The following is a 115343-nucleotide window of genomic DNA, read 5'->3' on the forward strand; positions in this document are numbered from 1 at the left end:
GGCACCAGCGAGAAGATGTGTATATCCGTCGGCATAACGTCCATGAGTGAACTGTTCGAGCACTTCCTGCGCGGCAATCTGCAGGCGGCGGAATACGCTGAGGATATAAGGCTCCAGCGACTGATACTGATTAGCCAGCGATACGAACTGCCGTAATTGATACAGAAACTCGGAAGTAAACTGCAGCTTGAACAATTTGTACAAGGCATCCAGCGGTGTTGCATCTGGGGGCAGGTTCTCGAATAACATGCTCTTATCTTCTCTTGAAGAGTTGCTGATAAAATATGCGGCTACCGCCTCTTCTTTGCACGAGAAGTAGTTGGCAAAGGTCCGCCGGGAGTAGCCGGCCTTCTGGACAACGTCGTCGACGATGAAGCCGTCCATACCTACTTCAAGCGCAAGCTCGAAGGCGGATTTGGCTAAAGCATAGGCCGTGGCTTCTTTTTTTTTGTCGCGTAATGTCGGTTTGGGGTTCAAATTCTATGCGATCTCCTTTCTTAAGTACAGAGAACTCTCTGGGCTCAATTTCTATTTTTATATTATTGCCCAAAGGGCAAAATTGCGCAATGGGCAATTTTTTTAGAGATGGGTGGAGGTCATATTCAGGATACAGGATAGTGAACCGTCCGAGCTTGTAACAGAGTAGTTGTTAGACTAAAAAGAGATCAGCGATGATTAACATCGCTGATCTCTTTTGCAAGTTACTATAAATAGTGCTAATTGCTTCTATTTATCAAGCTTCTTTGGCAATGATTTTTTTGAGCTTCACTTCGGGCTCTGGCTCAGAATCAGGCGCTTGCCCAACACGTTTAATGAAGAAAGAGAGCAGCAGACCGAGGACACCGATGCCCACAATAACTAGATAGGAATCATTGATACCTTGGATAGAGGCTTCCATGAGCATATGTTCCTTTGTTCCGGTCTGTGTGCTGCCTGCAGCCATCATATCCTTCATATGCGTTGTAGTACGGCTTGTCATTACGGTGACGAGTAAGGAAGTTCCCACGGCGCCAGCCACTTGTCGAATGGTGTTGGAGATCGCAGTACCGTGCGCACTAAGCTTGGAGGGTAATTGATTTAACCCTAAAGTTTGTATAGGCATAAGAAGCAGAGCCATACCGATCCGGCGCCCTGTTGACATATATACCAGATACATATAGCTGGTTGAGTCCGTTAAATTAACAAAGCTTAGCGTAGTTGCAATTGTAATCAGTAGACCGATAATGGCCAGCCATTTTGCCCCGAACCGGTCGAACAGCTTTCCAGTTACCGGCATCAATAAACCCATAATGAGCGCACCAGGAAGCAGCAGCAAGCCGGATTCCATCGCTGTAAAGCCACGGGCATTCTGCAGATACAGAGGCAGCAGCATCATATCTGCATACATCACGATTGTAACTGCGATACTGATGACAGTCGTTAAGGAGAACATACTGTATTTAAAGGCCCGAAGATCAAGCAGTGGGTTTTGGGAAGCGAGCTGCTTCCAAGCGAACAAGCCAAGGGAAAGGACACCCAATCCAAGAGAGAACAGTACTTCTGCGCTTGACCATCCTGCGCTGGCAGCACGGCTGAAGCCATACAGCAAGGTGCCAAAACCGATAGTAGAAAGAACTACGCTAACAATATCCAACTTGGGATAGACACGTTCCGATACATTTCTCAAATAAATAAATCCGCAGATGATTACAATGACAGTCAAAGGAATCATGCCGTAGAACATAGTTTCCCAAGAATAATGCTCCAAAATATATCCGGCCAAAGTAGGTCCAATCGCAGGTGCGAAAATAATGGCTAACCCTACCATTCCCATGGCAGCCCCTCTCTTTGCAGGAGGGAACAGGGTCAAGATGACATTTGTGAGCAGCGGCATGATAATCCCAGCACCAGCTGCCTGAATCATACGCCCGGTCAGTAGAATAGGGAAGTTTGTTGCGATGGCCGAGACGATCGTTCCAGCCAAAAATATAAACATGGAAGCTTGAAAAAGCTCTCGCGTCGTAAACCTTTGCATCAAATAAGCTGTAATTGGGATTAGAACCCCATTAACCAGCATATAGCCTGTTGTTAGCCACTGAGCGGTTGCAGCCGAGATATTAAAATCATGCATTAACTCCGGTACGGCAACGCTCATTACAGTCTGATTCAGTGTCGCAAGAAAGGCGCCCAAAATCATAATGAATAAGATGGGTCCCTTTTTTACGGAACTGCTTGTTACTTCTGTCTTTGTACTCACTCCACTCCATCCTTTCAAATCGTTGATCATGGACTAAATTTACAGTGTGTTGTATAGTTTACAATGCATGAATTAGATTATAAATGAAATTTTCATGTAATCAAGCAACGATTTGCGAAAAAATGTAAAATAGTTTACATTCGTTTTAAATTTGTAGTGTTTTCTCATTAAAAACAACAATTATTTAAAAATTGTAGTTTACGATATGAAAGTTAAAGATTGGAGAGAGTAAGATGAATAACACAACGCAACGTACAGATCCCCGGGTACTTCGTACACGTCAATTGCTTAGAGATGCTGTGATTGAATTGCTTGAGGAAATGGATATTGAGAAAATATCAGTAAACCGTATTGCAGAGCGGGCTAAAATCAATCGTGTTACTTTTTATCTGCATTATCGGGATCTCCCGGATATGTTGGAAAAGATGGCGGATGAGATGGTGGAGGACATTTTACAAGTGGTCAACAACGATGACAACGATCACGAATCGGTTGAAGAAGAGAATTTGAGGATACTAGAGAGTCTGCTTAAGCATATTGCGGAAAATGCCAAATTCTATAAAGTGATACTCACATCGAAAAGAAGCCCTATTTTTACAGACCGTCTGTTCAACTTGATGGCGGAAATCATCTCTGCACACCAGGAGAAAAAGGAGGGTGCTGCTGAGCATTCCAAGATGCCCATACAGAAGGACATTGCCGTTTGGTACGGTTCAGCAGCCCTAATTGGCACGGTTATTTCTTGGCTTCGAGATGACATGCCCTATACGCCAGTGTATCTTGCCAGACAAATTAGTATGCTGCGTGCGAACTAGTCAAATGAATACGATCGTAAAGAAAAAGCCGTGCATCGCTGCGCGGCTTTTTCTTTACGATCGTGTACAGAGCGGGTAACTCACTGCACACTGAGATTATCCCAGTTGACTTGGAACTCCTTCAGCATGCCTTCCTTGGTCAGCTTGCCACCGAGATAGCCTTGAATGCTGCTGGATAATTCCTGCGGCATCCCGTTCGGCAGGCGGGTCCAGTTCCAGGTCAGCGCCTGATCCTTATCGGTATAAGCTAGCACCTCGGCGCCCAGCGTTCCAAGATCTTCTTCGGTGCCCTTAATGCTGTCGAGCGCAGGGATGAACTGAAATTCCTTAGTGATATATTTTTTCCCGGTCTCGGAGGTGACTAGCCAATTCAGGAAGACCTTGGCTTCCTCCTTGACGGGGGAATTTTTATTGATCACCCAATTGCTTGGTACGCCTACATACAGCTTGTCGTTGTCAGCGGGCGTGTCGTCAATGGGCATCGGCAGGATACCCAGATTAAGATTGGGATCGATGCCGTCGATCTGTCCTTGCGTCCAGTTGCCCTGCTGCATCATCGCGGCTTCTCCGCTCGCTACCATAGTGACTTGGGTATTATAGTCGGTTGAGAGCGGGTTTTTGTTGCCGTACTCTACAGTAAGGTCCAGCAGGTCGATCCATTTGGAGGAAATCGGGTCTCCGGCGAAGGTTTTGGAGCCGTCCGTAAGCCCGGCGATAAAAGCTTCGGGATCAGGCTGCTGAGCAAAAGCTACGTTCACATTATGATTGCCGAGCACGAACCATTCCTGGTACCCATTCGCAAAAGGTGTGATGCCTGCCGCCTTTAATTTCTCGGAGGCTTCGCGCAGAGCGGTTAGGGTTAAGGGTTTCTCGGTGATGCCTGCCTTCTTAAACAGATCCTTATTATAGATGAAGCCGTATCCTTCAAGATTCATCGGCATGCCATAGAGCTTGCCATCTATGGTCATTTGTTCTGCTGCAAGTGGCTTTACATCCTTGGCCCAAGCTTCACCGCTTAGATCCTCCAGATATTCCAGCCACATATCACGTTCATTGTTGCCACCGATGGTGAAGATATCCGGCTCATCCCCAGAAGAGAATTTGGCGCGTAGGGAGGCGCCGTAGTCGGTCCCGCCACCCACGCTCTGAATCTCCAGCCTAATATCGGGGTGTTCCTTCTCAAATTCGGTCTTAAGCGAAGCTAGTGCTTCAGATATTTCTACCTTGAACTGGTAGATATGCACGGTTTTAACTCCATTCGCATTGTCGCTGCCGCGTCCGCAGCCGGCTGTCAGGGTAGCCAGCAGCAGGGAGCATGCGAGGAGAATTCCACGTTTGGTTCTCATATTCATTCATCCTCTCTGGCTGAAAATAACGTGTATCGTTAGCCCTTTACAGAGCCTTGGGCAATGCCTTCGATAATATATTTTTGCATCGCTAGGAAAAAGATGACCACAGGTGTAATCCCGAGCACGAGTCCGGGAAGTGCCAAATCCCACTGCTTCGTGTATTGTCCGAAAAAGCTATAAGTGGCGATGGGAATGGTGCGAAGCCCCGGGTCCTGCAGAATAAGCGAAGGCATCAGGTAATCGTTCCAGATCCACAGGGTATTCAGAATAATGACGGTGACAATTATCGGCTGCATGAGTGGAAGCACAATCCGGAAAAAGGTACCGTAAGGACTGCTGCCATCCACTCTCGAAGCCTCTTCAATATCAAGAGGGACCGATTTGACGAAGCCATGGAACAGAAACACAGTCATCGGGGCGCCAAATCCAAGATAGGCTAGAATCAAACCAGCGGTTGAATCCATGACACCCAGACCGCTAACCACTTGCACCAGCGGAATCATGATCGCCTGAAACGGGATAACCATAGCGGCCACTAAAGCAATATAAAGCAAGCGGTTATACAATCTGTTATTGCGTACCATTTTATAGGCACACATAGAGCAGAGGAACGCTAGCAGAATATTACTAATCACCGTGATAATAAAAGAGTTCAGGAAGGCATGTGGAAAATCGATAGCTTTCCAAGCTTCGGCGTAGTTGCTCCACTGGAATACGGAGGGGAGCGCAGCGGAATCTGAAAGAATCTCGCTGTAGCTTTTCACTGAGTTGGCCAGCAAAAAGTAAAACGGTACTAGGAATAAAAGTCCCAGCAGGATCACAAGCAGTTCGATCAGCAGCAGGGGAACATTGAATTTCTTGGCGGTAGTCTCCATTACAGCTCCACCTCTCTTTTCTTGGTTGCTCTAACCTGTAGCAGGGAGATCACGGCCACAATAACGAAGAAAATCATCGCTTTGGCCGAGCCCATTCCGAACCGGCTGATGGTGTAGGCCTCATTGTAAATATTCAACGCTACAGATTCGGTAGCTTTGAAGGGACCACCCTTGGTCAGTGATAGGTTAAGATCGAACAGCTTAAACGACCAAGAGATAGACAGAAATAGGCAGACGGTAACAGCTGGCATAACGAGTGGGATAGTGACATGGCGTAAAGCCTGAAAGCGTCCAGCGCCATCCACTTTAGAGGCTTCAAGCAGGCTCTTGGGAACGTTGTTGATTGCAGAGATGTAGATGACCATTAGGTACCCTGCATTTTGCCAGACAAATACGATCACAATCGCCCAGAAGGCCGTCCCTCCGGTGCCTAGCCACGGAAGATTAAAGAAGGACCAGCCAGTAGCCTGTCCAATCGAGGAGAACCCTCTGACAAAAATAAACTGCCAAATGAACCCGAGCAAAAGTCCGCCAATAACATGAGGTACAAAAAATACCGTTCTCAGGACATTGCGGGTGAATAGCTTGCGGGTCAGCACATAAGCGAGTGCGAAGCCAAGCAGATTGGTCAGTACTAGACCGAAGAAAGTGAACTTCGCTGTGAACCAGAATGAATTAAGAAAGGAAGGGTCCTTTGTGAAGATATGTAGATAATTCCGGAGCCCGGTCCACTCCACATGACGCGAGATTCCGTTCCAGCTGGTAAATGAATAATAGAGTCCCAAAAAGAAAGGAATCAGCACAATCATAAAGAAAAACAAGGAAGTTGGCCCGACAAAAACAAACTGCTGCATCAGGCGTGATCTTTTTCTATGGTCCATCGTTTTTCACCCCTTTTTGTTAATGTAAACTTTTCTTTCTATAACCGGATTGGTGATAAACCGAAACAAACATACTTGAAATTGTCGCTGCTTCAGAATGATATCATCTCAGGCTTGACAGCCCTTTCAAAGAATCGGTATGGTGGACTTGTCAGACTAATAGGGGGTTGATACGCATGTCAGGATTGCTTGGTAATTTTGTTACGCAGATTGGAATATTGGTGAATGATGTTGAGAAGGTAAGTACGGCATATGCGGAGTTTTTTGGACTCGAAAAGCCGGAAATTATCGTTACAGATACAGAAGATATTGCGCAGACCCGGCATAATGGCGTGGCGACGCAGGCGCGGGCAAAGCTGGCTTTTTATGATATGGGCTCCTTACAGCTGGAATTGATTGAACCCGATCATGAGCCGAGCACGTGGCGCGATTATTTGAATGAGCATGGGGAGGGACCTCATCATATTGCTGTTATGGTTAATGGAATGAAGGAGAAGATTATGCTGCTCGAAGGCAAAGGCTTCCCACTCCAGCAAAAGGGTGAGTATACCGGGGGGCGTTACGCTTATATGGACACTTTCAAGGAGTTAAAAGTAATAGTGGAGCTGCTAGAGAACGATAAGGATAACGGGGAGGAATAATTATGAATATTATCATTACCGGTGCTGGACGTGGACTAGGTTATGAACTGGCGGCCGAAGCGCTGAAGCGTGGCCATGGAGTTATTGCAGGGGTTCGCCGCCCCGATCAGGAACAAACAGCGCTATCGAAGCTTGCTGAAACCTATGGAGATAAGCTAACCATCGCTGCGCTGGACGTGACGGACGAGGCGGGAATCGCGGCACTTGCTGCGAGTCTACAAGAACAAGGACGGACGCTCGGTGCCATTATTAATAATGCGGCGGTGCTCAGCGCCCGTGATACATCGATTGAAGCGTTGGATTTCCAAGATATGCTCACAACGATGGATATTAATCTGTATGGACCAATGCGAGTGGTTAAGCATTTCTTGCCGTTACTCACGGAACCTGAATGCTCGATAATCAATATATCGTCGGAAGCTGGAAGTATCACGAATGCTTATCCGAACGACTATCCTTATGGCATTTCCAAAACGGCGCTCAATATGTTCTCACAGCAGCTGCATGTGTATGTAAAAGATCGCGGGATTCAAGTGCTCAGCGTGCATCCCGGCTGGATGCATACGGATATGGGCGGGGCAGAGGCACCGACAAATCCTAATCATAGTGCCGAGGGGATTCTTGATCTGATCGAGAAGCGTACTACACCAGAAGGTCATTTCATGTTTGTAGATTATAAAGGTAAGGATATGAAGATTTAGGTGATATATAGGCTGAACTAAAGTTGCGAACAAAAAGCTCAGTAGTCACTGCGGTGAATCATTGGACTTCCGGCCGTTGTTGTCCCCAGATTTCTTGATTATACACCGCTCTTCGAGGTGGAAATCTCGGGACAAAGGCGGTCAGTAAAGAGAACCTCGGCAATTATGCCGAGGTCCTCTTTTTTGTTTATAGAACTGCCTATTTCTTAAGCAATAAATAAGCGAAATAAGGTACGCCGATTAGCGACACCATGATCCCTGCCGGGATGCCGTCAGGGTCGACGAGATTGCGGCCAACGGTGTCCGCGATCAGAAGTAACCAGCCCCCCAGCAATACAGCGACGGGAATAAACATCTGATTGCGCGGGCCGATTAGCGATTTCGCAATATGTGGAGCCATCAGTCCGATGAAGGCGATCCCGCCTGTGACGGAAACCGCGGAGGCGGAAGCTGCAACTGCCGTGAGAATCAGAACGATACGTTCACGTTCGAGATTCAGCCCGACACCAATGGCAGAGACTTCACTTAGGCTGAGCAGGTTGAGTCGCTGCGATTTGTACAGGGTAAAGGGAACTAGTAGGATCAACCAAGGCAGTAAAGCCCAGATGAATGGCCAATCTGTACCCCATATATTCCCGGCGATCCATTTTGCAATAAAATCTACCTTGGCACGATCTGCGGATGAAATGATCACGATCATAACGCCAGACAATGCTAGAGAGAAACCTACCCCAACGAGCACGAGCCGAGTAGGGTCAAGCCCCTTAGTCCGACTATATGAAAAAAGATAGATTAACGCTGCCGTAAGTAATGCCCCTATAAAAGCAACCAGCGGCAGCGCATAAATGAATGATCCGGCGCTAACCGGGAAAAAGAGAAAGAAAGCAGCGACAGCCACACCTGCACCGGAGTTGATACCAATAATACCAGGGTCGGCTAGATCGTTTCGTGTAACGCTTTGTAGAATGGAACCGGATAACGCTAAGGCCATACCTGCCAGCAGTGTAATCAGTATTCGCGGCAATCTTACAGAGAATAATACAAAGTCCTCTTTAAAGGTTCCGTGCCCGAATAGTACCGGAAGCAGCCTTTCAAAAGATAAGGAAGAGTACCCGATTCCCATGCTGGCGATTGCTGTTAGCAAAATCAAGCCGGCGCATACAAATAGGATAATACGTTGCTTTCGTACGGGAGCAGAGGACATCATGAGAGTGTTTTACCTCCTTTCCGAACAACAAACAAGAAGAAAGGTAGCCCAAGCATAGCAACGACGGCGACCACCGGCGTCTCATAAGGTGCATGGATTGTCCGTCCAATCGTATCCGCGAGAAGCATGAATGATGCACCCGTAAATATCGAAATTGGCAAAATATACCGATAATCGGTACCTACAATTTTACGGACAATATGCGGAATCATCAGTCCTACAAAAGCCATATCCCCAATTAGAGCGACTGATGCTCCAGTCAGCAGAATAATAAGAGTGAATAGAATCCCTTTAACTAAAGCAAGGTTTTGTCCTAATCCGATGGCTACCTCGTCGCTTAAGCTAAGAATCGTTAACTGGTTTGAAAATATTAATGCCACCACGATGCCGATGAGGATCACAGGCGCAATGGCCTGAAGCTGGCCCCAAGTTGTGCCGATCAATCCACCCGCTGTCCACATGGATACATCTTTGGATATTTTGAAGGCAATGCTTACGCCACTTGCGATAGCATACAGGAATGCAGATACCGCAGCGCCAGCGAGTACGATTCGGATCGGAGAGAAGCCACCTTGACGCACAGAGCCGAGAATAAGAACAAGCATGGCTCCTAGGGCAGCGCCGAAGAAACAAGCGATCATAGTACCAAAATAATTCAGTCCCGGCAGAAATACAAATGTAAGAGCCAGCGCCATATTAGCGCCCGAAGTCAGACCCAGCAGGCCTGGATCAGCTAGCGGATTGCGCGTCACTCCTTGCATAATAGCACCGGATACGGCAAAGGCAGCACCGATCAGCATGGCGGCCAGTTCGCGCGGCAGCCGGATCTCACGGAGAATAAGGACATTGTCTGCCTTTGAATTTGAAGTGATGGCAAGCCACAGATCATTGAAGGTGGTTTCTTTAGCCCCGAATAGCATAGCAATCACGAGGCATATAACCATTACCAATACGCTACCAAGCAGCTTGTAAAAAAATGGAATGGAGGTTTGCTTCGTAGTCATTATCTTTATTTTCCAAGAAATTGTTGTTCAAAGAATTCCAACTGGTACTCTAAGCTGAGTGGATCGTTAAAGTAGAATGCTTTTGCATCAGCCTCGAACACGTGATTGTTTTTGACAGCAGGGATACTCTTGTAGATTTCTGTATTCTGGAAGGAATTGTCCTCATCCGTGTTTTTGCTGAAAATAACGTAATCCCCAAGATAGTCCTTCAGCACTTCCGTCGAGACTGCAAAAAATCCATCCGTTTTGGTGCTTTCTTTTACTGTTTCTGGCATGCCAAGCTTGAAGTCTCCATAGAGGAGCTCAGTTCCGCGGCCAAAGTTATACCCGTATACATACAATTGCTTATTAAAGGTCTCAATAACAGAGACAGTTGCATTATCGCCAATCTTCGCTCTGATTTCTTCACCAGCTTTTTTGGTGCGGGCACTAAAGTCATCAACCCAAGCTTGGGCTTCTTTTTCTTTGTTCACCAATTTGCCGACTTCCAGCTGTTGGGTTAAGTAATCCACTTTATTATAAGTATAAGTAACAGTTGGTGCGATTTGCTTGAATTTATCGATATTCTTAATATCGGAGAGCCCGATAATTAGATCGGGTTGCAGTTCAATGATTTTCTCCAGACTTTCATCGCTAACTGCTTCTACGTCTTTCAGCTGTTCTTCAAAGCGTGGGTTAGTTTTGGACATCTCATCTACGCCCACAACAGGTACACCCAGTGCCATGACATTCCCTGTTAAAAAACGGGTGAGTACAACCACACGCTGAGGATGTGTTGGAACCTCAACGGGTCCGTTTTCGGATTCATAAGTAAAAGTCGCACTTTCTGACTCCGCAGCAGGAGCCGAAGATGGGCTGTTTGTAGGACTAGCATCATTCTTCGCCTGATTTCCCCCACAAGCACTGAGTGCAATCCCCATAATAAGTACAAACGGAATAAATATCTTTCTCATTAAATAATTCTCCCCTTTTTTTGTATGACAGTGTTTCTTTGAACAATTCTAACTGTGTAAATCAATCTTCAGTCCATGCCTTAGAGTGATTATGAGAATCATTCGCATTTGTAATCATTATAGGGATCACTTATGTGCCTAGCCATGCCTTTTTGTTGGAAAAAAGACTTGGACTATTATTTGCTTCCGAATAAAGCTACAGCACGTCCTAGTTGTAAACGAATCGAAGCCGGATTATAAGGCACCCAATCATCCAGATCAAGTAAATGGACCTTCTTCTGCTGCACTGCGGGAAGCTGGCTCCAATAAGGGGATTGGAAGATCGCTTCAGTGTGTGCGGTAGAGCCTTTGGTATCGGGAAATACAATGACTAAAATTCGGTCTCCTGCATAATCTGCAAGATCTGTAACCTCAATCGAAATCGAATGGAACTGATCTCCCAGCCTTTTTATCTCATGGTCAATCAAGGTCGGAGCTGTAAGTCCAAGCGATTGGTACATCACATAACCTACATTTCTAGCTCCATAAACGAGTAGCTCCTCAGGCTTGATCACCAGAATGGTGACGATATCGTTAGCGACTGTGCTGTGCTGCACTATTTCACGGGCTACTAGCTCTTCTTGTTCAAAATCGTTTAGCCACTGCTCCGCCCGATCACTCCGTTGAATGGCTCGGCCGATAAGGCGTAGCTGATCTTTCCATCCGATTTCGTTCCAAGAGATTTCCATAATAGGTGCTACAGCCCGCAGCTGCGCAGCACTCAATCCGTATTCTTCCAGATGTTCTTTGGCCGCAATTATCAGTTCAATGTTGGCATCGAGTAATAGCGATCTGATCTGTTCTGCAGAGCTATTGGTATTGATAAACTTCATCGCTTGTGGTGGCTCCTGACCCGAAAGATTCAAATATTCACTACTTTCAGAGATGGTAACCGCGGGTTCTAGTCCAAGTAACAGTAAATGGCTGGCATATGGGGTGAGCATTACAGCAACTCGCTGGAAAGAGCTTCGACTGTATCCTGAAGGAGATGCGCCTGTCTGCAGTTTAAAACGACGACTGAGATAAAATTCGTCCTTGTAGCCTACCTTTAGCGCAATTTCTCTAAGCGTGCCTGATCCGTTAAGCAAGAGTTCCTTGGCACTATGGACCCGTAACCGGGACAAATATTCGCTCTGGCTGAAGCCTGTCACCTGCTTGAACAGCGTTGAATAATGTGAGCTGCTTACACCCGCAATGGCGGCCAAGTGCTCACGTGTTATTTTTTCGCTAAAGTGATTCTCCAGGTAAGAAATGCTCCGTTCCATCGATGGCTGCTCATGGACTGTATATCTGGCTTCCTGCTGTTCTAACAATTGTAGAATAATCTGATGAAAGAGCATTTGATTCTGTACATGGCGTGTTTCTCGATCTGGCAGTCGGTGAAGATACAACGCCTTGACACTCGATACAATGGCAGGCTCATAAGGAAACAACAGCATATTTGAACTCGAAGCAATCTCGCTTTTTCGTATCATCGCACCACTAGGTGTGGCCTGTGTCTGCTCTTGAATCCAGATGGTGAGCTTATAGGCATGAAGCGGCTGCTGGAGATTTGTAATTAAAGAGGCATACGTATTAGCGGGGAGAAGGACTACACTTCCTTCCGTAAGCTCATAAGTTAGATTATTGACCTCAAGGCTCCCTTTACCAGCGGCAACGGCCAGCAGCACAGTTAGATTCTCATGAATCTGAACTCTTGGTAGATTTGAGGTCCCATACATCGATTGAATGCTGCCAGCGCTATATAAAGGAAAATGAGATTCGGCCCATTCCGGGATAACGTTATTCAAAATAAGGCCTCCGTTACTGTATATATTTTTAACCTATAATTCTATGGATTGAACTGTATTATTGACGTCTGTGGAACTAATTATAACATCTTCCCTTTTTAGATAAGCCTGTTAATTATTTGCCCTATAGATTCTTTTTAAAAGATTCGTCTGTCCAAGAGAAAGCATATTGGATCGAATATACATACTACCAGGTATACTTCATCCATTATAAAGAGGTGATTAAGATGAAAAAGCAAATAGCATCCACTAAGAAACGAAGTCTTCTCTCCAGACCTAAGCCCAAACGTAATCTGAATCCTAAAGCAACAGCCCAGATCATTAACTTTGCAGTTATTGGGGATAGCCATGTGGGATATGGAAATAGCTCTAGCATTTTTAGAAATCTTTTGCCTAAAGCAGTGAGCAGCGGAAATAAGAGGTTTGTTATTTTCGGTGGGGATAACGCACAAGCAGGAGCTAATCATGGGAATGATGCGGATGCCTATTACAAGGAATTCAAGGATACGGTTACAAGCACGCTCGGAAGTATTCCCTATAAAGCATCTATAGGAAATTGGGAGGCAAGCACCCGGTCCTTATTCACTAAATATTTAGGAGCAGTCGAAGGGCAAATGAATTTCCCGGGGACACAGGGCAAAGTGAAGTATGTATGGCTTGATTGTGCACTTGGAAAGTTCACACCAGCTAGTATAACTTTATTAAAAAATTTAGATGAGAAGTATTCCTATATTATTGATTTTCATTGGCCTTTAAAAGTAAGTGGGATCACGGTCGATCCCAGCCATGTATTAAGTGCGGCAGAGACTGCTAAGTTTTTTGCGGCCATACCTACGAAAGTGAGAGATAAAGTGCTTGCTATTTTTACACATCATGGGCATCTGTTTTACCGGAAGCTTACCAATATTTATCCCGGATATACCAATACCAAATTCTTTGTGTGCGGATGCTCGGGTGATTATAAATGTAAGCCGAGTGGTGACCGCGGTTATTACAACGCCACATTAACAATCAATGGTACGGCTTTAAATGTCGACGCTTTTAAGGTAGCAGTCACTTAGTGAAGAAGTGGATGCAGTTAAAATAAAACGCTGATTTTCGGGAGAAAACCGAGATTAGCGTTTTTCTTTTATTAAGAATAGCGCATTAACAATGAAGGCACAGGAAATTTGTAAGCAAGCAGGATTATTTAACATATTTGTATAATAGTTTATATATGTGTTAAATAAATTATTGTGGAGGACTACCCATGAAAGAACTATTCTTTAATTCGTTAGAACAGGCGGGTGTGTCGACTTACGGTGTAGAGCGTATACGTATAGCAGCCGCGCAAATGGTTGAAGACAACATCACTCCGGCACAAGTTATTGTTGCTGCGAGAAAAGGGACGCTGCTGGTCCATCAAGCGAACGGAAAATTCGGTCCAGAGCCAGGCGCAGCAGAATTAACCGTAGATGCTATATATCCGATATGCTCCATAACAAAACTGTTTACGGCAACCGCTATTATGATGTTAATGGAACAAGGGAAGGTAGGTCTAAACAGACCTGTTTCTGATTACATCCCCGAATTCATAGGTGAAGGGAAAACAAAGGTATGCGTACATCACTTGTTGACACATACCTCGGGCCTGGAGGGTGAGGTCATTTGGCAGAATGGACAGGCAAAACAGGAACAAGGGGATTACCCTCCACACGAACCTAATCAAGATCCAGATCAGCATAAGTACTTGTATGGCGGTTATGATGCACCACTTAGTAACGAACCTGGTACGGTCATGTCTTATTGTGGATATGGTTATGAGCTTTTGGGTGAAATCATCCGGCGCGTTAGTGGACAAGCTTATGATGTATTCGTAAAGGAAACTATTTTTCAACCGCTTGGCATGGAAAAATACATATTATCGGGTGCCGATTGAAGCACGGGACCAAGTAGTTAGACGAGCACCAGAGGCAGCGTGCGCGGAATGGGTAGACAGCGAGTACAATTTGAATTCCGTATCTGCGGGGGGCGGCGCGTACGCTACGGCTATGGATTTGGCTGTCTTTGGCCAGATGTTTCTTAACGGCGGGATATATAACGGAGTACGATTCCTTAGTCCGGTAACCGTAAAAGAAATGACCCGCAATCAAATTCCAGGCGTATCCTCACAATATAGAGACGAGGTTTTTCTAGAAGCGTATTGGGGGTACGGATGGGCAATTAACGGTACGAAGCGTGACGGTGGAGATTTGTTCTCTCCAGAAGCTTATTCACACTGGGGCGCAGCGGGTCCTTTCTTATGCGTTGATCCGATTTATCAGACAGTTACGGTTCATTTATCTGTAGAGCTAGATCACCAGAAGCCATTTAAAAATATGTATGTGGATTACTTCAACAATACTGTTCTGGCAGCCATCACTGATCTTTAATCCACTTTTAGATTTTTTGTCGTGTCATCTATACTTAAAGCGTGCTTTCCCAGTTTCTTCTGAATTGTTTAGGGGTGATGCCGGTATATTTCTTAAACACTTTGGTAAAATAGCTTTGATCGTTGAATTGTAGCCTCGTAGCGATATCAGATAAGCTAATGCCCGGTATTTCGATTAATCGTTTGGCTTCAACAATCCGCTCGAATTGAATAAAATCACTGATCGTGAATCCTGTTTCCTTCTTAAATAATAGAGAGAGATAGCTTCTGTTCAATCCAGCGACTTCAGCCAGCTTATCTAAGGAGAGTTCCTCATATAAGTGATTAAAAATATAGTTCTGACAGAGGGCCACGGTGCGCGAAAATTTCGCCATCCGGCTCTCTCTGACATGGTCAGCGAAATCGCAAAGCGCATTAAGAATAGCATGATCTACAGCGGGAATGTCTTTTAGTTCTTCGATATGCTGGATATGAAAGTCGCTTAGGGTATAAGAAATCTCCCAATACAGCCCTCCATCAATAGCAGCACGTGTAGCGAGCGTAATACAGGAGATTGCCAGATTCTTTTTGTTGCGTAAATGGCTCTTCTTGGAGAGTACTCCGTAATTGTCTTCAGAAAAGGTTGCTTGGACACGAAGTAGCTCAGCTTTATTTCCATTTTTGATATGGTGAAATAAAGATTTTTCCAGCATGGGTTCGTGGTGTAGCCATGTATTCTCACGTCGGTAGGAAACGTCCAAGTCCAAACTGCCTGCGGGAGGCTGTTTATGTTCAAGAGTTCGGGCGTCCAGTAGCAGTTCGCTAAGGGATAACGTCTTTCCGGTAACGAGCGAGTACATCAGCATAGCGGTATGGTAAAGTCTCATTTTAGTTAGCACGGTCAAGCTTCGGTAGTATTTCATCCATTGGTCGTGAAGTCTGAGTGGAACCTCCTGGTCGCGCATTAGACTAGTCATATTGTCCTCAGAAAGTTGAGAATACAGTGTAGGACCAATCACAATGCTTCCCCCGTTACTGGTGTCTGAGGGCAGATGAAGAAGGATGTAATTCTCTAGGAAATTAGTGGTGCGAATGATGGGTATAGTGGCATTTGAGCTATCGTAGTAAGAGTTGTTCTCGCTTTTAGTAGTGTCTGCAATTTCTGAAAGGAGATCATTGATGTTATGAACCCAGGGGGCACTTTCCGAAGAGGAAGGCAACGCTAGCTCGATTCTCCGATTGGCGTCTAGCAGAAACACAGGAATTTGCAGCGATTCATACAACACTTTACAGATATATTGAGCTCCTTCACGACTGTCCAAATAATTCACCATTTTTTCAACCTCCTCGCCCAACCAGAATACCAAAAATACAATGATAATGCCATAAATCTAACATGATGTAGATTAAAATGGGGATAGTATACATTTAGAGGAGGTATTTTTATGAAAACCAACATTCATGAACTCATATCACAAATGACCCTTGAGGAGAAAGCAGGACTCTGCTCAGGGCTTGATTTCTGGAATACAAAGGGCATTGAACGACTCGGAATCCCCTCTTTAATGGTAACGGACGGACCCCATGGTTTACGTAAGCAAAAAGAGAGCGCCGATCACCTCGGACTCAACAACAGTGTACCCGCGACTTGTTTTCCTTCTGCAGCAGGGATGGCTTCTTCCTGGGATCGGGATTTAATCGGGCGTGTGGGTAAAGCGCTCGGAAAAGAGTGTCAAGCAGAGAACGTCGCTGTTCTGCTCGGACCGGGAACGAATATTAAGCGCTCCCCGCTGAACGGTCGTAACTTCGAATATTTTTCGGAGGACCCTTATCTTTCTTCGGAGATGGGTGGGAATCATATCAAAGGCGTGCAAAGTGAAGGCGTAGGCACCTCGCTTAAGCATTTTGCTGCTAATAATCAAGAACACCGGAGAATGTCCGTAGATGCTGTGATAGATGAGCGGACGCTACGAGAAATCTATTTGGCTAGCTTTGAAGGCGCAGTTAAGCAGAGTCAACCATGGAGCGTGATGTGCTCTTACAATCGAGTGAACGGTGAGTATGCTTCCGAAAGTGAATTTCTTCTGACTAAGATTCTTAGAGAAGAATGGGGCTACGAAGGATTCGTCGTGTCCGACTGGGGTGCGGTCAATGAACGGGTGAAGGCACTGCAAGCAGGTCTGGAGCTGGAAATGCCGTCAACCGGAGGAATTGGTGATGCCAAGATTGTCGCAGCGGTGCAAAGTGGGGAGTTGGCGGAAGAAACGTTAAATCTTGCAGTGGAACGGTTGCTTACCTTTGTTTTTAAAGCGGTCGAGAACCGTAAAGATAGTGCTACATTTAATGCTGATGAGCATCACCGTCTGGCTCGTGAAGTGGCGCGGGAGAGCATGGTGCTCCTTAGAAATGAGGATCATATTTTACCGCTATCTAAAGAAGGAAGCATTGCGATTATAGGTGAGTTTGCTAGGAATCCGCGTTATCAGGGCGGGGGTAGCTCACATGTGAATCCGACGAAGTTGGATGATGCTTTTGAAGAGATGAAGGCTCTTGCAGGATCTGCCGAGCTATTGTATGCACAAGGATATGAACTGAATCATGACGGGATTAATGAAGCTTTGCTACAAGAGGCACGGGATACAGCGGCCAAAGGGGATATAGCCGTATTGTTCCTTGGACTTCCGGATAACTATGAATCAGAAGGTTATGATCGCAGTCATTTGTCGCTTCCAGAGAGCCATAAAGCGCTGATCAATGCAGTGGCTGAGGTGCAAAGTAATATCGTTGTCGTACTCAGCAATGGTTCACCCATAGAAATGCCTTGGATTCATAAAACTAAGGGGATTCTTGAAGGTTATCTAGGCGGTCAGGCTTTTGGCGGTGCAGTGGCAGATTTACTGTTTGGAGAGGTTAGTCCAAGTGGCAAGCTGGCAGAGACCTTCCCGATGAAGCTGAGTGATAATCCATCCTTTCTTAATTTCCCAGGTGAAGGGGATACGGTAGAGTACAGAGAAGGCTTGTTTGTAGGCTATCGTTATTATGATAAAAAAGAGCTTGAACCGCTGTTTCCTTTCGGCTTCGGTCTCAGCTACACAGCGTTTCAATACAGCAATTTGAGAATCTCAAAGAGCAGCATAAAAGATACCGAGAACGTACAGGTTACGGCTACCATCAAAAACACGGGTACTCGCGCAGGAAAAGAAATCGTTCAGCTCTATGTTAGCGATGTGAAGAGCAGCGTAATCCGTCCGCTTAAGGAGCTTAAGGGCTTCCAGAAGCTAGCGCTTCAGCCTGGGAAAGAGCAAGAGGTTTCTTTTGAACTGGATAAACGCTCCTTTGCTTATTACAACGTTAACATTGGTGATTGGCATGTGGAAAGTGGAGTCTTTGACATTACTATCGGTTCCTCTTCACGGGATATTCGTCTGACTGCTTCTATTGAAGTAGAATCGACAGCTCCACTTGCATTACGTTATCATCGCAACAGTACCGTTGGTGATTTGCTGGACAATCCACGCTCGGCAGATAAAGTGAAGAAATTCAGCAGTATTTTTGGCATGGAAGGTGCGATGGAAGATAATCCGGAGATGTTCATGGCGATGATGAAATATATGCCGCTACGGGCGCTGGTTGGGTTCGGTCAAGGGAAATACACGGAAGAAGATTTAGCCAAGGATCTGCAAGAATTTAATGCTTTGGCTGTAGAGTAGGAGATCAGTTCGAAGAAGTTCGAAAAATATTTCAAGCCATGGTTATCGAGAAGGGGTTACTTTCCAAAAGCGGGTTAGAAGAATCGTTGGTTTAGATCAAATATGAAATGGAATTTGAGGGAGTGATCCTCAACGTTCTCCAAATAACGTTATTTTATGACAAAGGCTACCCTTAGAGGTAGCTTTTTTGGTGTTCGGAGGATTGGATTAATGATCCTACATTCTCTCGTTCATCTCACTCTAAATCATAAAAATTCCATTAAATAACATATTGTCATATGACAAAAGTGATGACAACGTACACTATTTAAATGCTCTATTTTTATATATATTGTTGGAATGACATGTGCAAGATGCTGGTAGTGGTATGAAAAAGATGAGATAATCGATAATTTTCTTGATGTATGGCTGAGTTGTAAATAGCAACTTTAGTTGTCTTGATTGCACCACGGATGGAATGGTAGATTTAGGTAAATTGTCGAATGTAGGAGGAAATAAGCGTCGATATTGGCATGGCATCAGTAGTTAACCATATCTGGAAGCGATCTACAACTAAATAATAATGGATGGTACAAAGCGAATGAAAATTAGCATTATATTGTTGGCTCAGCACTTTAACTTAACCTTACAATGTCTGGATCGAATTAAGCAATATACGTCTATGTCCTATGAACTGATTGTTGTCTCGGATAACAAATCTGCTGAAGTGTCGAATTTTCTTGCATATGAATACGGCGTTCATGTCATTCATAGCAGGGGCATAGGGGTTGCAGCTGCATTTAATCTGGGCGCGGTGTCATCTTCGGGTGATCGTCTTGTATTTATCCGCGATCAGATCATGGTAAATGAGGGATGGCTAGAGCAGTTGTCTGGCTGTCTGGACCATCACCCGAATGCTGCGATCGTGGGTCCGAGGATGAATGACGTTAGTGGCGGCCAAAGGATTCCGATTGTTTATCAGAACATGGAGCAACTCTATCAGTCGGCATCGATGCTTGCCATCGGGAAAACGATGTCTTGGACCCGGGTTCCTAGGCTTGTCAGTTTGCTAATGATGATGCCGCGTCAGTATTTTGAGCAGATCGGGTCCTTCGATGAGAGGTTTGAGGTCGAATCCTATGAGGATGACGATCTGTGTTACCGCGCGTTATCTATGAATCTGGATATTTACATAGCCGAAGGATGCGTAGTTTTCCGAAAGGAGCCTCCTTCAGTAAATCCCAATGATTCCGATTGGTACAATAACCGATTAATTTTGAATCGTGCTAAGGCCATAAGCAAGTGGGGATTCGATTTAACTTCGTCCTTGCATAGCGGCACACGGAAGATCACGGTTAGCCTATGCATGATCGTGAAGAATGAAGAACACACCTTAGGACGTTGTTTATCCAGCGTGCGGGAGCTAGTCGATGAGATTATTATTGTCGATACGGGTTCGAGTGATGGAACGAAAGCGCTTGCGGCTTCTTATGGAGCTCAGGTTTATGATTTCGAGTGGGTGAACGATTTCTCCAAGGCAAGGAATTATGCCTTCAGTCTCGCCACTCAAGAGTATCTCCTGTGGCTGGATGCGGACGATTATCTACAGTCAGAGGATGCAGAGGCTCTTCGGTCCATTGTATCCGGATTACCCTGGGATATCGATGCCGTATCGATGCATTATTATCTCGAACATGATAAGGACGGAAACGTAACTTCGAGCTTGAGGCGGAATCGTCTGGTTAGAAGAAGTTGTGGCTTCCGTTGGATTGGAATTGTTCATGAGTACCTGGAGGTCACAGGCAATGTGTTCTATGCCGAGTTAGGCATAACGCATGATCGGAAGCATACGCAATCTTCGCGTAATCTTCTCATTTATGAGGGGATGCTGGAAGCGCAGACGAGCTTCACTCCGCGGGATATATTTTACTATGCTAACGAGTTATACGACCACGGCCAATGGCAGCGAGCGATAGAGCAATACGATGCCTTCATCGCAATGCCGAATGGCTGGATGGAGGACAAGCTGTTCGCTAGCCGGCGTGCCGCAGATGCGTTGTCACAATTAGGTCGGTTTCAAGAAGCCAAGCTTAAAGTACTTCAAGCCTTTGCATTGTTGCCTCCCCGGGCAGAAGCCTGTTGCCAATTAGGGTCTTATGAGCTGATCGAACAACGGTTCGAGAATGCTGCTTTTTGGTATAAGCTCGCCACGGAAGTACCTAAGCCGACTGAACCTAACGCTAGAGTAGAAGTTCCGTCATGGACGTGGCTGCCGCATTTACAATTATGCGTTTGTTACGATCGCTTAGGACAATACGAACAAGCTCACTATCACAATGAGATAGCTGGGGGCTATGTTCCGGAGTATCCGAGCGTTATGGCAAATCGCGATTATTTGAAGCAATACATAACTTTATAAACTTGAGGGGGATTTAGGTAATGGCAAGATTGAAGAGGACGAAGGCAAGTAGTAAGAAGAGTGGCAAGCAGTTAGCTTACAAGAGCTCAATGGCGTTTATTCTAATGAGTCAATTGATTGCGCCATTGAGTCCTGCTTATAGCGGTATTCTACCCCGGGCTAGTGCAGCAGCTTATAGCGATGTTAATACTACCTCATGGGCGTACCAGTATATTACCAAAGCCTCCGCGCTTGGGGTAATTGAAGGAGATGGTTCCGGCAACTTCAGCCCGAACCGTCCAGTTACGAAGCAGGAAGCGGTTGTTATGGTGCTCAGGTTCATGGGATATGAGCAGCCTAAGGTAAATGGCGGAAGCTTGCCCTTCACCGTGGATTCATGGGCTACTGTATGGATACAGCAAGCCATTGACATCGGCCTCGTGATTCCAAGCGAGGAAGTGAGACCCAACACCGTCATCTGGGGAAAAGAGCAAGCAAGTCGAGAGTGGATAACACGTCTAATTATTCGTGCGGCAGGCAAGGAATCCGAGGCTATCAAGTTTAAGGATAGCAACATTGGTTTTTTGGATGCGTCAGACGCGTCGGACTGGGCAGCAGGCTACATTAATGCCGCAGTTAACCGCAATGTTATATCTGGTTTCCCAAATAATACTTTCAAGCCTAAGCAGACGGCTACTCGCGCCGAGTTTGCCGCTATCTTATCTAAGACGGAAATATTTGCGAGCACGGTATCCGATCGGATTATCCATGGCTCTGTCGTCTCGATGTCGAAAAACTCGATCGAAGTGTTAAGCAGTAGTGGTCAGACGGAGAAATTCGAAATCAATAGCAATTCTGTTTTGTTCGGAGACAATGGCAAGGGCGTGTTCCCTACGGGGTCTTTGGTGACGCTCATTCATAATGGAGGAATGGCTTCCTTCGTTGAAGTATTGGGAATGGGGGCAGTAGGCCAGACAGGTTCGAAAGGTGAAAAAGGTGACACAGGTGCAACCGGTCCAGCGGGTCAAAACGGGGCTTCTGGTTCAAGTGGACCGCAAGGCGCAACCGGAGCAACCGGAGCGACTGGAGCAGTTGGAGCAACTGGAGCAGTAGGAGCGACTGGAGCAGTAGGAGCGACTGGAGCAGTCGGAGCGACAGGGGCAGTTGGAGCGACTGGAGCAGTTGGAGCGACTGGAGCAGTTGGAGCGACTGGAGCAGTTGGGGCGACTGGAGCAGTCGGAGCGACTGGAGCAGTAGGAGCGACAGGAGCAGTCGGAGCGACAGGAGCAACCGGAGCAACTGGAGCAGTTGGAGCGACTGGAGCAGTTGGAGCGGCTGGAGCGGTAGGAGCGACAGGAGCAGTCGGAGCGACAGGGGCAGTCGGAGCGACAGGAGCAGTTGGAGCGACAGGAGCAGTTGGAGCGACAGGGGCAGTTGGAGCGACTGGAGCAGTCGGAGCGACAGGAGCAGTCGGAGCGACTGGAGCAGTCGGAGCGACTGGAGCAGTCGGAGCAACTGGAGCAGTTGGAGCGGCTGGAGCAGTTGGAGCGACTGGGGCTGTTGGAGCGACTGGGGCTGTTGGAGCAACCGGGGCTGTAGGAGCAACTGGAGCAGTTGGAGCGACTGGGGCAGTTGGAGCGACAGGAGCAGTAGGAGCGACTGGGGCAGTCGGAGCGACTGGAGCAGTAGGAGCGACTGGGGCTGTTGGAGCAACCGGAGCGGTTGGAGCGACAGGAGCAGTAGGAGCGACAGGGGCAGTTGGGGCGACTGGGGCTGTCGGCGCAACCGGAATTGGTTTAGATGGAATCCTTCCGTTCAATCAAACGAGTTCCTATCATGCAGGTCAAGTCGTTACTTATTTGGGAAGTATATACATCGTTACGATAAGCAACCCATCCGGAGTACCCTCTGATTTAAATAACGACTATACCCTACTTGTTTCTAAAGGTGAAACCGGAGCAACCGGCGCACAGGGAGTCCAAGGAATTCAAGGGGTAACCGGGGCAAGCGGATCTACGGGCGCACAAGGAATTCAAGGAGTTCAAGGGGTAACTGGAGCAACCGGGGCATCTGGCGCATCAACAATAATTCCATTCTCTTCAGGCGCACCAATTACCATAACGACAGCCCTCGGGGGATTAACCAACAGAGTGGCGATGCTCGGATTTGGCAGTTCATACTCAGGAGCTAGTATAGTAGGTGGAAAAATAGATTTAACTAGAAGTAATGGATCTGATCCTACAAAAGATCCATACAACCAAGCGTTTATCATTCCACGTAATGGTACGATTACATCAATCTATACTTCCTTCAGCACAACTGCAGCAATGTCTTTAATCGGCACGACCTTAAACGTTTCAGCACAATTATTTAAAGCGGATAGTAACAGCAACATTTTTACTCCTATTAGTGGTGCAGTAGTATCCTTGGCGCCTAGTTTGACAGGAATAATATCTGTCGGATCTATTAGTACCGGATCAATTACAGGGTTAAATGCGGCTGTTCAGGCTGGCGATCGCTTAATGTTAGTAGTGGTCCCTACGATAACTTCGGGTATAGACTCGATAACTACACTAACAGGTTATGCGAGCGCCGGAATTGAGATTAAGTAATGCAAGATTTGGGGTTGGAACCATCCATTTTGTATGATAGGAAGTGATTAAATATGGCAAGGAAGCTAGTTTCGATAAAAAGATTGAGCTTACTGTTGGTGTTAGTTCTTATATTTCCATTCGTCATTCAATTTCCGTCTGCGGGGTATGCAAAGGGACGTTCTTACGAACAGGTAAAGCTGCTGGCTGCACCGGCGAATCTGGCAGTTAGCGGCACAACCTCCACAAGCATCGGCCTTACCTGGGATGCCGTAGTGGGAAGCTCTGACTCCGATGTGAGTTATAAGGTAAGTCTAGTGGAGCAGACTAATTCTAGCGTGGCCGATGTGGTCTACAACTTCGATTCAGGCGGATTAACGGAGTATACGGTGAAGGGATTAGCTTCCGAACGGAGCTATACATTTACGGTCCAAGCGATAAATTTATCCGGACCTATGTCCAAAACAAGCCTCCCTTTAATTGCAAGTACGCTTCCAGCGGAACCACAACCTCCGACAACGGAGGAAGAGGAACTTCCTTTAGCCGATCAAGAACCGCCGAGTACACCCGAGTTAAGTCTTATCGGTCGCACATCGGGTAGTATTAGCTTGGCATGGAGTTCATCCGAGGATAATGTCGGAGTTGCGGAGTATGTTCTATATCAGGACTCCGATCAGTTGGCAGAAGTCACAGTAAGCACAACAGTCTACACGGCCATCAACTTAAAGGCTGGACAGGAGTACATCTTTTTAGTACAAGCTATAGACGAATCGGGGAACAAATCGGCTTTTAGCAACGAGTTGAAGGTTAGTACACTTGATGATGTAAGTGATGTTGGCCCGATTATGAGCATGGGCAACGGGAATTCCTTCCATACATTGACTGTACAGCCGGAGGGTACCGTATGGGCTTGGGGCAATAATAGGAAAGGCCAGCTGGGTGATAGCACGACCATTGCTCGTAATAAGCCTGTGCGGATCGTTGGTTTGCCGGAGATAAGCGCCGCATCCGTTGGACAAGACCATTCTATCGCACTCGCGACGGACGGAACGGTTTGGACATGGGGAGGCAATAGTGTGGGCCAACTGGGTAATGGTACGTTGGAGTCCCAGCTTGTGCCGCAGCAAGTGCCTGGATTGGCGCGTGTCGTAGCGGTTCAAGCGGGTGAGCAGCATTCGTTGGCGTTATTGTCCGATGGAACGGTGTGGGCGTGGGGACTTAACGCATATGGGCAGCTTGGAGATGGGACCACCGAGGATAGCGCATTACCGGTGCAGGTTGCAGGCTTGGAGTCTATCGTATCGATCTCGGCCGGAGCCTTTCATAATCTAGCAGTTAGCCGCGATGGTCAGGTTTACGCCTGGGGGTTCAATGCGTATGGTCAGCTCGGTGATAACACAAAGACCGACCACGCGACTCCCATGCAGGTTGCTGAATTAAGCGGCGTTGCGTCCGTATCAGCTGGCTTCTATCACAGCATGGCAGTGAAAAAGAACGGAACCGTGTGGAGCTGGGGAACGAACGTCAAGGGGGTTTTGGGTGATGGGACTACCGAAGATCATTATACACCCGTTCAAGCGGTGGATCTTGGTTCAGTGATCAGCGTATCCGCTGGCGCCTTGCATAGCATAGCGCTGAAGAGCGACGGAACCGTATGGATATGGGGAGCGAACAACGAGGGACAGCTTGGTGGTGGAGCTGAGTCGGAGCGTTCCATCGCGTCTAAGCTCAATCTTGGCAGTCGCATCGTCATTATTAGTGCAGGTTATATGAGCAGCGGTGCGGTTAGCGAGGAGGGAGCCTTGCTGACTTGGGGATATAATGGGTTAGCCCAGCTTGGCGATGGCACTTTTACTAATATCATAGATCCGGTTGCAATTTCACTTGTAGAAGAAACTAATTAAATTTGAAGAATAGGGAATTGTATGCCTAAGCGGCTGTGAATTCCCTGTTTTTGTATGTGAGTCAAAGGAGATTGGCCCAAATGCCTCTGCATTTGGCTAAAAAAAGAGACTCTTCTATATAAATAGAGGAGTCTCTTTGCAGTGTTAAGGTATTTAGATAAATAGATTATGACTAGATTGATCGGCTTGACCGAGGTAATATCCTACGCCGCCGATTCCAACACCGTCGATCAGTTCTTCACGGGTAATGCCCATAAGATCCATAGACATTTGGCAGGCAACGATCTCGACACCTTGGTCGACAGCCATCTGAATCAATTCTTCCAAAGAAGAAACATTATTGTTCTTCATTACAGAGCGGATCATTTTGGAGCCCATGCCCATCATGTTCATATTCGAAAGCGTTAGCTTCCGACTGCCGCGGGGCATCATCGCTCCGAACATTTTGCCGATGAAATTTTTGTTCACAGCCACTTTTTCATCCTTGCGGATAATATTGAGACCCCAGAAGGTAAAGAACATCGTCACTTTTTTGCCGCTGGAGGCTGCTCCGTTGGCAATGATGAAAGAAGCGATCGCTTTATCCAGATCACCGCTGAATACCACCATCGTACTTGCATTATTAGTTTGGACGGGTTGTGCTCCTGCTGGTTCGGATTCCGCGGTAATGCCTTTGCGCAGATAAGCTTCAATCATGCCAGTAGGCAGCTTCGTTAATTGCAAAAGCGTGTGCTTCGACATGCGAGCCCATGCCTTAATATCTTCATAGAATCCCGGATCGGAAGCCGTTACCTTCAAGACTTGCCCGTCCAAGAGCGGGTCCATGCTCATCTTGACTTGGATCAGCGGCCCAGGGCAGCATAGTCCGCAAGCATCAAGCACGGAATCAGGTGTTAGATTCAATTCTTGTTCGGCAGGGGTGGATATAGATGCGCTGGTGTTGGCTGCTAAAGCTGTAGTATTGGTATTGGCTGTAGCAGTCCCACTCCCAGTGCTAGTGTCAGTCCCCGCCGGTGCTCCCGTTGCTGCGATTTCTTTACGGACTGCTGAAATGCCTGCGTTTGGCGTCAGGCTATCTTTTTTTTTAGGCGAATATTTGCTCAGTTGATACGTCTTATAGCCTCCGGTCAGATTCTTCACACGGAAACCTTTTTGCTGCAAAATCCGAGAAGCCGTGTAGCCTCTAAGTCCAACTTGGCAATACACCCATATTTCTTTATTAGGGTCAAGCTCGGCTAGACGACCACGCAGATCATCCACAGGGATGTTAATGGAGCCTTCAATATGACCGTTGGCATGCTCGATTTCCGAACGTACGTCAACTAAAATGGTGTTGTTTTTGTCCCGACCTTCTAAATCCTTAGGAACGAATACTGTGGTCATACCTTTCAAAATATTCTCAGCGGCAAAGCCAGCCATATTCACCGGATCTTTAGCAGAAGAGTATGGAGGGGCATAAGAAAGCTCCAACTCAGTTAAATCAGTGACCGTACCTCTAAAGCGAATCACTGTAGCGATATCGTCGATACGTTTATCTACTCCACTGTAACCCACAGCTTGTGCGCCGAGTACTGTACCTTTTGGATCAAAAATCAGCTTTATAGATATCGGAGTTGCCCCCGGATAATAAGTTGCATGAGAGCTTGGATGTACGTAAATCACGTGATAAGGTAAGCCCAAACGCTGAAGTGTTTTTTCATTATTACCGGTAGAAGCACCTGTCACACCAAATACTTTAATGATAGAAGTTCCTTGGGAGCCTTTGTAAGTCGTACCTAGACCGCTAACATTGTCCGCTGCAATCCGTCCTTGCTTATTGGCAGGGCCTGCTAGTGGAATGGCGGTTTTAGTTCCGTTTACGAAATCAACCACCTCGACCGCGTCACCAACTGCGTAGATCTGATCCAAATTTGTCTCCATACGCTCGTTGACCAAGATATGGCCGCGTGGACCGAACTCTAAACCACTATCCTTCAGGAAAGAGGTATCCGGCGAAACGCCGATAGCCAGCAGAACCATATCACTTTGCAGCACAGTGCCACTTGCCAATTGAACCTCTATTTGTTCACCTACTTCTGCAAACCCTTGGACCATATCCGAAAAAATAAGATTAACGCCATGCTCGTCGAGCTCTTTTGCCAAAATAGAAGACATTTCGGTATCGAATGGAGCTAAGATTTGTGGGCCCGCCTCGATCAAGGATACTTCCAGACCAGCTTCTCTGAGGTTCTCAGCCATCTCAACACCGATAAATCCACCACCGATCACAACGGCGGAACGAGTGCCTTCGGCTGCGACTTTGGTTTTGACTTTGTCAGTGTCGGGAATGTTGCGCAGCATGTGAATTTTGGAACTCTCGATACCAGGTAGATTCGGACGAATCGGTTTAGCACCGGGCGATAAAATAAGCGCATCATAGCTCTCTTCATAGGAGCCGTTTTCCTTGCTTTGTACGTGCACTTTCTTGTTCACAGGGTCGATAGACACCACTTCGCTTTGGATCCGAACATCGATGTTAAAACGTTTATGCATCGCCTCTGGTGTCTGAACCAGCAGCTTGGAGCGGTCCTGAATGGACCCACCGATATAATAAGGCAGTCCGCAATTGGCAAAAGAAATGTACGGATCACGCTCAAACATGACGATATGAGCCTCTTCATCTAATCTCCGAAGCCTGGCGGCCGCTGATGCGCCTCCTGCAACTCCACCAACAATCAGTACTTTTTTACTCATGATGACTTATTCCTCCCCTAAAAATAGCTGAATTAGATGTTTGATTTTCTCGTCTTTAACAGAATAGTTAATTTCCAGTCCATTACGTTCGGTTTCGACAATGCCTAAGGATCTAAGCTTCTGCAAATGCTGGGATACCGTAGATTGTGGAAGGTCTAGACAGTCCTGCATGAAGCTAACGTTGCAGCTGCCTTTTTCAAGCAGGCCTTTAATGATGCACAAGCGAACGGGATGAGCGATAGCCTTTAAGGTTTCGGCGGTTTGGTTATAGGCTTTAAAATTTTTGTCCATGGTTATGAACTCCTCGCTTTACAATATCCTTATATCGTAATATTATGATATAGTGATATTAAAATCAAGTTATTTTTAAAAAAAGAGAAGGAGAGATGCTCGATGTCTTTTAAAATTTCAAAGGAAATTACCCCGCAGCAAGTGGCGGAACTTCTAAAGAATGGAGAGGCTCCTGCGCTACTGGATGTACGTGAACCCGCCGAATGGATAGAGGGGCATGTGATCGGCGCGAAGCATATTCCGCTTGGGCAGCTGTTAATGCGTATAGATGAACTAGATCCTAATGAAGAGATGATTGTGATGTGTCTAAGTGGTGGTCGAAGTGGACTGGCGTGTGAGCTGCTGAGCGAAAAGGGTTATAACGTTGTCAATATGATGGGTGGATTAAGTGCTTGGACGGATGATTTTTTGGTACGGGGGTAATCGCATGAACATGGTGTTTAGGATCCTACTGAGTATATTAATTGCTTTTAGTATTGTAAGGTTCTTACGTTCCGCTTGGCCAGTCCGTTCTCTCTCCTATGTAGAAGCCCGCGACGTTCGCGAATTAGCAGATCAAACATTGGATATGAAAATGCTCGATGTGAGGGATGCTGTAGATTATGAGAAGGAAAATATCCGTGGCTCGATAAATATATCGATCGGGCGGTTAGCCTATGTCTGGCAGCACTGTCTATCTCCTGACGATTCGGTTCTAATTCTTGCTGATAGTTACTATAAAAGAAACAAAGCTGCGAGAATTCTTTATAAGCAGGGCTTTCGAAAGTTATATGCGGTAAATGGTGATTTGTTAGGGAATAAAAGAACGCTCTCCGACATTTCGGTGAAAGGTTGTTGTGAAGGATAATGGATTTAAGCTCATGGATGTCCCGTCTTGGATTTGGGAAAAGCGCAAGTGTAAGTGTAAGAACATTGAAGGTGGCAGAGTTTCGTAGCGAAATGGAGCAATCTAAAAATAAGCTGCTGATCGATGTCCGCGAACCGGATGAATACAAGAGTGGATTTATTCCGGGGGCGAAAAACATCCCGCTGTCTCAGTTGGAAAAGCGGCTCGGTGAGATCCCTAAGGATCGGGATGTGTTGCTTTACTGCCGCAGCGGTATGCGAAGCAAAAGTGCAGCGCGGATGCTGAGTAAGCATGGGTATACTCGGCTTGCACATTTGCAGGGCGGGGTAAGTAGCTGGGATGGGAAGTTGGGTCGGCGGTAACTGAACTGATTTTTCTGAACTAACTATACTTAAATAACTCTAACAGAGCTAATTTAAACTGACCTTACTTTAACGCAACGTACTTAAACCAATTAGCTTTTTGATGGATAGTTAAATTTTGCTGGATCTAGCATTAGCTGTAGAGTGTAATTGACAGCATTAGAAGACGAATACTATACTTTTGTGTAATAGGACGAAGCACGTCCCGTACCCATATTGGGTGCGGGATTTTTTTATGCCAAGAAGGAGGGTGACGTATGGGATTTACGGAGGAGCATCGTAAGTGGGTAGAGGATCATATTAGTAGAAGAACGGGAGAACGGCGGGGGAGATTGGAGCGTGGCCATGGTCATGGTGAGCGGATGTTTTTGGAGAAGGTATGGTGGCCTATGCTGGGGCATTTCAATGATCTTCATCCTGAATATGAAGTGTTGGATTGGCGTAGCAAGCCCTACTTTGTTGATTTTGTGTGGAAGCCTGGTCAGGTTAAGTTTGCGTTTGAAGTAAAGGGCTATGGCCCACATGTGCAAAATACAGACCGAACGCGCTACAGGCAAGAACTAAATCGAGAGACTTATCTGCAAATCGCGGGTTATCGGGTGGTGGCGATTCCTTATGATGACCTAGAAGCGAGTCCTGAGCTTACGATTACTTTGCTAAGACCATTGCTTATGCCGTACCTCGCATTGAGGATGGAAGATCAGTGGGAGTTTAGTCGACTGGAGCGTGATATTTTGCGGATTGCGGTTCGCACGAATGGGTGCATTCGGCCAGTTGATTTGGTGAGGGAGCTTGGAATCCACCCCCGTACGGCTAAAAAAGGGTTGAGTGCACTTTGCGAAAAAGGAAGGTTTAGTCCTATAATTTCGGAGGAGAGTGGCATAGTTTGTAGATATGAATATATCCATTCTTTCAAGGATTTTCAGCTATGGTGAGATAAAAAAATGCCCTAGATACCGCCCAAAAGGCTGGAATTGAGCGAAAGAAAGGCAAAAATGCCTTGGATACCGCCCAAAAGGCTGGAATTGAGCGAAAGAAAGGTAAAAATGCCTTGGATATCGTCCAAAAGGCTGGAACTGGACGAAAGAAAGGCAAAAATGCCTTGGATATCGCTCAAAAGGCTGAATTTGGACGAAAGAAAGGCAAAAATGCCTTGGATATCGCTCAAAAGGCTGAATTTGGGCGAAAGAAAGGCAAAAATACCCCAGATAAGCCCCTTCCAATCTACCTCGCCCCGTTATCATCCGCCTCTCACTTCACCAAGGGAGACGAGCGAAGCACCCCAAAAATCTCTAATTATGACCTGATTTTCACTTAGATTGTTAAGGTGTTACTTATTGGTTTAATCTTCTATGATTATGGTGATAGACCAGATTTGTGTTTAAACACAGTCAACTACCTCGACGACATATGAAACCGCTATCAACTTGAATCGAAGGAGCGATTTTGATGGAAACAGTGACATCTAAATATCCATTTCAACAGATTGATTTAACCCTAAATGACCGAGTGCAGGATCTGATCTCCAGATTAACGCTTGATGAAAAAGTAAGTCTGATCCCCCAGTATCAAGCTGCCATAGAGCGTTTGGGTGTTGGAGCCTATAAGCACGGTACAGAAGCGGCGCACGGAATTTCCTGGCTTGGAAAAGCAACCTCTTTCCCTCAGCCAAGTGGACTAGCTTGTACCTGGAATCCAGAGTTAATGAAGGAAATCGGTTCGGCTATCGGAGATGAAGCAAGAGCATTCTACAAAAAGAACCCAACGGTGAACGGGCTGACGTTATGGGCACCAACGGTGGATATGGAGCGTGACCCACGGTGGGGCAGAACGGAAGAAGCCTATGGTGAAGATCCGGAATTAACCGGACAACTCAGTACATCACTTGTGCAAGGAATCCAAGGCGATCACCCTGTCTATTTGAAAGCGGTCGCAACGCTTAAACACTTCCTAGGCAATAACAACGAGATCGAACGCGGAAATTGTTCTGCCAGCATCGATCCAAGAAATATGCGCGAGTATTATCTGGAAGCGTTCAAGCCTGCTTTTCAAGAAGGTGGCGCACAGTCCATGATGACCGCCTATAACTCGGTGAATGGTGTACCGGTTATTCTTCATCCAGCAGTGATGGATGTTGTCAAAGGTGAATGGGACATGGACGGTTTTATCGTAAGTGATGCCGGTGATTTATTCGGTATTGTGAAGGATCATAAGTATTATGAGTCTTTTGCACAGTCGATGGCGGAATCTATCAAAAACGGAATTGATAGCGTAACAGAAGAAACCGAGGAGACGATCAAGGTTCTTCATGAGGCACTAGATCAAGGTCTGCTGGCAGAGGAAGATTTGGATCGTGCACTAACTAACACCTTTAGAGTTCGTTTCCGTCTGGGAGAGTTTGACCCTGCTGAAGGAAATCCATATGCAGCAATCGACGATTCCGTGATTCTTAGCAAAAAACATGCCGCACTTTCCTTAGAAGCTGCCAAACAATCCATTGTACTGCTGAAGAATGAACAAGCCACATTGCCACTCAGCAAGACTAAATTAAACAAAGTGGCGATTATTGGTCCGCTTGGCGATGAAGCTTTCAGAGATTGGTATTCTGGCACATTACCATATGGAGTGACTCCACTTCAGGGTGTTAGTAAGAAGCTGCCTGGTAAACAAGTTACTTTTGAGAGTGGCGCAGATCAAATTATTCTTACCTCAGCCGCAAACGGCCAAGCCATTGGAATTACGGGTGAGGACGGAAGGTTGGCTGTACAGCATGACACGGCAGAGCACGGAGAATTGTTCCAACATACGGCATGGGGCTGGACTAGCAATACTCTGAAGGCGACAAGTCGTGCACAATATGTAACTTTAAGCGAAGCGGAGACACTCACAGCATCTTCGGACGAAATCTACGGCTGGTTTGTAAAAGAGTCTATTAACATCGTGCCTGAAACCGAGGGTACGGTATCTTTACGGACCTGGAATGACAAATTAATCTCCGTTAATTCGGAGGATGGCACGCTGCAGGTTGCTAATCAGGACGCAAGTGCGGACACTCGTCTTTTCAAAAAGAACATCGTTACAAACGGACTAGAAGCTGCGGTTGAAGCCGCCAAAGCTGCTGAAGTGGCAGTGGTTTTTGTCGGTAACCATCCACTCCTTAACGGAAAAGAAGAAATCGACAGACCTGATATTGTGCTTCCAGAGGAGCAGGAGCGTCTGGTCAAAGCAGTCTATGAAGCGAATCCGAATACAGTGGTAGTTATTGTCGGTAGTTACCCGATTTCTTCCACTTGGATTGACGAGAATATCCCGGCAGTTTTGTATACTTCTCACAGTGGACAAGAGCTTGGCAATGCGGTGGCAGAAGTGTTGTTCGGAGATTACAGCCCTTCCGGCAAGCTGAATATGACTTGGCTCCGTTCTGTGGAGCAGCTGCCTGAGCTGATGGATTATGATATTATCAAAGGCAAAAGAACGTATATGTACTTTGACGGCGAGCCATTGTATCCATTTGGTCACGGCCTAAGTTACGCTGAAGTGACTTATAAGGATCTAAGCCTAAGCACCAAAGATCTGCAACAAGAGGATACGCTTAACATTTCCGTTCAAGTAGATAATACTGGAGTAGTTGATGGGGACGAGGTTGTTCAGCTATATGTGCAGGCTTTGAATTCCCGGGTCAAACGTCCGATTAAACAATTGAAGGGTTTTGAAAAAGCGAGCATCGCTGCAGGTCAATCGCATACAGTAGAGTTTGCATTACCAGTTACTGAGCTAGCATTCTGGGATGTTACACGCGAGCAATATTGCGTCGAAAATGGAGAGTACGCGATTCTGATCGGCCGTTCTTCTGCTGATATTAAATTATCTTCAATAGTAACGGTTAAAGGGGACATCATTCCTTCCCGTAATTTATATAACAACACCAAAGCAGAGAACTATGATGACTACGAAGGCGTATATCTGGATGAATGCAAAGCAGGCGGAGCTTCCATTCATCCGGTAAAAGAGGGCGCTTGGATTGCTTTTAATGACGTATTGTTCGATCATGGAGCAGTATCAATTGAAGCTCTGGTATCCTCTGCAAAAGGTGGCAGTATCGAGATTAGAACTGGAAGCGCGGTTGGGAAACTGGTTGGAACTGTGACCGTTCCTTCTGGTGGAGTTCTGCAACAGTGGAGCACATTGACTGGTGAAGTATCCTTAGAGTCTGGTACTACCGATGTTTATGTAGTCTTTAACGGTGAGGTGCTTCTAAGCACGTTTCAATTTAATCAATAATAGAGATGACCTTTGATTCTGGGATGGAGTGTGCAAATATGGAGTGCTTGGGATGTCGGATTGCTAACGGAATTGAGTCTAATGTAAAAGTAGTATATGAGAATGAATTTATTACTTGTGTGCTAGATATCGCTCCGTTTAACGAAGGGCATATTCTGATCCTTCCAAAAAAGCATTACCTAGATCTCGAAGAAATCGATTCAGAGACTTCCTATGCGATAATGGACGGGTCGAAGAGGTTATCAGTTGTTCTGAGAACTTTGTTCGAGCCAGATGGCATAAGCATATGCCAAAATGGTGGAAAGTTTAACGACCTGACCCACTACCATATGCACCTCATCCCTAGATACGAAGGCGATGGATTCGCTTGGAGTGAACCACTACACCCGCACGGTGCCGAGAATTTTTTAAGTGAAACGCAAGCGAAATTTCTTGACGTTTTAAAAGGGAAATAACGTAAAAAGGGCATTCCTGAAGCAATATCAGGGATGCTCTTTTCCTTTTGCTATACCCGCTAATCACTTCCGCCACCGCCGCCAGAGTCCCCGCCGCCGGAATCACCGCCACTATGTCCGCTATCCCCACCCCAGTTATGACCGCTGTCATGTCCGGAATGGGGAAGGGAGTCGTCTCCCCCGTGGTGGTGCTTATGGTGGTTGTGATGTTGGTGATTAGAATGATTCGGGTTATTTGTATCCAGCAGATCTGGATGGCTAGCAGTCATAAAAGACGCGCTGTCAGCGTCATTTCGCCTATTACCTTCTGATCTATTACCGTTTGAGCTCGAACGTTTACGAGTAATTAATATAATAAATACAATAAATATTATCCAAAAGGTCATTTATGAGTGCTCCTTCCAGTCGTTGATTATAGGCTAAATCTCCTTGAATTGTACCATAATATTGAAAAAATGATTTAAAGAAATGAAATGAGATTGTTCATTTTTATTTAAAAAGGTTGATTTTATCACCCCGATTTGCTACCATACGATGTAACTTAATAGTTATTGTTTTCTAGGGTTCCGCAGCTGGTACACAGCTGGTCTGGTCCGAGGGAAAACGCACGAACAGCATCGTTCGTGTTTACACGGAGGGATAAAAGCCCGGGAGGTGTCGTCATAAATGACGATGACCTTCCGGGCTTATTTGTTTGTTTCGTGGGCAATTATAAAGTTAGTGAATTGAAGGAGGGCTTGAAATGAAGAACAATTCAGAGTGGTTAAAGGTAGTTGGTGCAGCTGTTTTCGAGGTCATGTGGGTCATCGGTTTAAAACATGCCTCCTCGATGTGGGAGTGGCTGATAACTGTGGTAGCTATAATAATAAGCTTCTATGTGATGATTTCAGCAAGTGCCAAACTGCCGGTCGGCACGGTATATTCCGTGTTTGTTGGTCTAGGAACTGCAGGTACAGTAGTTGCGGACATGGTTTTATTCGGAGAACCGTTCAAGTTGATGAAGCTGGTTCTAGTGGTTATTTTGCTGGCAGGCGTTATAGGATTGAAAATGGTGACCAAAGAAGCCGTAGTAAAGGGGGAGTCTTAAATGGCATGGGTATTTCTGGTCGTTGCTGGTTTATTTGAAATGTTTGGAGTAGCTATGATTAATAGATTGAACAAACACCGGAATTTCCTGTCGTTCGCGCTGCTCTTTCTTGGTTTCGGAGCAAGCTTTCTGTTTCTGTCTTTAGCTATGAAGAGTCTGCCGATGGGAACAGCTTATGCGGTATGGACGGGGATCGGTGCATCCGGCGGAGCGATTCTGGGGATGATATTGTATGGAGAGGCCAAAGACTGGCGCCGGATCGTCTGTATTATTATGATTCTGGGGGCCGCTGTGGGACTAAAACTGATAGCTTAGTTTGGTATTCATTCTTTACTTTTCTCTTCAAAAGAGCGATTAGTTATAAATTGGACACGATTCAGATGTTTAGAAAGGTTCTTATAGGTCGTATAAAGTAAGTATACAATACTTCAATAAGGGGATTTTTAATATGACTAAGGATTCAATCGAACATTTGGCTGAAATCACAAAAATGAACCAATCTAACCGCATACTGCTTCCAGATGGAACGTCGCTTCCCAGAATTGGGCAGGGAACTTGGAATATGGGTGACGACGCGCCCCGTAGAGAGGAAGAGATTGCTGCACTGAGATTAGGTGTGGAACTAGGGATGGATTTAATAGATACGGCTGAAATGTATGGGGACGGACGCTCGGAGCTTTTAGTAGGTGAGGCTATCCAAGGCATTCGGGATCAAGTTTTCTTGGTGTCAAAAGTCTATCCACATCATGCCGGGAATGAGCACCTTATCCGCAGCTGTGAAGAAAGCTTGAAACGCTTGAATACGGATCATCTGGATCTTTATTTGCTGCATTGGCGGGGGGATATTCCACTAGAAGAGACTGTTGTAGGTATGGAGAAACTGGTCGCTCAAGGAAAAATAGCAAGATGGGGTGTATCCAATTTCGATATCGACGATATGAAAGAGCTGCTTGGTATTGAAGGGGGAACTCATTGTGCAACCAATCAGATTCTATATCATTTAGGGTCCAGAGGAATTGAAACTGAACTGCTGCCATGGCAGAGAAGTCACAAAATCCCGGTAATGGCTTATTCACCGCTTGCGCAAGCAGGTGCGCTCCGAAAAGGAGTGGTCGAGAGTGAAGTCGTTCAGGAAATCGCCCGTGTTCATAACGTAACACCACTTCAGATTATGTTGGCTTGGACGATTCGCGAAGAGGATATCATTACGATTCCGAAGGCATCTTCTCGTGAGCATGTCATTGAGAATGCCTCTGCAGGTCTAATTACGCTAAGTGAAGAAGAAAGATGGAAGCTTGATGAAGCCTTCCCAATACCATCTTGGAAAGTGCCGCTGGATATAATTTAAGATCAGATTAACCAAAAAAGCTCACCGAAAAGGTGGGCTTTTTTGGTTATGAGAAATCCAATGTAGGCCGTGATCATACGGATATTTGATGGTCTAAGAGAATGGAGCTTGTTATAATGATGAGCCTCTGGATGGCAGGGAGCTGATCAGGAACGGAAGTCTTGCGATTATTCGCAGGCTTCCGTTTTTTCTTTTGGTTAGAGGTGCGAGGGAACTGGGAAGATGAGGGATTAGCGTGCAACGCAAGGTTTATTTCATAGATATAAGTCTCACTGGTCAGAATAACGAAACAGGTTCTTCTGGAGGTGTTGAACCGCCAAAGTAAATAAATCCAAACAATCCTTATTTTCCGGGTCGGATCAAAAGCTAGTTGGCTTCTGTATGGGCTGTGGCAGGAACTCTTAAATGTTGTCAACAATGATCATGCCGAAACCGTGTTTTCAATTTGATGACAAAGAAAGCGTTTTAATTTAGGATGTGACCATAAGGGATAACCTTTAATGCATTTAAGTAAAGAAGGGTCCCATTCAATAATTTAAGGGGGCATTTTAAATGGCCACAACTGAAACACAGAAAAGTTCATCCGGTGGTGTACGGGTGAAAGTTCAACAATTCGGTCGTATGCTAAGCGGAATGGTGATGCCGAACATCGGCGCATTTATCGCTTGGGGGTTAATTACGGCATTATTTATTCCTACAGGTTGGTTTCCTGTTGAAAGCTTGGCGAAATTAGTAGGTCCAATGATTACTTACCTGCTGCCACTCCTGATCGGTTATACCGGCGGGCAGATGATACATGGCAAACGCGGAGGTGTAATCGGGGCTATAGCGACGATGGGCGTTATTGTCGGCTCGGACATTCCAATGTTCCTCGGCGCAATGATCGTGGGTCCCTTAGCCGGTTGGGTGCTGAAGCAATTCGACCGTGCAGTTGATGGTAAAATCAAAGCCGGCTTCGAAATGCTGGTTAACAATTTCTCACTTGGGATTATTGGGGGTCTTCTGACTCTCGGGGCTTACAAAGGAGTCGGACCCCTTGTACAGGGTCTAACCAATTTGCTGTCCGATGGTGTGCAGTTCCTGGTTAACCATAGTCTACTGCCACTCGTTAACATCATTATTGAGCCAGCCAAGATCTTGTTCCTGAATAATGCGATCAACCACGGAATACTGAGTCCAATTGCGGCAGAGGAATCTGCGAGAATAGGTAAATCTATTCTGTTCATGCTGGAATCTAACCCTGGTCCAGGTCTGGGTATCCTGCTTGCTTACTGGCTCTTTGGACGCGGATCGGCAAAATCGTCTGCTCCTGGCGCCGTAATCATTCACTTCCTGGGTGGGATTCACGAGATTTACTTCCCGTACATCTTAATGAATCCTCGTTTGATCCTGGCTGTTATCGGTGGTGGTGTTACAGGTACATTTACTTTCCAATTGCTTGGTGCAGGGCTTACAGCCTCACCTTCTCCTGGTAGTATCTTCGCCTATATCGCAATGACGCCAAAAGGTGGATTCTTCCCGATGTTCGCAGGTGTAATCGTTGCAACTGTTGTATCTTTCCTGATTGCTTCGCTGCTACTGAAAACAAGCCGTAAGAATAACGAAGATGAGGATGATCTGGAAGAAGCAGCAGCTAAAGTGAGAGAAATGAAATCTGCAGGTACTGTCACTCAATCAGCAGCTACTGTGAATCATGCAATAACTCCTGGAATTGCTGCGAACGTAGCTGGGAATGTCCGCAACAAAGCTGACGTCAATAAAATCGTCTTCGCTTGTGATGCAGGAATGGGTTCTAGTGCCATGGGCGCGTCTGTACTAAGGAAGAAACTGCAGAGCGCAGGGGTGAACATTACCGTCGTTAACTCCGCAGTCAGCGAGATTCCGTCTGACGCAGACATTGTAGTGACCCAGAAGACTCTGACCGACCGGGCGATTGCCAGCAACCCTAACGCAGAGCACATCTCTATTGATAACTTCCTGAAGAGCCCGAAATATGATGAGCTTGTGGAACGTTTGAAGTAAAGAGAGTGGGTGAACAATAATTTATATTTGTTATCAAAAAGGAGACGCTGGCCCCCAAGCCAGCGTTTGTCTCCATATAAGGCGAGGGTTCCCCACATGAGGAAAATAACCGCCAGGCAGCGTCAAATGATCTCGCTGCTTTTAGAGGCAAACGAAGAGATCACGGCCGCAGAGATTGCGGCAAGTACTGGAGTCAGCGTCAGAACCGTGCACCGGGAAATGGAAGACATCGAAAAGGTCCTGCAGGATTTTGGACTGGATCTCATCAGAAAGTCGGGAAAAGGTATTCAATTGAGTGGCTCGGAGAGCGGGCTGACAGAGCTTCGCCTATTTCTGCTGGAAGAGAAGCCGGTAGAATATTCGGGCGAGGACCGTAAGGTGTATGAGCTATGTTCCCTGCTTGAAGCGGAGGAGCCGGTGAAGCTGTTCGCCCTGGCGCATTCCTTAAAAGTTACCGTGGCAACCGTCAGCTATGACCTTGACGAACTGGAGCCGTGGGTCCGTAAATTCGGCCTGCAGCTGGTGCGCAGAAGAGGGTACGGTGTTGAAATAACCGGAGGCGAGATGGATAAGCGCCGGGCCATTGGCCGATTGGCCGCAGAGCATCTGGATCAGTCTGATCTGGTGGGGCACAATCTGCAGGGCGAGGGGAATCCGGTCTTCAAGATGCTGTTGTCAACGGTAGGCAAAAGCAATCTGATGGATGTTGAGAATACCCTGTGGGACATGGAATGGAATTGGACGGCTGAACTGCCGGAGATTGTCTACATGGAGCTGCTGCTCGGATTATCTGTTGCTGTACGCAGGCTGGAACTCGGAAGGGGCATCAGCAATGCCGAAGAAGCTGGTTATTCACGGCTGTCGGATCACCGCAATATTGCAGGTGCAGAGGATTTTGTAAGGCGACTGGGAGAGACGCTGGAGTTTCAATTTCATAGGACAGAAATTCTGTATATCGCAGGCTTGTTTGACCTGGCGCAGGACTCCTTTTCCTCCGCGGGCTACGCTTACGGCGACATTGAACTGATGGAGATCGTTTACCGGCTGACGGAAAGTGTCATCAAGCGGACCGGAATTCCATTTCAGACCGACCGTTCTTTACGGGAAGGGCTGCTAGAGCATATTGATCCGGCGCTAAAACGGATTCGTGAAGGCACAAGGATTCGTAATCCCCTGCTCGTTCCTATTCGCAGGGATTATGAATATCTGTTTACTATAGTTCGGGCGGCAGTGGAGGATATACAGCTGGAGCTGGAGATTCCGGATGAAGAGATCGGGTTTCTGGTCATGCATTTTGGCGCATCTGTGGAAAGACTGAATCAGCTCAGGCGCAATGTGCGGGCGATTCTGGTGTGCGCCAGTGGACTTAGCTCCTCCCGGCTGCTGGCTACAAGGCTTACGAAAGAGATGCCGCAGATCGAAATTCTCAGGAATATTTCCTGGTATGAGGCAGCCCGCCTGCCGCAGGAAGATTATGATCTGATCATCTCTACCATTGATCTTCCGTTGGATAAAGACCGCTATATCAAAATCAGCCCCCTGCTGACCGGGGAAGAAATAGAGAAATTACTGAATTACATCCAGAATACTACGTTGAAGGAACGAAATACACCTACCGCTGGTGAGCCGGACCCTACGGTTCGTGAGGAAGCGTCTTTGGACCGCCTGAAGAGCTATAAAGGAATTCTGGATGAGATAGTCAGATTGTTGGAACGTTTTCAGTTCCATCCGCTGGATAATAGCGGAATGAGCCTTTCCCGGACACTCGCCGCGATGCTGGATTTGCTGAACGGCAGCGGAGTCGTAGGGGATGCCGAGATTCTTCTGGAGCGTCTGCTGGAGCGAGAAAGAATGGCCAGCCAGGTAATCCCGGATACCGGACTGGCGCTTTTTCATACAAGGAGCAGCCATATTCTGATGTCTTCCATAACGTTATACCGGCTCCAGCAGCCTGTTTTACTGGGAGGAGATACCGAAGTCAGGGTTATTCTGTTGATGCTCGCCCCGCGCAAACTTTCTAAGGAAAGCCTGGAAGTGCTTAGTGAGATCAGCGCCCTGCTGCTAAATTCAGAGCTTGTAAGACTGCTTGAGGAACGGTCAGAGCTGGAAATTCGAGGCTATTTGTCGTCGGAGTTGCTACGTTTTTTTGAAAATAAAATGTGAAAGCGAGAGAAACCATATGAGTATACTGTCAGAGAATAAAGTAATTATGAATGGTGCCGCAAAAGATAAATATGAAGCGATCACTATGGCCGGCCAGCTGCTGGTAGATGCAGGACATGTAACAGAGGAATACATTCCCAAAATGCTAGAGCGGGAAGAGGTAGTCTCCACATACATGGGCGAAGGCTTGGCCATTCCGCACGGGACTAAGGATGCCCGGCCTTTTATCCAATCTACAGGATTGTCCATCGTCCGGTTTCCGGATGGTGTAGATTTTGGCGGCGAGGAGCCTGCGTTTGTGGTAATCGGAATTGCTGCTGCTGGAGACGGACATATGGAAATATTGACAAATGTGGCGATGATCTTCAGCGAAGAGGATGCGATCGAACGGGTGATGAGTGCGGCTACACCTGCGGATGTCATTGCCATCTTCGAAGGAGGAGTTGAGTAATGAAAGCAGTCCATTTTGGTGCGGGAAATATTGGCCGTGGATTTATTGGTCTGCTGCTGTCAAAGGCAGGGTATGAAGTATGCTTCGTGGATGTGAATGAAGCGTTCGTCTCCCAGCTCAAGGAGCGCGGTGAATACCCGGTAACGCTGGCCAGCGAAGGCCAGGAGACGGTTACCGTTACAAATGTGACAGCACTTAGCAGTGTAACTCATGCCGATGAAGTGGCCGATGCCATTGCTGATGCAGATCTCGTTACGACAGCTGTTGGCGTGTCAATCCTGAAGCACATCGCCGGAGTTCTTGCCGAGGGAATCAGCAGACGGGTGGCCGTCACCTCCGCACCGCTGCATTTGATTGCCTGCGAGAATGCCATTGGCGGCAGCGCCCAGCTCAAAGATCTTGTATACGCACAATTGGATGAAGCAGCCCGCGGAAAAGCTGATGCTTCTGTAGCATTTCCTAATGCAGCAGTGGACCGGATTGTGCCGCTGCAGCAGCATGAGGATATTCTCAAAGTTGTGGTAGAGCCATTCTACGAATGGGTTGTGGATGCATCGCAAATGCTTCCGGGCTATACCCCTGTTGAAGGGATTCACTACGTAGATAATTTGGAACCTTATATCGAGCGCAAGCTGTTTACAGTAAACACCGGACATTGCTCTGCAGCTTATCTTGGCTACCTTCGTGGCTATGAGACCATTCAGCAAGCCATGGGCGATGAGGAATTGACAGCGCGCGTCCGGGAAGTTCTAGAAGAAACCGGAGCAGTGCTGGTGAATAAACACGGCTTTGATCAAGCGGAGCACAGCAAATATATCGATAAAATCCTCGAACGCTTCCGCAATCCGGCGTTGACGGATGAAGTGTCCCGGGTCGGCCGCTCTCCAATCCGCAAGCTGTCACCGAACGACAGGCTCGTGTCCCCGGCACTTCAGGCTTATGACCGGCAACTGAGCTATTCGGCTCTAACCCGTTCCATGGCGACGGCGCTGCTGTTTGACGTGAAGGATGATCCAGAGGCCGTAGAGCTACAGGCATCCATTGCTGACATCGGAGTTCCGGCAACCGTTACGAAGTATACAGGCATTGCTGCAGGACATCCGGTGCATCAGTCGGTTATGGCAGAATATGAGCAATTGAAATGATGAAATGCAAAAGAACCACAGGGGCAGAAATAGCCTCTGTGGTTCTTTTGCTATACCTTTAGCTATACCTTTAGCTGTTCTCAATAATCGTCTGTAGTGTAGTCCGGTCAAGACCTTCTACCAGCTTGATTAGAAGCTCTTTAGCGGCATCATAGTCATCACTGTGAATCACTGATGAAGCGGTGTGTATGTAGCGGGAGCATATTCCGATTACTGCGGAAGGAACGCCAATTCCACTAACGTGAACCTGACCTGCATCTGTTCCGCCTTGGGATACAAAATACTGATATTTGATCCGGTGAGTATCCGCCGTATCTTGTACATATTCAATCAGACCACGATGTGTAACCATTGTAGGGTCAAAAATACGCAGGAGAGCACCCTTGCCCAGATGACCAAATGCTTGATTGTCACCTGTCATATCGGCAGCAGCGCTTGCGTCCAGACCAAAGAAGATGTCCGGCGACAGGAGATTAGCCGCAGTACGCGCGCCCCGCAGACCTACTTCCTCTTGTACAGTGGCACCAGCGAAAACGGTATTCGGCAGCTTTTTACCATGCAATGCTTTAACTAGTTCAATGGCGAGACCTACGCCGTAACGGTTATCCCAAGCTTTTGCCAAGATTTTTTTTGGATTAGCAAGAGGGGTAAATGGACAAATCGGCAGAACTTGTTGGCCTGGTCTAACGCCAAAGCTTTCTGCTTCCTCACGGCTGTCTGCACCGATATCAATATACATTTTGCTAATTTCACCAGTCTTGCCGCGTTCTTCGTTACTTAGCAAATGGATAGGGGTGCTGCCAACAACACCGGTCAACGTTCCTTTAGGTGTAATGATATGAAGACGTTGGGATGCAACAGCAGAGGCCAACCAGCCGCCAAGTGGTTGAAAACGGATCATTCCGGTGTTAGTAATTCCAGTTACCATGAAACCTACTTCGTCAAAATGCCCGGCGACCATAATCCTTGGCCCGTTCTCTTCGCCGCGCAGTACGCCGAACAAACTACCGAGACGATCCTGTACGAACTCTTCAGTATAAGGAGTCATAGCATCCTTGACGTAAGCGCGGAGTTCGCGCTCAAATCCTGGGGCTGAGGGAAATTCGGTAAGTGTTTTGAACATGTCCAATGTTTCTTGATTCATATGAATTCACTCCTTTATTAAAATATAAGAACTCATTTATACATCATTCTTATATTTCTACGAGAAACGGATGTTATCCATAATGGACCACATCGTTATTTCTTCCTGCAACCTAGTATGAACATTCTGGGCTCACTTGTCCATGACAAGAGACAATGAACACCGGGCACGAGCTCCACGAATACTATGCATTAGAGGCTTTGGTGGCAGGAGCCTTAGAAAGGATGCGAAGATGAATGAGGGTAGCGGGTAGCGTACCCCCAAGAAGGGTGCAGGGAGGATTATCAAGTAGGAGCCTACAAGTAAACGGAACGCGCAGACGATACTGGCGCCACAATCCACGGGAAAGAGAAGCAGTACTTATTTTTGTGCTCTTTTTATTGCTGATTGTTGTGTTACTGTATTTTTCCTGAACTGGAGGGACATAACGAAGCGGAGGATGGCAAACAATAAGGAAAACTTCTAAGCGAAGAACAACTTAAGGGGCTTAAAAGTGAGTACTATGATGCTTGTCAGCCCCCTTCGCCTAACTTTCAGGAGGTGCCTCAATGCCGGCGAAAACTAAGAAATCGGGTGTCAAGCTGAAGCTTGACACCCTGACTCCACAAGATTACGAGAAATTGTCCAAGCCCTTTGTACCTGCTAGGCCCGTATTCAAAAACTGTATACGAGCGTTTATTGCTGGCGGCATAATCTGTGTAATTGGACAAGGGATTCAGGAGGCTTTTATGGCAATTTTCGATATGACCTCCAAAGAAGCCGCCAGTCCGACAGTTGCAGTGATGATTCTGCTCTCCGTAATCCTGACCAGCTTTGGGGTGTACGACAAAATGGCTCAATGGGCTGGTGCAGGAACGGCAGTTCCAGTGACCGGGTTCGCAAACAGTATGTGTTCTGCAGCTCTGGAACACCGCGCAGAGGGCCTTGTACTTGGTGTAGGCGGCAATATGTTTAAGCTTGCGGGTTCGGTCATCGTATTTGGTGCCGTCGCTGCTTTCATAATTGGCATCGTCTATATCTTTTTGGGCACAGGAGGTGCACACCATACATGAAACAGCTTGGTAGTCAGACATGGGAGTTCACGAACCGCCCCGTTATTTTAGGCTCTTCCGCAGTAGTTGGACCGGAGGAGGGAGAAGGTCCTTTAGCTTCAGATTTTGATTTTATATTTGATACGCTGGAAATGGATGAGAAGACATGGGAGAAGGCCGAGCGCGCTCTTTTCGAGAAGGCTTCCCATCTGGCTCTGATTAATGCGAATATCGATAAACAAAAGCTGGAGTTTTTTGTTGGCGGAGATTTGATGAACCAGATTATCAGCAGCTCTTTCGCGGCAAGAAAATTAGGCGTGCCTTATCTCGGAGTCTTTGGTGCTTGCTCTACCTCTATGGAGAGCCTTGCGATTGCCTCAATGATCGTTGATTCTGGAGGCGGTAAGTATGCGCTAGCGGGAACATCAAGTCATAACTGTACGGTGGAGAAGCAGTTTCGTTATCCAACGGAATATGGTTCGCAGAAACCCCCAACGGCGCAATATACAGTTACAGGTTCGGGTTGTGCTGTAGTGGGTCAGAATGACGGTTCGGGTAACTATCCAGTCGTGGTTTCGGCCACACTTGGACGTATTATGGATCTTGGTTTGACAGATCCTTTTAATATGGGGACGGCTATGGCACCTGCGGCGGCGGATACCATTACTGCGCATTTTCGGGATACAGGCCTATCGCCTGGGCACTATGATTTAATTGTTACTGGCGACCTGGCATCCGTAGGGTTACCTATAGCCAAGGCCCTATTGGCTAAAGAAGGAATTCCAATGGAGCAAACAACCTTTAACGATTGTGGTCTGCTTATCTACGACTTGGAAAAACAGAAATATGTGATTGCTGGAGGAAGTGGCTGCGGGTGCTCAGCGGTTGTAACCTATGGTCATATCCTTAAGCGGTTAAAAAAAGGTGAACTTAAACGGGTGCTTATAGTGGCAACGGGCGCACTTTTATCACCTTTGTCTTATCAGCAGGGAGAGAGTATTCCATGTGTTGCTCATGCTGTAGCCATAGAGAGCGGGGGTGAAGCATAATGATGATTTACTTATGGGCTTTTCTGATTGGAGGAGCCATTTGCGTTATAGGGCAGCTGATGTTCGATGTATTGAAGCTGACACCTGCACATACGATGAGTACATTAGTTGTGGCCGGAGCGATTGCTGATGCTTTTGGAATCTACGATCCACTTGTGAAATTTGCAGGAGCTGGAGCAACCATTCCGATCACAAGCTTTGGGAATTCCTTGGTCCATGGTGCATTAACGGAGCTGGAGCGAGATGGCTGGATCGGTGTAGTTACGGGTATTTTTGATATTACAAGTGCGGGCATTTCGTCAGCTATTGTGTTCTCCTTTTTGGCAGCTTTAGTTGTACGGCCGAAGGGGTAAAGTTAATTCTACATGAAAAGGTTGTCGTCATAAAAAGACGGCAACTTTTTTTCGTTGTTTAAAAATTGTAGGATGTTTCATCTTATGGTTTTTTCTGTATCTTCACTTCGTGATCTTCAACAATGTACTTTGGGTCCCCTAATCATGTAAAATATAAATAATACTGTTTATTCTGGCTAGGAGGATCATATATGCCCGTACGTCAAGAATCGATGCACATCATGAATGCTGTACGCACTAATTTGGAATCCTGCATACTTGGAAAATCTTTTGAAATACAGTTGCTGCTAACTGCACTGCTTGCTGGTGGTCATGTATTGATCGAGGATGTACCTGGAACAGGAAAGACCCAGCTAATACGAGCACTTTCAAGATCAATGTCTGGTGAATATCGCCGGATTCAGTGTAATCCGGATATACTTCCAAGTGATATTACAGGTGTTTCTGTCTATCATCCTAGGGATGAGATGTTTCATTTTCGGCCAGGCCCGGTGATGACGAATATTTTGCTAGCCGATGAAATTAACCGAGCTACAACGAAGACGCAATCCGCACTTCTGGAAGTGATGGAGGAACGAAACGTAACCGTAGATGGAGAGACGTATCCGCTTCCGCATCCTTTCATGTTGTGCGCTACCCAGAATCCGATAGATTTTGAGGGAACCTACACATTGCCTGAAGCTCAGCTAGATCGATTTATGCTGAGAATTAGCCTTGGATATCCTGATGCAGCGACGGAGAAGAATTTATTGCTGAGCCATCAGGAAGGCCAACCAGTGGACAGGCTTTCTCCAGTAACAAGCATGGAACAAATTGCAGGGATTCAGGAAGAGATTCGCGACATCTTCATGAGCGATCCTGTGCTGAATTACTTGTTAGATGTTGTGCGGCAGACAAGAGAACATCCACTAGTAATGCTGGGTGCAAGTCCACGTGCCTCACTATCCTTTATGATGGCTTGTAAAGCTTATGCCTTTTTGCAGGGACGAGACTATGTTCTGCCGGATGACGTGAAGATCCTTACTCCATTTGCCTTGGGTCATCGTATATTGCTGCGTCCAGAGTCGCGCCTAGATAATATCAGCGTAGAATCTTTGCTTCAAAAGCTTCTGCAGAGCATTCATGTGCCTGTTACGATGAGGCAATGATATGAGACGTTATTTGTCGTCGGTAGCAGCCATCATTCAGCCCTCTAAGCTAGCAAGCATCCTTGTAATTTGGAGCATTACACTCTTATATGTACTTTTTCAGGGCGGGAAAACTGCATTTATGTTGTTTATCATGGTCTCTGTACTTATTGCATATTTGATTGCTGGAGGTTTAGGAGGCGTTCGGCGAGCTAAGGGCACTCGCAGCCTTTATTCTGAACAAGACAAGGGAGATTTGCTCTCTGCCGGAGGGCATCTTCGTGTAAAACTAAAGATTACAATTCCCGGGATTTTACCCTTGCCTTATGTGGTTGTAAGGGAGGTTCTTAAGCGGCATAATGGAGAATCGTGGTTATTTGAAGAAAGTGTGATCCCCAGCCTCAGAGGAATTGGGGAACTGAAGTTTCAGACACCAGCCTTAGAGCGTGGAACTTACACGTTCTCAAATACGGATATTATCAGCCAAGATATATTTGGGCTTGTCGAGCATAAGGGAACATTTTTATCGGAAGGGCAATTTCAGGTTTTGCCTCGTGCGATCTACGTTCCACGCTGGCAGTTATATGAGAAAAAATCTCGGTTATCTGGGCCGCAGACATCCGTTGTTCAATCTCGGCGTGAAACCACACAGATTAATGGCGTCCGTGACTATGTATACGGTGATCGCTTGACGCGAATTCATTGGAATGCTACTGCTAAGACAGGTTCTTGGAAATCCAAAGAGTTTGAGCATGAGTCGATTCCCAAAACCATTCTTGTTCTTGATGGAAGTACATCAGCTTATATGAATACGAATCAATTCGAATTAGCAGTTTCTGTGACGGCATCACTACTTGGCTTCGGCATTCGAGAGAGAATTGGAATTGGTCTGTGTTGTTTGGATAAGACGACAAAGGTGTTCGCACCCGTTGAAGGTGCTGCTGAGCGTCAGAAGATGATTCAATATTTAATCGATCTTAACGCTGAAGGTCGCGGTCCGCTAATCTCCCGATTGGAAAAAGGATACCGTATGTTTCCTAAGGGTTCTTACTTCGTGTTAATCAGTCCACAGCGTGGACAGCCTGTACTTGATGCACTACGGTGGGCTGACAGCAGAGGGATGACTGCTTCTCACATTCATGTGCGAAATTCGGCAGAGATAAATAGAGGTAACGATTGGATAGACATCCTTAGATCTCGTGGAATAACCGGTTATGGTATTAGCTCGCTTCAAGAGCTTCCCTCAGTGTTAGGAGGGGAAGGATGATATGAAAACCTGGTGGAATCAGATAAAATTCTCCTGGCACCGTTCCGTCGGCCTATTTTGGCTATTGATTATTGCACAGCAGTGGATTTCTTATACGGAACCCATCTGGTTAAATCAAACCACTGCTTCTGTATGGGCAGCTCTATTAACGATCACCATCATTGAGATTTTTATCCCTGTTAAAGTTCAATTCAGACTGATTATAGAAGCATTAGCTATTATCTATATCCTTTATCGCAATATTACTAATTATGGAATTTATGTTCCTGATCCATGGGCCACAACCCTTCTTGATAAGCTCCAGGATATTAGTGTGTATATGGTGCCGTATATTTGGTTTGCACTTGGTGCCTCTGCCTTGCTGCTGCTATCGTCTTGGTGGGTATCCTCGAAGAAGCGTATCTTATGGTTTATAGGAATGAACATTGTAGCACTGGCTGCTCTTGATTCCTTTACATCTATTGTATTGTGGCAGGAAGTGGCTTGGACAGTATTTGCGGGTATGGGATGGCTTGTCAGCCAGCACCTGAGAAGTTTTCAGCTACATTATCCGCGTGGATGGGTACATTTGCTGGAATATCCCTCGAAAATAGTTATGAATATCGCAATCGTCTTTTCTCTGGTTATTCTAATCGGTGTGAATATGCCGGATGTAAGGCCTACTTTGACGGATCCTTATACGGCGTGGCAAGAGTGGAATGGAATTGGAAAGTCTTCTGGTAAGAGCACAACTGGAACAACGAATTCCAATACGGGCTCAAGCTCTTCTGTAAACAATACTTCGTCAGGCTATAGTCTGAATGATGACAACCTAGGCGGGGGCTTTAACTTCGATTATACCCCGGTGATGACAGTGATTTCGGATTTACGTATTTATATGCGTGGCGAAACACGCAGAGTATACTCCGGAAGTGGATGGTCGGATAAGGATCGATTGAAGCGAGGACCTATAGAAGAGGTGGAGACGGGGAAATCCTTGGAGCAAAGTGTGGCTTCTAAGGTCACTACCCGCACATTGAAACAGACGGTGAAAGTGCTTAACAATAATGAATTTCCGGTGTTGTTCGGTGCTTATTCTGTAACTTCGGTGGATTCATTGAATGGTGAGGCAGCCGGGAAGGGTATTTTCTGGAGAGATCGTGATAGTGAGCTTCTATGGGATATGGATGGGAAGAAACTCGACTATCCTTCGACCTTCGAGCTGACTTCTGAAGTTCCCGTCGTTCCTGTTCAGGAATTGACAGCAAAGACCTATGAGGAGCTATACAAAGGTAATGATCTGGAGGAGAGCTTTCTTCAGCTGCCTGATGACTTCCCTCAACGGGTTAAAGATCTGGCCGAGGAAATTACAGCACAAGGAACAACACCGTATGAAAAAACAGCGCTTTTGCAACAATACTTACAACAAACCTTTCCATATACCAACAAGCCGGATATATCACGTGTTTCAAGTGAGGACTTTGTAGATGGATTTTTGTTCGAGCTGAAGGAAGGTTACTGTGATTATTATTCTACAGCACTAGTTACTATGGCACGTTCTCTAAACATTCCTGCAAGATGGGTTAAGGGGTACGCACCTGGAGAACAGCCAGAAATGCCTATGAATCCGGCGCAGCAGGTGGGTGCTGCGAATAATAACTACACGATTACCAATGCAGATGCCCATTCATGGGCGGAGGTCTATTTTGGTGAGTACGGTTGGATTCCTGTTGAAGCTACACCGGGGTTTAATGCTCCTCTACTGACTAAGAATGAGCAAATACCTGAGACAGAGCCGGAAGATCAAGATGAAATGGCAGAACCTACACCTGCACCTGTGACTAATGCACAAGAAGATCAAGGCCTCAATGTGGGTTTATGGGTAATTTTGGCGGCAGTGGTTGTATTGTTATCTTGGACTATTTTTAAAGTTTGGCATATTCGCTTTAAGCTGCGCTTCTTCGTTCAACAGATGCGAATGGGCCGACCTTTAACGCCTGATCAGAAAGTTGTGGCAGAAACGGAGCGTTGGGTAAGGTATTTGCATCGTAAGGGAATGATAAAGGAAGAGCATGAAACACTGCGTGAAGCCGTAGTCCGCTGGAGTCAGGAACGACCTGCTGTGGCCAATCCGCTTTCTTCACTGTTAACGATGTTTGAACAAGCGAAGTATAGCCCTGATGTTATTGAAGACAAAGACTGGCAGAGCGTGTATACTGAAGCTTTGCGGCTGCGGAGAACGATAAGATCCAAGAAATAGCGTTTTTGCAGTAAATCATTGATATAGATTTATTTGCGTAGCGCATGGAGTATGTTATAGTTTTTTGTATGAAATCGAGGTGAACGTATTGTTTGAAATGTTAGTTCCCAAACTCCGGGTGAATACGGTATTCGATATTTCTCTAGAAGAGCTGTATCGACAGGGATACCGTGGAATCATTACGGATCTGGATAACACACTGGTCGGTGCCAAAGCGCCTGTGGCTACTCCGGAGCTGTTGTTATGGTTTGAGAAGGTGAAGGAAGTGGGCTTTAAGCTCATCATCGTATCCAATAACAACATGGATCGGGTGTCACGCTTTGCTACACCGCTTAATATTGAATTTGTGCATCAGGCTCGTAAACCGAGTAATGCTCCTTTTCTCAAAGCGATGAAGCAGATGGAGTTGCCACCAGAGCAGACGATTGTGGTGGGAGACCAAATGCTTACAGATGTATACGGCGGCAATCGGCTTGGCCTGTATACCGTATTGGTGCTGCCAATCTCCGTTAAGGATGAAGGGTTCGGCACAAGATTTAATCGCCGGGTAGAGCGAGTTGCTCTGACGCGGCTTCGTAAAAAAGGATTGTGGCACGAGGAGGAAAAATAGTAATGAACGAACAAAGTGAAACACAGCGTCCTGAGAAGTGTAGCGGTTGTGGTATCAAGCTTCAGACGGAGCATAAGGATCAATCAGGATACCTTCCGGAAGTCGCACTAGATCGGGACCCTGTGATTTGCCAACGCTGTTTCCGGATTAAAAATTATAACGAGGCTTCATCTGTTTCTGTGAATCAGGATGAGTTTCTTCGCTTGCTGAGTGGCGTAGGGGAGAAGAATGCACTTGTTATTCATATTGTTGACATTTTCGATTTTGAAGGCAGCTTGATTTCCGGCCTGCAGCGGTTTGTCGGCAATAACCCAGTTATTCTTGCAGTGAATAAATGTGATCTGCTACCTAAGGTTACGAACTGGAATAAACTGCGTAACTGGATGCAACAACGCTGTAAAGAAGAAGGATTGCGGACAGCTGAAATCGTACTTTGTAGTGCGAAACGTAATCAAGGCTTTGACCGTTTACTGGAAGCCGTAACAGAACTGCGCGGTCAACGTGATGTTTATGTAGTGGGTGCAACGAATGTGGGGAAATCCACGCTTATTAATCGTCTGATTTCGGACTATAGCGATTTGGAACAGGAATTAACGACTTCGCGTTACCCTGGTACAACACTCGATACGGTCAAAATCCCATTGGATGATGGCCACTATATTATAGATACGCCAGGGATCGTGTATCCGTGGCGTTATAGTGAACTAGTTGAGCGTCAGGATCTGGATGCTGTTATGCCAGCTAATCCGTTGAAGCCTGCTGTCTATCAGTTGAATGAAGGACAGACACTATTCTTCGGTGGACTGGGACGTTTTGATTTCGTGCAAGGTCCGCATCAATCGTTCACTTGCTTTATTAGTGGTACTTTAAAAATCCATCGCACCAAACTGGAACGTGCAGATTCCCTTTATGCGGATCATCGTGGTGAAATGTTGTCTCCTCCAGGAAGTGACCGGATGGACAAGCTGCCACCATGGCAACGGCATGAGTTCCGGATTAATAAAGGCAGTCGGAGCGATCTATATATTTCAGGTTTGGGCTGGATTAAGGTCAACGGGACAGAAGGCGCAGTCGTGGCTATCCACGTTCCGCGTGGTGTGAAGGTGCTTACCCGCCCTTCGATGATCTAACGGGGAGGCTACTACAGTGTCTTTGATAACTGCAACCGAGGGCTACAATACCGGGAATATTTTACTGGGCGTAATGGGAGATCCTATTATACAATCAAAATCTCCTATTATGCATGAAGCAGCACTGCAAGCACTAGGGATTCCGGGTGCTTACGTACCGCTTCATATCCTTCCAGAGAATCTGGAGGATGCGGTGCAGGCGATTCGCACGCTTGGATTCCGTGGGGTAAATGTGACGATTCCGCATAAGGTTGCGGTGATGGCTCATGTGGATCTATTAGATGAAAGTGCGGTAGCCGTTGGTGCAGTCAACACGATTGTTAATAACAACGGGATACTCACCGGATATAATACGGATGGAATCGGTTATGTACGTTCGCTTAAAGCGGAAGCCATTTCTGATCTGTCAGGTACGAAGATAATGGTAATTGGAGCCGGCGGAGCAGCAAGAGGAATTGTTGCCGCACTGCTTCAGGAGAAGCCTTCAACTATCCTTATCGCTAATCGCAGTGTTGATAAGGCGCAGGACTTGGCCGCTGAGTGCCAGAGCAAAGGGAATGTCATTGGGATTAGCATGAACGAAGTAGCGGAAATGCTAGATGGTGTTGATGTATTGATCAATACAACCTCCGTAGGAATGTATCCTCATATGGATGAGACACCGATAGATCCTGGACTGCTTCGTGCAGGCATGGTCGTAAGTGATCTGATTTATAATCCGCTGCATACGCGGCTATTGTTAGAAGGACTTGAACGGGGCTGTACGATTCATGGTGGCCTCGGGATGTTTGTCTATCAGGGAGCCTATGCACTGGAATATTGGACAGGGCAACCTGCTCCTACGGAAATCATGCGACAGACCATACTCCATTGTCTGGGTGGAAAAGAGTAAGAAATGGATTCATCAATTTAGGGTAATAATATATGTTAATTAAGGAGTTATTCATTTATGTTAACTGGTAAACAAACACGGTATCTTCGTTCATTGGCGCATCACCTCGATCCTATTTTTCAAGTGGGCAAAGGTGGAGTAAACGATCACCTCGTACGCCACATTGAAGAAGCTATTGAGAAGCGTGAGCTTATGAAGATTAGTATACTGAGCAACAATATTGAGAATCCCAAGGAAATCGGTGCTGCATTGGCTGAACAATCGGGTTCTGAGCTTGTACAAGTGATCGGAAAGACCATTGTCCTTTACAAGGAATCGCGTGATAACAAAACTATTGAGCTGCCACGCTAATACCTGAAAGCATACTACCGAGGAGGTCGTCCTCTTGAAAGTTGGAATTATGGGAGGTACCTTTGATCCTCTTCATATCGGTCATATGATGGCGGCGGAAGCAGCTAGAGAAACATATGGACTTCAAGAAGTATGGTTTATGCCTTCACATATTCCGCCTCATAAACATGAGGCAGGAGTATCTGGAGCAGATCGTCTGGCAATGGTGCAGGAAGCTATACACAATCATGAAGCTTTTCGCACACTAGACTGGGAAGTTGTCAGAGGTGGCGTTTCCTATACGTATGAGACCATAAGACGGCTGCAAGAGGCGTATCCGCATTTCGATCTTTATTTCATCATTGGAGCGGATATGGTCCAATATTTACCGAAATGGAACGAGATTGAGGAGCTTGTGCAGCGGCTTACATTTATCGGCGTAGGTCGTCCGGGAACCCCTCTTGATCTAGACGCATTGCCAACCTATATAGCAGAAAAGGTTCTACTAGCAGATATGCCTCTGGTTGATATTTCTTCAACGATGTTAAGAGAACGGGCTGCAGCGGGCAAATCTATTCGTTATATGGTACCTGAGGCAGTGTTCGAATATGTTCAAAGGAGTGGATTGTATGGCATACAGCCGCGAAGCTCTGATTGAGGCGGTCTCGACACAAATGCCTGCAAAGCGCTGGAAGCATACACTGGGCGTTATGGAGTCATCCATTCAACTAGCGGAGCAATATGGCGCTGATCCTGAGCGTGCAGAGACAGCCGCAATTTTACATGATGTGGCTAAGTATTGGCCTGTGGAAAGAATGAAGGAGATTATCGAGCAGAATCATCTGAACTTGAATCTTCTGAAGCATGACAAGCAGCTGTGGCATTCGGAAGTAGGCGCCTTTGTAGCAGAGCAAGAATATGGGATCACAGATCCGGATATTCTTAATGCGATCCGTTTTCATACCTCAGGTCGTGAAGACATGAGTTTACTTGAGAAAATCGTCTGTCTCGCCGACTATATCGAGCCTGGCCGCGATTTTCCAGGGGTTGATAAGATACGTAAGCTGGCAAAAGTAAGTTTGGAAGAAGGACTAGTCGCTGGATTTGATTCTACGATTAGTTTGTTACTGGAAAAACGCCGAGTGATCTTTCCGTTAACGGTACTGGCGCGTAATGATTTAGTTAGAATATTGGAGGATAAAATATGAGTGTACAACCAAGCAAGCTGTTAGAACTGGCCCTTAAGGCTGTGGAAGATAAAAAAGCAATGAACGTAGTGGCATTAGATTTGCGTACTGTTTCACCGATTAGTGATTACTTTATTGTATGTCACGGTAATTCGGATACCCAAGTTCAGTCCATCGCTACCGAAGTCCGCAAAGTGGTCCATGAAGCAGGCGGAGTAATTAAGGGGATCGAAGGAATGGATTCAGCACGTTGGGTGCTGATGGATCTTGGGGATGTTATCGTTCATATTTTCCACCGCGATGAACGTGAATATTACAATATCGAGCGTCTGTGGTCGGATGCCAAGGTAGTGGAGACTGTATGAGTTTGATTGCAGGAACTACAGTTACACTTAATGTAGTAAGAGAGGTATCCCCATACGGATTTTTCCTGAATGCAGGAGATCAGGATGTTATGCTGCATTATACGGAGCTTACAGAGAAGGTTAAGACGGGCGATAAAGTTGAAGTCTTTATCTTCTTTGATACCGAGGATCGTCTAGCGGCAACGATGAAGAAACCGTTTCTGACGTTGGGTGAAATGGCCTTATTGGAAGTGGCTGATATTCATCCGCGTCTAGGCTGCTTCTTGGAAATGGGCCTTGGACGGCAGCTGTTGTTGCCCATCCGTGAGCTTCCAGAGCTTCCAGAGCTGCGTCCTCAGGTCGGCGACTATGTGTATGCGATTATGGAGCATGATAAACAGGGACGTCTTCGTGCTAAGTTAGCCGGAGAACAGGAACTAGCTCCGCTAGCTCTTCCTGCGCCAGAATCCTGGATGGGACAGACTGTAACAGCCCGGGTTTACAAACCGCTGCAGATGGGGACTTTTGTTCTTGTAGATGCTGGGGTTTTAGGCTTTGGTATTATCGGTATGGTCCACTCCTCTGAACGGAGTCGTCTACTACGACTTGGGGAGCAGTTTGAAGCACGTGTCTCCCATATCCGCGAGGATGGACGTGTTAACCTTTCTATGGGTCTCCGTAAAGAAGTAGGTATGGATGTAGATTCTGCCACGATTTTGGAGTTCTTGCATGCCCGTCCGGGTGGAGCAATGCCTTATTCCGATGCAACACCGCCAGATATTATCAAGCAGCGTTTCGGAATTAGTAAATCAGCCTTTAAGCGTGCGCTTGGAAAGCTGATGAAGGAAGGCCATATTACTCAAAAAGAGAATTGGACGTATCTTGCTCCTAAGGAAGAGGAAGGTTCAACCGAGGGAAATGAAGAAACAACCGAATAATTTAAAATATAAGAAAGTATAAGCTTCGCACTATACTTTTCCCTTATATTTCTCGCATAAACGCTTACCGTCCTTGTGGGGACGCCGAGGGCGTTTATGCTTTGATGGGTCAATAACAGAATCATATTAAATGTTGTAATAGAAAGCGGTGTACTAGTGTCTTCCTATGGGAAATTTGCTTATGTATACGATGAGCTGATGGCAGATATGCCGTATCCTGATTGGATCTCCTTTGCTGAAACCGCATGGAGCAAATACGGTAAGCCTGTAACCGTGGCTGAGCTTGGCTGCGGCACCGGAAGTATCACTATTCCTTTGGCGGGTTCAGGGTATCATATGACCGGAATCGATCTATCTTCAGATATGCTCTCAGTGGCACAGCGCAAAATGGAGGAGCATCCCCAGGGACGGCGCTTTTTGCGTGAAGGTAGTGTTCGTTGGATTAGACAAAACATGAAGGAATGGGAGCTTCCAGAACTCGTGGATTCTGTGATTTCTTTCTGTGACTGTCTGAATTATGTGCTGGAAGAAGACGATATCAGAGCTGTCTTTGCTAGTACCTTTGCAGGTCTGAAGCAAGGCGGCACCTTTCTGTTCGATGTGCATCATCCAAACACACTAATCCGTTATGAAGAAGAGCAGCCCTTTATTCTGGACGAACCATCGGTGTCCTATATTTGGACTTGTGAGATGGACGTTCCACGCCGCGAAATAGAACATCATTTGTCCATTTTTGCTCGCGAAGAGGGACGGAGTGATGTATATCGCCGTTTCGAAGAAACTCATATTCAACGTGCCTACGATCCCCAGTGGATGAAGGATGAACTGCTTAAGGCTGGATTTAGTGATGTGAAGACTTACGCCGATTTCGAGTGGATAGAGGCGGATGATGATGCGGAACGTTTATTTTATATTGCTATAAAATAAATATTGCTAAGAGGGGCTGTCCCATAAGCTATGAAAATAGCTGGTGAGACAGCCCTTCTTTTTTGTCTTTATATGATCGCTTCGGACTCAGCGGACCCTAAACGCAGCATTTTTCGATATATTGGTTGCTATCGGACTCCATCGCATCAATTGGCCTAAAAAACGCCTAATAGCCGTCTTTTTCGAAGGAATAGTGACTCTGGAGTCCGAAAACACGTTCCAAAGGCTAAAAATATGCAAATAACATCATCTGAGTCCGTATGCTCCATGAAATGATGGATTCATAATTCATAATTCATAATTCATAATTCATGTTTCATGTATGAAGAAGTAGCTGTAATTGCGCCAATATGTGAACATCAAAAAAACCGGGCAGTGTTTATACCACCCGGCATCTTCCAATCCTTACCGATGCTCAAACAGATCAATGGCACCCAATACGACATGAGCCAGACCAAATCCAAGTACGCCTGTTGCTGCCATCTTATACTTGCTTCCAAGAAAAGCGGCGCTAGAAGCGGTTACGACGGTTCCAAGAACAGCGGGAATTAGACCTTCGCGCATTCGAAACACTCCTTCTCGGTGGTTTGGGAGACAAGATTATTATGAGTCAAACTCAAAAAAATATACTAAGCAAAAGAAGACCTTAGACCAGTTATTGCTGGTTCTAAGGTCTTTTTGATTAGGCATTGTTTTATTCGGAAAGGGTAACGGCAGTACGAGAAGCTCCAATCTCTACTTCATGTACATCATACAGTACACGTGCGAGTAAATCTTGGCTATAGTTTCCGAAATGTTTGCCGTAAATGGTGAGCCCACGTTTGTTTACTGGCTTGTCCGTTACGGCTATCCGGAAGGTGAGCTCGCTCTTGTAATCCAACTGAATGTCATCCAGGGTTACGTCAGAAATCCGGCAGCCGTCAATGAAGCTGCCTTCATTATTAATACGGATCAGTTTGAGCATACCGTATTGGTTTAAATGTGGAGGCCACCAGTCTGGATTAAACGTTCCTCGGGTGTCTCCGAAATCTCCAGGACTAGTCCAGTAGCCGATTTCAATTCCATTTAAGTAAAAATAAAGATCGGAGGGATAGTTATCGTTAGATCCAGGGGCTTCAGAGCCAATCTCCATCGAGAATTGGATTTCGCGGAACGTTTGATTAGCTTTAAGATAGTTCGGAATTCTATATTCGAGAAAGCCTTCAGCCATCCAAATGATCTCAGATTCAATACGCTGAGGATCTGCGAAATAGCGCGGTTCGTCGAAGTCACCGATAATGCTGTCTTTGGTAGCAAGCCCGCAGGTCGGAACAGCCTGATAGTTGCTATAATGTCCTACTTGGATTTCTACTTCGTAGAGATTATCAACATCCTTGCTGCGAAGATCAACAATAAGCTTATCCTTATTTAAATAGCAGACCTTCTGAATACCATGTTTGCCGACGGATGTGTTTATCTCGATGAGACCGCTTTCTTCTAACTTTTTAATATGCATCGTGATTGCGCCATTGCTGAGGTTCAGCTTCTTAGCTATTTCATTCAGGTTCAGTGCTTGATTGGTAGCTAAAAGTTCGAGTATGAGGATTCTGATTTCAGAACTAAGCGCCTTGAATATTTCAAGACCACTCATTAAATCTTTAATATAGATCATTTTATCAATACCTTCTTCCAAATGGTCATAAATGAATACTGTTTTATGAAATTATAAACTAATATACCATATAAATAAAGCATCCTCCCTTATTTTGTAGAATGATAAAAATAAGGGCGTTTTTTTCCTGTTTTTTCATTTAATCTATTTAAATTTAAAAAATAATGAAATGAATTCACGAAATCAGGTGATTATTCATCGGAATCATGTTAATTTCACAATTAATTTTAGTAAAATATAAAAAGATTTAAACAATCTCATTTACAAGTCTTTTGGTCTATGCTATTTTTAAACTGAAAGTTTTAGAAAAGGACGTGAATATCATTATGTTAGCTGCAACTCCCCCGATGGGCTGGAATAGCTGGGACTGTTACGGAGCTAGTGTTAATGAAGAAGAGGTAAGAGGCAACGCCGAATATATGGCTACTTATTTGAAGGAGTTTGGCTGGGAATATGTTGTTGTGGATATTCAGTGGTATGAGCCTGGAGCGAACTCTTCGCAATATCGTAACTTTGTACCGCTGGTCATGGACGAGTATTCCAGACTTCAACCAGCGGAGAATCGTTTTCCTTCGGCAAAGGGTGGTAAAGGTTTTGCACCACTTGCTGATTATGTGCATGGATTAGGGTTGAAATTCGGCATACATATTATGCGTGGAATCCCACGTCAGGCTGTTCATTCGGCCAGTGCCATTCTAGGATCTGAGCAAACCGCACGCGATATCGCTCATCCGAATTCTATTTGTCCGTGGAATACAGATATGTATGGAGTAGATGCTTCTAAAGAAGGCAGTCAGGCTTACTATGATTCTCTCTTCCAGCTATATGCCAGTTGGGGCGTAGATTATGTAAAAGTAGATGATATTGCCGCTTCCCGTATTTATGGATACCACAAAGAAGAAGTTGCTATGATCCGCAAGGCCATCGACCGCTGCGGTCGCCAAATGGTGCTTAGTCTTTCACCTGGACCTGCTCCGGTAGAAGAGGCTGAACACTTAGCTGAACATGCTAACCTATGGAGAATGACCGACGATTATTGGGATCATTGGCATTTGCTCCGTGGAATGTTCGAGCGCTGTGAGAAATGGGCTCCCTACGTTCAATCAGGCCATTGGCCGGATTGTGATATGCTGCCGTTAGGTCATCTTGGGATTCGTTCCGTTGATGGCGGGGGAGACCGATTTACAAGGTTTACTCCTGACGAACAGGTTACCATGATGACGCTTTGGACTATTTTCCGTTCCCCTTTAATGTTCGGAGGAGAGCTTAGAGACAATGATGAGTGGACCTTATCTTTGTTAACCAATAAGGAAGTACTTCATCTGCATCGTTTTGGTAAGGGTGGTAGACATGTAGAGCGGAATGAGGAGTATACGATCTGGACTTCTCAGGATGAACAAGGTAACCATTATGTAGCGTTGTTTAATCTCAGTGATAAAGAGTCGACACTTCAGGTATCGTTCCAAAAGCTAAATGTCTCAGTTCCAAAAACGATACGTGATCTATGGCAAAGCCACGACATGGAAGTTACTAATGAAGGGGTTACTCAGTTTCTTCCACCACATGGTTCTGTATTGTTAAAGCTTATATAAGGAGAGAGATTATGTATACGAGTAGAGTGTACAACAACCCATTGGTGGAGCAACGTGCTGATCCATGGGTATATAAACATACGGATGGTTATTACTATTTCACAGCTTCAGTGCCAGAATACGACCGGATCGAAGTTAGAAGATCCACAACCATCGAAGGATTAACTACTGCGGAACCGGTTGTAGCATGGCGCAAGTATGAGACGGGGCCGCTTAGTGCTAACATTTGGGCGCCGGAAATTCATTACATAGACGGAAAATGGTACATTTACTTTGCCGCAGCACGCACTACGGAGACGACGGATGGTTTGTTCGATCACCGGATGTTTGCGCTTGAGAATGCATCTGCCAATCCTTTAGAAGGTACATGGGTAGAAAAAGGTCAAGTGAAGACCGCTTGGGAATCATTCGCTTTGGACGCGACCACGTTTCAGCATAAAGGAAGACTGTACTATGTATGGGCTCAGAAGGACTTGAACATTGAGGGTAATTCTAATCTGTATATTTCTGAAATGTGCAATCCGTGGACACTCACAGGTCCTCAGACTATGATTGCTACTCCTGAGTATGACTGGGAAGTTATTGGGTACAAAGTAAACGAAGGTGCAGCAGTACTGAAACGCAATGGTCGTATCTTTATCAGCTTCTCGGCGAGTGCTACCGACTTCAACTACTGCATGGGACTATTAGTAGCGGATGAAGACAGCGATCTTCTTGATGCAGCTTCATGGACTAAACTACCCTATCCTGTATTCCAGACGAATGAAGAAAATGGACAATTCGGTCCAGGTCATAATAGCTTTACAGTCAATGAAAATGGGGAAGATGTGCTCATCTACCACTGCCGCAATTATAAAGAAATTACTGGCGATCCTCTTTATGATCCAAACCGTCATACTCGTGCACAGGTCTTCCATTGGAATGAAGATGGCACGCCGAATTTTGGAGTTCCTGTTAAGGATGCGCACTAAAAATAATCCGTACTGCAAAAAAAGAGGATTACCCATAAGCCACGTAAATGGCCGCTGGGCAACCCTCTTTTTCATATGTCATGTGTTGCTGCTTAAGGTATATATTGTTGCACGATGGAAGTAATTACGCCGTCCTGAATGGTAAGGTGATAAGGGAACTGGCTTAGATCGAAAATATCCGTTTTATTAAATTGATCGATAAATTGCTGTAAGGTGATCGCTTCGTTCCATTGAATGTCTAAGTCCTCAATATTGCCAGTGTGATCATAAATTTGCATGGTGACTGTTGCGTTATCCGCGATCGGATAGGTTGTCAGTGTATCAACATCATTAACAACATAATATCCGTCTGGAGCGCCGCCAATTTCTGCTGCACCTTCTGGGTCTCTTTCGGCAAAGACTCGGTCAGCATCAGCACCCTGATACCAGTTTATTTCATCGGCTGTAATGGAAAGCTTGCCATTCTCGGATTGAATAGTATGAATATATACCGTCTGTTGCTGAGGCTTGCCACTATCTTGCGCATCCACTCGTGTTCCAACGGTACTAGCAGTAGTAATTAGGGAAAGAAACAATAGAACAACAACCGGTAACACATACGCTGACTTTTTCTTAAACATTAGAAATCTCCCCCTTGAGATATGTAAAAAGGTTGTATATATCTTATTACCCGCTACGTTTTTTCCTAAACGGGCTATATACTTCTATTACGTTAAACGAGCAGGTTTTGTTGCAATTTTTTAAAAATATTTGTGAAAAACGATGCCGGTTATGAATCCACTAAAAATGATAGTAAAAGTTTATCTCCTCGGGCATATTAAAATGTCAAAACATACAGATTAGGGGGAGCAACGAATGGGTGGAATTCTGCGGATTTATAGGAACGACTGGCGCAATGTATTTAAGGTTCCTGTGGCCGTGTTCCTAATCGCTGCTTTGGTGGTGTTACCTTCTGTGTATGATTGGTTTAACGTTGCGGCGGTGTGGGATCCCTACAGTAATACCTCTGGCATTAAGATTGCTGTAACCAGTTTGGATGAAGGGACCACTGTGAAGGATAAGAGCTTCAATATCGGCAATGATGTCATGGAAAGTCTTCGGAATAATAAAAGCTTAGGCTGGACCTTCGTAGATGCAGAAGCTGCACACAATGGTGTGAAACGTGGAGACTACTATGCGAGTATTGTCATCCCTGCTGATTTCTCCAAAAGAATGACAGGAATCCTGGAAGGCAGGATCGTGAAACCAGAGATTGAATACTCCGTCAATGAGAAGATAAATGCGATCGCCCCTAAAATCACGGATAAAGGCGCCTCTTCAATCACAACACAGATCAGTGAGAATTTTACAGAAACGATTAGTGAGACGGTATTTACTGCTTTAAAGGAAATCGATACAAAGTTCCAATCTGAATTACCTATTATACGCAAGGTTGAAAAAGGGTTGTTTAAGTTAGAGGCAAGTCTCCCCGAGATTGAAACGGCAGGCCAACGTGTATTGAAAATTGAGGAGCAATGGCCGCAAATTCATGCATCGGCAGAGCGCATCTCTAAGCTGGAGAATAAGCTGCCTGAGGTTGAGCAGGCGGGTTTGGCTTTAGAAAAAATAGCTGAACATTGGCCTCAAATTGCCAATGCTGCTGATCATTTAGGAGATCTGCAGGATAAGCTGCCCAAAATTGAACAAGCAGCACAGCTAATCGTTCAACTTGATAAACATTTTGGCGAAGTTGAACAAATCATGGACAAGGCGTCGGAAGGTCTTGCGGGTGCAAATAAGGTTGTTAACACTGCCCTAACTACGCTCCCTAAAGCAGACAAGATTGCAGCTGCGGGAAATGATTTTGTTCTGGAGCTTCAGCAGTTTTTAGAGAAGAGTAATGCTGCGTTTGAAGCGGTACCTGCCGTCCTTAAACAAAATATATCCCTGCTGCAAAAAACGCAGAATGCAGTAGTTCAGCTTGCTGAACTGCTACAGGGAGAGGATGTTGAGCCGCAAGCGGTGCGCGAGCAACTTGAGTTGGTATCCGCTCAGCTGGTATCGGGAAGTAACGTGATAGACCATACCCTTTCTTTGTTATCGGCACTGAATACATTCTCACCAGGAACAGTACCCAATGCTGAGATTAGCACCTTGAAGGCTGTAAACAATGCCTTGAGCAGACAGACTTCATTGGTAAACTCGTTGGCAGCGGATCTACAAAATGAGGGTCAACCTGATCCAAGTCATGTTAAGCAATTGGGTCTTAAATCTGGCGAAGGGAACGTAGCCATTACGAAGCTTATTTCCGAATATGAAACGGCAACGATCCCTGCTATTAAAAATACATTAGAGCAAATATCCACTGCTGCAGAGACTACAGCCACTGCCCTGGAACAAGTTCCAGATCGTCTATCGGCGCTGGGTACCCTTCTTGAAGAAACCATGGCAGCGATTGAGTTCGGACAATCAAGCTTGGCTAGTCTACAGCAAGACTTACCAGCTATTCGTGAAGCGGTACATACAGCAGCTAGCGGTGTCGCAGATAAGACACAGAGCTTTGGTACTTTTGTTCGTGATACACTTCCGCTAATTCAGAGCAGCTTGCCTGTTGCAGGAGAAAAGATACAGCAAGCAGCAAATTTCGTCCGTCAGGATCTGCCGGCTGTAGAGGAACGGGTGCATCAGATTTCTGATCTGATTCGTACAGGTCTCCCCCGTGCGGATAAGGGAGTGGCGGTTGCAGCGGATATGGTGCGAAATGATCTTCCGATACTGGAAGATTCGATTCGTAAAGCAGCAGCCACCATCCGTCAGATCAAAGATGAAGTGGATCTGGGAGAGATAGCTGACCTGCTCGGAGGGGATATTAAGAGCAAAAGTGATTTTTTGGCCAATCCGGTAGTATTAAAAGAGAATAAGTTATATCCTATTCCGAATTATGGGTCGGCTATGACTCCTTTTTATGTTGTACTTTCTTTATGGGTCGGCGGTACACTTCTTATTTCACTTCTCCGTACGGGGGTGGATACTGAGGGGATGGTGTACAAGCGGTATCAATTGTATTTTGGCCGCCTGCTGACGTTTCTTACGGTTGGGATTCTGCAAGCGCTGGTGGCTGTACTTGGTAATATCTTTATTCTGAAATGTTATGTGGTGGACAAGGTGTGGTTTGTCCTTTTTGCAGTATTAATTAGTATCGTATTCGTGACGATTGTATTTACGCTGGTCTCCGTATTCGGCAACGTTGGGAAGGGGATAGCGATCGTCTTCATGGTGCTTCAATTCTCAAGCTCTGGCGGTACGTTTCCAATCAGTACAACAGGCCATTTCTTTCAAATGTTGAATCCGTTTATGCCATTTACCTATGCGATTAGTCTGATGCGGGAGGCGGTAGGGGGAATTCTGCCGGAAGTTGCGATTCGCGATTGTCTTTATTTGATCCTATTCGGTGTAATAGCACTCTTACTGGCGCTTACGCTCAAGAAGCCGCTGGAGCGTTATATCGAAAAGGCAGCTGAACAAGCCGAAGAATCCAAATTGATTTCTTAAGAAAAAAGAGGTTGTACCTAAGCCAATTGCTGTGGCTTTTGGTGCAACCTCTTTTAGATTATCTAGCTGGAGCGAAATCGGCAACTGGCTTTAGAATCTCTTCAATTCTCTCCAAAGTATCTGGGGATAAAACGGCATCAACAGCTTTGGCGTTCTCTTCCACCTGTGCTGGCTTACTGGCCCCAATAATTGCAGAACTTACGCCAGGTTGCCGCAGGGTCCAAGCTAATGCTAGTTGCGACAGCTTCAAATCAAGACTGTTAGCTAGTTCATCCAGCTGTCCGACCACAGTCAATACATCATCGCGGAAGTAGCTGCGAATGACGCCATTTACCGAATCATCAGCTGCGCGGGTTCCTGCCGGAGGCTGTTGTCCAGGTTTGTATTTACCGGTCAGAATACCTTGGGCGAGTGGGGAAAAGACCACTTGTCCGAGGCCCTCACGCTGAGATACCTCAAGTACCTCGTCTTCAATGTAACGTTCGAACATGTTATAGATAGGCTGATTGGATATAAGCGGACGAAGATTTAGTCTGCGTGAAATACCGGTGGCATCAGAAATTTGAGCTGCGCTCCATTCGCTTACTGCCGAATACAGAATTTTACCTTGTGCAGTTAGGTCGTCCAGCGCGCGCAAGGTTTCCTCCACAGGCGTCTCTCTGTCGAAGCGATGACAAAAATAAACATCAATATAATCAGTTCCTAAGCGGCGAAGGCTAGCTTCACATTGCTCCATGATGTGCTTGCGAGACAAACCACGATTATTCACATCATCTCCCATGGGGAAGAACACCTTTGTACTGAGCACATAAGATGATCTTTCATAGGAGCGAAGAGCAGCGCCCATTGCCTTTTCACCTTCACCACGGTTATAGGCATTAGCGGTATCAAAGAAATTGATACCGCATTCAAAAGCTTTGCTAATGCAGGCGTCTGCTGCCTTTTGCTCTGCTGCTGTTCCATATGTAAGCCAGCTGCCTAAGCCAATTTCACTGATTTTTAGTCCTGAATTGCCTAGTCTTCTGTATTTCATAATTATCTTCCCTCCTTGAGTTGTATATGTTAACTTTACTTGTATCCTATGGAACATTCAACTTGAATGTTTCATGTAAAAGACGAGATCAAGGAGATGAATCGTAGTAATGACTATTCCAACTTCTAAAGCTAAGAAAGTGATTTTGTTTCAAGGTGACTCTATTACGGATGGAAACCGTGGTCGTGATGAAGATCCCAATCATATTCTGGGACATAGCTATGCATATATCATTGGTGGCAAGCTAGGAAATGAAAGGGCGGAGCAGAATCTAGTATTTTATAACCGTGGAATTAGTGGGGATCGGATCTCCGATTTATATGCACGCTGGAATGAGGATGCGATTTATCTTCAGCCGAATATTATCAGTATTTTGATTGGTGTTAATGATCTTTGGAGAACAATGAAGGGGGAACCAAGTGGTGTAACGGACCGTTTTGAACGTGCGTACCGTCACGTGCTTGAAGAAACTGGGGAAGTACTTCCGCAAACGAAGCTGGTCTTGTGTGAGCCTTTTATTCTAAATACCGGAGCTCCGGCAGAACAATGGGACGAATGGAAAGAGCGGATTACTCATTATCAGGGTGTTGTTAAGCAGCTTGCGGAGGAATTTAATGCTGTGTTTGTTCCTTTACAGGAAGCATTCGAAGCAGCTGCTCGTAGAACAGATGCAACCTACTGGCTGTGGGATGGCGTTCACCCGACAGCAGCTGGGCATGATCTGATTGCCGGGGAGTGGCTGAAGATCGTAGAGAAAAGCGGTCTTTTAAACGACTAGTGAAATAAGGGTTTCACCCTATCTTAATCTATGTACCTACTGATTACTCAGCGGGTGCATAGATTAGAGATACATGATAATTATTCAGAAACTCGATCCATTCCTCAGAAGGCTTCTCGTCTGTAACGATATAATCCACTCTATCGAAACTAAATAATTTAATGAACGCAGTTCTGTCGAACTTAGAGTGATCTGCGAGCAGAACTACTTTATTCGCCTGCTGTTGCATAAGAATCTTTAGTTCACTTTCTTCTTCATTCGAATCGCTGAGCCCACCAGTCATAGACAACGCTTTACAGCTGAATATGGCTACGTCCACATTATATTTTTGAATAGTCTGCGAGGCGGTATGTCCAACGAAGGAACTAGTCTCGGGCCCTAGTATACCACCAGTGGAGATTAGCTTTTGCCCGGAGTGTTGAAATTCGGATAATACAACCAAAGAATTCGTAATAATCGTCAGATTGTTTTTCTCCTCTATAATTCTCCGTAAAGCCTCAAAAACTGTTGAACTTGTATCCGTCACCAAACTGTCCCCATCATTAATTAATTGGAGAACATGATCAGCTATCGTACGTTTGGCCTCTATATTTACCTGATGTCTACTCACATAGGGAGGGTCCTCATTCGTGTGGGCATTAAGGATTGCCCCGCCATAATTTTTCTTGGCAAGTCCTTCCTTGTCAAGTTTATCCAGATCCCGCCGAATGGTCTCTTCCGAGACATTGAATTGTTGCGCCAGCTGAGCGACATGGACTTTCTTTTGTCTATACAGCTCATTAATGATTAGATCCCGCCGTTCAAATGCTTTCATCCGTTCACTCACCTCTATCATCATCTACTTCCTAGTGTACTACATTGTTGTATAAATCAAAGAAATAACCTCATATTCACATAATACCACAGTATAATAATATTAATACCACATAAAACCACATAATTTATCTATAAATATGTTGTTTTATGTTGACTAAAGCGTTTCCATATTTTATGATGAAGGAGAAATAGGTCCATTACCGATGATACTAAGATGATCTTGAGGAGGAACAGCAGTGATAGAAAACTATCCGAAAATTGGTATCCGCCCGACCATTGATGGCAGAAGAAGAGGAGTTCGCGAATCATTAGAAGCTCAAACCATGGGTATGGCTCAGCGGGTAGCTAAGTTTATTGAAGAGAACTTATTTTATCCGGATGGCCGCCCCGTAGAGTGCATCATTGCCGATTCTACGATTGGTGGTGTGAAGGAAGCTGCTGCTGCGGCTCAGAAATTTGCTGGGTCTAATGTTGGCGTATCGATTACTGTGACCCCTTGCTGGTGTTATGGTTCTGAAACGATGGATATGGACGCCTCGATCCCGCATGCCGTTTGGGGATTTAACGGAACGGAACGCCCTGGCGCGGTATATCTAGCTGCTGTTCTCTCTGCTTATGCACAAAAAGGAATTCCGGCGTTTGGTATCTATGGTGAGGATGTTCAGGAGTCTAGCAGTGAGGAGATTCCAGCGGATGTGCAGACTAAATTGCTGCAGTTCGCCAAAGCTGGGCTGGCGGTTGCTCAAATGAGAGGGAAATCCTATTTATCAATGGGTTCTGTTTCGATGGGGATTGCTGGATCGATTGTGAATGAACAGTTCTTCCAAGAGTATCTTGGAATGCGTAATGAATATATAGATATGTCAGAATATGTCCGCCGCTTTGAAGAGGAGATTTATGATAAAGAGGAATATGAGCGAGCACTCGCGTGGACCAAAGAAAACTGCCAAGTTGGTGCCGATAATAATCCGAAGCATCTGCAAATAAGTGATGATGAGAAAGAGAAGCAGTGGGAGACTTGTGTGAAAATGACATTGATCGCCCGTGATTTGATGATCGGCAATCCTGTTCTCGCTGAGCTGGGCTTTGAGGAAGAGGCCAATGGTCATAATGCGATTGTGGGTGGCTTCCAAGGGCAGCGCCAATGGACGGATCATTTTCCTAACGGGGATTTCATGGAGACGATAATGAACTCCTCTTTTGACTGGAACGGCAAACGTACACCTTATATCGTTGCGACAGAGAATGATAGCCTGAACGGAGTAACGATGCTGTTCAATTATTTGCTTACGAATACTGCACAAATATTTGCGGATGTCCGAACCTTTTGGAGTCCAGATGCAGTTAAGCGAGTAACGGGTCATCAATTGGAAGGGGAGGCAGCACACGGAATACTACACTTGATCAACTCTGGTTCGGCTGCTCTGGATGGGACGGGCGAGCAGACGATAGACGGTAAACCTGCGATAAAACCTTTTTGGGAAATTTCGGAGGATGAGGTAGAAGCTTGTTTGAGCCAGACCCAATTCCGCCCGGCTTCTCAAGAATATTTCCGCGGGGGCGGCTTCTCTACGGATTATTTAACCAAAGGCGGGATGCCAGTTACTATGGCACGTATGAACTTGGTTAAAGGGCTAGGACCTGTTCTTCAGCTTGTAGAGGGTCACACGGTAGAGCTGCCTGAAGATGTTCACCATACACTGGATCAAAGAACAGATCCGACTTGGCCAACGACTTGGTTTGCGCCTAAGTTAACCAATAGTGGTTCTTTCCAATCGGTTTATGATGTCATGAATAATTGGGGCGCAAATCATGGAGCGATCAGTTATGGACATATCGGTGCGGATTTGATTACGCTGGCCTCTATTCTGCGCATTCCGGTCAGCATGCATAACGTTGAGGAATCACGTATTTTTAGACCTCGGGTATGGTCGTTATTTGGTACTGAAGATCTGGAGGGAGCAGATTACAGAGCTTGTCAGAACTTCGGACCGCTCTACTAAAATCTTCCTGTGAAGCAGGTGTGGTGAACAATGAGTGATACTATCAAGCTCCTAGCCATAGATCTCGGCGCCAGTTCCGGAAGAGTTATGCTGGGGATATATGATGAAGATAGGCTTCAAATGGAAGAAATTCATCGGTTTGAGAATACGCCGGTACAGATCAATGGGCATTTATATTGGGATGTTCTGAGACTCTTCCACGAAATGAAGCAAGGGGTTCAAAAAGCCTTTAGGCAACACGGAGAATTGACTTCTTTAAGTGTAGATACATGGGGAGTTGACTACGGGTTTATCGATAAAAAAGGAATGATGCTCTATTCCCCCCATCATTACAGGGATCGGAGGATGGAGGCTCACCGTCTCAAATTGGAAGCGCTACTGTCACCGGCAGAGCAATTCCGTATGACCGGTCTTCAGCCAAGCGTGATTAATACAGTTTATCAGCTGTTCTCTGATTTTCAGGATAATGATTCGCTGATGGAGACCGCGGATACGATTTTGATGATGCCGGATCTATTTCATTATCTGTTTTCTGGTATTAAAGCAGCAGAAAGCACGATCTGGAGTACAAGCGGCTTAGTGGATGCTGTTACGGGAGAGCTCTCCTCTGAATTATTTAGCAGGCTTGGGATTCCGAGTAGTCTAGTTCCACATCAAGTCCATCCGGGAACGGTTATTGGATCTATCCTACCGGTTATTCAAGAGGAGCTTAGTATAGGCCCGATGAAAGTGATAGCCGGCGCTTCCCATGACACGGCTTCAGCAGTGGCTTCGATTCCTTATACTTGTAAGGATGAAGCAGCATTTTTAAGCTGTGGTACGTGGTCGTTGGTTGGCATGGAGACGCCTGAGCCGGTCATTTCGGAGAAAAGCTATGAATATGGTTTCACAAATGAACGCTGCTTCGGTAATTCTAATCGTTTGCTAAAAAACACAACGGGACTATGGATTTTGCAGGAGCTCCAAAGGAATTGGGCGAAAGCAGGAGAGAATCTTAGTCAAAGTGAAATGGTTGAATTAGCCAAAACGATTAATGGGGCGCCAGCGATCATTGACCCGAATGACCAGCTTTTCAGCACACCTGGTGTGATGATGCAGCGGATTAAGGAATATTGTGAGCGAACGGGGCAACAGACGCCTAATACGAAAGCTGAGTTTATACGCGTTATCCTTGAGAGCCTAGCGCAATCATACTGTAGAACGATTGAAGAAATGGAAGAGATCACCGGCAAGACAGTCACTATCATTCATATGGTTGGCGGTGGGATTCAAAATGAGCTATTATGCCAGCTCACCGCTGATGCTACGGGTAGAGAAGTCGTTGCAGGGCCAGTGGAGGCCAGTGGAATTGGCAATATTATTGTCCAGTTGGCTGCTCTGGGGAAATTGGAAGTTTCTAAGGCGAAAGAGTTCGTGGCACGATCTTTTGCCTTTAAGACATACCAGCCTTCTCTGGTGAAGAACTCTAAAAAATAGGATATGAGGAGAGAACTTATGGATACATTGGAACAAAAACTACGTTCGCAGATTTGTGATATTGGCAGAAATTTGTTTAATAAAGATTTCATCGCCGCCAATGATGGGAATATTTCTGCACGGTTATCAGAGAATGAAATTCTCACTACCCCCAGAGCGGTAAGTAAGGGATATTTAGAGCCACATATGATTGTAAAAGTAAACCTGCAAGGTGAAGTTCTTGAAGCGGCAGAAGGCTACAGACCTTCAACGGAAACTAAAATGCATCTGAGAATTTATAATGAGCTACCTGAGATGAAGGGTGTGGTTCATGCACATCCCCCGTATGCTACAGCTTTTGCTATTAAAGGTGAGGCGCTCGATAAAATGATGATGCCAGAGTCGGTTATCATGATTGGGGATATTCCTTTGGCGGAATACGGAACACCTTCGACGGAAGAAATTCCGGACTCACTGATGCCTTTCCTTGGCAAAAAAACAGCGGTCCTGCTCGAAAATCACGGAGCACTTACTTGGGGAACGGATGTTATGGAAGCTTATCTGAACATGGAGAGACTCGAATATACAGCCAAGATTACCTTTATTACGCGTATGATTGAAGGGGAGAGAGAGCTGCCACAGCATCGGATTGATGAGCTGGTTGCATTGAGATCTTTTTATGGGAAGTAATGAGGTGCTTGGATGTTAAAAAAAATTCCTAAGCTACTATCTCCGGAACTGGTACGTGTGATGATGGAAATGGGTCATGGAGATGAGCTTGTACTGGCAGATGCTAATTATCCAGGACACTCCTTGAACTCGAAAGTACTAAGATATGATGGTATTGGGATACCTGATCTTTTGGATGCAATATTGGAACTGCTGCCACTAGATCATTATGTGGAACATCAGGTGGCGTTTATGGCTGTCTTTGAGGGAGATCCTACGGTGCCGGTGATCTGGTCCACCTACGAGTCGATCATCACCAAACATGACGCTGAAGCGACGATTAAATATGAGGAGCGGTTTGATTTCTACAATCGTTCTAAGCAAAGTTATGCTGTTGTAGTCACAGGTGAAGAAGCACTTTATGGAAATATTATTATCAAAAAAGGTGTAATCAAGGCCTGATGATCAGCGATTCTGCTTGCGGTATTGCAGAGGTGAGCATTTGGCGATTTGCTTAAACACCCGCCCAAAGTGGGCGATGCTGTCAAAGCCTGTATTCTCTGCAATGGCAGTGACTTTAGTGTTAGTGCTCTGCAAGAGTCGTTGGGCTTCCTTGATCCGAATGTAGTTTAGATATTCAACAATGGTGAAGCCAGTGGTCTGTTTGAATAAACGGCAAAGATAAGTACTGCTGATGAAAAAAGTTTCGGATAGCTGCTCTAATGTAAGCTTTTCAACATAATGTGCCTGTAAATAATCGATCATTTCGTAGACTTTAAGCTGCTTCTCACTGCTCTCAGGAGCGATGGGCTCGCGGCTTATTTCTTGTACTCTGTTCATTTCAATAAATAACTGGATGAGAAGTGTCTGAAGATAGGGGATTTGCTGTGATCGATGTTCTTCTTGTTCTTTTAGCATGGAGAAGAGGATAGATTCGATGGCTCCTTGTTCATGTCCTCCGGGACGCAGAAGTAAGCTTTGTGTAGTTAAAAAAGGAATACTTAGGTCGTAGTTGGCCAACGATTTTTGCAGAAAGCTCTCCTCAAAGTTAATCAATATTCGCTCATGGCGTACTGAGCCCTTAGAAGTAGTGCGGTGGAGTTCATTTTTATTAATAAATATCAGATCACCTTTGCGCAAAGTGTAAATTAGATTGTTGATATAATAGCTGCGCTCACCTGCGAGTAAATAATAAATTTCATATGTCTTGTGATAATGGTCGGAATCCATGCTGAATGGGCCGGCTCTTTTGATTTGTTCAATGATAAATGGAGGCTCTAGCTCCTGTTCCATTGTAGATTTGCCCCTTTCAGATAATGAAGCTAATATATGCAAAGTTTTCGCTATTTCTGCTAATAATCGCTTAGATTTGAATGTATTTTATACTATAAACTATAAGAAGAAACGGCATCTAAATCAATAGCGATGGAGTGATCCTTGTGTCGAATAAGAAATATGTATTCGTAGGTACCGGTGGCCGAGCGGAGTTCTTCTATGGTGAGATAACTACGAATTATCGTGAAACTTCAGAAATTGTAGGCTTTTGCGATGTGAATGGGGCAAGAATGGATTATGCGAATCGATTACTGAAAGGGAAATATCAGTATCATGCGGTTCCTACTTATAAAGCACATGAGTTTGATCGTATGATTGAAGAGACTAAGCCGGATGTAGTTATCGTTACGAGTATTGACCGTACACATCACCATTATATTATCCGGGCGATGGAGCTTGGCTGTGATGTGATTTCGGAGAAACCAATGACGGTGGATGAAGAGAAATGTCAGGAAATTCTTGAAGCGATTGAGCGGACGGGGAAAAAACTGCGTGTTACGTTCAATTACCGCTATGCCCCGCACAATACCAAAATCCGTGAATTGATCATGGATGGGGCGATTGGAGAGGTGTTATCCGTCAATTTTGAGTGGCTGCTAAATACGCAGCATGGGGCGGATTACTTCCGCAGATGGCATCGGGATAAACGGAACAGCGGAGGGCTGTTGGTTCATAAATCAACACATCATTTCGATTTGATGAATTTCTGGTTGGGCTCTCGTCCGGATACGGTCTATGCCATGGGAAATTTAAGGTTCTATGGCAGAGAGAATGCGGAGAAGCGCGGGGTGACAGAGTTTTATCAGCGTGCCCATGGTAGTAGTGCGGCGGAAAATGATCCCTTTGCGCTTCATCTAAAAGACAACGAGCAGCTTAAGCAAATGTATCTGGATGCCGAGCATGAAGATGGGTACCTGCGAGATCAAAGTGTATTCGGTGATAATATCAGCATTGAGGATACGATGGCAGTCATGGTCAAATACAAAAACAAGACGATTATGAACTATTCACTTAATGCTTATTTGCCTTGGGAAGGCTTCATTGTAGTATTTAATGGGACGAAGGGGCGGATGGAAGTTAAGGTTGTTGAACAGTCCTATGTAAACGCCGGGGGGAAGAAAGAAGATGAAGGGGCACTAAAGGACAAGCAAATCACTGTATTCCCTCATTTTGCGCCGCCTTATGAAGTTGAAATTGAAGAAGGCGTTGGGGGACATGGGGGCGGAGATCCGGTCATGCTCCGTGATATTTTTGAACGACCTGTGGAGGATCGGTTTAATCGTACAGCTTCCCATGTGGATGGGGCGTTGTCTATTATGACCGGGATTGCAGCTAATCGTTCGATCGCTACTGGACTTCCGGTGAAGGTGGAGCAGTTAATTAAATTGTAGAAGGAAAAAGCTCAAAGCCAAAATTAATAGTAGCCTGTTTGTGAACAAACCGCTGCGGAGTGGAGGGTTCTTACGATCGCTGTTAAAGCCCAATTTCTGGATAGTAGAAAGATTAGCAGTTGAAATTGGTCTTTAAAGGCGAACACTGGCGTTTCTCCATAATCCCTCCACCCCTCCGCTCTGTCTTCACGTCAAGTTAACTACTATTTTTAGAATTGAGCCTAAAAGAGAAGTAGAAATAATAAGGCTGCCTCCAAAGTCATTGTAGATGACTAAGAGACAGCCTTATTTATTTTGGCTATAGAAATTATTGTTTTACGACGTTAAAGCCATCTTTTTGCAATTGAGTCACAATGCCATCATCACCCAGCATATGTAGCGCACCAACAACGACTAGGTAAGTCGCTTTTTTATCACTATTCAAATACTCTTTTACATGCTTCACCATGTTGGCATTCCGATCCGAAACGAGACCCTTATAGTATTCTGGCTCCTTAGCGACCGCTTGTGTCATAGCTACGAGGGTTTGTTCATCTCCCTGCATCCACATTTGGGATAATGCATCCAGCGAAGCCGTTGCTGCAGCATTGTCCGTTTGCTTGAGGCTATCGAGTGTATCGAGGAGAAGTTTTTCTTGTAATCCATCTGAGAATTGATTGAACATGTTCAGCTGTAATTGCATATTTTCCAATTCAATAATTGGTTTATTCAGTTTGCCTGCCTTCTGTGTGAAATATAGGTCGATACCCGTATCCGGTGTATAATCTGTTGTTTGCATTTGTAGGCTTGAGATACCTTGAGTCACGACCCATGGCTTATAGGAATCGAATGCATTTCCTGCAAGACCATTCGCTTTCAGAAGCGCAACAACTTTGTTATAGGTATCAGCAGATACGTGATCCTTGAGCTTGGTCCCATCTGTATAAGAACCTTTCTCCGTAAGGAACTTTTGCATCTCCTTTTGATCAACCTTGGTTAAGTCAACTTCGACCCCGAGATATTGAGACGCTTCAAAAGCAGCTTCAATTTCCGGGCGTAGCGGGTACATTTTGTCGTTTGCCACATGGATAGAGCCAAGAAGATAGACGGTATTACCGTTGTTCTCTACTTTCCATAAGAATCCGGTGCTGCCTGCAGCCTCGTGATTAGCTACAAAGGTGATGGTGCGCTGCGCCGCACTCCATTCTACCTTATAGCCGATCGTTTCACCGATAAAGCGGACAGGAACATAGGTGACATTGTTGATGGTTTTAGGAGCCACCTCTAGTTTTTTCTTTTCCCCGTTTACCGTTGCTGTGGTGCTGCCTATAGTCAGTGACAGGGCTAGACCATTTTTGGTCCCCGTTACAGTTTGAGTCTTTTTATTCCAGTTCATATTTACATTAAGCTTCTCTAGGAGTGGACGCATAGGAACCAAGGTAGTTCCTTTTTCTACAATAGGGTTAGCATTGCCTAACTTTACTTCTGTTCCATCAATCCATACGCCGACAGGCTTTTCAGCCGCATGGGCAGTGGTAAAGACAGACATAACCATGAAAATGGATAAAAATAATACACCTAGCTTTTTCATTAATAGGACACTCCGTTTCTAAAAAGAATGAAAGCTGTAAGTCACTTTCTGATTTTAACGTATTTTTCCATAAATAGTTATATATTTTGTTACGTCGTACAAAAGTCAAAATAATGCACATCAAAGCAAAAATCGCCCCTATTAGATCCTGTTCACTCTCCTTATCATGAAACGTAAGAAACGAAGAGCCCGAAGGGAGCAAGGAACTTATGTGGAGCAGTGCGATTGAAGATGCGATAGAGAAGGTACGTAAGAACATAGACCGATTCGGGGGCAAATTCCCTCATGTCAGCAGGAATGGAACTTACCAGCTCAATAACAACGACGACTGGACCAATGGATTCTGGAGCGGCATGTTGTGGTTGTGCTATGAATATACGCAGGAGGATAGCTTTCGTATCGCGGCATCCCATACCGTAGAGGATTTCCGCCGCCGTTTCGCGGCAAAGACGGTGCTTGATCATCACGACATCGGTTTCCTGTATTCGTTATCCTCCAAGGCCCAGTGGATTATAGATAAGGACGAATGCGCGCGTCAGTTGACACTGCAGGCGGCGGACTTATTACTGAAGCGCTGGCGCACAGGCGGTGGTTATATTCAGGCTTGGGGACCTGTGGGAGATGCCCAGGAAGGTGGACGCATCATTATTGATTGTCTGTTGAATCTTCCCCTTTTGTATTGGGCGGAACAACAGACCGGCAATTCCCTATACCGGCAGGTGGCGGTCATGCAGGCGGATAAAACGAAACGTTATCTGGTGCGGGGAGATGACAGCTCCTACCATACGTTTTTCTTCGACCAGAAGACCGGAGAGCCGATCGGCGGCGCTACACACCAGGGTTATACTAACGGATCGACTTGGACGCGCGGGCAGGCTTGGGGCGTCTACGGTTTTGCACTATCTTACCGCTATACTAAGGATCCGTTGTATTTGGAAACGTCTAAGCGGATGGCGCGCTATTTTCTGGAGCATTTGCCACAGGATCATGTCGCTTACTGGGACTTTAATGCTCCAGTGTCTGCGGATACATACCGGGATAGCTCGGCCTCTGCAATTGTTGCAGCTGGACTACAGGAACTGCTGGAGCTAATGGAGGAGGAAGATCCCGAGCGGGCTTATTTTCAGCAGGGATTAATACAGTCGATGACTTCACTTTTGCAGAACTATTCCACGATGGGTGAAGACGCGGAGGGGCTGCTGAAGCACGGCTCTTATCATGTGCGCGGCGATCTGTCTCCAGATGACTTCATGATCTGGGGAGATTATTTCTATCTCGAAGCATTGATGCGGCTGCAAAAAGGCAGCAGGGGGTACTGGTATGAACGCTGATGGCCGAACAACCTCTCCCTATGCTGTCTTTACGCTACTCGACCTTGAGTTACCCGCTCTAGCTCCGGTGAAGGATGCGCTCAGCCAAGCACGGCAGGACGATGCGCTGACTGAATTGCATCGGTATTTGACCAGTCGGAGCACGCCGGGCTGGCGGACAGAGGACAGCCAGAAGAAGCAGCTCATTGCCTATATACAGCATTATTGCGCTGATGAGCTGGAAGCCGTAATGAAGACAGTGAATGAAGTTATGGAGAAGACGTTTCTCTTCCGATTTCCCTGGGACATGGAACGCAGCCGCATTCCGGTTACCTTTGAGGAAGAAATTGACTGGCGTTATGTTCCGGACAAGGATGTAGAATGGGCTTATATGCTGAATCGCCACCGCTACTGGGTGGCATTAGGACAAGCATATGCGATAACAGGTAATGAGGAGTATGCAAGAACATTTTGCTGTCAGCTTGAAGATTGGATGGACCGTAATCCTGTTCCAGACATGCCTACGAATGATACGCTGACTTGGCGTACCATTGAAGCGGGTCTTCGCTGTGCGAACTGGATCAAAGCGTTGTCCTATATACAGGATAGTCCGCTGCTCACACCGACGCTTCTGGCGAAAGTGATGATATCCTTTCATGAACACAGCGAATATTTAGCTTTATCGTTTACGGCCTGGAAGAATATTAGTAACTGGGGAGTTCTGGAGACTTGTGGCTTATTCCAAACCGCGCTCTACTTCCCTGAGTTCACAAGGGCTAAGATTTGGCGGCGGCTCGGTGAGGAGAGATTGGGGGAGACGGCTAGAATCCAGGTCATGGCAGACGGTATCCATTGGGAGCAATCGCCTACATACCACCATGAGGTGCTGGTATGTTTTCTCGACTGCATCCGCTTGGCCCGCATGAATGGACTGGAGCTACCGGATGAACTTCAGCAACAAGTTCATCAAATGGCCGTCGCTTCCTTGTATTGGGCCAAACCGAATCATCGGCAGCCGATGCTCGGGGATAGCGATGACAGCGATGTCCGTTCGATTTTGACTTATGCAGGTTGGTTGTTCCAGGATTCTGTGCTCCGCTTTGGCGGATACGATCATATGGATTATGACAATGCCTGGTTGTTCGGAACGAGTGGAGTTGAAGGCTACGAGCAGCTGATTGCGGAGGAACCGCCTTACTTGTCACGCTCTTTCGCACATTCCGGTCATTATGTGATGCGAACGGGTTGGGACGAGCAGGACTTGTACCTATATTTCCACTGCGGACCGCTTGGGGGTGGACATGGTCATGCGGATCTGCTACATTTCGATCTGTATGCCTATGGGTGGGATATGCTTACCGATCTGGGCAGATACAACTATAGTGATCACACACCACTCAGAAAAGCATTAAAAGAAAGCGCTGCCCATAATACGACTACTGTTGACGGAATTGGATTTACCGAAATCACGGATACATGGTCCTTCTCCCAAATTGCGAAGCCAACAGGCAGCAAATGGATTAGCAATTCGGACTTTGATTATGTTGAGGGCAGCCACGATGGCTATCGTCATTTGGATGATCCGGTACACCTGCTAAGGAGGATCATATTCATAAAGCCTTATTACTGGCTTCTGGTCGACAGCTTTAGCTGCCGTCAGGAGCATACGTTTTCCCAGCATTTTCATTTTGCACCCGGAGCGGTTCAGATGGAAGACGAGACATTCATTTGCCGTACAAAAAATGAGCAGGAAGCCAATCTTTGCATCATTCCTGTTAATGTTGACGGACTTCAGGGCAAGATTGATGACGGGGTAATCTCCCGCGAATACAATCTGCTGGAACCCAATCAGCATGCCGTTTACTCCCGAACGGGAAAAGGAGCGGTATCGATGATGCAGATGCTGTACCCGCAGGCTTCCGGTGAGCCGTTCTGTCCACTGGTTGAACAGGTGCCGATTTATCGCCATACGGGTGAACCTGTGGATGCTGTGCAGGCGGAGGCATGCCGCATCAGCTTCCCTGAAAGGAATGAGGAGCATTTTATCGTGATCAGCCATGAGGTTCCATCCAGTCACTTGAATTCCTATGTAGTGGAAGGTATACAAATATTTGGTGAAGTAGTGCTAATTGTTTTCGCAAACGGTCAAAAGAAAGTCACGGTAATCAAATAATGCATGTATACTGGATAACGGGCTGATAGAATTAAAGAAAAGAGCATGAGAGAGGCGCGGAGAAAACATGTTCAAATTCACTTACTATAGACGTATCCAGGCATCATTTCTTTTGCTCATTTTTATCCCGCTGATTGCAGTGTCGATCATCTCCTTTGTGCTAATCCGGGATACGATGGTAGAAAAGCTGCAGCTCAGCAACGATAACTTCCTGAACGTTATGATTGACGAACTAAACAAGACCATTGATGATGTGACCTTTGCATCGCATTTTATTGTAAACGATACCAATTTTCGCGCCAATCTGAAGGTCTTTGCAGATACCGAGCGACTGAACACCTATCAGGATTATGTACATTTTACGCAAATTCAGGATGTGTTTTCGCTCATCAACTCTAAGCCGCTAAATAATAACATTCGCATGTATTTGGTTAACCGGAAACACTTTGTGATCTCATCTGGGACTGAGAATTTATCCGTGATTAATGCCAACATGGACAAGCTGATGGGACGTGTCAATATTCACGAACCGGAGACCTTGCAATGGCTTGGGATGGCCGACAGCGGTTCCGGTAAAAGCAATAGCTACTATATTGCCAGAGTAATCTATGATAGCCGGGAGAAACAGCAGGTGTCCGTGCTTCTCATCTCGATTCCCGATACCTATTTCAACAAATTGCTCGGGCCGGTCGAGTTTGGCAAGCTGGCGTTGTTTGATTCTAGAGGAGGTCTGATTGCCGGGAACTCAGAGCTAGCCCCAGAAGGCAAGGAAGCTAGAGGGAGCGTGCGTACGGCCAGAGCTATCGACAAATCCAATTGGGAGCTGGTCTATGAAGCTTCAGAGAAAGAATGGTCGGGCCAGATTTCGCGAACTTTTTATAGTGGTATTGGCTTGGTGCTTCTCTTGTTTATTGTCTTTTCAGCCACCTCCATGCTGATTGCCAAAAGATTGCATAGTCCGATCATGAAGCTGCAGCGCGTTGTGCGCCAGTTCGGGATGGGGAATCTTGATGTCAGGCTGGAGGTCAAGGGCAAGGATGAAATCGCTGAGCTAGGGCAGACGTTGAATACCATGCTGGATCAACTGCAAGGATTGATTCACGACATCGAGCTGGAGCAGGAACAGAAGCGAGTGATGGAACTTGAGGCGCTGTTTATGCAGATTCGTCCGCACTTTTTGATCAACACGTTGAATTCGATCAAGTGTAGCCTTATTTTGGCTAAAGATAAGCTGCACAGCGGGATCATTGATTCGCTAATGAGTCTGCTCCGTGCCTATTTGAAGGTCAATGAACCGGCTACCTTACGGGAAGAATGCAGACTGCTTAACCATTATATCGACATCATGAAGATCCGCAACGAAATCCCTCTTGAACTGGAGGTCGATCTGGAAGCGGATACAGAGAAGCTCATCGTTCCTAAACTTATTCTGCAGCCTCTCGTAGAGAATGCCATCGTTCACGGTCTAGTTGACCACCCGGCACCGCGTATTGTCGTTCGTGCGCGAACGATTCCTGATGGGATTATGATTGAAGTCGAAGACAATGGCTGTGGAGCAGGGGCAGAAATTCTGGCAGGACTGAACCGCAGATTGCTCTACAAGGACGATGAACAGAATGGAACCTATCAAAGGGTCGGTTTAATTAACGTGGTTCAAAGGCTGAGGCTGACCTATGGTCAGGATACCCGCTTGTCGCTGCATAATTTGCCGCAGGGTGGGGTGTCCGTTTCTCTGTATTTGCCGCAAGGCAATCATCAGGTTAATCTGTCGGAGAGAGAGGGATATTGATGTATAAAGTGATGCTCATAGATGATGATGTTCCTATGCTCAAGGTGCTTCAGCAGATGATTGACTGGGAAGCACATAGCTTGCAGATTGTCGGCAGCACCTATTCCAGTGCCAAGGCGTTATTAATGTTTGAGGAAGTGCAGCCCGACATCGTGATTACGGATATTGGCTTGCCGCAAAAGAACGGGATTGAGCTGGCCGATTACTTTACTCGTATGAAGCCGGAGGTCAGAATTATTTTCCTGACCTGTCATGAGGATTTCCATTATGCTCAGCAAGCGGTAAAGCTGAAAGTGGATGACTATTTAATTAAGGACCAGCTTACGGATGAGCAACTGGAGAAAAGCCTTGCCAAGTCCGTACACTTGCTGAAGTCGAAGATTGGGTTAATCAAGCATGGGGAAACGGGATACAATAGCCAGTTATTTCGGCAGAACCTGCTGCAAAGGGTGATCGGCGGCGCACCGCCCGAAACGACGCTAGCCTATGCAGCGCAAATCGGCATATCCTGGACGTATCCGTGGTTCATGCTGGGCACGGTCAGCATTCACTTTTCCAGTTTCGAGAAGCGGTACAAGCAGAGCGAGTATCCACTTATTTTATATGCCATCTATAATATAGCTCTAGAGCTGTCCGAAGCGTGTGAGGGGATTACGCCTTTTTTGGAGCAGAAGAATATTGTAATTCTGTATAATTACCGTGTGAATCTGGCGCAGAATGCCAGTCTTTATTTTCATGATTATTTACAGCGATTGTGTTCCGAGTGCTCCCATCTCCTTAAGATTCAACCGGGCATCATCGCAGTCACTGAGAAAATAGAGCTGCAGGCGATCGGACAGATTCATCGGCAAATTGTCCAGGACAAGTGTGAGTTCTATGCGAGTGCGGATTACACAGTTCTGGATACTCTGCAAATCGCTACCCCTCGCTTCCAGCCTGCGCCCCAAGGATTTTTGGATAGTTATATCCCGCAGATGGAACGGGCCGTGATTAAAAATGATCTTGAAGCCATCCGTGGCACTCTTCAGGAAATCGCTAGGGCTGCAAAAGTAATGGCTATCCATCCGGGCGATTTCGTCCGGGATTTATCCTTTATGCTCCGCGGTATCGAGCTGATGTTCACTAGACTAACGTTCGATGAGGATCTGTTCGTCTATCTCGTGCAAACCCGCACACTGGAGGATACGATGGAACTGGTGGAAAGAAAGCTTGTGCAGATTACAGGCAACAAACAGCAGGTGGCAGGAACTCCCCCGCAGGAGCCCAAGCTGCAGCTTATCCAGCAATTTATCGATCAGCATCTTGGTGATAACATCACTTCAATCGATATGGCACGTTATCTGTTTCTGGACCCGAGCTATTTCTCGCGTTATTTCAAACGCATGACAGGTCTGACCTTTACGGATTATGTACATCAGCACAAGATGAAGGTTGCGACCAAAATGCTGAAAATCTCCAGCCAGAACCTGGAATCACTAGCCGTCGGTCTGGGATATTCGGACAGAACCTATTTTTCAAAAGTGTTTAAAAAATATGTGGGAACAACGCCGAGCGAATATAAATCCAAACACTCGGTACGCTGAGAAGCGTAATTCTCAACGTATCGAATAGACCCGCCGCCCATCTAGGGCGGTTTTTTTGTTGTCGCCGGACAAAGGTCAAAATCTTGCACATCTCGGGTCATAATCACTCCTTCATGCGGAAGGCGGATGTATTACTATAATGACAAATCAAATTGTCGAGGTGATACAACGTGGAGGCTGCAAAACAACCTGTGCCAAAAATTCTGCAGGAGAAGCGGAAGTTCTGGACTCCGCAGCGGAAAGAGGCTTTGACCGGGTGGCTGTTTCTAGCTCCGGAAATTGTCGGAATGCTTTTTCTTAATGTATTTGCACTTGGATTCTCACTTTATTTAAGCTTCTCGAAATGGGATCTATTGTCGGGGGTCCAAGGGATCGAGTTTATCGGATTGGATAACTATATCAAAATGTTCCATGATCCGAGCATCATTCAAGCCTTGAAGAACAATGCCATTTATATGATTATGACCGTGCCGATACCGATTGCGATTGCTTTGGTGCTGGCGGCATTGATTCAAAACAGTGTATTTCTCAAAAATTATTTCAAAGTTGCCTTCTTTATCCCTTATATTTCTTCGATTATTGCGATTGCTGCTGTGTGGAGCGCATTGTTCCATCCATCCCTTGGCCCGATCAATCAGTTCTTGATGGAGCTTGGAATTTCCAGCCCTCCGAAATGGCTGGTGGATCCAAAGACCTCGCTGTTATCGATTGCCATTATCAGTTCTTGGGCGAGTCTGGGTTACACCATTATTATCTATATGGCTGGCTTGACGAATATTTCCGATGAAATCTACGAAGCCGCCGAAATAGACGGAGCCAGCGCTCTGAAAAAATTCTTTGCCATCACGGTTCCAATGCTACGTCCAACCACGTTCTTCTTGCTTATAACCATGCTGATTGGCTCATTTAAGGTGTTCGACATCATCGCCTTTTTGACCGAAGGCGGCCCGAACAATTCTTCTACCGTGCTTGTGTTCAGGATCTATGAGGAAGGGTTCAAATACTACAACATGGGCTACGCTTCTGCAATTTCCTGGCTGCTATTCGCCGTCATAGGCTTGATCACCGCAGCTACTTGGAAAATGAGAAATGAAGAATAAAGGGGGGAGCTTAACATGCAACTGATTAGAAAAAATATGTCCAGAGTGATCACTACCTGCATCATGGGGGCTTTGTCCATTGTATTTCTTATTCCGCTGATCTGGATGATTTCCGCAGCCTTTAAATATGAGAAAGATGTTATGCGCTTCCCGATCCAATGGATTCCCGAGAAGATCAATGTAGCGTATAATTTCAAGATGGTTTGGATGGGACGCGTACCTTTTTCTCATTTCTATTTAAATTCCTTTAAAGTTGCGATTATTACAACCTTAATTACACTTATCATTTCATCTATGTCGGCGTACGCCTTGACCAAAATCAAGTTCAAAGGACGAAATATGGTGTTTCTGGCGCTGCTGTCGTTCATGATTATACCTGACCAGGCCACACTGATTCCGCGCTTTCTGCTGATTCGCTGGTTCGGTCTCTATGATACTCATGCTGCGATCATATTAATGAGTATGTTCTCCATCTACTTCACGTTCCTGCTAAGGCAATTTATGATTGGTGTCAGCGACGAATACATTGAAGCGGCGCGAATTGACGGTGCAGGCCATTTACGGATATTCTGGTCTATCATTATTCCGCTCTGCAAGCCGGTGCTCGCTACGGTGGCAATCATCAAATTTATCTGGACCTGGAATGATTACCAGAATCCGTTGATCTTCTTACTAAATAAGAATTTGTACACTATCCCACTCGGTATGACACTGTTCCGGGACGATTATTCGAACAACTATGCGATTATGATGACGGCAGCTGTTTCGGCGATCATCCCGCTCGTCATCGTGTTCATTGCCCTGCAAAAGCAAGTCATTAACGGAATCTCCCTTGGCGGCGTAAAGGGCTGACCGGCGGGTGTGCCAAAAAAGATAGTAAAAGTCAAAAATGTGATCCTACAACAGCAAAATTGTGCACTTGGCCAGTAAAGCGGTTGCCTATAATAAGAAATGAACAAGGCACTATACTTAAAATTCAGTGCGGGGGGAAGTAAAATGAAGACAAAGAGCAAAAAAAGATTATCCGTTGTACTGGGCTCTATGCTGGCGGTTTCCTTAACGCTAAGCGCCTGTGGAAATTCCGGAAACTCGGAAAAGAATGGGAATGCTGAAGCTAGTACGAATGCCGGGAACACCAAGGTGGACAAGCAAGTCGCCATCAAGTATTACAACTGGGATAATGAAGCCCAGTCGGCTGGTACCGATGCTATGCTGCAGGAATTTATGGATCAGAACCCAGGCATCAAGGTAGAGCATGTGACACTCGTTCCTGGTGATTCTGTAGAGATGCTGAAGAAACTCGACTTCCTGATTTCTTCCGGCGAAGCGATTGATGTTGTTCAGGTGCCAAGCTTGGGAGGCGTGCTTGAACGGGCGACTCGGGGAGCACTTGCCCCGCTGAATGAATTCTATGAGAAAGATAACCTCGTTCCTGAGGATGAATATTATGTGAATGCTAAGGTCGACAACAACTATTATGGGATGCAATATACGAAGAGCAGCAACTACGTGATGCTGAACAAAGATGCACTGGATGAAGCGGGTCTGCCAGTACCTAAATTTGGCTGGACATGGGATGATTACCGCGACTATGCCAAAAAACTGACCAAAGGCGAAGGCGTGGACAAACGTTACGGCACATACTTCCACACCTGGGAATTGTACATGAACGCTCCAGCTCAAACGATGATGAAAGATCCATTCGTGTATGATGACGGGACGACCATTTTCGCGGATCCAACATATAAATACTTCTTCCAGCTGCGCAAAGATATGGAGTCTGCTGATAAATCTGCGAAAACTTATGCGGACGCTTTAGCTGCTAAGCTCAATTACCGCACGGAATTCTTCAATGAAGAAGCCGCTATGATCTTGGCTGGCAACTGGACGATTGCTGATCCGGGTAATACTGAGCAGTATCCGCATGAATTCAAGACAGCTTTTGCTCCAGTACCGGTGCCTCCTGCAGGATCGGAACCGAAAGAATATGAAGGCAAATACTTCACCAGCGGCAACATGCTGGCGATGGGCGCAACTTCAAAGAACAAAGAGGCTTCCTTCAAATTGATGAGATTTATGTCGACGGCTGTTAGTGATAACAGACTAGAATTCTCCGGATATAAAAAAGCTGACAATGAGACCTTGCTGAATAAATTGGTCGCTGGCAAAGAAGATATGTATGATATGGATTCACTCAAATACACACTTTTTGATAACGAAATTCAGTTTCTTGACGGTGCGCAGGTGATGACGACGGCAACGTCCGAATTGACCAAAATTATCGATGACGGCTTCAGCAGATTCATGCTTGGAAATGAATCGATTGATAAGGTGCAGCAATGGATGGTTGATGAAGCAACGAAAATTATCAACGAAAAAGGTGTCATCAAGTAAATAGGCAATAAGCGAGGTATCCCAAGTTGGGGACGGGGCTTTGGAAGGTCATCAACCGGCTTTCCAAAGCCTTTTTTATACATTGGGCTTACACAAAATATACGGGAGAGTATAAAAATGATGGAAAGCATTTCTTCACAGAACAAGCCCGAAGAGCAAGCAGCGTTGCCTTCCAGGGAGCAGATGGATTGGCAGGACCTGGAGCTGGGGATGTTCTGCCATTTTGGAATGAATACGTTTTGCGATCAGGAGTGGGGAGAAGGCAGCGATTCACCTACGCTCTTCAATCCGCTTCATCTGGATGCCCGCCAATGGGTTAGTGCAGCTAAAGAAGCTGGATTCCGTTATTTTATACTGACCGCTAAGCATCATGACGGCTTCTGCCTGTGGCCGACTGCAACAAGCACTTATTCTGTGGCCTCCAGTCCATGGAAAGAAGGGCGTGGTGATGTTGTCAAGGAGTGCGCGGAGGCTTGCCGTGAACTTGGGCTAGGCTTCGGCATTTATTTGTCTCCATGGGACAGACATGAGCCATGTTATGCGGATCCGCAAGCGTATGATGATTTCTATTGCCTGCAATTGCAGGAGCTACTTATGGGCTATGGCCCACTTACGGAGATTTGGTTCGACGGCGCAGGGTCTGAGGGCCGTAATTACGATTGGCGGCGGATTATGGATCTGATTAAGCTCCATCAGCCAAGCGCCATGGTGTTTAATATGGGGGCACCTACCATTCGCTGGGTTGGCAATGAGGATGGCGTTGCTCCTTATCCATGCTGGAACACTGCGGATTCCGCGCGGGGTAGCATGTTCAGTGAAGCCTCATTGAATTGGCTTCCCGGAACGCCGAGCTGGGTGCCTGCGGAATGCGATGTGCCCATCCGTAAAGACCGCTGGTTCTGGCATCCTGAGGAGGAACATTTGCTGTTGTCTCTGGAGCAGCTAATGGATATTTATTATCGTTCGGTCGGACATGGGGCGACTTTGCTGCTCAATGTGGCCCCTGACAACCGAGGGCTGCTTCCGGAGGCCGATGTGCAGCGACTGCTGGAATTTGGCAAGGAAATTGAGCGCAGATTCGGCAAGGCTCTGGCGGTAACAGCAGGAACCGGAGATCTTATTGAGCTGGAATTGCCTGTAGCTACCGTGATTGATCACGTCGAGATTATGGAGGACATCGCTTACGGTGAGAGAGTGGGAGCCTATGTGCTGGAAGCGTACAGCAACGGAGCGTGGCTGGAGCTGAAGCGCGGTAGCGCGATTGGCCATAAGAAAATCGACGCCTTCCCTCTGGTATGCGCAGAGAAAATACGACTTCGGGTGCCCGTAGCTACGGCAAGCCCCAAGATCAGACGGCTTGCCGTCTATCACTGCGGAGATTCGTTAGAATAGATATTAAAAAAGGAGGTTGTAGAGTATGAGCCTACTCACTTGGAACAACGGACACTATTTGCTGGACGGGCAGCCTTACCGGATCGTATCCGGAGCCATTCATTATTTTCGGGTTGTGCCTGAATACTGGAAAGATCGGCTACTGAAATTGAAAGCCTGCGGATTCAATACCGTGGAGACCTACATCGCTTGGAATATGCATGAACCCAAGGAAGGGGAGTTCGTATTTGATGGCATGGCCGATGTGGTCTCTTTTATCGAACTGGCTGGAGAGCTTGGGCTTCATGTTATTGTCAGACCGAGTCCATTCATCTGTGCGGAATGGGAATTCGGTGGTCTGCCGGCCTGGCTGCTGGCTTACAGTGAACTTCAGCTTCGCTGCGGTGAGCCTCTTTATTTAAGCAAGGTGGACCTGTATTACGATGAGTTGATTCCTCGGCTGGTTCCGCTGCTCTCCACACATGGCGGGCCAATTCTGGCCGTCCAGGTAGAAAATGAATATGGCAGCTATGGCAATGACAGTAGTTACCTGAGATATATGCGTAATGGACTGCTCAGCAGAGGGGTCGATGTGTTGCTCTTTACCTCAGATGGGCCAACCGATGAAATGTTGCTCGGCGGAACACTGGAAGATGTGCACGCTACAGTCAATTTTGGCTCCTGTGCAGAGGAATCCTTCCGCAAATACCGGGAGTACCGAGCTGAAGAGCCGCTGATGGTGATGGAATATTGGAACGGCTGGTTCGATCATTGGATGGAGGATCATCATGTGCGCGATGCTGAAGATGTAGCTGGCGTTCTGGATGATATCCTGACGCAGGGCTCCTCACTCAATATGTACATGTTCCACGGCGGGACCAATTTTGGTTTCTATAATGGAGCGAATCATATCGTCACCTACGAGCCGACGACTACAAGCTATGACTATGATGCCCCGCTCACGGAATGGGGAGATACGACGGCGAAATTTGAAGCTGTCCGGTCGGTACTAGGCAAACATGGATTTGCACCGACTTGTCCGCTCCCTGAGCCGATTTCGAAGATCTCCTACGGGAAAGTTGCCTTAAAGGAAAGGGCGGAACTGTTCACAGCTTCCAATCTGGAGAAGTTATCCGAGCCGGTAAATAGTGTGTGTGTGCAGCCGATGGAAAAGCTCGGACAATCCTATGGTTTTATATTGTACAGCACTTATGTGCAGGGACCACGATCCAAGCAGAAGCTTTACATCGAGGGCGTGCGTGACCGGGCGCAGGTCTTCCTGGATGGACAGGTACTTGGGGTCATTGAACGCTGGAATCCGCAGCCACTGGAACTTTCCATTCCTGCCGGGGGAGCGAAGCTGGATATTCTCGTCGAGAATATGGGCCGGATCAATTACGGACCGCTCATTCGTGATCCGAAAGGGATTCTGGACGGGGTTCGGATCGATAACCAGCTGCAATATAACTGGACGATCCGCACACTGCCTCTAGAACCGGAAACGCTGGCTTCACTTGAGTACAAGGAGCAGACGGTGGAGGAGCAAGAAACTCTGTCCCCTCAGGGTCTGCCCGGATTCTACCGCGGCTGCTTCGAGGCGGAGGAGATTGGCGATACTTTTCTACGGTTCGATGGATGGAATAAAGGGGTCGCCTGGATCAACGGATTTAATCTGGGCCGCTACTGGAACGCAGGACCGCAGAGGGCCCTATATATCCCAGGTCCATTGCTGCGCAAGGGTCGTAATGAACTGGTTCTTTTGGAGCTGCACGGCTGTGCGGAGACTTGCGAGATTGAGCTTGTAAATTGCCCTGATCTGGGAAAAACTTCGGCCGTCGACGATGCTGTGCTGAATTTTGTGCAGGAAGATAACTTGTAGACATTTTTAGCTTTAAACAATTCAAAGATTGGGGTGAACAAATGCGGAAATCAAGTCTGGTTTTAGTGTTAGTTCTCATTGTTGATCTTTTTTCTTCATGCGTAGGAATTCATTACAACGCTGATGGTAAAGCCTCAGCGGCTGCGTCTAATCTCATACTTAACGGAAGTTTTGAAAATACAACGTCAGCCCTGAATGCAACTTGGACAGGGGTTACTGACTCGGCTCCGGTGGGTTGGAGCTTATGGGTTCCTACCGGCAGTGGAAAGGGCACGAATAAAACAGCAAATATTAAGATCGACGCTGGGACAGCGCATGATGGAACCCGGTCCATGCTGTTCGATGCCTTTTCCACAAGCAGGATTTCTATCAATCAGGGGGTAACTTCGGTTATCCCCGGTAAATCCTACAGACTTAAAGTCTGGTTGAAGACTGACAATGTAACCGGTCAGGGCGCCTACTTTAGAACACAGTATTATAATACCGCCAAAGTGGGGGATGGACCTTCCTCTCCTAAAATAACAGGCACGCATGACTGGACCCTGCAGCAAGTACTTCTAACTATGCCGGCCAATGCGACGAAGCTTGTCATCGAGCCTTTTTTGGAAACTGGAAAAGGAAAGCTATGGATAGATGATGTCGTATTGGAGGAATATGCGGGACTTACGGGGATTGCGCTGGATCGTACGGCCTTCTCGATGGTCAAAGGGGACACGGTTGCATTACTGCCGACTTTATCCCCCTTAACGGCGGCGGACAAAACGGTAGTATGGACTTCGAGCAATCCCGAAGCTGCGACTGTGGATGCTTTCGGCAATGTGACAGGTACGGGGGTAGGCTCTTCGACCATCAAGATCGCCACACCAGACGGTATCCTTGCAGCTGAATGCCTGGTGAATGTCGAATCCTCTGACACGATGCAGGCTTACCATAAACTGCGGCTGAAATGGTATGACCGGCTAAGCGGTGGCCAATACGATGCGGAAGATCCTGACATAGCTGCTAGTATAAGCGCACAGGCAGCTTCGGCAGCTACGCTGTGGGAAAGTATGGACAAATCATCCGGACGAACTTTCTTGTGGAGCGAAACCGCAAGCACTACGGATTCGCAATTTATTACAAGCGCTTACAACCGCTTGAAGACTATGGCATTGGCCTATTCTGTGGAGGGATCGGAACTATACGGCAACAGTTCTTTGGCGAATGATATTGTAAGCGCAATCAATTGGATGTACACAAACCGTTACAATCCGGGCAAAAGCGCTTATGGGAACTGGTGGGACTGGGAGATTGGCACTCCGCAGATTGTGAATGATCTTATGGTGCTGATGTATGACCACCTAACGCCGCAGCAAATCAATCAATATCTTGCGGCTATTGATGCCTTTTGTCCGGATCCGAAAACAGGAGCCGTACTTGGTGTAAAGGGTACGAAGATGACGGGTGCCAACCTGCTTGATAAAGCGCTTGTGGTCACGGTAAGAGGCGTTATTGGTAACAATAGTGCGAAGATCATTCAGGGCCGTGATTCCATAGGCTCAGAGTATGTATACACTACTCATGGAGACGGTGTATACAAGGACGGTTCACTCGTACAGCATAATAATATTGCCTATACAGGAGGTTATGGTTCGGTCTGGCTCAAAGGCACGGCGGATATGTCCTTTCTGCTGACTGATTCACCATGGCCGATAACGGACCCGAATGTACTGAACATTTACGAATGGGTGGCCCAGACGTATGAGCCGGTGATCTATAATGGTCAGTTTATGGACTCAGTTAATGGAAGGGGCATTTCCAGAAAAGGGAGCGGCAGCGCTAGGGGATTGATTGTTACCTTGCTGCGAATGGCTGAAACTGCACCGGAGAATGTTGCATTATCTATCAAGCAAGCGGCGAAAGAATGGATCTCAGCAAATATGGCAGCCGGAAATTATTATGACGGGTTGTCTCTTTCCGATATAACAATTGTCAAAAAACTGATGAATGACGGGAAGATCCATCCAAGAGGAGCACTGATTAAGAATCAGGTATTCGCCGGTATGGACCGGGTTGTTCATTTACGCGAAGGTTACGGCTTTGGCCTGAGCCTGTTCTCCAATCGTATCTCGGCCTTTGAGAAAGGGAACAACGAGAACCTAAAAGGGTGGTATACAGGGATTGGGATGACCTATTTATACGATCAGGATCTCTACCAATACCGCAATGACTTCTGGCCTACCGTCAATGCTTATCGCTTGTCTGGAACGACAACTGATGGGTCGGGGCAAGGGATGGTACCTGTGGAGTGGAAAAGCTACATGAATCCGAAGACCTGGGTGGGAGGATCTTCGCTGGAAGGTCTGTACGGTGCAGCCGGCATGGATTTCTCGCTATCCCAAGTGACCGGCAGCGACTTGCAGGGCAAGAAATCCTGGTTCATGTTCGATGATGAGATTGTGGCACTCGGTTCGGGAATTTCCAAAACAACAGCCGGCCCGCAGTCTGTCGAGACGATCATCGATAACCGGATGCTGAACGAAGCGGGGAATAACGAACTTCTAATCAATGGAGCCGCAGAACCGTCACAGCCCGGATGGGCAGAGACAGTGAAGAACGTTCAATGGGCCCATCTGGAAGGCAATGTACCAGGCTCCGACGTCGGGTATTATTTCCCCGACGCTCCAAGTCTCTTAGCTCAGCGTGAAGCCAGAACCGGCAGCTGGAAAGAGATAAATACCACCCAATCCGATGTTCCCGTTACACGGAACTATTTAAGCCTGGCATTTGAGCATGGAGATACGCCTTCGAATGGCTCATATTCTTATGTTCTGTTGCCTAATCGTGACATTGCCGGTACTGAAGACTATAGTGGCAACCCGGATATCGAAGTGCTGAGCAACACCAAGGATGTGCATGCAGTCAGAGAGAAAAAGCTGGGCATAACCGCCGCTAATTTCTGGAATGCCGGAACGGTGGATTTCATCAAGGCACGCAATCCAGCTTCCGTGATGATTCAGCAGACCGATCAGGAGCTTATCGTTTCGGTGTCTGATCCTACACAATCGCAAAACCTATTGTCCCTAGAACTGGATGTACCAGGGTTGACATTGCTCAGCAAAGACAGCGAGACGGAAGTGTTGCAAGCTTCGGGAAATGTAGTTATCACTGTAGATGTGACGAATTCCATAGGGGCAACGCATGTCATAAAATTTAATATTAATGAAGGAGAGGCTCCGAAAGACGAATATGATGAGCTTCGTGGAAGATGGGTAGATTATTTAACCGGAGGGAGTTCCTTCGATCCACATAATCCGGACATCGCCAAGTCGATAACAGCTTTATCCGATAAGATAAGCAATCAGGTGCAAACCGGGTACTGGGATACGATGAATAAGCAAATGAGCCGTACTTATCTATGGAGTGATAAGCCGGGCAGTACGGCGGATGCTTTTGATACGGCGGCGTCTTATAACCGGTTGAAGGACATGGCCATTGCTTTTTCAACAACCGGGTCGCCTTTGTATCAGAATATGCAGTTAAAAACAGATATTCTGAGCGGTTTAGACTTCCTATACGCTAATTGGTATAACGAAACCAAACAGGAGAAAGGAAACTGGTTCGAATGGGAGATCGGCATTCCGCTTGCCTTGGGAGATACGATGGCCTTGATGTTCGAGTATTTGTCCGTTGATCAGATTGCCAGCTATACCAAAGCCATCGATAAGTTCTGCCCGGACCCGACCAAACGGACGAATCAACCCTCTTTGATGGAAACCGGCGCGAATCGGTTGGATAAAGCACTGGCAGTAGTCCTGAGGGGCATTCACAATCGTGACAGCGGGAAGATCAAACAGGGACGGGATGCCGTTAGCCAGGTATTGCCCTATGTAACCCGCGGAGACGGATTCTATGAGGACGGCTCCTTTATCCAGCATAATAATATAGCTTATACCGGCAGCTACGGGGCTGTACTGCTTGGCGATATGATGAAGATGATGACCTTGCTGACCGGGTCCTCTTGGCCGCTGACTGATGTCAATCTGAAGAATGTATATAACTGGGTAACGGATTCTTATGAACCCCTTGTCTATAGAAAACAAATGATGGATATGGTGTTCGGCAGATCGATAGCCCGGGGGAACAGACAACTCGTGCCTTGGGCGCATATTCTTCGGTTGGCTTCCTCCGCGCCACCGGAGCAAGCGGCTCGATTTAAATCGATGGTGAAATATTGGTTCGAAGCCGATACAGCAATAGAAAGTTATTACGAGGGTCTAAGAGTCGCGGATATTGTCTTGCTCCAGACGCTTATGAATGATCCAGAGGTGCAGCCATCGGGAGACCTTACTGTGCACAAGCAATTTGCAGCTATGGATCGGATTGTCCATCACCGGCCTGGATATGCCTTCGGGCTCAGCATGTCTTCGGCCCGAATCGCCAACTATGAAGCCGGGACGGAGAACCTGAAGGGTTGGTATACGGGTGAGGGCATGACCTATCTGTATAATCAGGATCTGGATCAATATGCTGATGCATTCTGGCCGACCGTGAATGCTTACCGTCTACCTGGGGTTACCTCGGATGGGGCAACGCGTGGTGCAGCCAAGACTACATCAAAGACATGGGTTGGAGGATCCTCCATAGACGGTCTTTACGGAGCGGCCGGCATGGATCTGGATCCGGATAATAGCACATTGTCCGGTAAAAAGTCCTGGTTCATGTTCGACGATGAAATCGTAGCGCTTGGGGCAGGTATTACAAGCACGGATAACCGCAAGGTGGAGACAATCGTAGATAACCGCAAGCTGAAGGAGAGCGGTGACAATGTACTTACGATCAACGGCGAGGTAAAGCCTTCTGCTCTGGGTTGGTCTGAGTCAATGAATCAGGTACATTGGGCACATCTGGAAGGGAATATTCCCGGCTCGGGGATCGGTTATTATTTCCCAGATGCACCAACGATAGACGGTCTGCAGGAGGCCCGGACTGGCGCTTGGAAGGATATTAATCAAGGGGGATCAACGGAGCCGATCACTAGAAATTATGCCAGCCTGTCGATTGCTCAGGGAACGAAGCCTGTGGATCAATCGTATTCGTACGTGCTGCTACCGAATCAGGATCAAGCGGCGACAGCGCGTTATAGCAGCAATCCCGACATCGAAATTATTGCCAATACGGATAGTGTTCAGGCCGTAAAGGAACAGAAGCTGGAACTTACGGCTATGAACTTCTGGGTTCCGGGAATGATCGAATCCGTGCGCGCCAAGAATCCAGCTTCCATCATCATCAAGGAGTCTGGAGATGAACTGACGATAGCTATTTCGGACCCGACCCAATCCCAATCTGTGGTGAAGGTGGATGTCGGTAAAGCCGCGCTGGAAGAACTAATGAAAGATCCAACCGTGACCGTAATGCAACTCTCACCGAGGATCGAACTCGCAATTGATACAAGCGGCTCCAAAGGGAAAAGCCATGTTATCAAGTTCAGAATTGATCCGAATGCCGAGCCTTATGAGCCCTCTGATTCGGAACCGGACGAAGCGGCCAAAACGAAGTTGTATGTGTCTGAAGATGCGTATGTCAACGGAGGATCGAAAGCCGCAATCAATTATAGTTCGGTCAATTACCTGCAAATCAGAAATGGCAGTGGGGACACGGACAGAAGAACTTATCTAAAATTCGATCTGAGACCATTTGTCGGCGAAGTAGGTTCAGTGAAGCTGAACGTATACGGAAAGACGAATGATGGGGCTGGCACATTGTCGGATATCGGTGTCTTTGGAGTTAGTGATGATTCATGGACAGAGGCAACGCTGAATTACAATAATGCTCCGAAAATCGGCAATCAGGCCGTGCTGCAGACCTTTTCCGGGCCGGAGCAGTGGCGGCAGTTCGATATCACCTCATGGGTTGGCTCGGAGTTCCCTTCCGATCCCGTTATAAGTCTGGCTCTTAGGCAGGTAGGTTATAATCTCGCCACAGACATAAGGAGCCGCAAGAATGAGAATGGCAAATACGCCGCATATCTGGAGATATTGCCGAAGGATACAACACCTCCGGTCACAAAAGCCACCGTACTTGGAGAATCAATAGAAGGGGGCGTATATAAGGGCAAAGTGAATATCATCTTCGATGCGACCGACCTATCCAATGGGGGAGCTGTCGGCTGGGGGGTTAAGCGGACGGAGTACCGGCTCAACGGCGGTGCATGGAATACGGTCACTGAAAGCGTATATATTGAGAACCCAGGAACCTACGGCATTGATTACCGTTCGGTGGACAAGGCTGGCAATGTGGAAACATTCCGGCAGCTTCAGGTGACGATCATGGAGCCAACTGAAAGAGCTTCAATGGTAATCAGCGTCCCGGAAATCCTGACTGTTGGGGAGACTGGAACGGCGGTTACTTCGGTTGTATACAGCGATGGCAGCCATTATATAGTAACCGAAGGCATCATCTATGAAAGTAGCGATCCTAATGTTGCAAGTATAGGCGAAGATGGCCATATTGAAGCAAAAGGCCCAGGGATTTCGGTTATTTCCTCCGTATATGATAATATGACCGCTTCCTATCCGTTAAAAGTGTATGATTCGCTACCGGAGCTCGTCTCGATTTCGTTAAGCGGTCCGGCATCTTTGAAAATAGGTCAGAGCGATAAGGTGGTCACTACGGCGGTATATAGCGACAATAGCCGCCATACGGTAACCGAGGGTGTGATCTACGAGAGCAGCAATAGGAAGGTAGTTACAGTAACGGCAGCGGGGCAGCTGCAAGCGCTCGTTCCGGGCATGGTTGTTATTACTGCAAAGTACGGAGGCCAGCAGAGCAGCCTTGAGCTTCAAATTCTACAAGCGGAGCATGGAACTTCAACGGCTCCGAATCCGCAACCACAAGCGCCTTCTGTACTTGACGAAATGCCAGGACAACTGCAACTAAATGCAGCCTCTTTGAATGATCTTTCGGCTGCGATTGTGTATGAGGGTAAATTGAGCGTGCTAGTATTGCCGGGCATGGCAGCGGATATTCTCAAGCAGAAGCCTCTTCGGGTTGAGGCTTCTAACTTCAATGTGACCCTTCCGGCGGCGGTGCTTCAACAGCTGCAGGCATTAATTCCTGTGGAGCAATTGGCCGGTAGCCAGATCATTCTGGAGGCTTCTGAGGTAGAAGGGGAAGTGGCACAACGAATGCTGGCCAGCGCGGAGCGACAATCCGGCGCAGAGCTGCACCAGGCAGGTGAGTTCCTTGACTTTAAGCTCTATATTGTCACAGGAGACGGGAAAAAGAGCGTCATTCAACAATTTGTAGAGCGGGTTATATTAGAGCTTAACACTCATCCTGAAGCGAACAGGACATTGCTTGGTGGCTATTACTTGCCTGATTCCGGACTAATGGAGTATATGGGCGGTTCCTGGCTGCAGGGGAAAGTGGCTCTGCATACGGAACATTCCGGTGCATATGCCGTGCTGGAATACAACAAATCGTATGACGATGTTCCCACCGGACATTGGGTATATAAGCCTGTCCAAGAACTGTCCGCTAAACATCTGATTCAAGGCACTGGGCTAAGGAAGTTCGATCCTAATCGCTTAGTGACCCGTGCGGAATTTACGGTTATGCTTGCCCGCCTGCTGGATCTTGAAGGGGAATCATCTACAGTATTTGCAGATGTATCTGCGGATCAGTGGTATGCGGAGGAAGTGGCGCAGGCTGTAGAAGCAGGGATAGTTTACGGGGTAAGTGAAACCTACTTTGCTCCGGAATCCCATATTTCTCGCCAAGAAATGGCGGTCATGGTGATGCGCGCTTACGCGTATGTCAGTGGAAAAAAGGCTGACCTAATGCCGGTGATTCAATTTGACGACCTGAGCGCGGCTGCCACATGGGCCCGTGAATCGATAATTGCCGCCCAGGTCCTTGGATTCGTCCAGGGCCGGAGTGACCGGCAATTCGATCCGGGAGGCTCAGCAACTCGAGCTGAAAGCGCAATGATTCTGCACAATCTGCTTACAATCAAGATTGAAAATTAAGAATTCAAAGCCAGGGTTTTGGGATGGTTCAGTAGAACCATTCCAGAGCCCTTTTGACGTTTATAGAAGTCTCCGGATGACCTCTTAAAATTAAACCGATTGTAATGACGTTTCATTTCTACTTGGTTTGTGAATAATAGGAGATTGAATAGAAAGGAGCATTAGAGATGCAGGCGCATATGGATATTGTGCTTCGTACTGTGGTCGCTATGATCATGCTGCTTGTGATAGCTAAGATATTGGGTAAACAAACGATTTCTAATTTGACGTTTCATGATTTCGTGACAGGCATTATATTAGGATCGCTTGCGGCAAACCTGGCTTTTAATAAAGACCTGAAGTCGTCATATATGATCGTGGCGCTTATTGTTATCACAGCTACATCCTTTCTGCTGTCTATCATCGCTATAAAGAGTCGTAGAATGAGAAGCTGGATCTCAGGATCACCCACGGTACTTATCGAAAACGGGAAAATTCTTGAAGGGAATATGAAAAAGGTAAGGTATTCGTTGGACTCTTTGGATCAGGCAATGAGGGAAAAGGAGATTTTTAATCTAGAGGTAATAGAGTACGCCGTGCTAGAGGATAACGGAATGGTGTCTGTATTAAAGAAACAAGAATACCAATATGTTACCCGAAAAGATTTGAAGCTTCATTCGGTCTCTCAGAGCTTTCCCGTTGAATTAATTATGGATGGAATACTAATGGAAAATAATCTTAAAGAGAATGGACTGACTAAAGAATGGCTGGAGAACGAATTAAGGCGAAAGGGGAAAGGGATCTCCGACGTATTTTACGGGGTAAGAGGAACGCAGCAGCAGCTTGTTTTTGATTATTATGAAGACGGGATAAACAAACCGATTGATAAAGAATAGATTCATTCATATTGGAGATTGACGGATCGCTGAGGACCGCTCTATAATGTTTGTATAATTATTAATTAGTTAATAAAAATATAAATGTTGAAGGGCGGAATTTATTCATGGCAGATCGCGCAATCCTTAACACAGACATTCGCAAAGGTACGATAAGCAAAAATATTTACGGACATTTCTCTGAGCATCTAGGACGTTGTATTTATGAAGGCATTTGGGTCGGAGAAGATTCACCGATTCCTAACACTAACGGTATTCGTAATGATGTTGTGAAAGCGCTTAAAGAAATACAAATTCCAGTACTCCGCTGGCCGGGTGGATGTTTTGCAGATGAATATCATTGGAAAGATGGTATTGGTGATCGCGAAGTTCGTAAGCGCATGATCAATACGCATTGGGGCGGCACGGTTGAGAATAACCATTTTGGTACACATGAATTTATGGAATTATGTGAGATGCTGGAATGTGAGCCTTATATCAATGGTAATGTGGGAAGTGGAACGGTTCAAGAGATGTCCGAATGGGTAGAGTATTTAACCTTTGGCGGTGTCTCACCGATGTCTGAGCTTCGCCAGCAGAATGGTCATCAAGAGCCTTGGGCTGTCACTTATTTTGGCGTCGGTAATGAGAACTGGGGCTGCGGCGGGAATATGCGTCCAGAATATTATGCAGATCTCTATCGCCAATATCAAACGTATGTACGTAATTATGGGGACAATCGTATTCACCGGATCGCTTGTGGTCCTAACGTGGATGATTATCACTGGATGGAAGTTCTGATGCGTGAGGCTACACGCTTTATGGACTCGATTACCCTTCATTATTATACGATTCCTGGTCCAGCGTGGGAGAATAAAGGGGCAGCAACAGGCTTTGAAACTAGCGAATGGTTTAGCACTTTAGAGAAGGCCCTCCGCATGGATGAGCTGATTACTAAACATGGCGTTATTATGGACAAATATGACCCAGATAAAAGAGTAGGCCTTATCGTTGACGAATGGGGAACTTGGTATGATGTTGAGCCAGGTACGAACCCAGGATTCCTATATCAACAGAATTCGATTCGGGATGCTCTTGTAGCTGGCGTGACCCTGAATATTTTCCATAAACACAGTGATCGGGTAAGGATGGCAAATATTGCGCAGACCATTAACGTGCTTCAAGCGGTGATTTTAACTGAAGGAGAAAAAATGCTGCTAACGCCTACCTATCATGTATTTAATATGTTTAAAGTCCATCAGGATGCTGAGTTGTTGGATTTAACAATCGATAGTGGGACTTATAGCTTTGAGGGTCGCGAGATTCCTGAAGTATCTGCTTCAGCTTCCGTAACAGACGCTGGCATCATTCATGTCAGTCTTTGCAACTTGAATCACGCTGCATCAGCTACTGTGCCTCTCGAGCTTCGTGGTCTATCCGGGCAGAAGGTTGAAGTGACTGGCACTACGCTCACAGGTAACAAGATAGATGCTCATAATACATTTAGTCAGCCAGATGCTGTCGTACCGCAAGCTTTTACAGCCTTTACACTTGAAGGCGATTTTCTTAATGTAGAGCTGGCTCCAATGTCAGTAACTGTGCTGGAGATTACGCCGAAGGCATAAGGTGGGTGTTATCATGTCAACAACATCTGCATGCAAGGGGTGTCGAGACGATTATAAGGTTACCGAAGCACAGATAGAGCGTATCCTGTCATCATCCATGTTTAAGACAGAGCTTTGTGTTCCAGATGAAGTTTACGCTGAACGGATTTCTCTTTGTGGAACTTGCCCTAAGCTGCATGAGGGTGTGACTTGCGTCGCTTGTGGCTGCATTATTCCTGTTGTAGCTAAGCTTAAGGAACGTGCCTGTCCACTGCCTGGTGGCGGATTATGGGGATCCTTCATTTAACATGAAATAAGGTAAAATAAGAGCCGCATTCGACTCTCCAAGTGGGAGATGAATGCGGCTTTATTCATGAGTATCTGTATAGAACAGCTCAACGATTAGATCGTCGTTATAGTTGCCAAAGCCTTTGCCAAAAAGGGTAATGCCGCCAATATGCTCGGCCTCTTCATCGACGGAAAGCTTGAAAGTCCATTGCTTGTTGCGAATGTTCACTTGATCCAGCGTAACGTCGGACAGTTTCAGGCCGTCCATAAACGTGCCTTTAGGTGTAATGCGCAGCTGCTTAAGAAGGCCGTATTGATTCGTGAGTGCTGGCCACCAAGCTGGCGTGTATTTACCACGTCTATCTCCGTAGTCACCGGGACTTGTCCAGAATCCAAGCTGCACTCCGTTCAGTGTGAAAGTGATGTCGGAGGGCCAATTATTATTAATGGAAGGCGCTTCGGAGGCAATCTCCATCGTAATGATTAGCTCCTCGGGCTGTTGACTGGAGAGAAGGAAGTTAGGGATTTTATATTCGATATATCCTTTGCCGAACCAGAGAATGCCAGCATTCATACGTTCGAGATCCCAGAAATAACGGGGATCATCAAAGCTGCCAATCACTTGTTCTGTAGTGGCAAGACCGCAGGTAGGCTCGATTAGGAAGTCGGAATAATGTCCAACAGGAATCTCCTTGCGGTAGCTTTTGCGCTCATTGATTTGTCTGCCTGGGAAGGTGATTTCGGCACTTTCAGCAGCCAGCGTACAGATCTTTTGCAGACCACTTCGTCCAGGTGCCATATGTGTCTGGATAAGTCCTGCCGCTTCCAGCTTACGCACATGCATAGTCATAATGGCGCTGCTCAAATTTACCGCAGCAGCCAATTCCTTGACATTCATTGGATTCTCGGCAAGCAAGCGCAGCAGGTGCAGACGAACTGAACTGGCTAAAGCTTCGTAGACGGGAAGGGATTCTTCCGACAGGTCAAGTTTCATTGATGGCCTCCAATTTAGTTCAAGACGTATAGTTAATGATTATATTATTTAAATGCTTGTTTTACAATACGAAGATGAGAAATTTTCTGGATGCTCTTTCACATGGAGCGCCTGATTCGAGAAAAAAGAACGGAGCCTGAGGCTCCGCTCTCTTTCGAAATGATGATTCTCTTAATTTACATTCGAGTTATACTCTGTCAGTATTTCGTCTGATTTGAGTGCTCTGCTGTAAATCTTCAGTTCATCAACCATTCCCTTGTAAGGTGCATCCCAATAGTTGACGCCCAGAGCGAATACACCATTCTTGCTCTTAAACACATTCGGGAAGCCCTCACCAGAGAATTGCTCAACTCCGTCGAGGTATACCTTCACGGTACCGTTGTTGACCGTAAACGCTACATACGTCCATTTATTTTCTGGAATCTTCATAGCGGAAACAGCATCATACCATGCCTCGCCAGACCATAGCAGGGTTTTACCTCCGCCGTTCTGTGGAACGAAGCTGATCCAGCTGTTTATCGAAGCAGCACCGAAGAAAGTTGTCGTTGCATCAGTAAGCTGCTCAGGGTTTAACCACATAGATACGGTATAGGTATTACTGTTAATTAATCCATTAGGTAACCGGATCCCGGAAACACCGTCAAATACTGCTGCTTGATTAGTGATACCGCTACCGTAAGTGATGTTACCTACAGTTGGTGACTCGATTTTTATTCCCGTAACCTGGCCAGTACCGACCAACTGGAGGGAGTCATCAAGGTTTCCATCAAAAGCATAATAGGCTACTTTTCCATCCGTAACTGTTACCTTATAGTCTGCTGAGACACCACTACCATCAGTAGCAGTAGCAGTAATCACTGCTTCGCCACCGACCGTTAGTGCTGTTACGGTTCCGGTTGTAGCATCAACTGAAACGGCGCTAGGATCACTAGAACTCCAAGTAAGATTCTTATTTCCGGCATTGGTAGGCATTACTTTTACTTGAGGAGTAAAGATATTCCCTACAGCCACATCCATTTCTGCATCACTTATAGATATCGTACTTACTTTAACATTGCTGTCAGGCTCACCGTTTACTAGCAAGTCTACAGCTTCAGCGGAAAGTGCACTTTCGTAAACACGCAGGTTATCAATCAGCCCTTTGTAAGGGATATCCCAATAGTTAACACCCAGGGCGAATACTGCATCCGCGCTGTCAAATACATCCGTAAATCCTTTTCCAGTGTACTTCAATACTCCGTTTACATAGAGCTTCACAGTCCCGGCATCGTAAGTGAAAGCTATATGCGACCATTGGTTAACTGGAATCTGCATGCCGGCTTCTGCATCGTGGAAGGTTTGGCTACCAAACCACATCCGGGTAGTAGCTCCACCGTTTCCATAAGGCAAGAGACTAATCCAATTCGTATCTGTTGTAGCACCAAAGAAGGCTGTAGTGAATGGAGTCAATTCTTGTGGGTTAAGCCACATGCCTACTGTGTAGGTGTTGCCTTTAATCAAACCATTTGGCAGGCGAATACCGGAGCTACCGTCGAATTTAGCTGCAAGACCAACTTCACCTGTCTCATAGGTGATGTTCCCACCAGTATTATTAATCCGATTGCCGGTAATTGTACCCTTATCCGTACGATCTCCGTTCTCTGAAAGATCTCCTTCAAAATCATACGCGGCCACCAAACCGTCTTCCAGCACATTGCCGGTCAGTTCCATTACAACGATAGTAAAGGTTTTAGTTGCAACAGACTCACCCAGTGCAATCGTAGCAGTAAGTTCAACAGTTGCGTTTCCGGGTCCTTTTTCAGGACGAGTAACTGAACCATCGTTTCCTACTACGGCTTCATTGGAAGATGACCATGTAATTACGGTACCTCTTACAGCCTCAGTTGGGAGCGTAAGATTTTTGTATACTTTACTTGTGTTACCCAAGCTTAAGCTATCTTTAATATTGGATACAATTTGATCCGTGCTCAGCAGTTCAATTTGGCTGCCCCAGACGGTAACACCCTTATTGGACATGGCTGTGAAAGTCATAACATTGCTCTGACGAGAGGAATCCCATTGCTTCACGAATACACCTTTGTAGAGATTTTGTACTGTAGCTCCGTTTTCTGTTTCATTGAGGAGTAGGTCAGCGTAATACTCTCCTTTTAGCTCCCAAGAACCGGTTACGGATCCTGTAATGGTTCCATCACTGCGCAGTTCGATATCTGCTGTAGATTTGATTTTAGCAGAAGTATCTTTCCCATGATTCACGAACTGATAAGCGTTGGCAACATCTTCCACCTTAACAGCTGTGATCGTTTCACCTGTGAAACGGTGAGGTGAAGTGATTGGCCATCCATCTTCGTTTGTGAACATTTGATGCACACGAAGCTCATGTGTTTCGCCACGCTGCGGGAAACGAGTGTGGAAGAAGTTGAAGATTTTACCGGTCCCTTCGTCGTAATTTACTGAATTATGGCCTGATGCTACATAGCCGTAGGTTTGGAATTCAGGATCACTATTCAGATTGGTGAACATGAAGTTCCCGAGCACTTTGTTGCCAATCGCTGAATGGTCAGTGCTTGTTGCGAGTACTGCGCTCTGTCCGGCAGCATCCACATAAGGGCCGTCCGGATTTGTTGAACGGAATTGCCGCATGTTGTAACCACCGTCGGACGCTAGTCCTCCATAAGTTACATACAAGAAGTAGTAACCTGTATTCTTGTCGTAAACGATATATGGGCCTTCACCCGATTTGGTCATACCGCCTGAAATATGGGTACCGAAATATCGGTCAATTAGACGTCCATCAGCGGTCTTACCATCTTTACCCGGATATTTAGGCTCGCCGGTAGCTGGATCGATTTCTAGAATAAATATGCCGCCTGACCATGATCCATAAGTCATCCACAGCTTGCCATCTTTATCGTAGAATAACGTCGGGTCAATTGCATTTGTATACATTTTGTTCTTATAAGAACCGCCTGCGTCAAACCAATCGGGGCTGGCACCTTCTAATGTTCCGTTATCAATAAGCTTCTGAATATTAGTGTTGGTCCATTTTTTATTGATTTTGCTGTTTGTATCGTAATCCTCTTCCTTGGTGAAACCGGAATAAATTACGGTATTTCCATAGGTGTAAGGACCTTCAATATTTTGCGAAGTGGCAAAGCCGATCGCTGAGCGGATGTAAGTGGAAGAAGCACTGTAATACATCATATAAGCGCCAGTGGTTCCGTCCGCATTCTTATAATCATCATTCCAGAAAACGTCTGGAGCCCATATGGAGAATCCACCTTTACTGTCAGAATCGTTCTCACCAGCCCATTTAAAGGATTCTGCCAGATTCGCGGAAAGATCACCAAAGAGTACGTTGCCCGGTGTTGTGTACCCATTTGTGAAACGAGTCCAGTTCAGCAGATCATCCGATTTGGCCGCGTCGATATGAGACCCGAATACATAATACGTTCCTTTGTCTACAGCCACCGATGGATCATGTACAGAGACATTGGTGAGTGCTGGTGCCGTAGCTCCCGGACTCGGCGTTGCGGTAGGAGTCGCTGTAGCCGTAGGAGTAGGAGTAGGAGTAGGAGTAGGAGTAGGTGTAGCAACAGCACCGCCGTCAGATTCACCAGAACCTGATCCACCAGAACCAGACGTTGCCGTAGCTGTCGGAGTAGGCGTTTCAAATTTGATTAGGTTATTGTATTTACTGTCAAAGCCAACCTTCCCAGTGCCTTGGATAGTAATTATATCGTTTATGCCAAGGATAAGATTCTTGATTGCTGCACCAGCATCTACACGCAGCTTGGCTAATTGGTTCAAAGTAACTTCAGTAATATTGCCTGCAGCTAAATGTAGTGTAGGTACTCCTAACGCTCGTACCTCAGCAGAATCAAAGTTTCCTCTCAGGTTGATGATTGAATCGTTAGGGAGCGTATTCTCGATAATAACCCGACCGAAGCCTGCTCCCGTCAAAGTAGCATCTTCTTCAAGCGTTACACCGGAATGTACACGTACGCTTGGTACGGCACTTGTTCCTTTAGTAACGACGCGGAGCATCCCATTATGCTTATCTACGACCATGTCGGCTGCATTAGAGTTGCTAAGTACGATACTATTTTCGCCGCCGCCGGATACGTATACTGTTCCTTTAACAGTGACGTTATTTAGCGTAATATCGCCTTCTGCAATACCTTCGGTAAGGTACAGGTTTCCGGAGATGGTGGAGTTGTTCAACTCAACACCCGGGCTACTAATAACCATATTTCGAGTGGTAATCCCCGTATAAATCCCACTCTTAGAAGTGATTTCCCCGCCCAACGTCTCAATCATGCGCAGTGCTTCCGCTCTTGTTACGGCCTTTGCGCCTTTAAAGCTGCCGTCACTATAACCATTCAAATAACCTTCACCAAATAAAGATAATACAGCTTCTTGGCTCCATGAAGGTAAGGCTTCAACGTCTTTTGGTGCAGAGGTATTTGCAGAAGAATTAAGCTGGAATAGTCTGTGCAGCATAACCGCGGCTTCTTGACGACTTACTACCTGATCTGGTCGGAAAGTGCCATCACTATATCCTGATACATATCCTGCCGCTGCCGCTTTCTGGATATCGCTGTAATAAGCGCCTGTTTCCAGTACATCCGTGAAGGCAATGTTTGATTTTTCCTGCAAATTAAAGACCCGATTGATCAATATGACCCATTCTGCGCGGGTGATCTCTTGATTCGGTTTGTAAATTCCATTCCCATAGCCTGAAATTAAGCCCTTATTCACCCAGGATTGAAAATCTTTTTGTGCCCAGTGGCCCATATAATCGACAGCCTGTTGTTGTGTGGATTGCACGGTCGCTTTGGAATCACTTGCAGAAGCTGCTGAAATTAAAGGTGCGGGTACTAGCAGTGTGAGTGCAAGAAGTGAAGCGGTTAGTTTACGAGTTGTTTTCCTCAAATTCATGATCCTCCGATTCTATTGATTAGAGATTGCGGCGGTGCGAAAAATGTAAAACGCTTACAATAGAACTACTAAAAAAACGTTTTTCACAAATGAAAATGGATTTGTTTTATATTTATACAAACCATAACGTGGAAAACGTTTTATATTGATCTCATTTTAAGCATGGTATTAGCATATAGTCAAATAGAAATTTATAAAATAATAAATCTTTTTATATTTTTATTAATAAAAGTCATTTGAGTTTTTACATAGCAGATGGAGTACTGGAGATTACTGCTGGAGTTGTGGAAAGTGAAATAAGGTGGGGGATGAGGGCGATATAGAGATTGATAGGAGAAAGTGATAACTGGTTCATTTCACAGCATAGATAGGGGGGAGCTAAGGAAGGATGAAAATTAATTAGTTGTTCGCCCCCAAGAAAGAACCAACCTTGCTGCGTGGATATACTAGGAGATTTTTAAAGATAATACATTTTGAAAATGATATCTTGATTATGATTTCCGAATTTCTTTCCGAAAATGGTTGCGCCTCCGACGTGTTTTGCATCTTCTTTTACTTCGATCCGGAAAGTCCAGCGGTCACAATCTGTATCTAAATCCTCAATTGAAACGGATGACAGTGGGTCACCGTCAATGTATGTTCCATTGTGATTGGTAATCCTAATTGTTTTTAGTAATCCGTATTGGTTAATATTGTGCGGCCACCATTCTGGTGTGAATTTCCCTCTTGCATCCGCAAAATCCCCAGGACTTGTCCAAGTTCCTAATTCCAATCCATTTAAGGAGAAAGTGATGTCTGAAGGCCATACATCATTAGCAAACGGGAATTCGGAAGAAAGCTCTAAGCTAATTTCGAATTGCTGCAAGGTTTCATCTTTTTTTAGAAAATTCGCAATATTGTATTGAACATAACCTTGGGTAAACCACAGAATCTCTGCATCGACTCTTTTGGAATCCATGAAATACTTAGGTTCGTCTACTCTGCCGATAAACTCTTTCTCTGTGGCAAGTCCGCATGTAGGCTTCAGATCATAATCCGTATAATGACCAATCGGCACGGATGTCTCATAGGAGGCAAAGGAATGAAAGATTTTTTTAGGGAAGTTAATCTCAATATGATCGACTCTAAGAATTGAGATTTTTTGCATTCCTGATTTACCAGGGACTTTTTCTGTTTTTATGATTCCTGCGTCTTCTAACTTTTTGATGTGTTTTGTTACGATAGGACTGCTTATTTTAAGTTCTTCTGCCAAATCTTTGATGTTCATCTTATTTTTGGAGAGTAACTGAATGATTTTTATTCGTACTTCACTTGCCAAGGCTTCGTAAACAATGAGAGAGGACTTGTCTATTTCCAATTGCATTTTATCCACTTCTTTCAAAGTAATTTCATATACTGTAAAGTTTATTAATCTATATATAAAGTAACACGAAAGATAACTGAAGTAAATAAAGTATCGCTTTCATTTCTAATTGATGAATCAAAAGGTTAACTAAGTTGAGAAAATAATCTGCAAAGTTTATTAAAAAGTTATTGACTACGCTTTCAGGGCGAATGTATACTAATCCTAAGTTAATCATTTCCATGAAACTTAACGTGAATGATTATCATAACATTACAGCTGCAGGGGGAGAGAGTAATGAAAAAGAAATTTGGAGTAGTATTAGCAACGGTTCTAATGTTAACGACAGTGTTAGCAGGATGTGGTGGTAAAGATGATAGTAAGACGATTACGTTCTGGACACCACTGACCGGTGATGATGGTGCTTATATGGATCAAATCGTTAAAGACTACAATGCAACGAATCCAGAGATTAAAGTGAAGCACGTTATTACAGCTGATATGTATACAAAAATTTCTACCGTTTTGGCTTCCAAGAAAGGTGTTCCTGATTTAGCAATTATCCACGCTGACCGTGTTCCTGGGTTTGTTAAGCAAGGTGTCTTAGAACCCATGCAAGATACCGTATTGCCAGCACAGCCTGAACTAAAAGCTGAGAATTACTTACCACAAGCTTGGAACACGGGTAATATCGACGGAACGCAATACACAGTACCTCTGGATATCCACAGTAATGTAATGTATTACAATAAAGATTTGCTCAAGAAATATAATGCGGAATCTTTCTTGGATGATAACGTTGTTACGATTGATGAAATGCTCTCCTTAAAAGGTAAATTGGATGAAGGCGACTATGTAGTTAATGATGCCTTGCTCGGATGGGTTATCCTGGCTCAGATTCAAAACTTGGGCGGAGATATTCAGGTGGATGGCAAACCCGCTGTTAATTCCCCAGTATTTAAACAAGCCTTTGAAGACGTTAAGAAAATTGCTGATGCTGGTTTAATGACACCATTTGGTGAAGACGGTTACTTGATGTTCCAATCCCAAAACGTACTCTTCTCCACAGACGGAACTTGGAGCTCTACAGCACATGCAGGAGTTGAAGGCTTGAACTTTGGTGTGACTAACATTTATTCTCCAACCGCTGATAAATTCACGAATAGATCTTCTTCTCACTTGTTCGCTATGCTTAAGAACGACAAGAGAACAGATGAAAAAGAAGTAGGTATTGCTAACTTCTTGGAATATGTACGTACAAACTCAATGGAATGGGCAAAAGCTGGTCAAAACGTAGCAAGTAACGTAGTTAACCAAAGCCCGGAATACCAAAACTACATGCAATCCTTCTTTACTTCTAATGAAAAAGAAATTGAATCCCTTTACATTTACACATATCAATACTACCCATACATTGCGGAAGCAGTAGATACTTATTGCGCAGATATCGTTCGCGGTAACGTCGATCTAGATGAGACCTTGGCAACTATGCAGAAGTTTGTAGAAGATAAGATCGCGGAAAGCAGCAGTGCAGCGAAATAAAGCGAAATAGAATAGATTGTACGAAGTAATGTGCCGTACATTGGTGCATTACTTTGTGCAAAAGGAGAAATGAAATCCTATGAAAAAGAAAATAAATTGGGCACCTGCCTTCTTTGTAGGTCCGCACGTCATTTTGTTTGCAGTCTTCATTTTATTGCCAACGATTTATGGGATTTATGCTTCATTTACAAAGTGGAATTTAATGAGTGATCCAGTTTGGGTAGGCTTTGATAACTATAAGGCTATTCTTTTTGATGGCAAATCAACGTTTCATACTCAATTTTTCAGAGGTCTGAAAAATACGTTGATCTTTGTGGGTCTCTCTGTTCCATTATTAATAGTTATCCCATTAATGGTCGCTGTTGCACTGGAACATAAAAAAGTTAAAATGAAGAGCTTAATTCAATCTATTCTCTATATTCCAGGCTTGATTTCAATTTCTGCGGCTGCACTAATCTGGCTTTTGATCTTTAATAAGCAACTAGGGATTACCGGGAACTTGTTTGGATCACAAATTGCTTGGCCTGCAAATCAGCCGTATGCGTGGATTATCATCATTGTAATCACACTATGGGGTGGTATTGGGGGCAACATGATTATTTATCGTGCTTCCTTAAGTGGCGTTGCGCAAGAGTTATATGAATCGGCCGAGCTTGATGGTGCGGGTTCAATTAAAAGATTCACAAGTATTACCTTGCCATCTATTCGTTTTCCATTAATCTATACCTTTGTTATGACAACTGCTGGAGCCTTCAATGTATTCGGCCAACCGTTAATGATGACCGATGGCGGGCCTCGACAAAGTACACACGTACTCATGATGTATATTCGTCAATTAGCTTTCGGTAACGGTGAATCCATTGCAGGGATGGCATCGGCGATGGCAGTGTTATTGGGATTAGTGATCTTGGTGATCTCAGCGCTGCAATATTATGTAATGAACCGAAATGCTACATAAGGTTCTCGGAAACTAATTGATTAACAAGGAAATGGAAAAGGTAGGTGTACTAAAATGTCAAATCAGGCGGTAAATGGCCTAGATAATCGTCCAGTTGTAAACAGAACAGGCAAAGTAAAAGGATCATCCAATGTTAGCATTTCAAAATATGTATCATATGCTTTTTTGATTATCCTTTGTGTGATTTGGATTATTCCAGTTATATTCGGGATTTCCACGTCTTTTAGATCACAAACGGAAGTGGTTTCCTCAGGCTTTAGACTGTTTCCTGAAACATGGGTTTTTGAGAACTATGTTACGATTCTGAACAATACTTCTACAGCCCCGATTCTACGTTGGTTAGGCAATTCATTGTTTATTGCTACAACCCACACGATCCTGGTGGTTATTGTGATTTCGATTACAGGCTTTGGTTATACCCGTATTAACTTTAAAGGAAGAGACACACTGTTCTTTACTTTGCTAGGGATTTCCTTCTTCCCCGGTGTTGTTAACTTGATTCCTTCTTATAAAATTATCGATTCCTTTGGTTGGGTGAATACTTCTTGGGCAATGATTATTCCTGGTCTTGCGGGTATGGGGAATATCTTCTTGGTCAGACAGTTTATGAACGGTATTCCAAAAGAATTAGATGAGTCTGCAAAGGTTGATGGTGCTAGTGACTTTAGAATTTTCGCACAAATTATATTGCCGTTAGTGAAGCCGATTCTGATAGTTTGCGGATTATTCTCTTTTACGGGATCTTGGAATGACTTCCTCTGGCCGGTTATCGTTTACACAGATGTAGACAAAATGCCGGTTACAGCTGGTTTGCTCTTACTTCAAGATATCTACGGAAACTATCGTATGATCGGGCAATTAATGGGATCGGCGATCTTGGCGATTATTCCAACCTTGCTGCTATTTATATTTGCTCAAAAATACTTCGTTCAATCTATTAACTTGAATTCAGGTATAAAAGGGTAGATCAAATGAACATAGCTTAAATACACCTTGCCTTCTTATAAGGAAGGGTGTGTTTTGGTGACCCATAAAATTTTAAAAAAGAGAGATATAGGAGTTGTCATCATGAGAGAATTCAATGCCAAAAATCCACTTATTGAGCAAAGAGCAGATCCTTGGATCTATAAACATACAGATGGATATTACTATTTCATAGCATCAGTTCCAGAGTACGATAGAATCGAACTTCGTCGTTCTGAGTCCATTCAGGGATTAGCTGAGGCTGAGGGGAAGACAATTTGGGTTAAGCATGAAACAGGATTAATGAGCGCCAACATTTGGGCACCTGAGATTCACTATATTGATGGAAAATGGTACGTATATTTTGCGGCTGCACATACCTCTGATACGAAAGATGGCTTGTTTGACCATCGCATGTTCGCCATAGAAAATTCATCCGCAAATCCTTTGGAAGGTGAATGGGTGGAAAAGGGTCAAATCAAAACGAAATGGGAATCCTTTGCCCTGGATGCAACGACTTTCGAACACAAAGGGGTTAGATACTACGTTTGGGCACAAAAGGATCCTGATATCCCTGGAAATTCTAATATGTATATCTCTGAAATGGCCAATCCTTGGACATTAAAAGGAGAACAGGTGTGCATTACCACGCCTGAATATGAATGGGAAAAAATCGGATTCTTGGTGAATGAAGGTGCGGCAGTTCTTAAGCGTAATGGACGTATTTTCATGACTTTCTCAGCAAGTGCAACCAATCATAACTATTGTATGGGGTTGTTAACCGCTGATGAGAATAGTGATTTAATGGATCCGAAATCATGGGTCAAAACACCAGAACCCGTGTTTACGACTTCTGAAGAAAACGGTCAATATGGTCCGGGACATAATAGCTTTACAGTCTCAGAAGATGGCACACAGGATATCCTAGTGTTCCATGCAAGAAGCTATAAGGAAATTGTAGGAGATCCGTTATATGATCCTAATCGGCACGCGCGTGTGCAAGTGATCCAGTGGAATGAAGATGGAACGCCAAACTTTGGTGTCCCTAGACCGGATACGAAATCTTAAAATAATTGCTTCTTTAGTGTGAAGAAGCTTATTATATTCTTCTATTAATAAAGGGGGACGCTTCAGTAGCGACATGCTATCGGAGCGTCCCTTTTCTTATAATGAAAGATCCCGTCGTTTGAACAGCTCGATTCCTAAGGCAAAAGCGAGGACACCGATCAACAGTAACCAACTAGAAACCTGAATAATCTCCACGTTGCCTTGAACGATTTTACCGGGCTGATAGAAGGAGAATAGGGTCAGGTAACGTAACCCTTCCAGCTTATCGCTTATTTTACCTAGCAGATCCAGAGTGAAGAATCCGAAGGTGATGGCGCCGGAAATCCCAAGCGCTTTTTTTTCATCATTACATACCGAGGAAACAAGAAAAGTAAGTCCCCCAACGGCAAAAAACAATAAAAAGGCTACGGTATTCAGCTGAACAAATCGGCCGCTGTTAAATTCGTATTCACTGCCGAGGAACCATGCTTTACCTAATAATCCAGCGAGGGTGGTTACACCCATAATCAGAAGCAAAGCTGTCGTGAGTACAAGCACCTGCGTGGTAGCTACTTTTCTCCGCGTAGTTGGTGTTATAAGCAGATAAGCCATAGAGCCGCGATCCACGAGCCGGGCCATGAGCTGCGTGGACATTTGTACACATACAATGGATAGAATCAGTACCAGAATAAGTCCATAATATTCTCCAGAGATAAAGGCTTCAGCACTGGTGAAGCCGCTGTTTAACCCAAAGGCCTTACCCACACCTTCCGGCATAGCTTTAATGAGGTCATCAATGGCTTGTGTACTTCCGGCGATCCCGGGATATAGCCAGATCATAAACAGAATATAGAAGGCAGAACCGAAGGCGTAATTCATAATGCCTTTGAGGTTTACCCTCATCATTTCTTTGTAGAGTGAAAGATTCATTGCACGACCCCCTCACGGTCATAATAGTCCATGAAAATGTCCTCAAGATTCTGCGTGAACACATCGATACTGCGGATATTGTATCTTCCGGTCTCTTGAATGAATCGATCATAATTGCCCTGAACGGCAATGCGGACCATATTCCCTTCACGAGCTTCGACCTGCAGGCCGGAGGCGGCAAATTGTTCTGCATCTTCACGATTCGTGAAAACAACCTCAAACAGCTTCCGCTGCATCGATTGTAGTTCATGAATGTTTTTTACGGTGATAATCCGTCCGTCTTTAATAATGGCAGCTCGGTCACAGGTGCGCTCAATTTCTTGAAAGCTGTGGGAGGACATCAGAAATGTGGTTCCGGCTGCTTTTTCCTCCAATACGAGATCTATAAATACCTTTTGCATAAGCGGGTCAAGACCCGAGGTAGGTTCATCCAGAATGATAACTTCAGGATTGTGCATGAAAGCTGCGACAATACCAACTTTTTGCTTCATTCCTTTTGACATTTTGCGGATCGGAGTTGCGGCATCAAATTGCAGTCGTTCAATCAGGTGGTCACGTTTAGTAGTGTTCTTCATCCCTTGCATGCCAGACATGAACTTAAGGAAGGAAGTACCCGTCATCCCGTCAAAAAAGTTGATTTCACCGGGTAGATAGCCGATATGCTTCTGGACCGTACCCTGAGCTTTCCATATATCAAGTCCATGGATGCTCGCAGACCCTTGATCCGGCTTCATAAATCCCATGATATGTCTTATAGTCGTTGATTTACCTGCGCCGTTAGGCCCCAGAAATCCAAACACCTCGCCTTTATTTACGGTAAACGTGACATCTTCGATTCCCTTGCCATTCGAAAAACGTTTGGTTAAGCCTTCAACTACAAGCATGCCGCCACCCCCACTACAAAATAATGAACTATTATTAATTAGATATTTCATATGTTATATTATTCCTAGTGAATAACGAAGTCAATGAAATCATGAAATAATTAAGAACAAATATTTCATTAAATTAAAATAAGCGCACTATATAACGAAGTTAAGGGTGGATAGCATGAACGGATTTGAGAAAAGAGCAGCTCAAATTAAACTCAAAATTATGAAGACTACTATGGAGATGCTCAAGAGCTGGGAACCCAAACGTCTCCGGATCGCAGACATTGCTAAAGAAGCAGGTGTCTCACAGGTGACGATTTATAATTATTTTGGTAGCAAGGAAGCACTGCTTGGAGAGTCCTTTAAGGATTTTATAGAGAAAGCCATTCGCGAATTTGAAGATTACATCCATGGGGAGCATTCTCTAAAAGAGATTATTGAATACATTATGACGATGGAGAGAGAAACCTACAGTTCATTGTCTCCCACGACTGTGAAGGAGCTTATGATTGAGGACCAGGAAATGTTTCATTATCTTGAAGAACGGTATACAAACGACGTTTTACCATTGATGGTTAAGATGGTGGAGGATGGGAAAGCACGAGGAGAAATTTCGAATAAAGTGTCCACCAAAGGGATTCTTTCATTTATGGGAATGTACATGCGAAGTTCGGGGGAAATGCTAGATGAAGCCAGCAAACAAGAAGACATAGATGCCTTCCTGGAGGAAGCCATCCATCTCTTCTTTTATGGGATTTGCGGGCGGGAGCAGGAGTAGCACGAGCTATTAGAGCCTGGCCCCTAATCTATCATGGGAACAGCGGATTCCCTGTCATTCCTACCCACAGCTCGGATTGTTCAAGATGGGCAGCAAGCTGAAGCAGTAAATCTTCCCGGCCTTTAGCAGCCATTACCTGTACCCCCATCGGCAGACCCTCTCGTGACATATGGACAGGAACACTCATGGCTGGTTGGCCCGTCAAATTGGCGAGCTGGGTGAAAGGCGTATAGGTCAGACTTGGTTTAAACATAGCGTAAATCATTCGCTGTTGTTCCTCTTTCGGCAGCTCATGTACATGCAGCAGCTTTTCGATTTCAGCAGAGCTATGCGTTAATTCTCCAATCTTAGGGGCTGAATCCGCATTTGTTGGTGTGATATACAGATCGTAACGGTTAAGCAGACCTGCCATTTGAGCGGCTGCGATATCCCATTCATCCAGACTATGCACAAATTCAGCCGCAGAGACTTTTCTTCCGGCTTCCCCGAGGACCCAAGTGACGATATCAACTTCACTGGAAGTAATGGAACGTCCCATCATTTTTTCCAGCGATACGAACATCGCTGCTACTTCCCCAGTATTCATCGTATAGTAATTCTCCATTAGCCTTACAC

At 45.8% G+C, this 115343-nt stretch carries 93 protein-coding genes and 1 riboswitch (2 of these 94 only partly in view); of the genes, 66 read left to right on the forward strand and 27 right to left on the reverse strand.

Annotated elements, in window-relative coordinates:
* Together QNH28_RS07150 and QNH28_RS07155 are read right to left on the reverse strand one after the other, a co-directional pair.
* A protein-coding gene (locus QNH28_RS07150) for a TetR/AcrR family transcriptional regulator (RefSeq protein WP_283910765.1) crosses the window boundary here: on the reverse strand, window positions 1-477 show its 5' portion. It extends 141 nt beyond the left edge of the window; only the first 477 of its 618 coding nucleotides appear in the window; the start codon lies at window positions 475-477; the stop codon falls past the left edge of the window.
* Window positions 478-733: 256 nt separating this feature from the next.
* Window positions 734-2176, reverse strand: a complete 1443-nt coding sequence (locus QNH28_RS07155) for a DHA2 family efflux MFS transporter permease subunit (protein WP_283912077.1) — start codon at window positions 2174-2176, stop codon at window positions 734-736.
* 293 nt (window positions 2177-2469) lie between these two features.
* Between QNH28_RS07155 and QNH28_RS07160 the strand changes: the two genes are divergently transcribed.
* Window positions 2470-3051, forward strand: coding sequence for a TetR/AcrR family transcriptional regulator (locus QNH28_RS07160; protein ID WP_042185894.1), 582 nt, complete (start codon window positions 2470-2472; stop codon window positions 3049-3051).
* A gap of 80 nt (window positions 3052-3131) precedes the next feature.
* Here QNH28_RS07160 and QNH28_RS07165 read toward each other — a convergent pair whose 3' ends face one another.
* Genes QNH28_RS07165 through QNH28_RS07175 form a run of 3 tightly spaced genes read right to left on the reverse strand, consistent with a single transcriptional unit; the run spans window position 3132 to window position 6156 of the window.
* Window positions 3132-4397 carry an ABC transporter substrate-binding protein gene (locus QNH28_RS07165; RefSeq protein ID WP_283910766.1) on the reverse strand — a complete coding sequence of 422 codons (1266 nt, stop codon included), beginning with the start codon at window positions 4395-4397 and terminating at the stop codon, window positions 3132-3134.
* A gap of 38 nt (window positions 4398-4435) precedes the next feature.
* Window positions 4436-5275, reverse strand: coding sequence for a carbohydrate ABC transporter permease (locus tag QNH28_RS07170; RefSeq protein ID WP_283910767.1), 840 nt, complete (start codon window positions 5273-5275; stop codon window positions 4436-4438).
* Window positions 5275-6156: a carbohydrate ABC transporter permease gene (locus QNH28_RS07175; protein WP_283910768.1), complete on the reverse strand. Its 882-nt coding sequence runs from the start codon at window positions 6154-6156 to the stop codon at window positions 5275-5277. The genes QNH28_RS07170 and QNH28_RS07175 overlap by 1 nt, the downstream gene beginning before the upstream one ends.
* Before the next feature lie 176 nt (window positions 6157-6332).
* On the opposite strand from QNH28_RS07175, the gene QNH28_RS07180 reads away from it, so the two are divergent.
* Both QNH28_RS07180 and QNH28_RS07185 read left to right on the forward strand, forming a co-directional pair.
* Complete coding sequence (locus QNH28_RS07180; RefSeq protein WP_283910769.1) at window positions 6333-6797, forward strand: VOC family protein; 465 nt, start codon at window positions 6333-6335, stop codon at window positions 6795-6797.
* Between the two features lie 2 nt (window positions 6798-6799).
* On the forward strand, window positions 6800-7498 hold the full coding sequence (locus QNH28_RS07185) for an SDR family oxidoreductase (protein ID WP_283910770.1): 699 nt from the start codon (window positions 6800-6802) through the stop codon (window positions 7496-7498).
* 199 nt (window positions 7499-7697) lie between these two features.
* On the opposite strand, the gene QNH28_RS07190 is transcribed toward QNH28_RS07185, so the two are convergent.
* The 4 genes from QNH28_RS07190 to QNH28_RS07205 all read right to left on the reverse strand — a co-directional run bounded on the left by QNH28_RS07190 (window position 7698) and on the right by QNH28_RS07205 (window position 12491).
* A complete protein-coding gene (locus QNH28_RS07190) occupies window positions 7698-8705 on the reverse strand; it encodes a FecCD family ABC transporter permease (protein WP_283910771.1) in 1008 nt (335 codons plus the stop codon).
* Entirely contained in the window at window positions 8702-9709 is a 1008-nt protein-coding gene (locus QNH28_RS07195) for a FecCD family ABC transporter permease (RefSeq protein ID WP_283910772.1), read from the reverse strand. Before QNH28_RS07195 ends, QNH28_RS07190 begins: the two co-directional genes overlap by 4 nt.
* A 5-nt stretch (window positions 9710-9714) precedes the next feature.
* Window positions 9715-10662: an iron-hydroxamate ABC transporter substrate-binding protein gene (locus QNH28_RS07200; RefSeq protein ID WP_283910773.1), complete on the reverse strand. Its 948-nt coding sequence runs from the start codon at window positions 10660-10662 to the stop codon at window positions 9715-9717.
* 176 nt (window positions 10663-10838) lie between these two features.
* Window positions 10839-12491 carry a helix-turn-helix domain-containing protein gene (locus QNH28_RS07205; protein ID WP_283910774.1) on the reverse strand — a complete coding sequence of 551 codons (1653 nt, stop codon included), beginning with the start codon at window positions 12489-12491 and terminating at the stop codon, window positions 10839-10841.
* Window positions 12492-12718: 227 nt separating this feature from the next.
* On the opposite strand from QNH28_RS07205, the gene QNH28_RS07210 reads away from it, so the two are divergent.
* From QNH28_RS07210 to QNH28_RS07220, 3 genes are all read left to right on the forward strand, one after another.
* Window positions 12719-13552 carry a metallophosphoesterase family protein gene (locus tag QNH28_RS07210; protein WP_283910775.1) on the forward strand — a complete coding sequence of 278 codons (834 nt, stop codon included), beginning with the start codon at window positions 12719-12721 and terminating at the stop codon, window positions 13550-13552.
* A 188-nt stretch (window positions 13553-13740) separates the two neighbouring features.
* The gene (locus QNH28_RS07215; protein WP_283910776.1) at window positions 13741-14409 is read left to right on the forward strand and encodes a serine hydrolase domain-containing protein; all 669 of its coding nucleotides are present in this window, start codon (window positions 13741-13743) and stop codon (window positions 14407-14409) included.
* Entirely contained in the window at window positions 14372-14902 is a 531-nt protein-coding gene (locus QNH28_RS07220; protein WP_283910777.1) for a serine hydrolase domain-containing protein, read from the forward strand. The genes QNH28_RS07215 and QNH28_RS07220 overlap by 38 nt, the downstream gene beginning before the upstream one ends.
* Before the next feature lie 34 nt (window positions 14903-14936).
* On the opposite strand, the gene QNH28_RS07225 is transcribed toward QNH28_RS07220, so the two are convergent.
* Window positions 14937-16214 (reverse strand): helix-turn-helix domain-containing protein, encoded by a 1278-nt coding sequence (locus tag QNH28_RS07225; RefSeq protein ID WP_283910778.1) that lies wholly within the window; start codon window positions 16212-16214, stop codon window positions 14937-14939.
* A 111-nt stretch (window positions 16215-16325) separates the two neighbouring features.
* On the opposite strand from QNH28_RS07225, the gene QNH28_RS07230 reads away from it, so the two are divergent.
* The 4 genes from QNH28_RS07230 to QNH28_RS07245 all read left to right on the forward strand — a co-directional run bounded on the left by QNH28_RS07230 (window position 16326) and on the right by QNH28_RS07245 (window position 25462).
* Window positions 16326-18590 (forward strand): beta-glucosidase family protein, encoded by a 2265-nt coding sequence (locus QNH28_RS07230; protein WP_283910779.1) that lies wholly within the window; start codon window positions 16326-16328, stop codon window positions 18588-18590.
* A gap of 580 nt (window positions 18591-19170) precedes the next feature.
* The gene (locus QNH28_RS07235) at window positions 19171-20988 is read left to right on the forward strand and encodes a glycosyltransferase (protein WP_283910780.1); all 1818 of its coding nucleotides are present in this window, start codon (window positions 19171-19173) and stop codon (window positions 20986-20988) included.
* A gap of 20 nt (window positions 20989-21008) precedes the next feature.
* Window positions 21009-23579 carry an exosporium glycoprotein BclB-related protein gene (locus QNH28_RS07240; RefSeq protein WP_283910781.1) on the forward strand — a complete coding sequence of 857 codons (2571 nt, stop codon included), beginning with the start codon at window positions 21009-21011 and terminating at the stop codon, window positions 23577-23579.
* Window positions 23580-23677: 98 nt separating this feature from the next.
* A complete protein-coding gene (locus QNH28_RS07245) occupies window positions 23678-25462 on the forward strand; it encodes an RCC1 domain-containing protein (protein ID WP_283910782.1) in 1785 nt (594 codons plus the stop codon).
* A gap of 153 nt (window positions 25463-25615) precedes the next feature.
* Here the strand turns inward: QNH28_RS07245 and QNH28_RS07250 are convergent, their stop codons facing one another.
* Together QNH28_RS07250 and QNH28_RS07255 are read right to left on the reverse strand one after the other, a co-directional pair.
* Window positions 25616-28195, reverse strand: a complete 2580-nt coding sequence (locus QNH28_RS07250) for an FAD-dependent oxidoreductase (RefSeq protein WP_283910783.1) — start codon at window positions 28193-28195, stop codon at window positions 25616-25618.
* Window positions 28196-28201: 6 nt separating this feature from the next.
* The gene (locus QNH28_RS07255) at window positions 28202-28486 is read right to left on the reverse strand and encodes an ArsR/SmtB family transcription factor (protein WP_036675735.1); all 285 of its coding nucleotides are present in this window, start codon (window positions 28484-28486) and stop codon (window positions 28202-28204) included.
* A 102-nt stretch (window positions 28487-28588) separates the two neighbouring features.
* Here QNH28_RS07255 and QNH28_RS07260 point away from each other — a divergent pair, with 102 nt between their 5' ends.
* The 7 genes from QNH28_RS07260 (at window position 28589) to QNH28_RS07290 (ending at window position 34431) form a co-directional block, all read left to right on the forward strand.
* A complete protein-coding gene (locus QNH28_RS07260; RefSeq protein ID WP_283910784.1) occupies window positions 28589-28909 on the forward strand; it encodes a rhodanese-like domain-containing protein in 321 nt (106 codons plus the stop codon).
* A 10-nt stretch (window positions 28910-28919) separates the two neighbouring features.
* A complete protein-coding gene (locus QNH28_RS07265; protein WP_283910785.1) occupies window positions 28920-29333 on the forward strand; it encodes a rhodanese-like domain-containing protein in 414 nt (137 codons plus the stop codon).
* 17 nt (window positions 29334-29350) lie between these two features.
* Window positions 29351-29695, forward strand: coding sequence for a rhodanese-like domain-containing protein (locus QNH28_RS07270; protein WP_283910786.1), 345 nt, complete (start codon window positions 29351-29353; stop codon window positions 29693-29695).
* A gap of 257 nt (window positions 29696-29952) precedes the next feature.
* Window positions 29953-30630 (forward strand): hypothetical protein, encoded by a 678-nt coding sequence (locus tag QNH28_RS07275; RefSeq protein ID WP_283910787.1) that lies wholly within the window; start codon window positions 29953-29955, stop codon window positions 30628-30630.
* A gap of 65 nt (window positions 30631-30695) precedes the next feature.
* Complete coding sequence (locus QNH28_RS07280) at window positions 30696-31013, forward strand: hypothetical protein (RefSeq protein WP_283910788.1); 318 nt, start codon at window positions 30696-30698, stop codon at window positions 31011-31013.
* 131 nt (window positions 31014-31144) lie between these two features.
* Complete coding sequence (locus QNH28_RS07285; protein ID WP_283910789.1) at window positions 31145-33976, forward strand: glycoside hydrolase family 3 protein; 2832 nt, start codon at window positions 31145-31147, stop codon at window positions 33974-33976.
* A 38-nt stretch (window positions 33977-34014) separates the two neighbouring features.
* Entirely contained in the window at window positions 34015-34431 is a 417-nt protein-coding gene (locus QNH28_RS07290) for an HIT family protein (RefSeq protein WP_283910790.1), read from the forward strand.
* A 59-nt stretch (window positions 34432-34490) separates the two neighbouring features.
* Here the strand turns inward: QNH28_RS07290 and QNH28_RS07295 are convergent, their stop codons facing one another.
* On the reverse strand, window positions 34491-34817 hold the full coding sequence (locus QNH28_RS07295) for a hypothetical protein (RefSeq protein WP_283910791.1): 327 nt from the start codon (window positions 34815-34817) through the stop codon (window positions 34491-34493).
* A 161-nt stretch (window positions 34818-34978) separates the two neighbouring features.
* A riboswitch (guanidine-I (ykkC/yxkD leader) is annotated at window positions 34979-35087 on the forward strand.
* An 86-nt stretch (window positions 35088-35173) separates the two neighbouring features.
* On the opposite strand from QNH28_RS07295, the gene QNH28_RS07300 reads away from it, so the two are divergent.
* The 7 genes from QNH28_RS07300 (at window position 35174) to QNH28_RS07330 (ending at window position 42647) form a co-directional block, all read left to right on the forward strand.
* Window positions 35174-35518: a DMT family transporter gene (locus tag QNH28_RS07300; protein WP_283910792.1), complete on the forward strand. Its 345-nt coding sequence runs from the start codon at window positions 35174-35176 to the stop codon at window positions 35516-35518.
* Window positions 35519-35833, forward strand: coding sequence for a DMT family transporter (locus QNH28_RS07305; RefSeq protein ID WP_042125359.1), 315 nt, complete (start codon window positions 35519-35521; stop codon window positions 35831-35833).
* 133 nt (window positions 35834-35966) lie between these two features.
* The gene (locus tag QNH28_RS07310; protein ID WP_283910793.1) at window positions 35967-36866 is read left to right on the forward strand and encodes an aldo/keto reductase; all 900 of its coding nucleotides are present in this window, start codon (window positions 35967-35969) and stop codon (window positions 36864-36866) included.
* A 552-nt stretch (window positions 36867-37418) separates the two neighbouring features.
* Window positions 37419-38888: a PTS mannitol transporter subunit IIBC gene (locus QNH28_RS07315; RefSeq protein ID WP_283910794.1), complete on the forward strand. Its 1470-nt coding sequence runs from the start codon at window positions 37419-37421 to the stop codon at window positions 38886-38888.
* Between the two features lie 96 nt (window positions 38889-38984).
* Complete coding sequence (locus tag QNH28_RS07320) at window positions 38985-41051, forward strand: BglG family transcription antiterminator (protein ID WP_283910795.1); 2067 nt, start codon at window positions 38985-38987, stop codon at window positions 41049-41051.
* Window positions 41052-41067: 16 nt separating this feature from the next.
* Window positions 41068-41502, forward strand: coding sequence for a PTS mannitol transporter subunit IIA (locus tag QNH28_RS07325; RefSeq protein WP_283910796.1), 435 nt, complete (start codon window positions 41068-41070; stop codon window positions 41500-41502).
* The gene (locus QNH28_RS07330) at window positions 41502-42647 is read left to right on the forward strand and encodes a mannitol-1-phosphate 5-dehydrogenase (protein ID WP_283910797.1); all 1146 of its coding nucleotides are present in this window, start codon (window positions 41502-41504) and stop codon (window positions 42645-42647) included. The genes QNH28_RS07325 and QNH28_RS07330 overlap by 1 nt, the downstream gene beginning before the upstream one ends.
* 70 nt (window positions 42648-42717) lie before the next feature.
* Here QNH28_RS07330 and QNH28_RS07335 read toward each other — a convergent pair whose 3' ends face one another.
* Window positions 42718-43791 carry a M42 family metallopeptidase gene (locus QNH28_RS07335; RefSeq protein WP_283910798.1) on the reverse strand — a complete coding sequence of 358 codons (1074 nt, stop codon included), beginning with the start codon at window positions 43789-43791 and terminating at the stop codon, window positions 42718-42720.
* Between the two features lie 548 nt (window positions 43792-44339).
* Between QNH28_RS07335 and spoVAC the strand changes: the two genes are divergently transcribed.
* From spoVAC to QNH28_RS07410, 15 genes are all read left to right on the forward strand, one after another.
* Window positions 44340-44843, forward strand: a complete 504-nt coding sequence (spoVAC, locus tag QNH28_RS07340) for a stage V sporulation protein AC (protein WP_042185955.1) — start codon at window positions 44340-44342, stop codon at window positions 44841-44843.
* Complete coding sequence (gene spoVAD / locus QNH28_RS07345) at window positions 44840-45871, forward strand: stage V sporulation protein AD (RefSeq protein ID WP_283910799.1); 1032 nt, start codon at window positions 44840-44842, stop codon at window positions 45869-45871. Before spoVAC ends, spoVAD begins: the two co-directional genes overlap by 4 nt.
* A gap of 2 nt (window positions 45872-45873) precedes the next feature.
* Entirely contained in the window at window positions 45874-46224 is a 351-nt protein-coding gene (spoVAE, locus tag QNH28_RS07350) for a stage V sporulation protein AE (protein WP_036675923.1), read from the forward strand.
* 191 nt (window positions 46225-46415) lie between these two features.
* Window positions 46416-47372 carry an AAA family ATPase gene (locus QNH28_RS07355; RefSeq protein WP_283910800.1) on the forward strand — a complete coding sequence of 319 codons (957 nt, stop codon included), beginning with the start codon at window positions 46416-46418 and terminating at the stop codon, window positions 47370-47372.
* 1 nt (window position 47373) lies between these two features.
* On the forward strand, window positions 47374-48618 hold the full coding sequence (locus QNH28_RS07360) for a DUF58 domain-containing protein (RefSeq protein WP_283910801.1): 1245 nt from the start codon (window positions 47374-47376) through the stop codon (window positions 48616-48618).
* Between the two features lies 1 nt (window position 48619).
* Window positions 48620-50857, forward strand: coding sequence for a DUF4129 domain-containing transglutaminase family protein (locus tag QNH28_RS07365; RefSeq protein WP_283910802.1), 2238 nt, complete (start codon window positions 48620-48622; stop codon window positions 50855-50857).
* A gap of 88 nt (window positions 50858-50945) precedes the next feature.
* Window positions 50946-51467, forward strand: coding sequence for a YqeG family HAD IIIA-type phosphatase (locus QNH28_RS07370; protein ID WP_094874299.1), 522 nt, complete (start codon window positions 50946-50948; stop codon window positions 51465-51467).
* Between the two features lie 2 nt (window positions 51468-51469).
* Window positions 51470-52597: a ribosome biogenesis GTPase YqeH gene (gene yqeH / locus QNH28_RS07375; RefSeq protein WP_283910803.1), complete on the forward strand. Its 1128-nt coding sequence runs from the start codon at window positions 51470-51472 to the stop codon at window positions 52595-52597.
* A gap of 16 nt (window positions 52598-52613) precedes the next feature.
* The gene (gene aroE / locus QNH28_RS07380; RefSeq protein WP_349655039.1) at window positions 52614-53489 is read left to right on the forward strand and encodes a shikimate dehydrogenase; all 876 of its coding nucleotides are present in this window, start codon (window positions 52614-52616) and stop codon (window positions 53487-53489) included.
* Window positions 53490-53546: 57 nt separating this feature from the next.
* The gene (gene yhbY, locus QNH28_RS07385; protein WP_042185967.1) at window positions 53547-53840 is read left to right on the forward strand and encodes a ribosome assembly RNA-binding protein YhbY; all 294 of its coding nucleotides are present in this window, start codon (window positions 53547-53549) and stop codon (window positions 53838-53840) included.
* 34 nt (window positions 53841-53874) lie between these two features.
* Window positions 53875-54477: a nicotinate-nucleotide adenylyltransferase gene (locus QNH28_RS07390; RefSeq protein ID WP_283910804.1), complete on the forward strand. Its 603-nt coding sequence runs from the start codon at window positions 53875-53877 to the stop codon at window positions 54475-54477.
* Window positions 54449-55027, forward strand: coding sequence for a bis(5'-nucleosyl)-tetraphosphatase (symmetrical) YqeK (gene yqeK, locus QNH28_RS07395; protein ID WP_283910805.1), 579 nt, complete (start codon window positions 54449-54451; stop codon window positions 55025-55027). Before QNH28_RS07390 ends, yqeK begins: the two co-directional genes overlap by 29 nt.
* Window positions 55024-55371, forward strand: coding sequence for a ribosome silencing factor (gene rsfS, locus QNH28_RS07400; protein ID WP_283910806.1), 348 nt, complete (start codon window positions 55024-55026; stop codon window positions 55369-55371). Before yqeK ends, rsfS begins: the two co-directional genes overlap by 4 nt.
* Window positions 55368-56288 carry a CvfB family protein gene (locus QNH28_RS07405; RefSeq protein ID WP_283910807.1) on the forward strand — a complete coding sequence of 307 codons (921 nt, stop codon included), beginning with the start codon at window positions 55368-55370 and terminating at the stop codon, window positions 56286-56288. The genes rsfS and QNH28_RS07405 overlap by 4 nt, the downstream gene beginning before the upstream one ends.
* A gap of 156 nt (window positions 56289-56444) precedes the next feature.
* Window positions 56445-57215: a class I SAM-dependent DNA methyltransferase gene (locus tag QNH28_RS07410; RefSeq protein WP_042185976.1), complete on the forward strand. Its 771-nt coding sequence runs from the start codon at window positions 56445-56447 to the stop codon at window positions 57213-57215.
* A gap of 405 nt (window positions 57216-57620) precedes the next feature.
* Here QNH28_RS07410 and QNH28_RS07415 read toward each other — a convergent pair whose 3' ends face one another.
* Window positions 57621-57779, reverse strand: a complete 159-nt coding sequence (locus tag QNH28_RS07415) for a hypothetical protein (RefSeq protein ID WP_036675694.1) — start codon at window positions 57777-57779, stop codon at window positions 57621-57623.
* Between the two features lie 130 nt (window positions 57780-57909).
* Complete coding sequence (locus tag QNH28_RS07420) at window positions 57910-58866, reverse strand: ArsR/SmtB family transcription factor (RefSeq protein ID WP_042131966.1); 957 nt, start codon at window positions 58864-58866, stop codon at window positions 57910-57912.
* Window positions 58867-59192: 326 nt separating this feature from the next.
* Between QNH28_RS07420 and QNH28_RS07425 the strand changes: the two genes are divergently transcribed.
* A complete protein-coding gene (locus tag QNH28_RS07425; protein ID WP_283910808.1) occupies window positions 59193-60458 on the forward strand; it encodes a glycoside hydrolase family 27 protein in 1266 nt (421 codons plus the stop codon).
* A gap of 11 nt (window positions 60459-60469) precedes the next feature.
* Window positions 60470-61429: a glycoside hydrolase family 43 protein gene (locus QNH28_RS07430; protein ID WP_283910809.1), complete on the forward strand. Its 960-nt coding sequence runs from the start codon at window positions 60470-60472 to the stop codon at window positions 61427-61429.
* A gap of 92 nt (window positions 61430-61521) precedes the next feature.
* Here QNH28_RS07430 and QNH28_RS07435 read toward each other — a convergent pair whose 3' ends face one another.
* Entirely contained in the window at window positions 61522-62049 is a 528-nt protein-coding gene (locus QNH28_RS07435) for a hypothetical protein (RefSeq protein WP_283910810.1), read from the reverse strand.
* 235 nt (window positions 62050-62284) lie between these two features.
* Between QNH28_RS07435 and QNH28_RS07440 the strand changes: the two genes are divergently transcribed.
* Window positions 62285-64960: a YhgE/Pip domain-containing protein gene (locus tag QNH28_RS07440; RefSeq protein WP_283910811.1), complete on the forward strand. Its 2676-nt coding sequence runs from the start codon at window positions 62285-62287 to the stop codon at window positions 64958-64960.
* A 58-nt stretch (window positions 64961-65018) separates the two neighbouring features.
* Here QNH28_RS07440 and QNH28_RS07445 read toward each other — a convergent pair whose 3' ends face one another.
* Window positions 65019-65993, reverse strand: coding sequence for an aldo/keto reductase family protein (locus QNH28_RS07445; protein WP_283910812.1), 975 nt, complete (start codon window positions 65991-65993; stop codon window positions 65019-65021).
* Window positions 65994-66102: 109 nt separating this feature from the next.
* Between QNH28_RS07445 and QNH28_RS07450 the strand changes: the two genes are divergently transcribed.
* Window positions 66103-66771, forward strand: a complete 669-nt coding sequence (locus QNH28_RS07450; RefSeq protein WP_283910813.1) for an SGNH/GDSL hydrolase family protein — start codon at window positions 66103-66105, stop codon at window positions 66769-66771.
* A 43-nt stretch (window positions 66772-66814) separates the two neighbouring features.
* On the opposite strand, the gene QNH28_RS07455 is transcribed toward QNH28_RS07450, so the two are convergent.
* Entirely contained in the window at window positions 66815-67585 is a 771-nt protein-coding gene (locus QNH28_RS07455) for a DeoR/GlpR family DNA-binding transcription regulator (RefSeq protein WP_283910814.1), read from the reverse strand.
* Between the two features lie 238 nt (window positions 67586-67823).
* On the opposite strand from QNH28_RS07455, the gene QNH28_RS07460 reads away from it, so the two are divergent.
* Genes QNH28_RS07460 through QNH28_RS07475 form a run of 4 tightly spaced genes read left to right on the forward strand, consistent with a single transcriptional unit; the run spans window position 67824 to window position 72176 of the window.
* Window positions 67824-69590, forward strand: a complete 1767-nt coding sequence (locus QNH28_RS07460; protein WP_283910815.1) for an L-fucose isomerase — start codon at window positions 67824-67826, stop codon at window positions 69588-69590.
* 30 nt (window positions 69591-69620) lie between these two features.
* Window positions 69621-71066, forward strand: coding sequence for a rhamnulokinase (locus tag QNH28_RS07465; protein WP_283910816.1), 1446 nt, complete (start codon window positions 69621-69623; stop codon window positions 71064-71066).
* 18 nt (window positions 71067-71084) lie between these two features.
* Window positions 71085-71735: a class II aldolase/adducin family protein gene (locus QNH28_RS07470; protein WP_283910817.1), complete on the forward strand. Its 651-nt coding sequence runs from the start codon at window positions 71085-71087 to the stop codon at window positions 71733-71735.
* 12 nt (window positions 71736-71747) lie between these two features.
* The gene (locus tag QNH28_RS07475; RefSeq protein WP_283910818.1) at window positions 71748-72176 is read left to right on the forward strand and encodes an RbsD/FucU family protein; all 429 of its coding nucleotides are present in this window, start codon (window positions 71748-71750) and stop codon (window positions 72174-72176) included.
* 3 nt (window positions 72177-72179) lie between these two features.
* Here the strand turns inward: QNH28_RS07475 and QNH28_RS07480 are convergent, their stop codons facing one another.
* Window positions 72180-73007 (reverse strand): helix-turn-helix transcriptional regulator, encoded by an 828-nt coding sequence (locus QNH28_RS07480; protein ID WP_283910819.1) that lies wholly within the window; start codon window positions 73005-73007, stop codon window positions 72180-72182.
* Between the two features lie 146 nt (window positions 73008-73153).
* Between QNH28_RS07480 and QNH28_RS07485 the strand changes: the two genes are divergently transcribed.
* Window positions 73154-74440 carry a Gfo/Idh/MocA family protein gene (locus QNH28_RS07485; protein WP_283910820.1) on the forward strand — a complete coding sequence of 429 codons (1287 nt, stop codon included), beginning with the start codon at window positions 73154-73156 and terminating at the stop codon, window positions 74438-74440.
* Between the two features lie 307 nt (window positions 74441-74747).
* Here the strand turns inward: QNH28_RS07485 and QNH28_RS07490 are convergent, their stop codons facing one another.
* Window positions 74748-76010, reverse strand: a complete 1263-nt coding sequence (locus QNH28_RS07490; protein ID WP_283910821.1) for a TraB/GumN family protein — start codon at window positions 76008-76010, stop codon at window positions 74748-74750.
* A gap of 209 nt (window positions 76011-76219) precedes the next feature.
* Between QNH28_RS07490 and QNH28_RS07495 the strand changes: the two genes are divergently transcribed.
* The 13 genes from QNH28_RS07495 to QNH28_RS07555 all read left to right on the forward strand — a co-directional run bounded on the left by QNH28_RS07495 (window position 76220) and on the right by QNH28_RS07555 (window position 100383).
* Window positions 76220-77341 carry a glycoside hydrolase family 88 protein gene (locus QNH28_RS07495; RefSeq protein WP_283910822.1) on the forward strand — a complete coding sequence of 374 codons (1122 nt, stop codon included), beginning with the start codon at window positions 76220-76222 and terminating at the stop codon, window positions 77339-77341.
* Window positions 77331-79493 carry an alginate lyase family protein gene (locus QNH28_RS07500; RefSeq protein ID WP_283910823.1) on the forward strand — a complete coding sequence of 721 codons (2163 nt, stop codon included), beginning with the start codon at window positions 77331-77333 and terminating at the stop codon, window positions 79491-79493. The genes QNH28_RS07495 and QNH28_RS07500 overlap by 11 nt, the downstream gene beginning before the upstream one ends.
* Before the next feature lie 67 nt (window positions 79494-79560).
* On the forward strand, window positions 79561-81282 hold the full coding sequence (locus QNH28_RS07505) for a sensor histidine kinase (RefSeq protein WP_283910824.1): 1722 nt from the start codon (window positions 79561-79563) through the stop codon (window positions 81280-81282).
* Window positions 81282-82865, forward strand: a complete 1584-nt coding sequence (locus tag QNH28_RS07510) for a response regulator transcription factor (protein WP_283910825.1) — start codon at window positions 81282-81284, stop codon at window positions 82863-82865. Before QNH28_RS07505 ends, QNH28_RS07510 begins: the two co-directional genes overlap by 1 nt.
* A gap of 170 nt (window positions 82866-83035) precedes the next feature.
* A complete protein-coding gene (locus QNH28_RS07515) occupies window positions 83036-83965 on the forward strand; it encodes a carbohydrate ABC transporter permease (protein ID WP_042125419.1) in 930 nt (309 codons plus the stop codon).
* Window positions 83966-83980: 15 nt separating this feature from the next.
* On the forward strand, window positions 83981-84817 hold the full coding sequence (locus QNH28_RS07520) for a carbohydrate ABC transporter permease (RefSeq protein ID WP_042186014.1): 837 nt from the start codon (window positions 83981-83983) through the stop codon (window positions 84815-84817).
* Window positions 84818-84961: 144 nt separating this feature from the next.
* Window positions 84962-86359, forward strand: a complete 1398-nt coding sequence (locus QNH28_RS07525; protein WP_283910826.1) for an ABC transporter substrate-binding protein — start codon at window positions 84962-84964, stop codon at window positions 86357-86359.
* Between the two features lie 117 nt (window positions 86360-86476).
* Window positions 86477-87751, forward strand: coding sequence for an alpha-L-fucosidase (locus tag QNH28_RS07530; RefSeq protein WP_283910827.1), 1275 nt, complete (start codon window positions 86477-86479; stop codon window positions 87749-87751).
* 25 nt (window positions 87752-87776) lie between these two features.
* The gene (locus QNH28_RS07535; protein WP_283910828.1) at window positions 87777-89609 is read left to right on the forward strand and encodes a glycoside hydrolase family 35 protein; all 1833 of its coding nucleotides are present in this window, start codon (window positions 87777-87779) and stop codon (window positions 89607-89609) included.
* A gap of 41 nt (window positions 89610-89650) precedes the next feature.
* Window positions 89651-97618, forward strand: a complete 7968-nt coding sequence (locus tag QNH28_RS07540; RefSeq protein ID WP_283910829.1) for a polysaccharide lyase family 8 super-sandwich domain-containing protein — start codon at window positions 89651-89653, stop codon at window positions 97616-97618.
* 167 nt (window positions 97619-97785) lie between these two features.
* Window positions 97786-98493 carry a DUF421 domain-containing protein gene (locus tag QNH28_RS07545; RefSeq protein WP_283910830.1) on the forward strand — a complete coding sequence of 236 codons (708 nt, stop codon included), beginning with the start codon at window positions 97786-97788 and terminating at the stop codon, window positions 98491-98493.
* Window positions 98494-98600: 107 nt separating this feature from the next.
* Complete coding sequence (locus QNH28_RS07550; RefSeq protein WP_283910831.1) at window positions 98601-100097, forward strand: alpha-N-arabinofuranosidase; 1497 nt, start codon at window positions 98601-98603, stop codon at window positions 100095-100097.
* Between the two features lie 13 nt (window positions 100098-100110).
* Window positions 100111-100383 (forward strand): DUF6171 family protein, encoded by a 273-nt coding sequence (locus tag QNH28_RS07555; RefSeq protein WP_283910832.1) that lies wholly within the window; start codon window positions 100111-100113, stop codon window positions 100381-100383.
* 60 nt (window positions 100384-100443) lie between these two features.
* On the opposite strand, the gene QNH28_RS07560 is transcribed toward QNH28_RS07555, so the two are convergent.
* From QNH28_RS07560 to QNH28_RS07570, 3 genes are all read right to left on the reverse strand, one after another.
* Window positions 100444-101358, reverse strand: coding sequence for an ArsR/SmtB family transcription factor (locus QNH28_RS07560; RefSeq protein ID WP_060625294.1), 915 nt, complete (start codon window positions 101356-101358; stop codon window positions 100444-100446).
* A gap of 171 nt (window positions 101359-101529) precedes the next feature.
* The gene (locus QNH28_RS07565; protein ID WP_283910833.1) at window positions 101530-106290 is read right to left on the reverse strand and encodes a LamG-like jellyroll fold domain-containing protein; all 4761 of its coding nucleotides are present in this window, start codon (window positions 106288-106290) and stop codon (window positions 101530-101532) included.
* A 463-nt stretch (window positions 106291-106753) separates the two neighbouring features.
* Window positions 106754-107659, reverse strand: a complete 906-nt coding sequence (locus tag QNH28_RS07570) for an ArsR/SmtB family transcription factor (RefSeq protein WP_283912079.1) — start codon at window positions 107657-107659, stop codon at window positions 106754-106756.
* 276 nt (window positions 107660-107935) lie between these two features.
* Here QNH28_RS07570 and QNH28_RS07575 point away from each other — a divergent pair, with 276 nt between their 5' ends.
* The 4 genes from QNH28_RS07575 (at window position 107936) to QNH28_RS07590 (ending at window position 112169) form a co-directional block, all read left to right on the forward strand.
* Complete coding sequence (locus tag QNH28_RS07575) at window positions 107936-109180, forward strand: extracellular solute-binding protein (RefSeq protein ID WP_283910834.1); 1245 nt, start codon at window positions 107936-107938, stop codon at window positions 109178-109180.
* A 79-nt stretch (window positions 109181-109259) separates the two neighbouring features.
* Window positions 109260-110138, forward strand: a complete 879-nt coding sequence (locus QNH28_RS07580) for a carbohydrate ABC transporter permease (protein WP_042186039.1) — start codon at window positions 109260-109262, stop codon at window positions 110136-110138.
* 54 nt (window positions 110139-110192) lie between these two features.
* A complete protein-coding gene (locus QNH28_RS07585; protein WP_283910835.1) occupies window positions 110193-111104 on the forward strand; it encodes a carbohydrate ABC transporter permease in 912 nt (303 codons plus the stop codon).
* A gap of 102 nt (window positions 111105-111206) precedes the next feature.
* Window positions 111207-112169 (forward strand): glycoside hydrolase family 43 protein, encoded by a 963-nt coding sequence (locus QNH28_RS07590; RefSeq protein ID WP_283910836.1) that lies wholly within the window; start codon window positions 111207-111209, stop codon window positions 112167-112169.
* A 96-nt stretch (window positions 112170-112265) separates the two neighbouring features.
* On the opposite strand, the gene QNH28_RS07595 is transcribed toward QNH28_RS07590, so the two are convergent.
* Both QNH28_RS07595 and QNH28_RS07600 read right to left on the reverse strand, forming a co-directional pair.
* Entirely contained in the window at window positions 112266-113078 is an 813-nt protein-coding gene (locus QNH28_RS07595; RefSeq protein ID WP_283910837.1) for an ABC transporter permease subunit, read from the reverse strand.
* Window positions 113075-113962 carry an ABC transporter ATP-binding protein gene (locus QNH28_RS07600; protein WP_283910838.1) on the reverse strand — a complete coding sequence of 296 codons (888 nt, stop codon included), beginning with the start codon at window positions 113960-113962 and terminating at the stop codon, window positions 113075-113077. Before QNH28_RS07600 ends, QNH28_RS07595 begins: the two co-directional genes overlap by 4 nt.
* 166 nt (window positions 113963-114128) lie before the next feature.
* Between QNH28_RS07600 and QNH28_RS07605 the strand changes: the two genes are divergently transcribed.
* Window positions 114129-114728 carry a TetR/AcrR family transcriptional regulator gene (locus tag QNH28_RS07605; RefSeq protein ID WP_283910839.1) on the forward strand — a complete coding sequence of 200 codons (600 nt, stop codon included), beginning with the start codon at window positions 114129-114131 and terminating at the stop codon, window positions 114726-114728.
* Between the two features lie 31 nt (window positions 114729-114759).
* On the opposite strand, the gene QNH28_RS07610 is transcribed toward QNH28_RS07605, so the two are convergent.
* Window positions 114760-115343: the 3' portion of an amidase gene (locus QNH28_RS07610; RefSeq protein ID WP_283910840.1), read on the reverse strand. 913 nt of this gene lie beyond the right edge of the window; 584 of the gene's 1497 nt are visible here — the last part of the coding sequence; the start codon falls outside the window, past its right edge; the stop codon is at window positions 114760-114762.

The organism is Paenibacillus sp. G2S3 (assembly GCF_030123105.1).
In the GTDB taxonomy this organism is placed as follows: Bacteria; Bacillota; Bacilli; order Paenibacillales; family Paenibacillaceae; genus Paenibacillus_AQ.

Bases quoted from the DNA above. Each gene is read 5' to 3' on its own strand.
- QNH28_RS07155 (WP_283912077.1), bottom strand. From the start codon at position 2,176: ATGATTTTGGGCGCCTTTCTTGCGACACTGAATCAGACTGTAATGAGC.
- QNH28_RS07160 (WP_042185894.1), top strand. From the start codon at position 2,470: ATGAATAACACAACGCAACGTACAGATCCCCGGGTACTTCGTACACGT.
- QNH28_RS07165 (WP_283910766.1), bottom strand. From the start codon at position 4,397: ATGAGAACCAAACGTGGAATTCTCCTCGCATGCTCCCTGCTGCTGGCT.
- QNH28_RS07170 (WP_283910767.1), bottom strand. From the start codon at position 5,275: ATGGAGACTACCGCCAAGAAATTCAATGTTCCCCTGCTGCTGATCGAA.
- QNH28_RS07175 (WP_283910768.1), bottom strand. From the start codon at position 6,156: ATGGACCATAGAAAAAGATCACGCCTGATGCAGCAGTTTGTTTTTGTC.
- QNH28_RS07180 (WP_283910769.1), top strand. From the start codon at position 6,333: ATGTCAGGATTGCTTGGTAATTTTGTTACGCAGATTGGAATATTGGTG.
- QNH28_RS07185 (WP_283910770.1), top strand. From the start codon at position 6,800: ATGAATATTATCATTACCGGTGCTGGACGTGGACTAGGTTATGAACTG.
- QNH28_RS07190 (WP_283910771.1), bottom strand. From the start codon at position 8,705: ATGATGTCCTCTGCTCCCGTACGAAAGCAACGTATTATCCTATTTGTA.
- QNH28_RS07195 (WP_283910772.1), bottom strand. From the start codon at position 9,709: ATGACTACGAAGCAAACCTCCATTCCATTTTTTTACAAGCTGCTTGGT.
- QNH28_RS07200 (WP_283910773.1), bottom strand. From the start codon at position 10,662: ATGAGAAAGATATTTATTCCGTTTGTACTTATTATGGGGATTGCACTC.
- QNH28_RS07210 (WP_283910775.1), top strand. From the start codon at position 12,719: ATGAAAAAGCAAATAGCATCCACTAAGAAACGAAGTCTTCTCTCCAGA.
- QNH28_RS07215 (WP_283910776.1), top strand. From the start codon at position 13,741: ATGAAAGAACTATTCTTTAATTCGTTAGAACAGGCGGGTGTGTCGACT.
- QNH28_RS07225 (WP_283910778.1), bottom strand. From the start codon at position 16,214: ATGGTGAATTATTTGGACAGTCGTGAAGGAGCTCAATATATCTGTAAA.
- QNH28_RS07230 (WP_283910779.1), top strand. From the start codon at position 16,326: ATGAAAACCAACATTCATGAACTCATATCACAAATGACCCTTGAGGAG.
- QNH28_RS07235 (WP_283910780.1), top strand. From the start codon at position 19,171: ATGAAAATTAGCATTATATTGTTGGCTCAGCACTTTAACTTAACCTTA.
- QNH28_RS07240 (WP_283910781.1), top strand. From the start codon at position 21,009: ATGGCAAGATTGAAGAGGACGAAGGCAAGTAGTAAGAAGAGTGGCAAG.
- QNH28_RS07250 (WP_283910783.1), bottom strand. From the start codon at position 28,195: ATGAGTAAAAAAGTACTGATTGTTGGTGGAGTTGCAGGAGGCGCATCA.
- QNH28_RS07255 (WP_036675735.1), bottom strand. From the start codon at position 28,486: ATGGACAAAAATTTTAAAGCCTATAACCAAACCGCCGAAACCTTAAAG.
- QNH28_RS07260 (WP_283910784.1), top strand. From the start codon at position 28,589: ATGTCTTTTAAAATTTCAAAGGAAATTACCCCGCAGCAAGTGGCGGAA.
- QNH28_RS07265 (WP_283910785.1), top strand. From the start codon at position 28,920: ATGGTGTTTAGGATCCTACTGAGTATATTAATTGCTTTTAGTATTGTA.
- QNH28_RS07270 (WP_283910786.1), top strand. From the start codon at position 29,351: ATGTCCCGTCTTGGATTTGGGAAAAGCGCAAGTGTAAGTGTAAGAACA.
- QNH28_RS07275 (WP_283910787.1), top strand. From the start codon at position 29,953: ATGGGATTTACGGAGGAGCATCGTAAGTGGGTAGAGGATCATATTAGT.
- QNH28_RS07285 (WP_283910789.1), top strand. From the start codon at position 31,145: ATGGAAACAGTGACATCTAAATATCCATTTCAACAGATTGATTTAACC.
- QNH28_RS07290 (WP_283910790.1), top strand. From the start codon at position 34,015: ATGGAGTGCTTGGGATGTCGGATTGCTAACGGAATTGAGTCTAATGTA.
- QNH28_RS07295 (WP_283910791.1), bottom strand. From the start codon at position 34,817: ATGACCTTTTGGATAATATTTATTGTATTTATTATATTAATTACTCGT.
- QNH28_RS07300 (WP_283910792.1), top strand. From the start codon at position 35,174: ATGAAGAACAATTCAGAGTGGTTAAAGGTAGTTGGTGCAGCTGTTTTC.
- QNH28_RS07305 (WP_042125359.1), top strand. From the start codon at position 35,519: ATGGCATGGGTATTTCTGGTCGTTGCTGGTTTATTTGAAATGTTTGGA.
- QNH28_RS07310 (WP_283910793.1), top strand. From the start codon at position 35,967: ATGACTAAGGATTCAATCGAACATTTGGCTGAAATCACAAAAATGAAC.
- QNH28_RS07315 (WP_283910794.1), top strand. From the start codon at position 37,419: ATGGCCACAACTGAAACACAGAAAAGTTCATCCGGTGGTGTACGGGTG.
- QNH28_RS07320 (WP_283910795.1), top strand. From the start codon at position 38,985: ATGAGGAAAATAACCGCCAGGCAGCGTCAAATGATCTCGCTGCTTTTA.
- QNH28_RS07325 (WP_283910796.1), top strand. From the start codon at position 41,068: ATGAGTATACTGTCAGAGAATAAAGTAATTATGAATGGTGCCGCAAAA.
- QNH28_RS07330 (WP_283910797.1), top strand. From the start codon at position 41,502: ATGAAAGCAGTCCATTTTGGTGCGGGAAATATTGGCCGTGGATTTATT.
- QNH28_RS07335 (WP_283910798.1), bottom strand. From the start codon at position 43,791: ATGAATCAAGAAACATTGGACATGTTCAAAACACTTACCGAATTTCCC.
- spoVAC (WP_042185955.1), top strand. From the start codon at position 44,340: ATGCCGGCGAAAACTAAGAAATCGGGTGTCAAGCTGAAGCTTGACACC.
- spoVAD (WP_283910799.1), top strand. From the start codon at position 44,840: ATGAAACAGCTTGGTAGTCAGACATGGGAGTTCACGAACCGCCCCGTT.
- spoVAE (WP_036675923.1), top strand. From the start codon at position 45,874: ATGATTTACTTATGGGCTTTTCTGATTGGAGGAGCCATTTGCGTTATA.
- QNH28_RS07355 (WP_283910800.1), top strand. From the start codon at position 46,416: ATGCCCGTACGTCAAGAATCGATGCACATCATGAATGCTGTACGCACT.
- QNH28_RS07360 (WP_283910801.1), top strand. From the start codon at position 47,374: ATGAGACGTTATTTGTCGTCGGTAGCAGCCATCATTCAGCCCTCTAAG.
- QNH28_RS07365 (WP_283910802.1), top strand. From the start codon at position 48,620: ATGAAAACCTGGTGGAATCAGATAAAATTCTCCTGGCACCGTTCCGTC.
- yqeH (WP_283910803.1), top strand. From the start codon at position 51,470: ATGAACGAACAAAGTGAAACACAGCGTCCTGAGAAGTGTAGCGGTTGT.
- yhbY (WP_042185967.1), top strand. From the start codon at position 53,547: ATGTTAACTGGTAAACAAACACGGTATCTTCGTTCATTGGCGCATCAC.
- yqeK (WP_283910805.1), top strand. From the start codon at position 54,449: ATGGCATACAGCCGCGAAGCTCTGATTGAGGCGGTCTCGACACAAATG.
- rsfS (WP_283910806.1), top strand. From the start codon at position 55,024: ATGAGTGTACAACCAAGCAAGCTGTTAGAACTGGCCCTTAAGGCTGTG.
- QNH28_RS07405 (WP_283910807.1), top strand. From the start codon at position 55,368: ATGAGTTTGATTGCAGGAACTACAGTTACACTTAATGTAGTAAGAGAG.
- QNH28_RS07415 (WP_036675694.1), bottom strand. From the start codon at position 57,779: ATGCGCGAAGGTCTAATTCCCGCTGTTCTTGGAACCGTCGTAACCGCT.
- QNH28_RS07420 (WP_042131966.1), bottom strand. From the start codon at position 58,866: ATGATCTATATTAAAGATTTAATGAGTGGTCTTGAAATATTCAAGGCG.
- QNH28_RS07425 (WP_283910808.1), top strand. From the start codon at position 59,193: ATGTTAGCTGCAACTCCCCCGATGGGCTGGAATAGCTGGGACTGTTAC.
- QNH28_RS07430 (WP_283910809.1), top strand. From the start codon at position 60,470: ATGTATACGAGTAGAGTGTACAACAACCCATTGGTGGAGCAACGTGCT.
- QNH28_RS07435 (WP_283910810.1), bottom strand. From the start codon at position 62,049: ATGTTTAAGAAAAAGTCAGCGTATGTGTTACCGGTTGTTGTTCTATTG.
- QNH28_RS07440 (WP_283910811.1), top strand. From the start codon at position 62,285: ATGGGTGGAATTCTGCGGATTTATAGGAACGACTGGCGCAATGTATTT.
- QNH28_RS07445 (WP_283910812.1), bottom strand. From the start codon at position 65,993: ATGAAATACAGAAGACTAGGCAATTCAGGACTAAAAATCAGTGAAATT.
- QNH28_RS07450 (WP_283910813.1), top strand. From the start codon at position 66,103: ATGACTATTCCAACTTCTAAAGCTAAGAAAGTGATTTTGTTTCAAGGT.
- QNH28_RS07455 (WP_283910814.1), bottom strand. From the start codon at position 67,585: ATGAAAGCATTTGAACGGCGGGATCTAATCATTAATGAGCTGTATAGA.
- QNH28_RS07465 (WP_283910816.1), top strand. From the start codon at position 69,621: ATGAGTGATACTATCAAGCTCCTAGCCATAGATCTCGGCGCCAGTTCC.
- QNH28_RS07470 (WP_283910817.1), top strand. From the start codon at position 71,085: ATGGATACATTGGAACAAAAACTACGTTCGCAGATTTGTGATATTGGC.
- QNH28_RS07475 (WP_283910818.1), top strand. From the start codon at position 71,748: ATGTTAAAAAAAATTCCTAAGCTACTATCTCCGGAACTGGTACGTGTG.
- QNH28_RS07480 (WP_283910819.1), bottom strand. From the start codon at position 73,007: ATGGAACAGGAGCTAGAGCCTCCATTTATCATTGAACAAATCAAAAGA.
- QNH28_RS07490 (WP_283910821.1), bottom strand. From the start codon at position 76,010: ATGAAAAAGCTAGGTGTATTATTTTTATCCATTTTCATGGTTATGTCT.
- QNH28_RS07495 (WP_283910822.1), top strand. From the start codon at position 76,220: ATGTGGAGCAGTGCGATTGAAGATGCGATAGAGAAGGTACGTAAGAAC.
- QNH28_RS07500 (WP_283910823.1), top strand. From the start codon at position 77,331: ATGAACGCTGATGGCCGAACAACCTCTCCCTATGCTGTCTTTACGCTA.
- QNH28_RS07505 (WP_283910824.1), top strand. From the start codon at position 79,561: ATGTTCAAATTCACTTACTATAGACGTATCCAGGCATCATTTCTTTTG.
- QNH28_RS07510 (WP_283910825.1), top strand. From the start codon at position 81,282: ATGTATAAAGTGATGCTCATAGATGATGATGTTCCTATGCTCAAGGTG.
- QNH28_RS07520 (WP_042186014.1), top strand. From the start codon at position 83,981: ATGCAACTGATTAGAAAAAATATGTCCAGAGTGATCACTACCTGCATC.
- QNH28_RS07525 (WP_283910826.1), top strand. From the start codon at position 84,962: ATGAAGACAAAGAGCAAAAAAAGATTATCCGTTGTACTGGGCTCTATG.
- QNH28_RS07530 (WP_283910827.1), top strand. From the start codon at position 86,477: ATGATGGAAAGCATTTCTTCACAGAACAAGCCCGAAGAGCAAGCAGCG.
- QNH28_RS07535 (WP_283910828.1), top strand. From the start codon at position 87,777: ATGAGCCTACTCACTTGGAACAACGGACACTATTTGCTGGACGGGCAG.
- QNH28_RS07540 (WP_283910829.1), top strand. From the start codon at position 89,651: ATGCGGAAATCAAGTCTGGTTTTAGTGTTAGTTCTCATTGTTGATCTT.
- QNH28_RS07545 (WP_283910830.1), top strand. From the start codon at position 97,786: ATGCAGGCGCATATGGATATTGTGCTTCGTACTGTGGTCGCTATGATC.
- QNH28_RS07550 (WP_283910831.1), top strand. From the start codon at position 98,601: ATGGCAGATCGCGCAATCCTTAACACAGACATTCGCAAAGGTACGATA.
- QNH28_RS07555 (WP_283910832.1), top strand. From the start codon at position 100,111: ATGTCAACAACATCTGCATGCAAGGGGTGTCGAGACGATTATAAGGTT.
- QNH28_RS07560 (WP_060625294.1), bottom strand. From the start codon at position 101,358: ATGAAACTTGACCTGTCGGAAGAATCCCTTCCCGTCTACGAAGCTTTA.
- QNH28_RS07570 (WP_283912079.1), bottom strand. From the start codon at position 107,659: ATGCAATTGGAAATAGACAAGTCCTCTCTCATTGTTTACGAAGCCTTG.
- QNH28_RS07575 (WP_283910834.1), top strand. From the start codon at position 107,936: ATGAAAAAGAAATTTGGAGTAGTATTAGCAACGGTTCTAATGTTAACG.
- QNH28_RS07580 (WP_042186039.1), top strand. From the start codon at position 109,260: ATGAAAAAGAAAATAAATTGGGCACCTGCCTTCTTTGTAGGTCCGCAC.
- QNH28_RS07585 (WP_283910835.1), top strand. From the start codon at position 110,193: ATGTCAAATCAGGCGGTAAATGGCCTAGATAATCGTCCAGTTGTAAAC.
- QNH28_RS07590 (WP_283910836.1), top strand. From the start codon at position 111,207: ATGAGAGAATTCAATGCCAAAAATCCACTTATTGAGCAAAGAGCAGAT.
- QNH28_RS07595 (WP_283910837.1), bottom strand. From the start codon at position 113,078: ATGAATCTTTCACTCTACAAAGAAATGATGAGGGTAAACCTCAAAGGC.
- QNH28_RS07600 (WP_283910838.1), bottom strand. From the start codon at position 113,962: ATGCTTGTAGTTGAAGGCTTAACCAAACGTTTTTCGAATGGCAAGGGA.
- QNH28_RS07605 (WP_283910839.1), top strand. From the start codon at position 114,129: ATGAACGGATTTGAGAAAAGAGCAGCTCAAATTAAACTCAAAATTATG.